We start from the raw sequence: 115,343 nt of genomic DNA, 5'->3' as shown, positions 1-115,343 counted from the left end.
TGGAACTGATGCGCCAGGCCGTGCAGCCGCTGCTGGGCTGGCACGACTTCACGGCTTTTCGCGCCGCGCAATGCCAGGCCAAGTCGCCCGTCAAGCTCATGCATGACATCCAGATCGAGCGGCGCGGCGATTGCATCATTTTTACGATTACGGCCAATGCCTTCCTGCACCACATGGTGCGCAACCTGGTCGGCTCGCTCGTGTATATCGGCACCGGCCGCGAAAAGCCGGACTGGCTCGGGCATCTGCTGGAAAGCCGTGACCGCCACGCGGCCGCGCCCACCTTCATGCCGGACGGCCTGTACCTGGCGAAGATCGATTACGATCCGAAATGGGGCTTGCCGCAAGACAGCAGCAGCGCGCTGCCCTGGTTCTGACGTTGCGCATCACGCAATAACTTCAAGGAATACAGCATGCCACGCACACGCATCAAGATCTGCGGCCTGACCCGCGTTGAAGACATTCAATCTGTCGTGGCGGCGGGCGCCGACGCCATCGGCTTCGTGTTTTATCCGAAAAGCCCCCGCTACGTGACGCCAGAACAGGCGGCCAGCCTGATCGCCGCCATCCCGCCCTACGTGACGGCGGTGGGCCTGTTCGTCAATGCCACGGTGGAAGAGGTGCGGGCCGCCAGGGCCGTGGCGCCCTTGTCCCTGCTGCAATTTCATGGCGACGAGACGCCCGAACACAGCGCCGCGCTCGCTGGCGCCGTGAATACGCCGTTTACGCAGGTGTTCAGGGTGAAACCTGACACCCGCTTTGAAGATTTGCTAGAATACGAACAGCGCTATCGCGCCGCCAGTCCCTTGTTTGCCAGCCTCTTGCTGGATACCTATGTGGATGCCTATGGCGGTGCAGGAAAGGTATTCGATTGGTCCCTCATTCCAGAAGAACTCGCGCCTCGGGTCGTTTTAAGTGGTGGCTTGAGCGTACAAAACGCGACTGACGCAGCGGTGCGCGTGCGCCCTTACGCCGTCGACATCAGCAGTGGTGTCGAAGCGTCCAAGGGCATCAAGGACGCATCCCTGGTTCGCGCCTTCATCGCCGCGGTCCAGGATGCCGATGCCATCATTGCCAGAGGAAAACACCATGAATGACCATACCACCGCGCCCGGCGCAGCCGCCGCATTGTTCCACGCCACCGATTATCCGTTTCCCGACCTGCGCGGCCACTTCGGCCCCTACGGCGGCTCCTTCGTTGCCGAAACGCTCACGCACGCGCTGGCCGAGCTGAAAGAGGCTTACGCGCGCTACAGCGCCGACCCGGAATTCCTCGAAGAATTCCGCTATGAACTGAAGCATTTCGTCGGCCGTCCGTCGCCCATCTACCACGCCAAGCGCTGGTCCGCGATGGCGGGCGGCGCGCAGATCTATTTCAAGCGCGAAGACCTCAACCACACGGGCGCGCACAAGATCAACAACGTGATTGGCCAGGCCCTGCTGGCCAAGCGCATGGGCAAGCCGCGCATCATCGCCGAGACGGGCGCCGGCCAGCACGGCGTGGCCACGGCCACCATCTGCGCCCGCTTCGGCCTCGAATGCGTGGTCTACATGGGCAGCGAGGACGTCAAGCGCCAGGCGCAGAACGTGTACCGCATGAAACTGCTGGGCGCCACCGTCGTGCCCGTCGAATCCGGTTCCAAGACCTTGAAGGATGCGCTGAACGAAGCCATGCGCGACTGGGTCACGAATATCGAAAACACCTTTTACATCATCGGCACCGTGGCCGGCCCCCATCCGTATCCGATGATGGTGCGCGACTTCCAGTCCGTGATCGGCGAGGAATGCCTGGTGCAGATGCCGGAAATGACGGGCCGCCAGCCCGACTACGTGCTGGCCTGCATCGGCGGCGGCTCGAATGCCATGGGCATCTTTTACCCGTATATCGACCAGAAGGACGTGAAACTGATCGGCGTGGAGGCGGCCGGCGAAGGGCTGGACACGGGCAAGCACTCGGCTTCGCTGACGGCCGGCTTCCCGGGCGTGCTGCACGGCAACCGTACCTATCTGCTGCAGGATGAAAATGGCCAGATCATCGAGACGCATTCCGTCTCGGCCGGCCTCGACTATCCGGGCGTGGGTCCGGAACATGCGTGGCTGAAGGATTCGGGCCGCGCGCAATACGTGTCCATCACGGATGACGAGGCGCTGCAGGCCTTCCACGACTGCTGCCATATCGAAGGCATCATCCCGGCCCTGGAATCGTCGCATGCGCTGGCCTACGCGGCCAAGCTGGCGGCCACCTTGCCGAAAGATCAAATTGTACTGGCCAACCTGTCGGGCCGTGGCGACAAGGACATGCATACCGTGGCGGAGCGCATGGGATTGAATTTCAGTTAAGCAGCTGACAAACCCAAGTAGGTCGGGTTAGCGCGAGCGCGTAACCCGACATTTCTCACCGATAACACGAAAGCATCCCATGTCCCGTATCGCCACCACCTTTGCCAATTTAAAATCACAGAACAAGACCGGCCTGGTCACTTTTATTACCGCCGGCGACCCCGGCCCTGACGCCACCGTGCCGCTGATGCATGCGCTCGTCGAGGGCGGCGCCGACGTGCTGGAACTGGGCGTGCCGTTTTCCGATCCCATGGCCGAAGGCCCCGTCATCCAGCGCGCCTGCGAACGTGCCCTGACATTCAACGTGGGCATCCACGACGTCTTTGGCTACGTGCGCCAGTTCCGCGAAACCAACCAGAGCACCCCGGTGGTGCTGATGGGCTATGCGAACCCGATCGAGCGCATCGGCAGCGCCGCGTTCATTGCAGCGGCACAGGCGGCCGGCGCCGATGGCGCCATCGTCGTCGACTATCCGCCGGAAGAGTGCGAGGAATTCGCCGCCGCCATGCGCGAGGCCGGCCTGGACCTGATTTTCCTGCTGGCGCCCACCTCGACCGAAGAGCGCATCGCGCAAGTGGCCAAGGTCGGTGGCGGCTTCAGCTATTACGTGTCGTTGAAAGGCGTCACGGGCGCCGGTAACATTGATACGCAACAGGTGGCCGAGCGCCTCGCGGCCATCCGTCAGCATGTAAAATTACCCATCGGCGTGGGTTTCGGCATCCGCGATGGGGCCACGGCCAAGGCCGTGGCCAAGGTGGCCGATGCCGTCGTCATCGGCAGCCGCATCATCCAGGAAATTGAAAATGCGCCGGAAGGCGGCGCCGTCGACGCCGTGCGCAGCTTTACGGCCGGTATACGCGCCGCACTGGACGCCTGAGCAAGCTTGTCGTTTACGCAAGATGCGTTGGCGGCAAAGTTCGACAGCCCGGCGATAAACGGCTACACTTCGGCCACTGATTTGCCTGTTATTGTGCAATAGATAAAATTTTTGGTGGCGTCCTGCGGGGCGCCGCCGTTTACCGTCTGCCGGGGGCGTCCACCGACGCCACCCCTACAAGGGCCCAAGGAGAAAATATGAGTTGGTTGGAAAAACTGCTGCCACCGCGCATACAGCGTTCGGACGCCGCCGCGCGCAAGACCATGCCGGAAGGCCTGTGGGTCAAGTGCCCATCGTGCGAAGCCGTGCTGTACCGTACGGACCTGGAATCGAACCTGCACGTCTGCCCGAAATGCGACCACCACATGCGCATCCGCGCGCGTGAACGCCTCGACAGCCTGCTCGACGCGGGCGGCCGCTATGAAATCGGCCAGGAAATCCTGCCCGTCGATACCCTGAAATTCAAGGACAGCAAGAAGTATCCTGACCGCCTGAAGTCCGCCATGGAAGCGACGGGCGAGACGGATGCCATGGTCGTCATGGGCGGCGCCATCATGAGCCTGCCGGTGGTCGTGGCGTGCTTCGAATTCGAATTCATGGGCGGCTCCATGGGCTCCGTGGTCGGCGAGCGCTTCGTGCGCGGCGCGCAGATCGCGCTGGAACAGAAAGTGCCGTTCATTTGCATCACCGCCACCGGTGGCGCGCGCATGCAGGAAGGCTTGCTGTCGCTGATGCAGATGGCGAAAACCACTGCCATGCTGACCAAGCTGTCGGAAAAGAAATTGCCATTCATCAGCGTGCTGACCGATCCGACCATGGGTGGCGTGTCCGCCTCGTTCGCCTTCATGGGCGACGTCGTCATCGCCGAACCGAAAGCGCTGATCGGCTTTGCCGGCCCCCGCGTGATTGAAAACACCGTGCGCGAAAAATTGCCGGAAGGCTTCCAGCGCGCCGAGTTCCTCGTCACCAAGGGCGCCGTCGACATGATCGTCGACCGCCGCAAGATGCGCGAAGAAATCGCCCGCCTGCTGGCCTTGCTGCAGAACCAGGCTGTCGAAGTCCTGGCTTAATGCCAAAGTAACAGGCCGGGCGGTGTCCTGCGGACCCGCCCGGTTGCCACGCCACACCGTCCCCGCGCCTTGCGCACCGTATCCTCATCAAGAAGTCTCCCATGCAAAACCTCCCCACCACCTTGCCGGACTGGCTCGCCATGCTGGAAACCCGGCATTCGGAAACCCAGATCAACATGGGCCTGGACCGCGTGCAAGCCGTCAAGGCGCGCATGCAGCTGGCTTTTACTTGCCCCGTGATCATGGTGGCGGGCACGAATGGCAAAGGGTCCACCTGTGCCATGCTGGAATCCGTGTTGTTGCGTGCTGGCTACAAAGTGGGCCTGTACATCAAGCCGCACTTTCTCGATTTCAATGAGCGCGCGCGCGTGCTGGGCGAGATGGCCAGCGACGCGCAGCTTGTCGCCAGCTTCAATGCCGTCGAAGCCGTGCGCGGCGACACGCCGCTGACGTATTTCGAATTCACCACCCTGGCCATCCTGCAGCTGTTGTCGCAGGCCAACCTCGATGTCGCCATCCTGGAAGTGGGCCTGGGCGGGCGCCTGGACGCCGTCAACGTGATCGACGCCGACGTGGCCATCGTCACCAGCGTCGACATCGACCACACGGATTACCTGGGCGACACGCGCGAAGCGATCGGCTTTGAAAAGGCCGGCATCTTCCGTCCGGGCAAGGCGGCCATCTGCAGCGACCCCGTGCCGCCGCAGTCGCTGATCGACCACGCCGAGGCCATCGGCGCCGACCTGTGGCTGATGGGCCGCGATTTCAATTACTCGGGCGACAAGCAGCAGTGGAACTACGGCGGGCGCGAGCAGCGCCGCAATTCGCTGGCCTACCCGAGCCTGCGGGGCGCCAACCAGATCCTCAACGCGACGGCCGTGCTGGCCGCGCTGGAAGTGCTGAAGCTGAAACTGCCCGTGGGCGCGCAGGAAGTGCGCACGGGCCTGGTGACGGTGGAGCTGCCGGGCCGCTTCCAGGTCTTGCCTGGCCGCCCCAGTGTGATCCTCGACGTGGCGCACAATCCTCATGCGGCCTCGGCGCTGAACCAGAACCTGGGCAATATGGGTTTCCATCCCTACACCTACGCCGTCTTCGGTTCCATGCAGGACAAGGATATCGATGGCGTACTGGCCGCCATGTCCGAACACGTCGACCACTGGTGTCTGACGGGCCTGCCTTCGCCGCGCGCGGCCACGGCTTCAGAACTGGCCGCCAAGGTGCAGATCATGCTGGAAGACAAGCCTGACAGCAGCGAGCATACCGTGGCTATTTTCGATGATCCGGCACAAGCTTTTGCAAATGCAATGAGCCGGGCCGGTGAGAATGATAGAATTGTGGTCTTTGGTTCTTTCCTCACCGTCGCTGGCGTGATGAAGGCCCGAAAATCCTCACTTCACTGAAACGCACTCGACTGAAAATCACGCATGGGCTTGTTCTCGAAACTGTTTAAAAACAAGCAAGAATCCTCTGGCGAAGACAGCGGCTTTTATGTCCCTGGCGAAGCACAGTCGCCGACACGCAAACGCGCCGCCAACACGGCCGGTGGCGGCGGCGCTCGCCGTGGCGGCAAGGAAGCACCGGACCCGGTCTTGCCTGAAAAAAAACGCGCGCGCCGCCGCCTGGTCGGCGCCGTTGCCCTGGCACTGGGCGTGGCCGTCGGCTTGCCGATGCTGCTCGATTCCGAACCGAAGGCGCCCGTCAACGACATCGCCATCGACATCCCGTCGAAAGAAAAGGTCGCCGCCGCGCCCGCGCCTGCACCCGTGCAGGCCGTGCCGGCCCAGGCCGCATCGAATGGCCTGGACCAGTCCGAGGAAATCGTCGACGCGCCGCTGCCGCCAGCGGCCAGGCCTGCGCCCGCCCCGGCACCCGTGCTGGCCGCTGCCCAGCCGGCGCCGGTCAAGCCGGCCTATGTGGAACCGAAAGCGGAGCCAAAGCCCGAACCGAAGCCGGTCAAGGTGGAGCCGAAGCACGAAGCAAAAGCGGAGCCAAAGCATGAGGCCAAGCCGGAAGCCAAACCCGAGCCCAAGCATGAAGTAAAACCGGAAAGCAAGCCTGAACCGAAACCCGCCAAACCGGCGCAGTCTGCCGACGATGCGGCGCGCGCGCTGGCGATTCTGGAAGGCAAGCCAGTGGAGAAGCCACAAGACAAGGCCCACGATGCCGGCAGCGGCAAGTTCGTGGTGCAGGTGGCGGCACTGGCGACGCAGGACAAGGTTGACGAATTGCAGGAAAAACTGCGCGACGCAGGCATCAGGTCGTACACGCAGAAGGTGTCGAGCCCAGCCGGCGAGCGCATCCGCGTACGGGTCGGTCCGTTCGGCAGCCGCGAAGACGCGGAAAAGACGCGCGCCAAGCTGCAAAAGCTGGGCCTGGGCGGTTCGCTGGTGCCGGCGTGACGATGCAAGGCTGAGCGCGCGTGACGATCTTCGATTACCTGGTGCTGTTCGTGCTGGTGACGTCCGTGCTGATCAGCATGATGCGCGGCCTGGTCAAGGAAATACTGTCATTGGTCAGCTGGATCGTGGCCTTCGTCATTGCCAATGCGTATGGCGCCACCCTGGCGAAATTCCTGCCGGAAGCCGTGCCGGGCGAAGCCGTGCGCCTGTTGCTGGCCTTCGTGGTGCTGTTCATCGGCGTGCGTATCTTGATGGGATTGCTGTCCATGACGGTCGATGCGCTCGTCAAGGTGACGGGCCTGAGCCTGGCGGACCGCACGCTGGGCAGCCTGTTTGGCGTGGCGCGGGGCCTTGTGATCGTGCTGACCGCCGTCATCTTGTGTGGCATGACGTCCATCCCGCAGCAGCCCTTCTGGAAAAACGCGCTGCTCAGCCCGCTCGCGGAACAGGGCGCGCGCGCCATCAAGCCTTATCTGCCTGCCGCTTACGCGCAGCATGTGAAATTTTGAATTTTTTTTAAAATCAGTAGCACAGTTTAGGAGCACACCATGTGTGGCATCGTCGGCGTCGTTTCCCATCAACCTGTCAATCAATTGCTCTATGATGCATTGTTGCTCTTGCAACATCGCGGTCAGGATGCGGCAGGGATTGCGACCAATCACAGCAGTATGTTTTCCATGCACAAGGCCAATGGCCTCGTGCGTGACGTCTTCCGTACGCGTAACATGCGTTCGCTGCAAGGCACCACCGGCATCGGCCACTGTCGTTATCCGACGGCCGGCTCGTCGAGCGAAGAGGAAGCACAGCCGTTTTATGTGAATGCGCCGTTCGGCATCACCCTGGCGCACAATGGCAACCTGACCAACTGGGAACAGTTGAAGCAGGAAATGTTCAAGAACGACCGCCGCCACATCAATACCGATTCCGACTCGGAAGTGCTGCTCAACGTGCTGGCGCATGAAATCCAGGAGGCGACGACGGGCCTGAATCTGGACCCGGAAGCCATCTTCAAGGCCGTTACCGTGCTGAACCGCCGCGTCAAGGGCGGCTACGCCGCCGTGGCGCAAATCGCCGGCGTCGGCTTGCTGGCCTTCCGCGACCCGCACGGCATCCGTCCGCTGTGCCTGGGCATCAATGAAACGGAGCAGGGTCCCGAATACCTGATCGCCTCCGAATCCGTGGCCCTGGAAGGCATGGGCTTCCGCTTCGTGCGCGACATCGGCCCCGGCGAAGCCGTCTTCATCGACGCCGACAAGCAATTGCACAGCGCCCAGTGCGCCGACAATGCCAGTTTGAATCCCTGCGTCTTCGAATTCGTCTACCTGGCCCGTCCCGATTCCGTCATCGACGGCGCTTCCGTGTACGCCACGCGCCTGAAAATGGGCGAATACCTGGCTGAAAAAATCCGCACCGAACTGCCGGGCGTGCATATCGACGTGGTCATGCCGATTCCCGATTCCTCGCGTCCGGCCGCCATCCAGCTGGCCATGGCGCTGAACATCGAATACCGCGAAGGCTTCATCAAGAACCGCTACATCGGCCGTACCTTCATCATGCCGGGCCAGGCGGCGCGCAAGAAATCCGTGCGCCAGAAGCTCAACGCCATCCCGTCCGAATTCAAGGATAAAGTGGTGCTGCTGGTCGACGACTCCATCGTGCGCGGCACCACCAGCCGCGAGATCGTGCAGATGGCGCGCGAAGCGGGTGCGACGAAAGTCATCTTCGCCTCGGCCGCGCCGCCGGTGATCTATCCGAACGTGTACGGCATCGACATGCCGACGCGCGACGAACTGATCGCCTACGGCCGCACCACGGAAGAAGTGTGCCGCGAAATCACGGCCGACTACCTGGTGTACCAGGATATTGAAGCGCTGAAGCAAGCCATTGCCGACGTCAACCCGGCCCTGACCAGCTTCGAGGCATCGTGCTTCGACGGTGTGTATGTGACGGGCGACGTGTCGCAGGAATACCTGGACCGCCTGGAATATGCGCGCCACCATCCGAAGGCGGCAGCGCCCGAAGATACGCCGCGTTCTCAGTTGAACTTGAACCTGGCAACGACAGAAGCATAAGTAAGCTGCCCGGCCGATGCCGGGCATTTTTTTCTCCGCGATCATGAACGATAAAAAAAACTACGGCTTTACCACCACCATCCTGCACAACGACCGCCGCAAGGGCATCGAGCACGGTTCGCTGCACAAGCCCGTGCACACTTCCGTTGCCTTCGGTTACGCTGACGCGCGCCAGCTGGCTTCCGTATTCCAGGGCAAGGAGCCAGGCTTCCGCTATGGCCGCCAGGGCAACCCGACTGTTTCCGCATTGGAAGAGAAGGTCAACAAGATGGAAGACGGCGTGGCCACCCTGTGCTTCGCCACCGGCATGGGGGCCATCGGCGCCGTGGTGCAGTCGCTGCTGCGCGCGGGCGACCATGTCGTCTCGTCGGCATTTTTGTTCGGCAACACCAACAGCCTGTGGCAAACGGTGACGGGGCAGGGCATCGCCGTGTCCTTCGTCGATGCCACCGACGTGGCCAACGTGGCGGCCGCCATCACGCCGGCCACGCGCATCGTGTTTGTCGAAACCATCGCCAACCCGCGCACGCAGATTGCCGACCTGAAGAAAATCGGCGACTTGTGCCGCGAAAAGGGCATCCTGTACATCGTCGACAACACCATGACGACGCCCTACCTGTTCCGTCCGAAAGCCGTGGGCGCCGGCCTGGTGGTGAACGCCTTGACGAAATCCATCGGCGGCCACGGCAATGCGCTGGGCGGCAGCCTGACGGATACGGGCGTGTTCGACTGGACGCAATACCCGAACATCTTTGAAAACTACAAAAAGGCGGCGCCGGCGCAGTGGGGCATCGCGCAAATCCGCGCCAAGGCCTTGCGCGACTTTGGCGCCTCGCTGGGGCCGGAGGCGGCGCACCATATCGCCGTCGGCGCGGAAACCATGGCCTTGCGCATGGACCGCACCTGCTCGAACGCCCTGGCGCTGGCCACCATGCTGGCCGCGGACCCGCGCGTGGCCGCCGTGCACTACCCGGGCCTGGCGTCGCACCCGCAACATGCGCTGGCAAAGGAGCTGTTCCGCAGCTATGGTTCGCTGTTCAGCTTTGAGTTGAAGGATGGCATCGACTGCTTCGATTTCCTCAACCGCCTGAACCTGGCTATTCCAGCCAGCAACCTGGGCGACACGCGCACCCTGGTGATTCCCGTCGCCCACACGATCTTCTACGAGATGGGCGCCGAGCGCCGCGCCAGCATGGGCATCGCCGAGTCGCTGATCCGCGTCTCCGTGGGCATCGAGGACGAGGCCGACCTGCTGGACGATTTCAAGAGCGCGCTGGACGCATAAGCAGCCGCGCGCCATGTGAAAAGGGCCGCGACAGTCATGCTGTCGCGGCCCTTTGCTTTTCTTGTTACATGGTAATGTCGCCGTGCCTTCGGAAACCGTGGCGAGCAAGCTCGATATCGGGTTGAGTAGCGTAGCTGTACACATTCGTACGGGAGCGCCCGGCTAGCGAGCAACGGATGCCCGAGAGCGGGCTGCGCAGCAGGTTCATGAAGGCGCGCTCACTCAATGCCAGCTGCGCATGAGTCCCACGGCCAGGCCTTCGAGGGCAAACTCATCTTCCGGCGACACGGTGATGACCTTGAAGTCGGGGTTTTCCGGCAGCAGTTCGATGACGGAACCCGTCTTCTTGTAGCGCTTGACGGTGACTTCGTCGCCGATGCGGGCCACGACGATCTGGCCGTTCTTGGCGCTGTCGACCTTTTTCACGGCGAGCAAATCGCCATCCATGATGCCGGCGTCGCGCATGGACCAGCCGCGCACCTTCAGCAGGAAGTCGGGCTTGGCCGAGAACAGGGCAGGGTCGACGTTGTAGCTCGCCTCCAGGTTTTCCTGCGCCAGGATGGGCGAGCCGGCGGCCACCCGGCCGATCAGGGGCAGCGACATCAGCAGCGCCGCCGGCACCTTCGCTGGCAGCGTTTCGGCCGCCGCACCGATCAGGCGGATGCCGCGCGAGGTGCCTGGCGAAATCTCGATGGCGCCCTTGCGGGCCAGGGCCTGCAAATGCTCTTCGGCCGCATTGGCCGATTTGAAACCCAATTCATTGGCGATCTCGGCACGGGTGGGAGGAAACCCCGTATTTTCAATCGCGTCCTTGATCAGGTTCAGGATTTGTTCTTGTCGTGCTGTCAGCTTGATCATGAGCGGTGGGTGCATACTAAAATGCTGTCTATATGAACAGTCTGTATTTTTGTACAGTATCGCCCACTATGCAAGGGGATTTCGGCGATTTGCGCAAATTCTGCGCGAAATAGTCGGATGGGCCGGGAAAAGCGCCGCGGCAGCCCGTCGCGGGGACGGCATGTTGAAGGAATGATTGAAACGTTTGCAAAAGGCGGTTATAATCTTCGGCTGACCTTCCCACACCCGTCTTGACGCCGGGGTGGGCGATTATCAATCCGACCTGAAGGAGTTTGCATGCGTCATTATGAAATAGTCTTTATCGTCCATCCGGACCAAAGCGAGCAAGTGCCCGCGATGATCGAACGCTACAAAGCCAGCGTAACCACCCGCGGCGGTTCGGTTCACCGCGTGGAAGATTGGGGCCGCCGTCAAATGGCTTACTCGATCCAAAAGCTGCCTAAAGCACACTACATCTGCCTGAACATCGAATGCGACAACGAGACCCTGGTCGAGTTGGAAACTGCATTCAAATTCAATGATGCCGTGTTGCGTCACCTGACCGTTAAAATGAAGAAAGCTGAAACAGCTCCTTCGCCGATGATGAAATCGGTACAACGCGAAGACGCGGCCAAAAGCCACCGCACCGAAGCACCAGCAGCCGCTCCAGCCGCAGCCGCTTAATTTTTGACCAGGATCGTGCGCTGAACCAGCTACAAGTAACCGCCATCATTGCCGAGCGCGAAATATTGCGCTATACCCCGGCAGGGCTGCCGATTGTGAATGCAGTATTGCAGCACAGTTCGCAGCAGATGGAAGCAGGAATTGCCCGTTTGACCGAGTTTGATGTTGCCGCGCTAGCCGCTGGCGAAATCTCAGGCCGGTTCAGCCAGGCAAGCTTGGGCGGGGTGTATCAGTTCACGGGTTTCCTGGCCAGAAAAAGCCGCAACAGCAAGAGTTTGGTGTTTCACATCATTGATTTTAGTGCAGTCATTCCCGACTAGCGCATTTTAGATACAGGAGCCTGACATGGCATTCGGTAAAAAGTTCGACAAAAATAAGCTCAAGCTTAAAGAAAAACGCAAACAGCAAAACCCGTTGTTCAAACGCAAGAAGTTCTGCCGCTTCACCGCAGCTCACGTTGAGCAAGTCGACTACAAAGACGTCGACACGCTGAAAGACTTCGTCCAAGAAAACGGCAAGATCATGCCAGCACGCCTGACCGGTACCAAAGCGCACTACCAGCGCCAAGTTGACACCGCAATCAAGCGCGCTCGCTTCCTCGCGCTGCTGCCATACACCGATCTGCACCACGCTTAATCGGTCAGATATTCCTGGAGAAGAACTATGCAAATCATTCTGTTAGAAAAAGTTGTTAACGTCGGTAACCTCGGCGAAGTCGTCAAAGTCAAAGACGGTTACGCACGTAACTTCCTGATCCCGCAACGCCTGGCACGTCGTGCTACGGCAACCGCTGTGGCTGAATTCGAAGTCAAGCGCGCCGAACTGGAAAAAGCTGCTGCCGCCAAACTGGCTGCATCGCAAGCCCAGGGCGAAAAACTGAGCGGCCTGACCGTTCAAGTTGCTCAAAAAGCTGGCGTCGATGGCCGTCTGTTCGGTTCCGTCACCAACTTCGACATCGCTGAAGCGCTGACCAAGCAAGGTTTTGCTGTTGAAAAAGCACAAATCCGCATGCCTACCGGCCCGCTGAAGATCGTTGGCGAGCACAACGTTTCGGTTGCTCTGCACACCGACGTGGTCGTGGAAGTCGTTATCGCTGTCGTACCAGACGCGAACGCGTAATCGTCTGCGGGCCTGGCCCGCAAGCGCTGCCGCACTATGAAAAGCCGGGTTCGCCCGGCTTTTTTGTGGCCTTTTTTTCCTGGATTTTTCGCCCTTTTTTTTTGCCCTGACGCCGAAGCGGGTATAATTCGCGCCATGAACGCCCCCTCTGATCCGCAACTGGATTCCCTCCGTATTCCGCCGCATTCGATCGAAGCAGAACAATCCGTCATCGGTGGTCTGCTGCGCGACAATGCCGCGTATGACCGCATCGCCGACTTCATGCATGCGGAGGATTTCTATCGCTATGACCATCGCATCATCTTCGAGCAAATCGTCAAGATGGTTAACGCTTCCAAGCCAGCCGATGTCATTACTGTTTTTGAAACCCTGACCCAGCTCGGCAAGGCCGAGGATGTGGGCGGACTCGCTTACCTGAACGCCATGGCGCAAAACACGCCATCGGCCGCGAACATCCGGCGCTACGCCGAGATCGTGCGCGACCGCGGCGTGCTGCGCAAGCTCATTACCGTGGCCGACGATATCTCCGGCACGGCCTTCAGCCCGCAAGGCAAGGAAGTCAAGCAGATGCTTGACGAGGCCGAGTCGAAGATCTTCGCCATCGCCGAAGAAGGCGCGCGCGGCGCCCAGGGCTGGACCGCCATCCAGCCCCTGCTGACGCAGGTGGTCGAGCGCATCGACGAACTGTACAGCCGTGACAACCAGAGTGAAATCACGGGCGTGCCCACCGGTTTCATCGACCTCGACCGCATGACTTCCGGTCTGCAGCCGGGCGACCTGGTGATCGTCGCGGGACGTCCTTCGATGGGCAAGACGGCGTTTTCCGTCAACATCGGCGAAAACGTCGCCATCGACAGCGGCTTGCCCGTGGCCGTGTTCTCGATGGAGATGGGCGGCGCCCAGCTGGCCATGCGTATGCTCGGCTCCGTCGGACAGCTGGACCAGCACCGCCTGCGCACGGGCCGCCTGAACGACGAAGACTGGCCGCGCCTGACCAACGCGATCCAGAAGATGAACGACGCCCAGTTGTACATCGATGAAACGCCGGCGCTGAACTCGATCGAATTGCGTGCCCGTTCGCGCCGCCTGTCGCGCCAATGCGGCAAGCTGGGCCTGATCATCGTCGATTACTTGCAGCTGATGTCGGCCAATACCCCGGGCGACAACCGCGCCACGGAAATTTCCGAGATTTCGCGGGGCTTGAAAGGCCTGGCGAAAGAACTCGGTTGCCCCGTGATCGCGCTGTCCCAGCTGAACCGCTCGCTGGAACAACGCCCGAACAAGCGTCCCGTGATGTCGGACTTGCGCGAATCGGGCGCTATCGAGCAGGATGCCGACGTGATCCTGTTCATTTACCGTGACGAGGTATATAACCCCGACTCGCCCGACAAGGGGACGGCCGAAATCATCATCGGTAAACAACGTAACGGTCCAATCGGCAGCATCCGCCTCACCTTCATGGGGCAGTACACCAAATTTGGCAATTACAGTGGTGGCCTGGCGCTTTACCAAGGCGACTAACACAGCAGCACTGATATTCCATTGGCCGCCCCTTCATTAAAAGGGGCGGCTTTCTGTAGTAAATAACACGACTCAATGCTTAACGGAGAATGACATGTTTGGACGCTTGATGCCCACTGAGGGCAAGTTTTTTGAATTGTTTAACCAGCACGCGGAATTGTGCGTCAAGGGCGCGAAAGAAATGCTCGGCCTGATGACCAATTTCGATGACCTGGAAAACCGCGTGCATGCGATTGAAAGCATCGAGAAACAGGCCGACAAAGTCACCTACGCCACCGTGGAAATGCTGCACAAGACCTTCATCACGCCGATCGACCGCGATGACATCCATCAGCTGATCACGCGCCAGGACGACATCCTGGACTTGCTGGAAGATGCGGCGCAAACCGTGTCCCTGTACGACCTGAAAGCCGTCACGCCGGAAGCCAAGCGCCTGGCCGAACTGGTCCTGGCCTGCACCGAGAAAGTGCGCGACGCCGTCGCCATGCTGCACAACATGGACAACTCGCGCAAGATCGTCGCCATCTGCGAAGAGATCGACCGCCTGGAATCGGATGCCGACCACGTGATGCGCGCCGCCATGTCCAAGCTGTTCCGCGACGAGCCGGACGTGCGCAACCTGATCAAGCTGAAGGCGATCTATGAGATTCTGGAAACCGTGACGGACCGTTGCGAAGATGTGTCCAATATTATCGAAGGCATCATCGTCGAAAACGCGTAAGCGTTGGGCCTGTCCTGAACCAGAATCAGAAAAGAACATATAATGACCATACAAATCAGCATCTATGTGCTAGGCCTGTTGATCGTCCTGGCGCTGCTGTTTGACTTCATGAACGGCTTCCACGATGCCGCCAACGCGATCGCCACGGTGGTCTCGACGGGCGTATTGAAACCGCAGACCGCGGTTGCCATGGCCGCCACCTTCAACTTCGTCGCCATCTTCGTGTTTCACCAGCTGACCGTGGCCGCCACGGTGGGCAAGGGCACCATCGATCCGGCGGTGATCGACCAGTACGTGATCTTCGGCGCCCTGATGGGCGCCATCTTCTGGAACCTGTTTACCTGGTACTACGGCATTCCATCGTCGTCCTCGCACGCCCTGATCGGCGGCCTGGTGGGCGCCGCTGTCGCCAAGTCGGGCACGGGCGCGCTGGTCGCGGCCGGCCTGTGGAAAACCGTCGCCTTCATCGTCATCGCGCCCGTGCTGGGCTTTGTATTCGGCTCGATCATGATGCTCATCGTGTCATGGATCTTCGTCCGCTCGACGCCGCGCAAGGTCGACAAGTGGTTCCGCCGCCTGCAGCTGGTGTCGGCCGCAGCCTACAGCCTGGGCCACGGCGGCAACGACGCGCAAAAAACCATCGGCATCATCTGGATGCTGCTGATCGCCGCCGGCTACTCCAGCGCGGCCGATGCCATGCCGCCGATGTGGGTCATCATTTCGTGCTACACGGCCATCAGCTTCGGCACCCTGTTCGGTGGCTGGCGCATCGTCAAGACCATGGGCCAGAAGATCACCAAGCTCAAACCGGTCGGCGGCTTCTGCGCCGAAACGGGCGGCGCCATCACCCTGTTCGTCTCGACGGCGCTGGGCATCCCCGTGTCGACCACGCACACCATCACGGGCGCCATCGTCGGCGTCGGCTCGTCGCAAAAGATGTCGGCCGTGCGCTGGGGCGTGGCGGGCAATATCGTCTGGGCCTGGATCTTCACGATTCCCGCGTCCGCATTTGTCGCAGCAGTCGCGTGGTGGATTGGCCACCACATCATGTAATGGATAGCCAACGCCAGTAAAAAGGGAGCCTCGCGGCTCCCTTTTTTTTTGCTTACTGGCCGCGCGGCCCCTTGTCGCCGCCTTGATGTTGCTTCAGCCCATCATTCTGGCGGATCGCGCCTTTGTCTTGTTCAGCTTGCTGGCGGCTCTTGTTGGCTTCCTGCTGGGCTTGCTGGTCTTCCTGTTGCTGCTGCTCGCGTGGAGTGTCGTGGGGTTTGCTCATGGCGCTCTCCTTGAATAATGAGCGTCCATGATGGCGGTTCGCGGTCAAGCCCACCGTTCGTTGTGCAACATAGTGCGGGCACGGCGGCTCAGGCCAGTTCCACCGTCAGCCCCTCGTAGGCGAGGAACACTTGCAGGCCATTGAGGCGGCCGCTGTAGCGGCCCATCACGTCGGCAAACACGGCTTCGAGCTGCTCGTCGCTGCGCGTCGGTTCGTGGTGGGTACAGTACAGGCGCCGCGCGCCGCAGCGCAGGGCCAGGTCGAAGGCGGCGTCGAAAGTGCCATGGCCCCAGCCCTGCTTGCCCGGATACTCCTCGCGCGTGTAGGAGCAGTCCATGATCAGCGCATCGACGCCGGCAACGAGCGCGTCGATGCCGGCCTGGCGCTGCGCGTTGCGGGCCGCGCAAGCCGCATGCTCGGCATGCGCGGGCGGATGCAGGTTATAGAACGGTTCATGGTCGCCGCTGAAAAACAGCGCGGCGCCGGCGCAGTCGATGCGGTAGCCCAGGTTGATGACGGGATGGTTCATTTCCGCGCCGCAGACGCGCGCGCCGCCCACGTCGACGGCGTCGCCGGGCGCCAGGGTGCGGTACTCGATGCTGGCCGCCATGGCCGCTTCGCTGACGGGGAAATAACTGTTTTGCAGCTGCACCGCCATCACGTGCTCGATGCCGCGCCCCGCCACCGCGTCGTAGGCGCCATGCAGGCGCATGCGGTTGCCGGCCACGAACAGCGGCGAAAACATGGGCAGGCCGTGGATGTGGTCCCAGTGGCTGTGCGTGATGAAGACGTGCGCATCCACCGGCTCGCCCGCCGGCAGCTGCTGCGCCAGCGAAAAGATGCCGCTGCCCGCATCAAGGATGATCAGGCTGTCGTCATCGGTGCGCACCTCGATGCAGGTGGTGTTGCCGCCATAGCGGGCCGTGCGCGGACCGGGGGAGGGAATCGAGCCGCGTACCCCCCTGAACGTGAATTTCATTCAGTACCTTGTTACGGTGTAATTATTGTTGATTCTATTCTAATTAATGAGATTGGCGGCAACATTTATGCGTGTTGCAATACGGCAAGTTATTTCATTTTGTTGCAACTAAGTAATGTACAGTGCGCAGGGTCGCCGTTACACTGGCGCTTGCCAGCTTCCCCTCACCTTACCTGATCGCCGATACCATGCCGCAGCTGCACCCCGAGAAAATCGCCCAGCGCCTGGAGCAATTGACCGAGCTCAGTGTCGCGCTCGGCCATGGACTGGGCGGCGAGGGGCGCGATATCGGCCCCCTGTTGCAGCGCATCGTGCTGCTGGCGAAAAGCATGAGCGGCGCCGACGGCGCCACCCTGTACCGGCCCGCGCCCGACGGCCGCCAACTGGCTTTCCACATCAGCGTCAATGACAGCCTGGGCATCGCGCCAGGGGCCGACATCGGCTTGCCCGGCGTGCCCCTGTTCGATGGCGCGGGCCAGCCCAATCTGGCCTCGGTGGCCGCGTATGCGGCGAACATGCGCCGCTGCGTGAATATCGCCGACGTGTACCGCGACGAGGGCTTCAATTTTTCCGGCATGCGCGCCTTCGACCGCCATCACGGCTACCACACGCAATCGATCCTGACGGTGCCCATGAGCGATCACGAGGGCGATCTGATCGGCGTGCTGCAACTGGTCAATGCCCGCGATGGCGCCGCCGGTCCCGTGCGCGCGTTTTCTTCCACCGACCAGCGCTTCATCGAGGCGCTGGCGGCGCAGGCCGGCGTGGCGCTGACGAACCAGCTGTTGATCTCGCAGCTGGAAGAGCTGCTCGAGTCGCTCGTCACCCTGATCAATATCGGCATCGATGAAAAGTCGCCGTATACGGGGCGCCATTGCCAGTTCGTGCCCGAGCTGACGATGCTGCTGGCCGATGCCGCGCACGCCACGCAAACGGGACCGCTGGCCGATTTCCGGCTCAGCGACAACGAACGCAAGCAGCTGTGGCTGGCCGGTTTGCTGCACGATTGCGGCAAGATCACCACGCCCGTGCACGTCGTCGACAAGGCCACCAAGCTGGAAACCATTTTCGACCGCATCGCCCTCATCGACACGCGCTACGAAGTGCTGCTGCGCGACGCGGAGATCGCGGCCCTGCGCCAGCAGGCGGCGCAGCCGCAGCAGCGCGAGGCCATTGCCCTGGCGCTGGCGCAGGAGCAAGCCGCCCTGCGCGAGGAGCGCGACTTCATCCGCACGGTGAACATCGGCGGCGAGAGCATGGCGCAGGCCGACCAGCAGCGCGTGCGGCAAATCGCCAAGCGCCGCTGGCGCGCGGCCGACGGCCAGCTGCGCGACTTCCTCGACGCCGACGAGACGGAAAACCTGACCATCCGCGCCGGCACCCTGACGGCGGCCGAGCGGGCCATCGTCAACAACCATATCAGCGTGTCGATCCGCATGCTCGAAGCGCTGCCCTGGCCCAAGCACCTGCAGAAGGTGCCGGAATACGCGGGCGGCCACCACGAGCGCATGGATGGCAAGGGCTATCCGCGCGGGCTGACGAAAGAGCAGATGTCGGTGCCGGCGCGCCTGATGGCGATTGCCGATATTTTCGAGGCGCTGACGGCGCGCGACCGGCCCTACAAAAAGGGCAAGCCATTGTCGGAATCCTTGCGCATCCTCGGCAATTTCAGCCTGAACGGGCATATCGACCCCGAGCTGTTCGACGTCTTCATCCGCAGCAAGGTCTATCTGACCTTCGCTGAAAAGCACATGCATCCGAGCCAGATCGATGCCGTCGACGAGGCGTCCATTCCGGGCTACACCCCGTGACGACGGCCTGGCGCGCGGCGCTGGCGCAGGCCTTGCGCAAGCACGGCGCGCGCTTTCTGCTGGGCGCGCTGCTGACCGTGGCGGCCGCTATCCTGTGCCTGTCCGGCAGCGCCACGGTGGCGCGGCTGGACGCCATGCTGGGCGACTGGCGCATGCGCTTCGACGCGCCGCAGCTCGACAGCCGCATCGTCATCGTCGACATCGATGAAAAAAGCCTGGCGCAGGTGGGCCGCTTTCCGTGGAGCCGCGATATCCAGGCGCGCCTGGTGCGGCAATTGACCGGCCACTACGGCGTCGCCACCCTGGGCTTTGACATCGCGTTTCCGGAAGCGGACACCAGTTCCGGCTACGCCGTGCTGCAAGGCCTGGCGCAGGGCGAACTGGCCGGCGTGGCGGGCTTGCCGGCGCAGCTGGAAAAACTGCGCCCGGCCATGGACTACGATGGCCTGTTCGCCGATGCCATGCGCGGCCAGCCCGTGGTGCTGGGCTACAGCGTCTCGGCGCGGCAGGCCAAGGGCGTGCTGCCGCAGCCCGCCTTTAGCGTCGCCGACCTGAATGGCCGCACCGTGACGGCTTACGTGGCGCATGGCTACGAAGCCAATATCGCGCCGCTGCAGGCCGCCGCGCGCGGCGCCGGCATCTTCACGGCGCTGACCGATGCCGATGGCGTGGTGCGTTCCTCGACCCTGCTCACGCGCATCGGCGACGGCTACTATCCGTCTCTGTCGCTGGCCACGGCCGCCGTCTACCTGCAGGCGCGCGCCATCGCCCCCCGTTTTACGGCCACGGCCGACACCTTGTCGGCGCGCCAGCTGGACAACGCCGGCCTCGAACACCTCGTGCTGTTCACGCCGCGCGGCGCCACGGCGATTCCCGTGGGCGAGGCGCTGACCACCACGGTGCAGTACCGCGGCACGGGCGGTCCCGATGGCGGCGCGTTCCGCTATGTGTCGGCGTCGGACGTGCTGGCGGGCACGGTGCCGCGCGCGCTGCTGCAGGGCGCCATCGTGCTGGTGGGAACCACGGCGCCCGGCCTGAACGATATCCGCGCCACGCCCGTGAATGCGGAATACCCGGGCGTGGAGGTGCATGCCAACCTGATCAAGTCCATCCTCGACGACCGCTTCAAGGCGCGCCCCGACTATGCGCTGGCGCTCGAGCTGGTGCAGATAATGCTGTTCGGCGTGCTGCTGGCCGGCGCCCTGGCCGTGCTGCCGCCGGCCGGCGTGATGCTGGTGACCCTGGGCGCGCTGGCGCTGACCATCGCCATCAACCTGTACCTGTACGCCGTGCGCGACCTGGTGCTGGGCGGCGCCGTGGTGCTGCTGCTGATCGTCGCGCTGTTCATCGTCAACCTGGCCTGGGGCTATTTTTTCGAGGTGCGCAAGGGCCGCGCGCTGGTGGCGCGCTTCGGCGAATACGTGGCGCCCGAACTGGTGGCCGAGATGGCGGACAACCCGCAGCGCTACACCATGGATGGCGAGAACCGCGAACTGACGGTGCTGTTTGCCGACGTGCGCGGCTTCACGGCCATCTCCGAGCAGCTGGCGCCGGCCGCGCTGCGCGAATACATCAATGCCTACCTGACGGCCATGTCGCACGATATCCGCGACAGCCATGGCGGCACCCTGGACAAATACATCGGCGACGCCGTGATGGCCTTCTGGGGCGCGCCCGTGGCCTTTCCCGATCACGCCAGCCGCGCCGTGGCCAGCGCGCTGCTGATGCAGCAAAGCGCGGCGCGCCTGAACGGCGAGTTCGCCGCGCGCGGCTGGCCGCCGCTGCGCATCGGCATCGGCATCAATACGGGTCCCATGCACGTGGGCGACATGGGCTCGCGCATCCGCCGCGCCTACACCGTGATGGGCGACAGCGTCAACCTGGCCGCGCGCCTGGAAGGGGCCAGCAAGCGCTACGGCGTGGGCATCGTCGTCGGGCCCGCCACGCGCGCGGCGGCGCCCGCGTTCCTGTACCGCGAACTGGACCTGGTCAGGGTACTGGGCAAGCAGAAGGCGGTCGCCATCTTCGAGCCGCGCTGCCTGCTGGCCGACGCGGCGCCCGCCGAGCTGGCGCAGCTGGACCGCTGGCACGCGGCGCTGGAACGGCTGCGCGCGCGCGACTGGCCTGCCGCCGGCGCGCTGATCGCGCAATTGCAGGCCGATTTCCCCGACGATGGCCTGTACCGGCTGTATGCGGCGCGCGTGGCAAATTACCGCGCCGCGCCGCCGCCGGCAGACTGGGATGGGGTGGCGGCACTGGATAGCAAATAGATAGCGCACAAGCTGGAAAATATTAACGATTAAGCCATGTTTCATCCTTGTCTGCACGATGTATGGTGCGCTGCGAGAAAAATGCGGCAAAAACGTCAGAAATTTCTGACTGGAAACTAAAAGCCGTCTAAAATTTGTCTTCAATCCATTGCTGGACACGCTGCCGCTGGCGCCTGCTGCGCCGCGCGCGGGTCCCGTTACACAAGAAATCCTTCTCATGACATATCGTTTGGTGCACCTGCTTGCGGGTTCCGCGCTGCTGTTCGCCGTCGGCGCCGCCGGCGCTGCTGTTTCCATGGATCACGCCGAGCCTGTGCTGGCCGAGGACGGCGTGCCGCGCTTCGACATCAACCGCTTCGACGTGCAGGGCAATACCTTGCTCGACGCGGCCCAGGTGCAAGCCTTGCTGGCCCCGTTCACGGGCCGCCAGCGTGATTTTTCCGATATCGCCCGGGCCGTCGAGGCGCTGGAAAACGCCTACCGCGCGCGCGGCTACAGCACCGTGCGGGTGCAATTGCCCGAGCAGGAACTGGAGCGGGGCGTGGTACGCCTGAGCGTGCTGCAGACGCCGCTGGGCAGGGTGTCCGTCAGCGGCAACACGCACGTCGACGAGGCCAACGTGCGGCGCGCCTTGCCGTCTCTACGCGAAGGCCGGACGCCGAATCTGGACGCCCTGTCGCAAAGCCTGAAGCTGGCCAATGAAAACCCGGCGCGCAAGATCGAAGTGCGCCTGCAGGCGGACGAGCAGGCGGCCGCCAAGGCGGGTGCCATCGACGCCATCGTCGCGGTGGCCGACGAAACGGCGTGGAAAGCCATGCTCAACGTGGACAACACGGGCGCGCAGGAGACAGGCAAGACGCACGTGGGCGTGGTGCTGCAGCATGCCAACTTGTGGGGCCGCGACCATGTGGCCAGCCTGCAATACACGAGCAGCCTGGAAAAACCGGACAAGGTGGGCGTATACGGCGCCGGCTACCATTTGCCCCTTTACGCGCTGGGCGACTCGATGGACTTTTTCGCCAGCTATTCCAACGTCGATTCAGGCAGCGTCTCGGCCGGCATCTTCGACCTGGCCGTCAGCGGCCAGGGCAGCATGGCCGGCATCCGCTACAACCAGAACTTTGCGCGCCGCGACGATTTCGAACCCAAGCTCGTGTACGGCGTCGACTACAAGGCTTACCGCAACAGCGTGCAATTGTTCGGCATGGAACTGGGCGCCGACGTCACCGTGCACCCGCTCAGCGTCAGCTATATCGGCGCCTGGACCTTGCCGATGGGCGAAACCAGCGTGGCCGTCACGTTCGCGCATAACATTCCTGGCGGCAAGCATGGCGCGCAAGCCGATTTCGACAGGGTGCGCACGCATGCCAAGGCCGCCTACAACACCTTGCGCCTGAGCGCCACGTCGGGCCGCGTGCTGGCCAATGACTGGCAATGGCGGGCGCTGTTCAACGCGCAGGTCACGCCCGACGCGCTGGTGCCGGGCGAGCAGTTCGGCGCCGGCGGCGCGGCATCCGTGCGCGGCTTTGCCGAACGCGAAGCGTCGAACGATTCCGGCGCCAGCCTGAACCTGGAGCTGTACACGCCGAACTGGTGCGCGCAGGCGCTCGCTTACCAATGCCGCGCGCTGGCCTTTTATGACACGGCCTGGCTGCGCCGCAACCATGCGCTGCCCGGAGAAAGCCCGTCACAGGGCATCGCCAGCGCCGGCCTGGGCCTGCGCTTGCTGCTGAGCCGCTATGCGAATCTGCAACTCGATTACGCCCACGTCGTCGACGCGGGCGACACGGGCAAGCGCGACGCCAACCGCCTGCATTTCCGCCTTGCCTTGGCTTACTAGCATCAGGATGAACACCATGCACACCTCCGTCCACCACGCCGCCGTTTCCGCCCAGATGTTGCCGCCGTACGGGCCACCCCTGCGCCGCACGGCGCTGGCGCTGCTGCTGGCCTCCTGCTTCGGCGCGGCGCACGCCAACCCCGCCTTGCCGCAGGTGGTCAATGGCCAGGCGACGTTCAATCAGCAGGGCAATATCTTCTCGATCACGAACACGCCCAACACCATCATCAACTGGCAAAGTTTCTCCATCCACGCCGGTGAAATCACGCGCTTCATCCAGCAGAACGGCAACAGCGCCGTGCTCAACCGTATTACGGGCCAGGACCCCAGCAAGATCCTGGGGAGCCTGGAATCGAACGGCAAGGTATTCCTGATCAACCCGAACGGCATCGTCTTCGGCCAGGGCGCGAAAGTGGACGTGAATGGCCTGGTGGCCTCCAGCCTGGGCATCTCGAATGGGGATTTCCTGGCCGGCAAGCGAGAATTTGCGGCCGGCGGCGTCGCTGGCGGCGTCAGCAATGCTGGCGTCATCAATGCCGGCAAGGGCGGGCAAGTGCTGCTGATCGCGCCCAACGTGGAAAACACGGGCATCATCACGGCGCCAAATGGCGAAGTGATCCTGGCCGCCGGGCGCAGCGTGCAGCTGGCCGATCCCGGCAACCCGCAATTGCGCGTGCTGGTCTCGGCACCAGGCGACCAGGCGCTGAACCTGGGGCAGATCATCGCCCAGGGCGGCAGCATCGGCATGGCCGGTGCGCTGGTCAGCCAGCGCGGCGTGCTCAACGCGAACAGCGCTGCCGTCGGCGAGAATGGCAAGATCGTGCTCAAGGCCAGCGGCCAGACGGTCTTGTCGGCAGGCAGCGTGACCTCGGCCACGGGAGCGGCCGGCAAGGGCGGCGAGATCTCCGTGCTGGGCGACCAGGTGGGCTTGTTCGGCAACGCGAAAATCGATGCCAGCGGCGCCACGGGCGGCGGCACCGTCTTGCTGGGCGGCGACTACCAGGGCAAGAATGCGGACGTGCAGAATGCGCGCCAGGTGGTGGTCAACCAGGATGCCAGCATTGCCGCGGATGCCGTCAGCAGTGGCAAGGGCGGCAAGGTCATCGTCTGGGGCGATGCGTCCGCGCAGGTGCACGGCAGCATTTCCGCCCGCGGCGGCGCCCTTGGCGGCGATGGCGGTTTCGTGGAAACCTCGGGCCATTACCTGGCCGTCGACGGCATCCGCGTCGATACGCGCGCGGGCGCGGGCAAGCGCGGTACCTGGCTGCTCGATCCGTATGACATCAATGTGGTGGCCGGTACCGGCGGTGCGCTCGGCGACGTCGACGAGTTTTCCGATGCCCCGGCCAGCGGCAGCACCAACATCGGCGCCGATCTCATTTCCGGTGCCAGCAGCGATGTCATGCTGCAGGCCACGCACCGCATCAATTTCAACAGCGCCATCAACATGACGCACGCCGGCACCGGCTTGACTGCCATGGCCGGTGAAACGATCAACGTCAATTCGGCGATCACCACCAACGGCGGAAGCGTCACGCTGCTGGCCAATAATGCCGCCAGCGGAACGCCTTACGGCGCCGGTTCGAATATCAATCTGGCCGCGGCCATCACCACGAATGGCGGCAGCGCGTTCCTGTCCGGCGCCAGCGTGGGCGGGGCCGGCGTGGTCAATGTCGGCGGCGGCAATCTGACCCTGGCCAGCAATCTCGCGAACGGTGCGATCGACCTGACGGGCAGCGGCGATCAATTGCTGGGCAGCGGTAGCGCCGGACAGACGGTGACCCTGCAGGCAGATAATATCGGCATTAACGGCGGCATCAACTTCGGCGGTACGGCGGGCGCGGCGAATGTGCTCATCAAGCCATTGAGCAACGCGCGCAGCATCGACCTGGGCACCAAGTCGGGCACCGCCCTGGGCTTGACCAGGACGGAACTGGCAGGCATTTCCGCCGCGTCGCTGACAATCGGCGATGGCACGAACACGGGCGGCATGCGCATATCGGATGCGCTGGCCAGGACGGGCGACCTGCACCTCAATTCGGGCTCCGCCATCTCGGCCACGGCTGCCGTGACGGTCGACGGCAGCTTCGTGCTGGACGGCGGCAGCTGGGTGCAAAATGGCGCCGGTTTGCCCGGTTTGCCCGGTTTGCCCGGTTTCGGCGCGAAGAGTTTTTCCATCGGCAGCGGCGCCAGTTTCCTGCGTGTGGCCGGCGGCGATGGCAGCGCGGGCTCACCGTACCTGCTTGCCGACATCTATGGCTTGCAAGGCATCGGCAGCCTGGGACTGGACAATAATTATCGCCTGGCGGGCAATATCGATGCCGGCGGCACACTGAACTGGAATGGCGGCAAGGGCTTTATTCCCATCGCCGGTGGCGGCGCGGCGTACGCCGGCGCCTTTGACGGTGCCGGCTTTGCCATCAGCAGCTTGATCATCGATGGCAGCACCTACGATTCGCCCGTGGGCCTGTTTGGCAGCTTGCAGGGCGGCAGCGTGCGCAACCTGAACTTGATCGGCGGCAGCGTCTCCGGCGTGGCGAACGTGGGCGCGCTGGTGGGCAATGTACTCAGCGGCACGATCGAGAATGTCAGCAGCAGCGCCGCCGTCAGCGGCCGGCGCAATGTGGGTGGACTCGTCGGCAGCAACGGCGGGACGATCTCGGCTGCCAGCGCCAGCGGCGCGGTGACGGGCCTGAATGCCGATGACGCGGGCGGCGTCGGCGGCCTCGCGGGATTGAACCAGGCGGGCGCCAGCATCACGGCGTCGACGGCCAGTGGCGCCGTCACGAGCGCGCGCGCCATGGTCGGCGGCCTGGTGGGCAATAACGAAGGGGCGGTTGCCCAGTCGTATGCCACGGGCAGCGTGCGCGGCGCGGCGAATATCGGCGGCCTGGTGGGGCGCAATGGCGGCACCATCAGCAATGCCTACGCTAGCGGCGCGGTGGGCGCCGCCGGCAACAGCGACCCCGTCGTCGTGCATGAAAACCTGGGCGGCCTGGTCGGCTGGAGCGTGGCGGGCAGCAGCGCCAGCAATGTCTACAGCAGCGGCGCCGTGGCCGGCAACGGTTTCGCCAGCACGGCGGGCGGCGTGGTGGGCCGTGCCGACCCGGGCGCGGTGGTATCCAACGCCTTCTTCAACTATGAGACGGCCGGCATCGTCATGGACCAGGGGGGCGCCAGTGGCCGCACGACGGCGCAGATGCAGCAGCAGGGCAGCTTCAACGGCTTTGATTTCGGCAGCACCTGGCGCATCTACGAAGGTTACACGACGCCGATGCTGAAGGCTTTGCTGAAACCGCTGCAAGTGAACGTGTCCGACAATGCCAGCGGCAAGGTCTACGATGGCCAGCTGGCCGCTTTCCTCGGCACGATCGGCTACGTGGGCCTGCTCGATGGCGACACGGGCGTCAACGGCAGCCTCGGCTACGGCAATGCGCGCAACGCGGGCAATTACAATTTGACGGGACTGTGGTCGACCAAGTACGACATCACCTTCGGCGGCACCACCACCTTTGCGATCACGCCGCGCGTGCTGAGTGTCAGCATCGGCGGCAATGGCAAGGTATATGACGGCACCCTGGGCTACGACGGCGCCAGTTTCGTGCTGGGCAATCTGGTCGCGGGCGACAGCATTAGCATCAGCGGCGTGGCCGCCTTCCTCGACAAGAACGCGGGCAGCGGCAAGGCCGTGCACGCCAGCGGCCTGGCCCTGGGCGGCAATGAACTGGGCAACTACAGCCTGGCCGCGACGACGGCGGACGGCACGGCCAACATCAGTGCGCGCACCTTGAATATCAGCTTGAATGGCGTCGACAAGACCTATGACGGCACGACGGGCGCACTGGTCAATTTTGGCGACGACAGGATCAGCGGCGACACCTTGACGGTGGCAGGCAATGCGGCGTTCAACGACAAGAATGCCGGCAGCGGCAAGACCGTCAATGTAACGGGCGTGGCATTGGACGGTGCCGACGCGGGCAACTACGTGCTCAGCGCGAACAGCGGCAGCACCACGGCCGACATTGCGGCGCGCACCCTGAACGTGAATTTTGGCGGCGTCAGCAAGACCTATGACGGCACGCTTGGCGCAGGCGTCCACATCGGCGACGACCGCATCCTGGGCGATGTGCTGACGGTGAGCGGCCAGGCGGCGTTTGCGGACAAGAACGCGGGAACGGGCAAAGCCGTCAGCGTGACGAACGTGGGCTTGAGCGGCAGCGATGCGGGCAACTACGTGCTCAATGCGAACAGCGGCAGCACCACGGCGGATATCGCGGCGCGCACCCTGAACGTGAATTTTGGCGGCGTCAGCAAGACCTATGACGGCACGCTTGGCGCAGGCGTCAACATCGGCGACGACCGCATCCAGGGCGACGTGCTGACGGTGACGGGCAATGCGGCCTTCGGCGACAAGAATGCGGGGACGGGCAAAGCCGTCAGCGTGACGAACGTGGCGTTCAATGGCAGCGATGCGGGCAACTACGTGCTCAATGCGAACAGCGGCAGCACCACGGCCGATATCACGGCGCGCCTGCTGAACTACGGCGTCTCCGGTGCGCAGAACCGCGTCTATGACGGCACGACCGGCGCCACCCTGAATGGCTATTTCGAAGGCCTGGTGGCAGGCGACCAGGTGACCATGGCAGGCTTGCAGGGCAGCTTCCGCGACAAGAATGCGGGCAGCGGCAAGGTGGTCGACTACCAGGTGGCGACGGGCCACCTGACAGGACAGGATGCGGGCAATTATGTGCTCAACGCGAACAGCGGCAGCACCACGGCCGACATTGCGGCGCGTACCCTGAACGTGAATTTTGGCGGCGTCAGCAAGACCTATGACGGCACGGTTGGCGCAGGCATCCACATCGGCGACGACCGCATCCTGGGTGATGTGCTGACGGTGAGCGGCCAGGCGGCGTTTGCGGACAAGAACGCGGGGACGGGTAAAACCGTCAGCGTGACGAACGTGGGCTTGAGCGGCAGCGATGCGGGCAACTATGTGCTGGGTGCCAACAGCGGCAGCACCACGGCCGACATCGCGGCGCGCACCCTGAACGTGAATTTTGGCGGCGTCAGCAAGACCTATGACGGCACGGTTGGCGCAGGCATCCACATCAGCGACGACCGCATCCAGGGCGATGTGCTGACGGTGAACGGCCAGGCGGCGTTTGCGGACAAGAACGCGGGAACGGCTAAAACCGTCAGCGTGACGAACGTGGGCTTGAGCGGCAGCGATGCAGGCAACTATGTGCTCAGCGCGAACAGCGGCAGCACCACGGCCGACATCGCGGCGCGCACCCTGAACGTGAATTTTGGCGGCGTCGGCAAGACCTATGACGGCACGGTTGCCGCAGGCATCCACATCGGCGACGACCGCATCCAGGGCGATGTGCTGACGGTGAGCGGACAGGCGGCGTTTGCAGACAAGAACGCGGGGACGGGTAAAACCGTCAGCGTGACGAACGTGGGCTTGAGCGGCAGCGATGCGGGCAACTATGTGCTGGGTACCAACAGCGGCAGCACCACGGCCGATATCGCCGCGCGCGCCTTGAATATGTCTGGCGTGGCCGGCAGCAAAGTCTACGATGGCACGACGGGCGCCACGGTGACCCTGGGCGATGACCGTATCGCCGGCGACAGCGTCAATGTCCTGGCCGCTGCCCGCTTCGCCGACAAGAACGCCGGGGCTGGCAAGGCCGTGACCTTGTATGGAGTGGAGCTGGCCGGCCAGGACGCGGGCAATTACTTTATCGTCTTGCCGACAGGCTTGTTGGCCAGCATTACGCCCGCCAGCCTGACCCTGGGCGGCTTGAATGCCAGTAACAAGGTGTATGACGGCACCACCGGCGCCACCGTCAGCGCCACGGCGAATGGCGTGCTGGGCCAGGACGTGGTCAGCGTGGTGGGCGGCAGCGGCAGCTTTGCCGACAAGAACGCGGGCACTGGCAAGCAGGTGACGGCCAGCGGCTTCCGCCTGGCCGGCGCCGACGCGGGCAACTACACCTTGGACACGACGGGCGGCACGACGCAGGCATCGATTGCACAGAAGCAGTTGTCCACCTGGATCGGCAGCGGCAATGGCTTGTGGAGCGATGCCGCCAACTGGGATGGCGGCGTGGTGCCGGAAGGCGCCAACGTGGTGGCCGTCGATTTTTCGCACAGCAGCGGCGTCATCACCTACAGCGCGGCGGCTGGCAACACCACCCTGAAAAACCTGAATTCGGCCTCGGGCTTGCTGTTGACGGGGGGCAGCCTGACCTTGGGCGAAAGCGTACTGGACCGCTCCGTGCTGGGCGGCCTGGCCGGGCTGGAAATTAACGGCGGCAGCTTGCTGCTGAACGGCAGCTTGTCGGCCGACCGTTATGCGCAAGGGGGCGGCATGTTGAGCGGCAATGGCAACTTGCTCGTCGCCAATAGCTTCAGCCAGCTCGCCGGTGCCATCCGCCTGGGTGGACAGCTGGCCATCACGCAAGCGAGCGGCGACCTGCGTTTCGCCAGCCTGGCGGCCAACGCCGTGCAGCTGAGCGCCCTGAACGGCGCCATCGGGCAGGACGGCGCGCTGGTCGCCGGCAGCCTGGCGGCGCAGGCGCGCAATGGCATCGTGCTGGGCAACGCCGGCAACCAGGTGGGCAGTTTCAGCGCCAGCAATAGCGCGGGCGGCGGCATCGTGCTGAACAATACCTCGGCGCCGGGCCAGTTGACCCTGGGCACGCTCGTCACGGGCGCGGGCAATATCGCCATCGACAACACGGGCGCGCTGGCGGCCGGTGATATCAATGCGAACGGCGGCAACGTCGCCTTGACGGCGCACAGCCCCGTCAGCGTGAACGGCAAGATCGAGGGCAACGACATCGTGCTCAATGCCAGCACGGACGTGGTGCTGGGCGATGGCGCGCAGTTGCTGGCGGCGCGCGATGTCAGCCTGACGGCCGGGCGCGACATCAGCGCTGGCGGCAATGCCAAGCTCGCCAGCGGCGGCAATGTGAGCGCCAGCGCCGGTTCCAATGTGCGCTTCGCGGATACGGCCAGCATCACCCTGCCGGCGGCGGGCAGCATGAGCGTGCTGGCGAAAACGGGCAGCATCACGGGGGGGGCGGGCGTGCGCATCAACCGCCAGCGCAGCGGCGTTACCCTGCTGGCGCCGAATGGCACGGTGAGCATGGCGGACGCCATCTTCCGGCCCGCCACGACCATCGATCCGCCCGTCGTCAATCCTGGCCTGAACACGGCCATCGACAAAGCGCTGGGCATCATCAAGCAGGCGGACCGGGCCAACGACATGGCCCAGCCAGTTTTACTGGCTGACACGAAGGCCGATGACAAGAAGGATGACAAGGATGCCACGGGCGCTACAGACAAACCAACAGGATACAAATTCGATGATGCCGCTAAAAAAATGTATTGCAACTAAGGCCCTGCTGTGGCTGGCGCTGATGTGCCTGGGCGCGCACGCCTGGGCTGGCCAGGTGGCCGGCACGGTGATGCAACTGAGCGGCCCGCTGATGGCCAAGAAGGCGGATGGCAAGGTCAAGCTGCTTGCGATCAAGTCCGAAGTCGAGCAGGGCGATACTTTGCTGACGGAAAAGGAAACCTACGCCTTGATCAAGCTGATCGACAATAGCGAAATCACCCTGAAGCCGAACACCAGCTTCGTGATCGAGCAATTTGCCTACACGGCGGAACAGCCCGATGGCGACCACGCCATCTTCAGCCTGCTCAAGGGGGGCTTGCGTTCCGTCACGGGCTTGCTGGGCAAGCGCAACAAGGAGCGCTTCGAAATGAAGACGCCGGCCGCCACCATCGGCATCCGCGGCACGACATTTGTTGCCAGCTATGAACCGTCCTCGGCGCCGTCGCTGCCGTCGGTGCCGGCATCAGGCGGGGCGGCGAGGGCGCCGGGCCTGTATGTGCAGGTGCTCGATGGCCTGATTCATGTCACCAATCCAGCGGGAACGCAAAATTTTGCCGCCGGCCAGTTCGGTTTTACGCCCAGCCTCAAGCAGCCGCCCGTGATCCTGCCGGCCAATCCCGGCATGCAGTTCACGCCGCCGCCGGCCTTCACGCCGTCGCCATCGAGCGGGCCCGGTGCTGCCGCCCCCGGCAAGGCGGCCGCCGTCGATTGCGTGGTGCGCTGAAGATATCAATCAGGCAAGGCCCGCACGCGACAAATAGGGCTTGACCTTCCCATCGTTGGATAGCAGATCCTGTACCTATCAGTAACTCTTTCGTACAGGATCTGCCATGCACCAGACCGCACTCGCTCCCGACATTTCCACTTCCGCCACCCATGCGCAGGCCATGGCCATCGAAGGCATGAGCTGCGCCTCGTGCGTGGGCCGCGTGGAAAAAGCCCTGGCCGCCGTGCCGGGCGTGACCGCTGCCAGCGTCAACCTGGCCACGGAAATGGCCAGGGTCACGTCCAGCACGCCGATTCCCCTGGCCAGCTTGCAGGCGGCCGTGGAAAAGGCCGGCTATGCGGTGGCGCAGCGCGAAATCGACCTGAACATCGCCGGCATGACGTGCGCCTCGTGCGTGGGCCGGGTGGAAAAAGCCTTGCTGAAGGTGCCCGGCGTGCTGGCCGCCAGCGTCAACCTGGCCACGGAAAGCGCGCGCGTCAAGGTAACGGGCGAGGCCGATGCGGCTGCGCTGGTCGCCGCCATCGGCAAGGCCGGCTATGCAGCCAAGGTGCCGGCCGCCAGCCAGGCCGGCGCGCCCGCCGCCGCGCCGAACCGCGATGGCATGAAAGTGGCCTTTGCGGCCGTGCTGGCCTTTCCCCTGATGCTGCCCATGCTGCTGGAATGGGCCGGCATCCACCTGATGCTGCCCGGCTGGCTGCAATTTGCCCTGGCGACTCCCGTGCAATTCTATTTCGGCGCGCGCTTCTACAGGGCGGGCTGGAAGGCGGCGCGCGCCGGCAGCGGCAATATGGATCTGCTGGTGGCGCTGGGCACCAGTGCCGCGTATGGCTTGTCCGTCTACCAGTGGCTGACGGCGGGAGAGATGCTGCCGCACCTGTATTTCGAAGCGTCGGCCGTCGTCATCACTCTCGTGCTTCTGGGCAAATGGCTGGAAAGCCGCGCCAAGCGTCAAACGGCCTCGGCCATCCGCGCGCTGCAAGTGCTGCGTCCGGAATCGGCCCGCGTGCGCCGTGATGGCGTGGAGCAAGATTTGCCCGTGGAACAGGTGAAAGTGGGCGACCTGGTGGTGATCCGCCCAGGCGAGCGGGTGGCCGTCGATGGCGTCGTGGTGGAAGGCGCCAGCCAGATCAATGAATCCTTGATCACGGGCGAAAGCCTGCCGGTCGACAAGCATCCGGGCGACAAGGTGACGGGCGGCTCCATCAACGCCGATGGCTTGCTGCTGGTGCGCACGCAAGCCGTGGGCGGCGAGACGACCCTGTCGCGCATCATCCGCCTGGTGGAGGATGCGCAGGCGGCCAAGGCGCCCATCCAGCACCTGGTCGACAAGGTCAGTGCGGTCTTTGTTCCCGTGGTGCTGGTGCTGGCGCTGCTGACCATGCTGGGCTGGTGGTTCGCCACGGGCGAGCTGGAGAACGCCATCATCAATGCCGTGGCCGTGCTGGTCATCGCCTGCCCGTGCGCGCTGGGCCTGGCCACGCCGACGGCCATCATGGCCGGCACGGGCGTGGCCGCCCGCTACGGCATCCTGATCAAGGATGCGGAAGCGCTGGAAGTGGCGCACGCCGTCACCACCGTCGTGTTCGACAAGACGGGCACCCTGACGGTGGGCAAACCCGCTCTGGCGGCCCTGCATGCGCACGGCATAGCCGAAGCGCGGCTGCTGCAGCTGGCGGCCAGCATCCAGCGCGGTAGCGAACACAGCCTGGCGACGGCCGTGCTCGACGCGGCCAGCGCGCGCGCCATCGCCCCCTTGCCCGCCACGGCCCTGTCGGCCTTGCCGGGGCGCGGCCTGGCGGCCCAGGTCGACGGGCTGGACTTGAAACTGGGCAGCACGCGGCTGATGCAGGAAGAGGGCGTGGACATGGCGCCCTTGGCGGCCCAGGCCTTGTCGCTGGAAAACACGGGCAATACGATTTCCTGGCTGGCATCGGGTACGCAGCTGCTGGGCCTGTTTGCTTTCAGCGACCAGGTCAAGCCCGGCGCGCAGGCCGCGATTGCCCATCTGCACAGCCTGGGTATCCGCACGGTGATGTTGACGGGCGACAACCAGGGCAGCGCGGACGCCGTCGGCACCTTGCTGGGCATCGATACGGTGGTGGCGAAAATGCTGCCTGGTGATAAAACCGCTAAAATTGTCGCGCTGAAAGGCGCGGGCGCGAAAGTGGCCATGGTGGGCGACGGCATCAACGATGCGCCCGCCCTGGCGGCGGCCGACGTGGGCATCGCCATGTCGACCGGCACGGACGTGGCCATGCATGCGGCCGGCATTACCCTGATGCGCGGCGATCCGGCCCTGGTGGCGGACGCCATCGATATCTCGCGCCGCACCTACAGCAAGATACGGCAGAATCTGTTCTGGGCATTTATCTACAATATGATCGGCATTCCGCTGGCCGCCTGCGGCTTGCTCAACCCCATGGTGGCGGGCGCGGCGATGGCCTTCAGTTCCGTCAGCGTGATCAGCAATGCCCTGTTGCTGCGCCGCTGGACAGCCCGCAGTGATTCAGGTAGCGCGCACAGCAAGGAGTCTTGAATGAATATCGGACAGGCAGCCAGTGAAACGGGCGTCTCGGCAAAAATGATACGCTACTACGAGAGCATTTCCCTGTTAAAACCCAGCGCGCGCAGCGACGCGGGCTACCGCATCTACACGCCCAATGATTTGCACGCCCTGCGTTTCATCAAGCGCGCGCGCGGGCTGGGCTTTTCTCTGGAGCAGATCCGCGAATTGCTGTCGCTGTGGCAAAACGACCAGCGCGCCAGCGCCGACGTGAAAGGCATCGCGCTGGCGCATGTGGCCGACTTGAACAAGCGCATCGCCGAGTTGACGGAGATGCGCGACACCCTGGCCCACCTGGCGCAGTCGTGCCATGGCGACGACAAGCCCGATTGCCCCATCCTGCAAAGCCTGGGCCTGGCCAGTGAAGCAGATACGAAAGCGTGTTGCCATTGAACTAAAACAAGGGGTACGGCATGGCCTATGAACTGTACTACTGGCCCACGATACAGGGACGTGGCGAATTCATCCGGCTGGCGCTGGAAGAGGCGGGCGCCGACTACCGCGACATCGCCCGTTTGCCCGAACGCAAGGGCCAGGGCATGCCCGCCATGCTGGCTTGCCTCGATGGCGACAGCACGCCGCATGCGGCCTACGCGCCGCCCGTGCTGCGCGATGGCGAGTTGCTGATCGGCCAGACACCAAATATCCTGTTCTACCTGGGCCGGCGCCTGGGCCTGGCGCCCAGGGCGGAAAGCGGGCGCCTGTGGCTGAACCAGCTGCAGTTGACGATGGCCGACTGGCTGACGGAAGTGCACGACACGCATCACCCGCTGTCGATGAATCAGTATTACGCAGAGCAAAAGCAGGCGGCCATGCTGCGCAGCGCGGATTTCCGCGCCACGCGCCTGCCCAAGTTCCTCGATTATTTCACGCAAGTCTTGCTGCACAGCCGCGGCTCCTACCTGGCCGGGGCAAAACTCACGTATGCCGACCTGTCGCTGTTCCAGATGCTGGCCGGTCTGCGCTATGCGTTTCCGCAAGCCATGGCGCGCCTGGCGCCCGCCTATCCGGCCCTGTACGCGCTGCACGATGCCGTGGCGGCGCGGCCGAATATCGCCCGCTACCTGCAGTCGACGCGCCGCATTGCCTTCAATCAAGATGGCATCTTCCGCCACTACCCGGAGCTGGACGGGTAAACAACAACAGCCGGCGCAAGGGCCGGCTGTCTCGTCGAGGCTGCTGCTGTTACTGCGCAGTGGTGACGGGGTAGCCCGCTTCCACGATGGCGGCGCTGATGGCGCCCAGTTCGGCGGACGACTCCACCTTGACGCTCTTGCTGGCCAGGTCGATCTGCACCTGGGCGGCGGGATCGATGCCTTGCACCGCTTTCGTGACCGAGCCGACGCAATGGCCGCAGCTCATGTTTTCAACTTGTAACTGATACATGGCAAGCACTCCTTGAATGATTAAGTGCTTCCACTGTAAGCCTTGCCCCGGTGGGAAGGTCAAGCGGAAGCGTTATCGCGCAGCTCAATGGAGCAGGAAATCGTTGGCTTGCATGGGCGGCGGCACATTGTCGTCCTGCAAGGATTCGCGCAGGCTGATTTCGATGGCGCGGCACATGGCCGACAGCGGCAGGTCGTTGGCGTCTTCGCCGAACGGTTCCTCGATCTCGTCGCCCAGCGCATCGAGGCCAAAGAAGGTGTAGGCGACGATGGCGACGACGAACGGCGTCATGAAACCGAGCGAATCGACAAGGCCGAAGGGCAGCAGGAAACAGTACAGATAAGCCGTGCGGTGCAGCAGCAGCGAATACGAGAAAGGGATCGGCGTGCTGCGGATGCGTTCGCACGAGGCGCCCGCGCCCACCATGGCCGAGACCGTGTTATCGATCTGCGTGGCCAGGATGCTGTCGATGCGTCCCTGCTCGAGGCAATCGGCCAGGTCGTGGCCCATCTGCAGCATCAGGTAGTCGGACGGGTTCGAGGCCTTGCAGGCGGCATCCCATTCGGCCGGGCGCAGCAGCGGCTGCAAGTCGGCCGGGCCCCGCGTGTCGCGCAGCTGGTGGCGCAGCGCGTGGCAAAAGGCGATGGTGCGGTAAATCATGCGCACGCGCACGTCATCGAGGCCCAGTTTGGCGTGGGCCAGGGTGTCGCTGCGTATCATGGTCTGGCATTGGCGCGAGAAGTTACGGCTGCGCAAAACGAGTTCGCCCCACAATTTGCGTGCTTCCCAGTAGCGGTCGTAGGCTGCCGTGTTGCGGAAGCCCAGGAAGATCGCCAGCGGCAAGCCAATCAGGGTGAACGGGATGGTGGTCAGGATGACCTTGTGGTCGAACAGGGTGCCATGACACCAGGTAACGATGGTGGCGATCAGGGTATTGACGATGAGGGTGGTGCGGATGCGGGGCAGGACGGAGCCGCGTACCACCAGGAACAGCCGTAGCGCCGAAGGACGCTCGCGCACGATCATGCTGCGCTCCCTGTTGCGGGGCAGGCTAACGGTAAAAGCCGCGCCCTGTTCTTGTTATGGAAAAACCATTGTGTGGAATGGCAGAGTGGCAAAAGCCGGGAACAAAAAGCCCGCTGTGTGTGCGGGCCGAGCTGGGTGTGCATGGGGAGCAGTGTAGAGGAGACGGCATGAGTATAGGCCGCAGCTTTGCTTCCGGCCAATTCATAGTGGGGATAGGGGTTATTCATTTTATGAATGAATATTTCATTTATAAGTTCCGAAATGAATTTCAGTTTCCATGCCCTTGTCCCTGGCGGATCTTCTTGCGGTGCTCCGCTTGCTGTTTTTTTAAGGCGGCGCTCGACGCATAGCCGCTGCCGGACCACGTGGAATTTCTGTTGCGGCCGGGCCAACGCAGGCTGAGCAGATCGACCAGGTCGGCGCAGTCGCAGGCACAGTCGCCGCAATCGGCGACAGGCAGGTCGCAGTATCCCGCCTGCGCCCGATGGCGCGCGCTGCGTCCCGGGGCATGCGCCGCCCGGTGCTGGCGATGCCGCTCGCCGCAGGCGCGCAAGCGGCGCTGCAGCAGGGGCCAGCCCACGCGCAAGCCTTGCCGGGCGATGACCTTGTAGCCATACGCGGAACAACTGTCGCCTCCCGCCAGCACGCGGTAGGCGCAGGAAAAACCTTTATAGGGCGACAGGTAGCGCTGATAGGCGCGGATACCCCGCAGCACGGCCGTTGCGGCGCAGCGTACGAGAAACGTCGTCGGGCTGGAAGTGATTGCCTGCTCCTGCTGTTTAACATGACAAGCAGCATACTGCGCCACATGCAGCCCAGCAACTGATTTGTCGCTGCGTACGTCTCGCCACTATGTTCGTCCCCGTACTGTCGGCTGTCTTGCCGACACGCATACTGTGCAGCTGCCCCACGCAATCCCGGGGCGCCACGATCAAGGAAAACCGATGAGCTACCAGACCACGAATCCCTACAGCGAACAGACCGAGCAGACCTTTCCGGCGCACAGCGATGCGCAGATGGAAAGCATCCTGGCCAAGGCGGCCACCACCTTTGAAGGCGACTGGCGCAGGCGCAGCTTTGCCGAGCGCAAGGCCGTGGTGAAGCAGGCCGCGGCCCTGCTGAAGGAGCAGCGCGATGCCTTTGCCAAGCTGATTACGGTGGAAATGGGCAAGCTGTTCAAGGAAGCGCAGCAGGAGGTAGCGCTGTGCGTCAAGATTCTTGATTACTACGCCGATAATGCCGAGCAATTCCTCGCGCCCAAACCGCTCGACGTCAAGCGCGGCGAGGCGACCGTGGAAATCGCGCCGCTGGGCGTCATCTTCTGCGTCGAGCCGTGGAATTTTCCATATTACCAACTGGCCAGGGTAGCGGGACCGAACCTGATGGCAGGCAATACCCTGGTGGTCAAACATGCGTCCAACGTGCCCCAGTGCGCGCTGGCCTTTGAAAAATTGTTCCTCGACGCGGGCGCGCCGGCTGGCGCTTACACGAACGCATTCTTTTCCAGTGAACAAGTGGCCACGGCCATTGCCGATCCGCGCGTGCAGGGCGTGGCGCTGACGGGCAGCGAGCGGGCCGGCGCTTCCGTGGCGGCCACGGCAGGCAAAGCCTTGAAAAAAACCACAATGGAACTGGGCGGCAGCGACGCCTTCATCGTGCTCGACGACGCCGACATGGACCTGGCCGTCAAGCTGGCCGTCATCGGCCGCATCCAGAACGCGGGCCAGGTGTGCGATGGATCGAAACGCTTCATTGTGCTCGACAGCGTCGCCGACGTGTTCCTCGAACGCTTCCAGGCGGAACTGGCGACATTGCAGCCAGGCGACCCCATGGACGCTGACACCACCCTGGCGCCCCTGTCCAGCCAGGCTGCGCTGGAACTGGCCGTCAAGCAAATCGGCCAGGCCGTTGAAGGGGGCGCCAAGGTGCTGCTGGGCGGCAAGCGCATCGCGCGCCAGGGCTATTTCCTGCAGCCGACCATCCTGACCGAGGTGGCGCCGTCGAATCCCGTGTATTACCAGGAATTCTTTGCGCCTGTGGCCATGATTTTCCGTGTCAGCAACGAGCAGGAAGCCATCGCCCTGGCAAATGATTCGCCGTTCGGCCTGGGCGGCACCATCATCACGGCCGATGTGGCGCGTGGCAAGCGCCTGGCCAGCCAGATCGAGACGGGCATGGTGTTCATCAATTCGCCCGCCATCACGGCGCCCGACCTGCCGTTCGGCGGCGTGAAGCACTCGGGCTACGGCCGCGAATTGTCGGACCTGGGCATCATGGAATTCGTCAACCGCAAGCTGGTGCTGGTGGGCTGACAGGATGACGCCGGGGGCGCAGCCTTACGCCCCCGGCGCGTGCCAGCCATACCAGCCGAATGCCGCCAGCCACGCCAGCAAGACCGCCAGCCCTGGCAGCAACAGCCACTGCGCCACCGTCTCTTCCCAGGCCACGTACGGCTGGCCGCCGCGCGCGAGGGCCAGCAGCGCCTGCCCACCGTTCAGGCCGCCAAACGGCAGCAGGTTGAACGCGCACAGCTTGATGGTGCACAGGGCGAAGACCGCCGCCAAGCCGTGCGTGCGCGCAAACGCCTCGCCTTCACCCAGCAGTTCCTGTGCCGTCGACAACGGCGCCAGCGCGCCGTGCACGATCTGCCCGAATGCCGCGAGAAAACGCTCCCAGCCCGACGCTCCCAGAATGCCCAGCGACAAGGCCAGCAAGATGGCTACGCCGCTCAGGGGTAGCAGCACCTGTTTCCACAGGGGCTGGAAGTTGTAGGCGTCGCGGCAGGGATCATCGTCATACAAGGTTTCCTCGCGCGTATCTTTCAGCGCCACATTGCCCGCCAGGGGCAGCAGCCTGACGCGGACTTTGCCCAGGGCCAGCAGCGTCGGCCCCACGCCATAGCTGATGTGGCGCACGCGGATGCCAAACGCCACGGCGCATATGGCCATGACGGAAAGGTGCACGTAGGTGAAAAGGACTAGGCAGAGCAGCAACTGGAAGGCGGGATGCATCGGATACGGTTTCCGGACAAAGGGGAGCGGTATTAGACCATGCTGCCAGGAAAACCCGCGCACATGAAAAAAGCCCCGCCCGCATCGCTGCGGCCGGGGCTTTTGAATGGCGAGGCGGCTGATGCCGCCCGCTGCAACTTACAGCACTTCGCTGGCGTGGTCCGCCAGGCGCGAACGCTCGCCGCGCGCCAGGGTGACGTGGCCGCTGTGCGACCAGCCCTTGAAGCGGTCGACCACGTAGGTCAGGCCGCTGGAGCCTTCCGTCAGGTAGGGCGTGTCGATCTGCGCGATGTTGCCCAGGCACAGGATCTTCGTGCCGGGACCGGCGCGCGTGACCAGGGTCTTGACCTGTTTCGGCGTCAGGTTCTGCGCTTCATCGATGATGAGGAACTTGTTGACGAAGGTGCGGCCGCGCATGAAGTTGAGCGACTTGATCTTGATGCGCGAGCGGATCAGGTCTTGCGTTGCCGCACGGCCCCATTCGCCGCCATCCGAGTCGGATTTGTTCAGCACTTCCAGGTTGTCGTCGAAGGCGCCCATCCACGGCGACATCTTTTCTTCTTCCGTGCCCGGCAGGAAACCGATGTCTTCGCCCACCGGCACCGTTACGCGGGTGACGATGATTTCGTTGTAGAGCTTGGTTTCCAGCACTTGCGCCAGGCCGGCGGCCAGGGCCAGCAGGGTCTTGCCGGTACCGGCCTGGCCCAGCAGGGTGACGAAGTCGCATTCCGGATTCATCAGCAGGTTCAAGGCGAAGTTCTGCTCGCGGTTGCGCGCCGTCACGCCCCACACATTGTTCTTCGTATGGCTGAAGTCGCGCAGGGTTTGCAGCACGGCCGTTTTGCCGTTGATCTGTTTCACCTGGCCATAGAACGGCGCTTCGCCGTTTTTCGGTTCCAGATAGATGAACTGGTTGACCAGCATCGACGGCACGAACGGACCCGTCACGCGGTAGAACGTGGAGCTGTAGCCGTTCTTGCTTTCCTGCCACGATTCCATGTCCTTGCCGTGCTTGTTCCAGAAGTCGTCCGGCAGCTGCACGATGCCCGAATACAGCAAGTCCGTGTCTTCCAGCACATGGTCATTGAAGTAATCTTCGGCCGGCAAGCCCAGGGCGCGCGCCTTGATGCGCATGTTGATGTCCTTCGACACCAGCACCACGGGGCGGCCATCCTGCTCCGATTCCAGCGAGCGCACGACGGCGAGGATCTGGTTGTCGGCCTTGCCTACTGGCAAACCTGCCGGCAGGTCGGCGCTTTGCAGGCGCGTCTGGAAGAACAGGCGGCCCTTGGCGTCCTTGTTGCCCAGCTTGGACAGCGGGATGCCGTGTTCGATGGCGTCGTCGTCCGTGTTGCTGATCAGGGCATCGAGGGTGCGCGACACCTGGCGGGCATTGCGCGCCACTTCCGTCATGCCCTTCTTATGGTTGTCCAGCTCTTCCAGGGTCATCATCGGCAGGTACACATCGTGTTCCTCGAAGCGGAACAGCGACGATGGATCGTGCATCAGCACGTTGGTGTCGAGCACGAACAGCTTCGACAGGCCGCGCTGGTCGGCGGCGCGGCTGACGGAAGACTTGAGCTGCACTTCGACGGCCTTGTGCTTGGCCGGATGCGGCTGCTCGGCCTGCTTGGCGGACTTGATCGGCGTGACCTTGCCTTTCGCCGCCGGCCTGGCTTTGGCGGCAGGCGCCGCTGCGGCAACGGGTGCGGCAGCCACGGGCGCCGGCGTTGCCACTGGCTTGGCGACCATCAGGGCCGCCACTTGCTTGATCTTCGTGGCCGCATTGCGGACCGGCTTGGCAACTTCGGCGATCGCCGCTTCAATGATCGGTGCAGCCACTTTCTTGGCTGCCGGGGTTTTCGTGGCCGGGCGCGCTGCGCCTGCGGTTGGGTAATCTTGGGTGGCCAGGATGGTGGCTGGCTTGCTCGGTAATTTTGGCAGTGGCATCAGGATCTCAATCAAAAAATTTCTGGAATGAATCGCCCATGGGCAGCCAGCTTCTGGCGGCACTTCTCATGGGGTGGATGCGGGGGAACAACAATGCTACAGGACGAGAAACTGCCGGAAGGCCGGCAGCATGGCCGGTCATGGACGCCATCGGCGGGCTGGTGGCCCGCCTGGCGCAGTGGGTGGAGGCGCTTCGTTGACTCAAAATGGCGATAGGTACCGTGAACTGAACTGCGGTTGAACTAAGCTCGCTGGAAGCCGGCAACGCGCATGTGATCAGGAACGATGATCATTTCAGATGCGCTACGAATTCCAGCACTTCTTCCACGTGAGTTGCGACCTTCACGCCTCTCCATTCTTTCACCAATCGGCCCTGGGCGTCAATCACAAACGTGCTGCGCTCGACGCCACGGACCGTCTTGCCGTACATCTGTTTCATCTTCATGACGTTAAACAGCTGGCAAACGGCTTCGTCCGGGTCGGAAATGAGCTCGAACGGCAGTTCCAGCTTGGCCTTGAAGCTTTCGTGCGAGCGCAGGGAATCGCGGCTGATGCCGTAGATTTCCACGCCGGCAGCGACGAATTGCGGATAAGCATCGCGGAAAGCGATGTTTTCAGTGGTGCAGCCTGGAGTATTGTCCTTGGGATAGAAAAACAAGACCGTCGCCTTGGCCGGACGGCCCAGCAACTGGAAAGTCTTGCCGCTGGTCATGGCAGCGGTAAAGTCGGGAATGCTAACGAGGGATTGGCTATCAGCCACAGGTTCTCTCCTGAACGGTGATCATCAGCGCTGTTTTTTAACCTGGCAACGCATCCAGGTGCAACAATACAGCATTCAGGCCGCTTTGCCCTGCACAATCAGGCGTCCCGAACGCCCTGGCAATTCATCCCAGGTAATGGGACAAACGGGCAGGTCCGTGTTTTTTATCTTTTCATAATAATCGCCCATCGACGCGAACTGATAGCCCTGGGCTTTCCAGCCAGCCAGCAGTTGCTCGAAAATGGGGGCGAGTTTCTGTCCTTCAAGTTCCGCGTGCAAGGTATACACGTGATCGCGGGGATTGTCCGCCGTCAGCGACAGGATATGCGCGGCGACATTGCTCGTCGTGATCAGCTTGCCGTCGATTTCACAGCCCAGCAGCTCATCCAGCGTGGGCAGGGTGGTCGGCAATTGCACGCAGCGCAGGATGGTGTTGCCATTGCGCACGCGGTGCGGCCCCTGCGCCGCGTGCGTCATGGCGCCGCGCGCGTCGAGCATGGCGCGGCCGTCGGAAGCGTAGCGGTAGCCCGCCGTGTCGTGCTCGACAAAGGCGCTGACATTCATTTGCCAGCCCGCCGCGCCGTGCGTGTGCGGCTTGGCGCCGAACACCTGCTCATAGCGGTTGGCGGCCTTGCGCATCATGGTGATGGTCCAGGCGGCGTTGCGCTTGGCCACGTTGTCTTGCCACAGGGTGTGATCCCAGGTGTGGATGCCGCACTCGAACCCGGCATCGCGCACGGCGCGCAATTGCGCCGCGCATTGCTTGCCGATATCGGGTCCCGGCAGCAAAGTGCCGTACATCAATGTTTTCAAGCCATAGTGTTCGACCACCGAAGTGCGCGACACCTTGCTGAAAAAGCCGGGCCGCAAGGCGCGCCGCAAGGCCCAGCCCGTATGGTCGGGGCCCAGCGAGAACAGAAAAGTGGCGTTTGCCTGGTGCGCCAGCAGCATGCGCACCAGATTGCCCATGCCTACACGGGTGCCGCGATAGGTATCGACGTCGATCTTCAGGGTCAGGAACGGCTTGCTCAACATTAATCCATCAAGGCTTTGGCTTGGGCTACCTGGCTGCGGTAGGCGTCGAAAATATTGCGCAGGGAATCGGCCATGGAGGTGCTTGGCGCCCAGCCCAGTTCTTCGCAGGTATTCGTGATTTTCGGCACGCGGTTCTGCACGTCCTGGTAGCCGGCGCCATAGTAGGCACCCGAGGTCGTTTCCACGATTTTCACATGTTTCGCGCCTTCGGCGTATTCCGGGTACTCGGCGGCCAGGGTCAGCATCATGGCGGCCAGGTCGCGGATCGAGTAATTGTTAACCGGATTGCCAATGTTGTAGATCTTGCCGCTGGCGATGCCGTTCTTGTTGGCGATGATGCGGATCAGCGCATCGATGCCGTCGTCGATGTAGGTGAACGCGCGTTTTTGCGCGCCGCCGTCGACCAGCGAGATGTTTTCGCCGCGCACGATATGGCCGAAGAATTGCGTCACCACGCGCGACGAGCCTTCTTTTGGCGTGTGGATCGAATCGAGGCCGGCGCCGATCCAGTTGAACGGACGGAACAGGGTGAAGTTCAGGCCTTCCATGCCGTAGCCCCAGATCACGCGGTCCATCAGCTGCTTGGCGTTCGAGTAGATCCAGCGCGGCTTGTTGATCGGGCCGCAGATCAGTTCCGAGTTTTCCGGGTCGAATTCCTCGTCGTGGCACATGCCATACACTTCCGAGGTCGACGGGAAGACCAGGTGCTTGCCGTACTTGGCGGCCGAACGCACGATCGGCAGGTTGGCTTCGAAGTCCAGTTCGAACACGCGCAGCGGCTGCTTGACGTAGGTCGATGGGGTGGCGATGGCCACCAGCGGCAGGATCACATCGCATTTCTTGATGTGGTACTCGACCCATTCCTTGTTGATCGTGATGTCGCCTTCGAAGAAGTGCATGCGCGACTTGTAGTTGTCGTCGTCCAGCAATTCCGTGATGCGGTCCGTGTTCATGTCCATGCCATAGACATGCCAGTCGGTGGTTTCCAGGATGCGCTTGGACAGGTGGTGGCCGATGAAGCCGTTGACGCCTAAGATGAGGACTTTTTTCATGTGAGATTCTCTTGAGTGATATCAGTGTGTGCTGACGTGGGTGGTCAGACTTGCTTGCAATTGTTTGGCCGAAATCGGCTCCCCGGCAGCCCTCAGCGCGGAAATGGCCAACATGCGGCCGTCTCCGCAGACGCCAAAGATGCAATTATCCACTACCGCCAAGCCCGGTGGCAAACTTCCCGCAGGCTGTTTGCTTAAACGGGCTTTTTCGATGATGTAAACGACATTGTTGACTTCAGTAAATGCACCAGGATACGGCGGCGCGACTGCCCGGTGCAGGTTGTAAACCTGTTGCGCGGGCAAGGACCAGTCGATGCGGCCGTCTTCCGGCTTGCGGCCGCCAAAGTAGCCGCCCTGGCGCAGATCGTTCGGCTGGCGTGGCGCCGTGCCGTCGAGCAAGCCCGGCAGCACGCCCCACAGGGTCTGTTCCGCCGCCACGGTAACCTTGCCGAAGACTTCGAAGGCCGTGTCGTCGGGCAGGATGGGCACGGCCGTTTGCGCCACGATGGCGCCCGCGTCCGGCTTGACCGTCATTTCGTGCAAGGTGGCGCCTGTCTGCGTGGCGCCGTGCAGCACGGCCCAGTTGACGGGCGCGCGGCCGCGGAACTGCGGCAGCAGCGAACCGTGCATATTGTAGGCGGGCGCGACTTCCAAGATGCTAGCCGGCAGCATGTGACGGTAGTAAAAACTGAACAGCATGTCCGGCCTGGCCGCCTGCACCTGCGCCAGCAGTTCCGGCGCGCGGGCATCGCCCGGCGTGATGTATGGAATGCCTTCTTCCTGGCACAGGCTGGCGACGGATTCGAACCACAGGTTTTCCGTGGGGCTGTCTTCGTGCGTGACCACCAGGGCGATATCGACGCCGCCCGCCAGCAGCACCTTGATGCAGCGCACGCCCACATTGTGGTAGCCGAAGACGACGGCGCGTGGCGCGGCCATCAGCGGGCCACCTGGCGTTTTTCCAGGCGCACGTGCGGCTCGGCTTCCGCTTCCGCCTGGGCCATGCCGTCCTGCAAGATGGTCTGCACCACATAGCGGGGACGGGCGCGTACCTGCTGGAAGATGCGGCCCACGTACTCGCCCACCAGACCGATGCCGAACAGGATCACGCCCATGAAGAAGAAGGCGATGGCAAACAGCGTGAACACGCCTTCGGCTTCCGCGCCCAGCAGGAAGCGGCGGATCAGCAGATACACCACCAGCAGGGCGGAACTGGCCGACAGCAGCATGCCCAGCATGGAGAAGATTTGCAGCGGGATCAGCGAAAAGCCCGTGACCAGGTCGAAATTCAGGCGGATCAGGCTGTACAGCGAGTACTTCGACTCGCCGGCCGCCCGTTCCTCATGCTCGACGGTAATTTCCGTGGGCTTGCGGGCGAAGGTATAGGCCAGTGCCGGCACGAAGGTGTTGACCTCGGCGCACTGGTTGACCAGGTCGATCACATTGCGGCCATAGGCGCGCAGCATGTTGCCCTGGTCGGTGATCTTGATGTTGGTGATGCGCTCGCGCAGGCGGTTCATCATTTTCGAGGCCAGGGTGCGCCAGGCGGAATCTTGCCGCTTGCGCCGGATCGAGCCCACGTAATCGTAGCCTTCGCGCATCTTCGCCACCAGGTTGCCGATTTCCTCGGGCGGGTTTTGCAGGTCGGCGTCCAGCGTGATCATGATCTGCCCGCGCGACGCTTCGAAGCCGGCCAGGATGGCCATGTGCTGTCCATAGTTGCCGTTGAACAAAATCACGCGCGTGACGTCGGGGCGCTGGCGGAACTGCTCTGCCAGGATGGCCACCGAGTTGTCGCGGCTGCCATCGTTGATGAAAAGGATTTCGTAGCTCGTCTGCAAGGCATCGAGGGCCGGATACAGGCGCGCGAACAGGCTGGCCAGGCCATCCTGTTCGTTATAGATTGGAATGATAATGGACAGTTCAGGTTTCATCGGCACGCTGCTCACTTGATGAGGATGGATTTGACGGTGGCGACGGCGCGTTCCACGTCCTGTGTCGTCATGGCGTAGAACATCGGCAAGGTCACGGTCAGGCGGCCGATCTTTTCCGAGACGGGGAACATGCCTTCGGTAAAGCCACGTTCGCGGTACAGGGTAAACAGGTGGATCGGTGCGTAATGATAGCCCGTGCCCACGTTTTGCTGCGCCATGGCCTGCATGAACGCGGCGCGCGTGCCGGGGCCATTGTCGGGCAGGATGATCTGGAACAAATGCCAGTTGCTGTTTTCAAAGTCCTGCACGGGCAGCTGGGCGCCGCTGGCCGCTTCGAAATCGCTGCCGAACTGCTCGAAATAATGGCGCGCCAGGGCGCGGCGGTGTGCCGTGATGGCCTTGATGTGGGCGAACTGGCCCAGGCCGATGGCGGCCATGATGTCGCTCATGTTGTATTTGCCGCCGAGCACGTCGACGTCGATGCCATCGACACCGCTGCGCGTGACGCCCTGCAGCCGGTATTTTTCGGCCAGCTTCGCTTCTTCCAGGTTGTTCAGCACCAGCGCGCCGCCTTCGCCCGTGGTGATGTTCTTGTTGGCCTGGAAGCTGAACGAGACGAAGTCGCCGAACGCGCCGATGCGCTTGCCTTTCCATTCGGAACCGAAGGCTTGCGCCGCGTCTTCCACGACCCTTAAATTGTACTTTTCCGCGATCGCGTACAGGCGGTCCATGTCGACGGGCAAGCCCGACAGGTAGACGGGAATGATGGCGCGCGTAGCGGGCGTGATGGCCGCTTCCAGCTTGTCGAGGTCGATATTGCGGGTGACGGGATCGATATCGGCGAACACGGGAGTGGCACCCACTTCGATGATGACGTTGGCCGTCGCGACCCATGACACGGGCGTGGTGATGACTTCGTCACCGGGGCCGATGCCGGCGATGCGCAGCGCGATTTCCATGGTGCAGGTGCCCGAGTTGAAGGTGCGCACGGGGCGCCCGCCGAAGTACTCGGACAGCTGGGCTTCGAAGGCTTGCACTTTCGGTCCGCTGGTGATCCAGCCGGAGCGCAGCACCTCGCCCACGGCGGCGATGGTCGCTTCATCGATGGTGGGTTTGGAAAATGGCAAAAAGGGCAGGGTAGAGGTCATGGGCGCGGTTCTCGAGTAAATGTGATTCGGCGTCGCACAGGCCGCCGGCGCGATCCACTTGCGCAGGCAGGCATGGCTATTCTATAGCGTTAATCTGGCGGCACAGCTGGTTCAGCGGGAAAAATCATGCTGATGCGGGGGCGGGGCAAGCTGGCCGGGGGCGCGATGGCTGGTGCCGCGCGCCCCTGTTCATTGTTTATTTATTGGCGATGGCCATGCGGCGCGCATCCTGGGCGATCACGCGCATGGGAACGCCACGTTGCTGCAGTTCCTTGTAACGGTCCAGGCTGATGATGGCCACGTCCCGTACGCCGGCATTGGCATCGGTGGTCCATTGCGTGATGAAAGGCTCGATGCTGGGCAAGGACAGTTCCGGCTGCTGTTTCAGGCCGAACGTGAACTCATCCCAGTAATCGACGAGGATCACGGGCCGCTGCAAATAATACGTCAGCGACTGTTCATAGATGCCGACCGAATAGACCTTGGTGTCCGCTGCCAGTTCGGCCTGGATCTGCGGCAGCATGTCGGTGCCCGCGCGGTTCTGGCCATACAGCTCGGAGCCTGCCAGGATGCAGTGCGTGGCCAGGAAGCCGGCGCCGGCGATGGTCAGCACGGTCATGTCGCGGCGCAGCTGGCGCGCATGCAGCAGGGCCAGCGCGCCGCCGGCCAGGGCGAAGAAACCGGCCGCCATCAGCCACGGCTGGTAGCCTTTCAAGGCGATCAGGGCCGCCGGATCGCGCGCGCTGGCCTTGCTGAAGGCGATCGGTCCGCCGATCAGGATGGCCGCGCCCAGCAGGCACAGCAGACTGGCCGCGAGCATGCGCTGGCGGCGCGAGGCCGATTCCAGGAACAGCGCGATCAGCAGCGCCAGGGCCGGGAAGATGGGCACGATGTAGCCGGGCAGCTTCGAGGTCGAATAGCTGAAGAAAAAGAAGATGAACACGGCCCAGATCAGCAGCATCAAGCGGGGCTGGAAAGCGCCGTCCTGGCGCTTGAAGGCGGCGGCGATGCTTTGCGGCAGCACGCCTATCCATGGCAGGATGCCGGGGATCAGCAGCACCAGGAAGTAGTACCAGGCGCCTTCGCGCTTGTGGCCCTTCATCAGGAAGCGCTGGAAATGCTCGTGGACGAAGAAGAAATACGGCTGTTCGGGATTGCGCAGGGCCACCAGCACGAACCATGGCGTGGCGATGGCGAAGAACACCAGCAAGCCCTTGACCAGGTGCAGGCGCGTCCAGATGCGCCAGTCGCGCGCCAGCAGCGAGTACAGCACCAGCACGGCGCCCGGCAGCACGATGCCGATCAGGCCCTTGGCCAGCACGGCCAGCGCCATGCCAGCCCAGCACGCCAGCATCCAGTTGCGCCGCTCGGCTGCGGTCGCCTCGTCGCGCTGGGCCACCAGCAGGCTGGCCAGGGTAATCGTCATCATGCCCGACAGGCCCATGTCCAGCGAATTGATCTGGCCCGAAGCGAGCCAGAACAGGCTCGACGCCAGCACCAGGCCCGCATACAGGCCCACGCGCGGACCGAAGACGCGCTTGCCGGCATACGCCGTCATGCACACGCCGATGATGCCGCACAGCCCCGTCCACAGCCGCGCCTGCCATTCGCCCAGGCCGAAGGCGGCGAAGGTCAGCGCGTTCATCCAGGTTTGCAGCGGCGGTTTTTCAAAGTACTTGATGCCGTTCAGGCGCGTGGTGATCCAGTCGCCCGTGACGAACATCTCGCGCGCCATCTCGGCGTAGCGCCCCTCGTCGGGCGGCACCAGCGTGCGGATGCCCAGCGCGTACAGGGTCACGACGATGAAGATCCCCAGCAGGGACCACATCAGCACGCGCGAGGCGTGCAGCTCGTTCACATTGATTTTCATGCGGCGCTGCCCGCGCCAGGCGCCAGGATCAGGGCCAGGGTGACTTTGCGGCCTTCGCCCATGAGGATATTGTAGGTGCGGCAGGCGGCCTGGCTATCCATGCATTCGACGCCGATGCGGCGCATGGTCAGCGCGGCCGTCAGTTTCGGATGCACGAAGCGCTGGCGTTCGCCCGTGCCGAGGATGACGACGTCGGGCGCATCTTCCAGGATCTGCGCGAAATGCGCCTCGCTCAGCTGCTCGAAACTGGCCACTTCCCACGCGCGCGGCGGCGCTTCCGGCATGACGATCAGGCTATAGTGGTAGGGCTGGGCATTGATCTCCACGCCATTTTCATCGTAGCCTGTGACGGTTTGGTATTGTTGGGTGCTGCTGGCATGGAGTTTCATGGCGATGTGAGGGCTGGTCGTGTCGGTTGATCGGTGCGCGCGCCGTCCGGAAATGCGCTGCGGCCAAGGGCGTCAGCATGCCATAAATGACAGAAAAGAGCGACTGAAAAGCAACATCCTTTCCAATTTGCAATCTTGCAGGCAACTCCGGCAGGCGGCGCGGGCGGACGGCGCTTGCCATAGTAGTAGGCAAAGATTAAGAGAAGATGAAGAGGGCGCGGCGGGAAAAGCCTGCGCGCGCCGCCAAGCGTGGCATAAACAGCGCGAAATGCTGCAATTTGCCATGTTTAATTTGATAAAATGGCCTGCTTTCGGCGAGAATGGTTGTTTTCGCATTGCAGTCTCACGGGTTCACAGTTCTGGCGCGGCAATCAAGCTGCAAGCGTAGTCCGGCCGCGCCGCATCACGACAGGGATTTATTTTGCGACCGATTCAGAAATCGAATAAATTGGCGGACGTCTGCTACGACATCCGCGGCCCGGTCCTGGAAAAATCCAGGCAAATGGAAGAAGAAGGCCACAAGATCACCAAGCTCAATATCGGCAACCTGGCCGTATTCGGCTTCGACCCGCCGGACGAGATCGTGCGCGACATGATGCTCAACCTGCAAAATGCCGCCGGCTATACGGATTCGAAGGGCATGTTCGCGCCGCGCAAGGCCGTCATGCACTACACGCAGGGCAAGAACATCGCCGGCGTCACCATCGATGACATTTACCTGGGCAACGGCGCCTCGGAGCTGATCGTCATGTCGATGAATGCGCTGCTCAACAGCGGCGACGAAGTGCTGGTGCCGGCGCCCGACTATCCGCTGTGGACGGCCGCCGTCAGCCTGTCCGGCGGCAATCCCGTGCATTATGTGTGCGACGAGCAGAACGAGTGGTATCCCGACATCGACGACATGCGCCGCAAGATCACGCCGCACACGAAAGCCATCGTCGTCATCAATCCGAACAATCCCACCGGCGCGCTGTATCCGGTGGAAGTGCTGCTGCAGATCGTCGAACTGGCGCGCCAGCATCAATTGATCATTTTCGCCGACGAGATCTACGACAAGGTGCTGTACGACGAAGCCGAGCACGTGTCGATCGCCTCGCTGGCCGACGACGTGCTGTTCATCACCATGAACGGCCTGTCGAAGAATTACCGCTCCTGCGGCTACCGGTCCGGCTGGATGGTGGTTTCGGGTGAAAAGCGGCACGCCAAGGATTACATCGAGGGCCTCAACATGCTGGCCTCGATGCGGCTATGCGCCAACGCGCCGGGACAGTTTGCCATCCAGACGGCGCTTGGCGGCTACCAGAGCATACAAGACCTGGTGGGGCCTGGCGGGCGCCTGTTGAAACAGCGCGACCTGGCGCACAAGCTGCTGACCGATATCCCGGGCGTCACCTGTGTCAAGCCGAAGGCCGCGCTGTACATGTTCCCGCGCCTGGACCCGGCCATCTACCCGATCGCCGACGACCAGCAGTTTGCCTATGAATTACTGGCCGAAGCGAAGGTCCTGATCGTGCAGGGCACGGGCTTCAACTGGATCGCGCCCGACCACTTCCGCGTCGTCTTCCTGCCCAACTCCGATGACCTGACCGAGGCCATGGGCCGCATTGCGCGCTTCCTCGAAGGTTACCGCAAGCGCCACAGCCGGGGCTGAGCCGGCCAGCAGCAATCTCGATCAACCTGGCGCCGCACCCGGCGGCGCCACTTAATGAGCAGTCAAGCACAACTATGAAATCCATCAAGATCGGCCTGCTGGGCCTGGGCAACGTCGGCTTCGGCACGTTCAGCGTCCTGCAACGCAACCAGGAAGAAATCAAGCGCCGCGCGGGCCGCGGCATCGAAGTCGTCGCCGTCGCCGTGCGCGACGTGGCGCGCGCCGAAGCGCTCGTCGCCGGCGCCTGCAAGGTGCTCAACGACCCGGCCCTCATCGTCAACGATCCGGAGATCGACATCGTCGTGGAACTGATCGGCGGCTACGACCTGTCGAAAACCCTGGTCATGCAAGCCATCGCCAACGGCAAGCACGTGGTCACGGCCAACAAGGCCCTGCTGGCCGTGCACGGCAATGAAATCTTCGCCGCCGCCCAGGACAAGGGCGTGATGGTGGCCTTCGAGGCGGCCGTCGCCGGCGGCATCCCCATCATCAAGGCGCTGCGCGAAGGCTTGACGGCCAACCGCATCGAGTGGATCGCCGGCATCATCAACGGCACCACCAACTTCATCCTTTCCGAGATGCGCGACAAGGGCCTCGATTTCGCCACCGTGCTGAAACAGGCGCAGGAACTGGGCTACGCGGAAGCCGACCCCACCTTCGACATCGAAGGCGTCGACGCCGCGCACAAGGCCACCATCATGTCGGCCATCGCCTTCGGCATCCCGGTGCAGTTCGACAAGGCCTACGTGGAAGGCATCAGCAACCTCAATGCCGTCGACATCCGCTACGCCGAGCAGCTGGGCTACCGCATCAAGCTGCTGGGCATCACCAAGCGCACCACCGTCAATGGCGTGGAAGGCATCGAGCTGCGCGTGCATCCGACCCTGATCCCGGCCAAGCGCCTGATCGCCAACGTCGAAGGCGCGATGAACGCGGTGCTGGTGCATGGCGACGCCGTCGGCGCCAGCCTGTATTCGGGCCGCGGCGCGGGCGCCGAGCCGACCGCTTCGTCGGTGATCGCCGACCTGGTCGACATCACCCGCCTGGCGACGGCCGACCCGGAGCACCGCGTGCCGCACCTGGCGTTCCAGCCGAACGCCATGACCAACATCGAGATTTTGCCGATGTCGGAAATCACCACCAGCTACTACCTGCGCATGCACGTGGCCGACCAGCCGGGCGTGCTGGCCGACCTGACGCGCATCCTGGCCGAGCGCGGCATCTCGATCGACGCCATGCTGCAGAAAGAGCCGGCCGAGGGCGAGACGCACACGGACATCATCATGCTGACGCACCAGACGCAGGAAAAGAACGTCACGGCCGCCATCGGGAAGATGGAAGCGCTGGACAGCGTGGTGGGCACCGTTACCAAGATCCGCCTGGAAAACCTCAGCTGACCGTTGCCGGCGATCCATGCAAAACGGCGCCCGCGGGCGCCGTTTTTTCATCCAATGACTGCCTTACAGTTGCGGCGTGTCGGGTGCGCCCACGGGGCCCACATCCATGCCGTCATAGCTGGCCAGCTGGTTTTCCTGCGCAAACGCCATCAGTTCGCCATTGCGCGCATGCAGGCTGTCGACGCCGTGCACTTCGGCCTTTTCCACGTGCAGCACCCACACGGGCGCGGCAGCCGGGTCGTCGAGCTCCGGCTGGTACAGCTCCACCGGACGGTAGCCCTGGACGGCCAGCAGGGCCGCCGCCTGTTCCAGCGGTGCGGAAGTCGGGTTGGTGAAGTAATAGCCCCACAGCAGCGGCTGGGTCAAGTCCCAGGGCGCGTTCTCGGCGATATTGGCAAACAGTTCGGTTACGTCGTCTTTGGTCATCATGGCGGCAGGCTTTCATTAAAATCTCAGGGCGCGATCTTAGCATCCATGCCGCTTGCACGCCATTCGCCCATAAAAAAACCGGCTGGATAGCCGGTTTTCTTATCAGCCGCTAACAACGGCTTGATTCTGATTCGCGCGAGCGTGAATTAGAACTTGTAACGCAGGCCGATCGACAGCAGGTCGGCTTTCAGTTTCATGCCATCCTGGCTCAGCGTTTTGCCGAAGTTTTCATATTCAGCAACGGCCGACAGGTTTTTATTGATGTTATAAGCCGCGCCGATGCCAAACAGGGCGGCGGTTTTGTTTTTCGAACCGCTGGCGTTGAAACCGATCAGGTTCAATTTAACTTTGGTGTGGTTTTGCGTTACACCAGCTTTTGCGAACAGCGAGAACTGTTCGTTCAGTGGCAACGTGCCCGTGGCGGCGACGTAGAAAGCGCTCGTTTCCATGCTCAGCGATTCCTTGCCTTCGCTTTCTTTCAGCTTGCCGAAATTGACGTAGCCGGCTTCTGCGCCGAAGTTAGGCGTGAAGTCGTAACCAGCGTACGCTTTAAAGCCGGTTTTGTTTTCTTTGCCCGAAACGTCATCACCCGACAATTTCAATTCCGAACGGCCGACATTCGCGCCGACATAAATGTTTTCCGCTTGTGCGAACAAAGGGAATGCCAGGGCGGCGCCAACGACTACTGCAAACAATTGCTTTTTCATATTAATCCTAGATAATTAATGCGGAGAGACTGTCTCGCCGCTTAATGGGAGCCGAATTGTATAGGGATGAATATGTTTATGTAAGGCAATTATTTAAAAAATATTAGAAATAGATTATGTGTTGTTTTTTGGTAACAGTCGATATTCAATGCATATCTGTGTCCGCTGTTTATGCGACGCCGCCAAAATGCACGCTGACTTTCAGGCCGTGTCCATTCGCCGCCGTCGCCAGTTCCAGGCGCGCGCCATGCAGGGCGGCGATGTCGCGCACGATGGCCAGGCCCAGGCCGGCGCCGCCAGGATTGCTTTCGAGTGCCGCGCCGACGCGGTAAAACGGCGTAAACACGCGTTCGCGCTCGGCTGGCGGGATGCCGGGGCCGCTGTCTTCCACTTCCAGCACCGTGTCGCTGTCGCCGCCGTCCTGACGCGGCACGCGCACGCGCAGGACCACGCTGCCGCCCGGTGGCGTGTAGCGCAGGGCATTGTCGACCAGGTTGGCCACCAGTTCGTGCAGCAGCAGCGCCTGGCCATGCACAGGCGCTTCATCGGGCGCTTCCAGCGACAGGTCGATATGCTTGCCGACGGCGGCCATGGCCATTTCCAGTCCCACCTGCTGCGCCACGTCGCGCAGCGGCACGGTGTCCATCGCCAGGTTCTCGCCGCCATGCTCGATGCGCGCCAGGGTCAGCAGGCGGTTGGCCAGCAGCACGGTGGAATCGGTGGTGGCGGCGATCGAGCACACGATGTTGCGCAGGGCCGCCATGTCCTGTGGCGCGGCGCCCTGGCGGTCGCATTCGCGCAGGGCCAGTTCGGCCTGGGTTTTCAGCACCGTCAGCGGCGTGCGCAGCTGGTGCGAGGCGTCGGCGATGAAGCGCCGCTGGCTGGCGATCAGCTGCTGCAGGCGCGACATGGAACCGTTCATGGCGCTCACCAGCGGGCGCATTTCCCGGTGCACCAGGGTAGGATCGACATCGGACAGGTCGGACAGGGTGCGCGTCTCGACTTCCGTTTTCAATCGCATCAGCGGCTGCAGCACCAGGCGCACGGCAAACCACACGAGGGCGCCCATCACCAGTATCATCGCCGCCTGCCAGCTCAGCGTGTCGAACAGGATCTGGTTCGACAGGCCGCGCCGCGCGTCCAGCGTCTCGGCTACCTGGATCAGGGCGATGCCGCGCATCGAATCGTCATACACGGGCTGCAGCAGGGCGGCGATGCGGATCGGCTTGCCGTGGTAATCCGCGTGGTAGAAGCGCACCAGGGCCGGATAATTCTGCGAGCGGGGCACGTTCTTCGGCACGGGCGGCAGGTCGCCATAGCCCGAGACCAGTTCGCCGTTGATGCCCGTCACCTTGTAATAGATGCGCCCCAGCGTGTCGGTCTCGAAGCTGTCGAGGGCCACGTAAGGCACTTCGGCCACCACCTTGCCGCCGACGATGGAGACCCGTTCGGCCAGCGCGCGCGTCGACGCCAGCAGCGAGCGGTCATACGCCATGTCGGCCGCGTCGAGCGCGTTGCGGTACACAAAGACGGCGTCGAGCAGCACCAGCATCACCAGCGGGATGAGCAGCCAGCGCAGCAACTGGCTGCGCAGGCTGCCCAGCGGCCGGCCCTGCGCCCGGCGCCGGCGCAGGCGCGCGAGCAGGGGCGGGCGCGGCTGCCGGGGGGCGGCGCTCATTTCGACGCGGCTGGCGCCATGGCGCTGCGCGGCTGCAGCAGGTAGCCGATGCCGCGCAGGGTGGTGATGACGGCGCCGTCGGGCGAACCGGCTTCCACGCCGTTCTCCAGCTTCTTGCGCACGCGGTGGATGTACAGTTCGATGGCGTCCAGGTTGGCGTCGTCGGCCAGCGCGAAGACTTCGTCGAACAGCTTTTCCTTCGACACGGCGCGCCCCGAGCGGGTGATCAGCGCTTCGAGCACGGCGTGCTCGCGCGGGGTCAGGGGAAAAGGGGCGCCGGCATAGCTGAACATGCGCGTGACGGTGTCGAAACTGAGCGCGCCGCAGCTGTGCACGAGCGCTTCGTTGCCCTGGCTGCGGCGCAGCAGGGCCTTCACGCGCGCTTCCAGTTCGGCCAGCTCGAACGGCTTGGCCATGTAGTCGTCCGCGCCCAGGTTCAGCCCCTGCACTTTTTCATCCAGGCCGCCGCGCGCCGTGAGTATCATGACGGGGGTCTTGCCGCGCGTGCCGCCGCGCGCGCGCAGGCGCCGCAACACGTCCAGGCCATCCATTTTCGGCAAGGTCAGGTCGAGCAGCACCAGTGAGTATTCCTGCGTGTGCAGCAGGGCGTCGGCATCGGCGCCGTTGTGGGCGGTCTCCACCGTCAGGTGCGCGTCGCGCAGGGCCTTTGCCAGCCAGTGCGACAGCTCCAGATGGTCTTCCACTAATAATATGCGCATGGTCTCCGCCATTCGTTTGAATTGGTGCAGTGTAAGCCTGTCGGCGCGTTGCCGACAGGGGCGGCCATGAATATGTTTGTGGCAGTTGTGGCTGGCCGGCGACACCTGTCAGTCTGAAAGCGAATTGAAAGGATGGCGCTCATATAGTGTGATCCTGATTCATGAAATTGATCAGGCATATCACTAATAACTATATCTAAGGGAGACACGCTACATGAAGAAATCCGCATTCTCGCTGGCCGCCATGGCCGTCCTGGCCACTGCTGGCAGCGCCCAGGCCCAGTCGAACGTCACCTTGTACGGCCGCCTCGACGCCGGCGTCAGCACCACCAGCAACGCCGGGCCGAACAAAAGCTCGGTGACGCAAGTCAGTTCGGGCGGCATGAATACTTCGCGCTGGGGCATCCTGGGCAGCGAAGACCTGGGCGGCGGCCTGAAAGCCGTGTTCAATCTGGAAGGCGGCATCCTGGTCGACACGGGCGCGGCCGACGGCGCGCTGTTCAAGCGCCAGGCCAACGTGGGCCTGGAAGGCGCATTCGGCCGCGTCGTGCTGGGCCGCTCGTTCACCACCGTGTATGACTTCGTGCTGCCGTTCGATCCGATGGCGTATGCGCCGTTCTATTCGTGGGCCACGTCGGGCAATGCGACGGGCCCCAGCAAGTACGGCATGACGACCGCCTTCGACAACATGGTCAAGTATTCGGGCAAGACGGGTGACTTCAGCTATGGCGCGTCGTACGGCTTTGGCGAACAGTCGACGGGCACCTCGGACAGCGCCAAGCTGTCCACGGCCGTCACCTATAAAGCGGGTCCCGTGAGCCTGCTGGCCACCTATGAGCGTGTCAACGGCAATGCCATCGCCGGCGGCGCGCGCGACAAGAACGTCGTGTACCACCTGGGCGCCATGTATGACGACGGCCCGTGGAAGGTGCAGGCGGCGGCGCGCGACTACAAGCTCGATCCGGCAGCGGCCGGCAAGCCTGACGTGCGCGGCACCCTGTACTGGGGCGGCGTCAGCTACAAGACCACGCCGGTGATCACCCTGACGGGCGTGATCTACTACCAGGACGTGAAAAACGTGGCGGCCAACCTCGACGCCGATCCGATCATGTACGTGGCGCGCCTGCGCTATGCCCTGTCCAAGCGCACCGACCTGTACGTGGCCGGCGCGTATGCCAAGGCCAAGCACAACCAGCTGGTCAGCCTGTCGCGCGACGATGCCGGTTTCGGCGACACGCAGCGCGGCCTGATCGCCGGCATCCAGCACCGCTTCTAAGCCATGACCATGCTGCGCTTCCTGCTCCTGTCCCTGTGCTGCCTGCTGACCGCCACTGCGGGGGCGCAGGCCAGCGCCCCCGCGCCGGTCGAATGCGTGGTGCCGTCCAAGCCGGGCGGCGCCATGGACCTGACGTGCAAGCTGGCGAAAAAAGGCCTGGCGCAGGAAGGCGCGGCAGCCGCCCTGGCGCCGATGCGCATCAGCTATCTGCCCGGCGGCATCGGCGCGGTGGCCTGGCATTCGATGGCCTCGCAACGCCGCCGCGCCGAGCCGAACACCCTGGTGGCGTTTTCGGGCGGCTCGCTGCTCAATCTGGCGCAGGGCAAGTTCGGCAACGCCAAGGCGGGCGACGTGCGCTGGGTGGCGGCCCTGGGCGCCGACTACGGCATGATCGCCGTGCGCAGCGATTCGCCGTACAAGACCCTGGCGGACCTGATCGCCGCCTTGCGCCAGCATCCGGACAAGGTGCTGATCGGCGTCTCCGGCACCATCGGCAGCCAGGACTGGCTGAAGATGGCGCTGGTGGCGCGCCACGCGGGCATCGACCCGAAAGTGCTGCGCTTCGTCGCGCTGGAAGGCGGCGGCGAAGTGTTTACGGCGATGCAGGCCGATTACGTGCAGGTGGTCTCGGGCGACACGTCCGAAGCCACGCTGAACGCCAGCGCCAACCATGCGCGCGTGCTGGCCGTGCTGGCGGAAAAGCGCCTGCCCGGCGTGCTGGCCGGCGTGCCGACGGCGCGCGAGCAGGGCGTCGACGTGGTCTGGCCCATCATCCGCGGCGTGTGGATGGGGCCACAGGTCCCCGAGGCGGACTACCAGCGCTGGGTTGCCACGTTCGAGCGCGCCATGGCCACGCCGCAGTTCGCCGAATGGCGCGCGCAGGCGGGCCTGTATCCATTTGCCCTCACGGGGCCGAAGCTGACGGCCTACGTCAGCAAAGCGGTCGACGAGTATGCCAGGCAGGCCACCGAGCTTGGCCTGATGCGTTGAACACACTTATTTACAACAAATTCACAGACGGAGACAACCCATGCACACCAAGACCATCCTCAGCATCGCCATGGCCGGCGCCTTTGCCACCCTGGCCGGCGCCGCCTTCGCGCAAGTGCCGCCCGGTTATCCGGCCGATTACCAGAAGATCATCGACGCGGCCAAGAAGGAAGGCAAGCTGGTGATCTACAGCGCCACCGACAGCAAGGCCGCCGCGCCCCTGATCAAGGATTTCAGCGCCCTGTATCCTGGCATTTCCGTCGAATACAACGACATGAATTCCACCGAAGTGTACAACCGCTTCATTTCCGAAGTGGCGGCCGGCGGCAACACGGCCGACGTGATGTGGTCGTCGGCGATGGACCTGCAGATGCGCCTCGCCTCGGATGGCTACGCACTGAAGTACAAGTCCGTCGAAGCGGCGAAGATTCCCGGCTGGGCGATGTGGGACGACCAGGCCTACGGCACCACGTTCGAGCCGGCCGCCATCGTCTACAACAAGCGCTTGCTCGATCCGAAGGAAGTGCCGAAGAACCACGACGATTTCGTCAAGCTGATCGCCACGCCGAAATTCAAGGACAAGGTCACCACCTACGACATCGAAAAATCGGGCGTCGGCTTCATGTTCATGGCGCAGGATGCCAAGGAATACCCGCAGTTCCTGGCGCTGGAAAACGCGTTTGGCGCGGCCAAGGTGCGCGTGCAGTCGTCGACGGGCACCATGATGGAGCGCATTTCGTCCGGTGAAAACCTGATCGGCTACAACGTGCTGGGCTCTTATGCCCTGGTGCGCGCCAAGACCGACCCGTCGATCGGCGTCGTGCTGCCGAAGGATTACACCCTGATCCTGTCGCGCGTGCAGTTCATCAACAAGAACGCGAAGAACGTCAACGCCAGCAAGCTGTGGCTCGATTACGTGCTGTCGCACCGCGGCCAGACCGTCGTCTCGAACGGCGCCAAGCTGTTCGCCATCCGCGCCGACGTCACGGGCGAGACCACCTCGGCTGACCTGATCAAGGAAATCGGCGCGGCCAACGTCAAGCCGATTCCCGTGCACCCGATCATCCTGCAATTCCTGGGGCCGGCCAAGCGCATGGCCTTCCTGAAGCAATGGAAAGAAACAGCTGGCAAGAAATAACGCCGACTTAGCCGCCCGCGAGCCTGGCTTGCGGGCGCACGCCGCACCCTTCATTCACTGGATTCATCATGCAAACTGCTATCTTGCCGCTGCCTGCACGGTCGCGCTCTCTCCTGTCGCGCCTGAACTGGCCGCGCGGCGTGGTGGTGACGATCACGCTGATCGCCATTTTCCTGCCCCTGTTCCTGATTTTCTACCAAAGCTTCCTGAACGCGCCCTTCTTCATGCCGGTGCGCGAATTCGGCTTTGACTCCTACCGTTTCATCTTCGATGATCCCGATTTCTCGATGGCCTTCAAGAATGGCCTGATGCTGGCCTTCGGCCTGACCGTCATTGCCGTGCCGCTGGGCGGCATGCTGGCCTTTTTGATGGTGCGCACCGATTTGCCCGGCCGTAGCTGGGTCGCGCCCATGCTGCTGGTGCCGATCTTTGTCTCGCCGATGGTGATGGGCTTCGGCTACGTCGTCTCGATGGGCCCCGTGGGCTTCTATTCGATCTGGGCCAAGGAGCTGATCGGCTTCGTGCCCTGGAATATCTATTCGTTCACCAGCATCGTCATCATCGCCGGCCTGACGCACGTGCCGCACGTGTACCTGTATGCGTCGTCGGCGCTGAAAAGCCTGGGCTCGGACGTGGAAGAAGCGGCCCGCGTGGCCGGCGCCTCGCCGGTGCAGGTGATGCTGAACGTGTCGCTGCCGATGATCATGCCGGCGCTGGCGTATGCGGGCGTGCTGGTGTTCTTCCTCGGTTTCGAGGTGTTCGGCCTGGTGCTGGTGCTGGGCGACCCGGAAGGCCACCTGGTGCTGCCGACCTATCTGTACAAGCTGACGAATAAACTGGGCACGCCGTCCTACCACCTGATGGCCGCCGTCGCCGTCTGCCTGGTGATGGTGACCATGCCGCTGGTGATGATACAGCGCTGGCTGCTCAAGTCGGCCAACAAGTACGTGTCGATCAAGGGCAAGGGCGCGCGCAGCAAGGCCATGCCGCTGGGCCGCTGGAAGTGGCTGGCATTCGCCCTGCTGGCGGGCTGGCTGATCTTCACCATCATCCTGCCTTTGAGCGGCATCGTGCTGCGCTCCTTCGTGCAGTACTGGGGCGAGGGCGTGCACCTGGCCGACGTGCTGACCTTGCAGCATTTCCGCGATATCTTCGACCAGCCATCGCTGGTGCGCGGCATCGTCAACACCATCCTGATCGGCGTCGTCGGCGGCGCCCTGGCCGTGGGCTGCTACAGCTTCATCGCGCTGGCCATGCACCGCAAGCAGGACGGCATCACGCGCCTGCTCGACTACAGCGTGCTGGTGCCGCGCGCCGTGCCGGGCCTGCTGGCCGGCCTGTCCTTCCTGTGGGTGTTCCTGTTCGTGCCGGCCTGGCTCGACGGCATGCTGAAGGGCATGGACAACGGCGTGGCCCTGTGGCTGAGCGGCCACGTGATTCCCGTGCTGCGCGAACTGCGCTCGACCATCTTCGCCCTGTGGCTGGCGTATTCGGTGGTGTGGATGGCCTACGGCATGCGCCTGATTTCCACCGCGCTGCTGCAGGTGGGGCCGGAACTGGAGGAGGCGGCGCGCGCCGTCGGCGCCAGCCGCGGCCAGGTGACGCGCGACGTGACCCTGCCGCTGATCAAATACGGCTTGCTGGGCGCCTGGCTGATGGTCTTCCTGATCTTCGAGCGCGAATATTCAACGGGCGTGTACCTGCTCTCGCCGGGCACGGAAGTGATCGGCGCCATGCTGGTATCGCTGTGGGCGGGCGGTTCGACCGACCTGGTAGCGGCGCTGTCCTTCATCAACATCACCCTGGTGGCCATCGGCCTGGGCATCGCGCTGCGCTTTGGCGTGAAGTTACATAACTAATTAGAGACTGAGACAAGATCATGAATGAACTGAGCGTCAATGAACTGCACCTGGACTACGGCACCGGCGCCTCCGCCAACCCGATCCTCAAGGGTGTCTCGATGCACCTGAAAAAAGGCGAAGTGGTCGCCTTGCTGGGGCCTTCGGGCAGCGGCAAGACCACCTTGCTGCGCGCCGTCGCCGGGCTGGAAAGCCCGAAAGCGGGCACGATCCAGATCGGCGAGCGCAATGTCTACGATGGCGCGAAACGCTTCGAGATGCCGGCCGAGCAGCGCAACCTGGGCCTGGTGTTCCAGTCGTACGCGCTGTGGCCGCACAAGACCGTCTTCGACAACGTCGCCTACGGCCTCAAATTGCGCAAGATGGGCGTGTCCGATATCGCCGGGCGCGTGAAGGAAGTGCTGACGCAGCTGGGCCTGGGGCACCTGGGCGAGCGTTATCCGCACCAATTGTCCGGCGGCCAGCAGCAGCGCGTGGCGATTGCCCGCGCGCTGGTGTACAACCCGCCCGTGATCCTGCTCGACGAACCGCTGTCGAACCTGGACGCCAAGCTGCGCGAAGAGGCGCGGGCCTTTTTGCGCGAGCTGATCGTGCGCCTGGGCCTGTCGGCCCTGATGGTGACGCATGACCAGGGCGAGGCGATGGCTATTTCCGACCGCATTTTGCTGCTCAATAACGGCAAGATCGAGCAGCAGGGCACGCCGCAAAGCATGTATGAAACGCCCGACACCCTGTTCACGGCCGAATTCATGGGCAGCAATAACCGCCTGCCCGGCAAGGTGCTGCAGCGCGACGGCGGCGCCGTGCGCCTGCAGGTGGACGGCGCCACCATGCAGGGCGTGGCGCGCGGCGCCAACGTCGGCGCGGAAGTGACCACCATGATTCGCGTCGAAGAGGTGAAAATCAGCGCCACGCAGGTGGACAACGCCATCGAGCTGCCGCTGCTGACCTGCATGTACCTGGGCGACCGCTGGGAGTGCCTGTTCCAGCGCGGCGGCGCCGAGAACATCAGCCTGCGCGCCTATTCGCGCCACAAGCTGGAAGCGGGCAAGTACTGGCTGCACATGCCGGCCGATAAGCTCTGGGTGTTTTAAGCGTGCCGTGGTGGTCGCGCTGGCGTGCCTTTTGCGCGGCGCTGGCCACCGGCCTGGCTGGCGCCGCCATCTGCCTGTGGCTGCGCACGCCCCTGCCGTGGATGATCGGGCCCCTGTTTGCCACGGCCGCGCTGCGGCTGGCGGGGCGCGAGCTGGCCTGTCCCGTGCGCGTGCGCGAAGCGGGACAGTGGGCCATCGGCACGGCGCTGGGGCTGTATTTCACGGCGCCCGTGCTGGCCGTGCTGCTGGACTTTACGCCGTGGATCGCCGCCGCCGTCCTGTTCGCGCTGGCGCTGGGCGGCGCTGGCGCGCTGCTGCTGCGGCGCCTGTCCGGCGTCGACAGCGCCACCGCCTTCTTTGCCATGGCCGTGGGCGGCGCGTCGGAAATGGCCGTGCAGAGCGAACGCCATGGCGCGGACGTGGGCAAGGTGGCGGCCGCGCACAGCCTGCGCATGATGCTGGTGGTGGCGACGATTCCATTCGGCGTGCGCTACTGGGGCAGCCATGGCCTGGAAGAAGGGCATGAAACGTTCGTGCCCGGCGCCGCGCTGGTCGACTATGGCGGGCTGGCGCTGCTGGTGGGTGCCACCGTGCTGGCGGCCCTCGTCTTCAAGAAAGGGCGGCTGCCGAATGCCTGGGTCATCGGCCCGCTGCTGGCGGCACTGCTGCTGACGGCGTGCGGCATCCACCTGTCGCGCCTGCCCGAGTGGATGATACGCGCGGGACAGCTGTTCATCGGCATCGCCCTTGGCACCCGCTTCAGTCCCGCCTTTTTATACACGGCGCCCCGCTACCTGGCGAGCGTGGCCTTGTGCAGCATCCTGATGCTGCTGCTGGCGGCCGCCTTCGGCCTGGGTCTGGCCCACTGGCTGGGCATGCATCCCGGCACGGCCATCCTGGCTACGTCGCCCGGCGGCATCGCGGAAATGTCGCTGACAGCCAAGACCCTGCATCTGGGCGTGCCCATCGTCACGGCCTTTCACGTGGCGCGCATGGTGGTGTTGGTGCTGGCGATCGGGCCGCTGTTCCGCGTGCTGCGGCGGCCGTAGCCGGCCTTAGTTGCGCACGACAATTTCCTGCGCCTGCGGTTCGCGCTGGCGCACGAAGCGGGCCACGGCATCGACGGTGACGGCGTCGATCTTGCCCGCCATGCGCCGGTCGAACGGGTGATCGTCGAAGGCGATATTGGCGCGGAACATGCGCGCCCCCAGGCGCGTGGTGGCGGGAATGTTCAGGGTTTGCGGGCGGAAGTCGACGCTGCGCAGCCAGCTTTGCGCTTCGGCGCGCGTCTCGATCTTGCCCGGCTCGACACTGGCGGCGGCCAGGGTTTCCAGCACCCACTGGTTCGAATTCTGGTACCTGGTGGAAAACGGGTAGGCCAGCATATTGTAGCGCGCGTCGTGCAGGCGCTTGGGCGTGTTGCTGGCCAGCAGGCGTACCAGTTGCTGCTGCGTCTCCTGGCCGGGAATCAGGATCAGCGTTTCATACATGAACACATCGTCCATGAAGAAATTGCCCAAGCCTTCGTTGTACAGCGACGATTGCGCCGTGCCGCATTCATTGAGTTCATGCACCACCAGCCAGCGGCCCTTCGGGTGGTCGCGCCAGGCCAGCGCCATGTGCGAATAGCGCACATTGTATTTCGACAGGTCCTGGCCGGCCCGCGCCACCAGGGCCACTTGCGCGCCCGACTGGTCGAGCGCCTGCAGGGTCTTTTGCGCCAGGTCCATCGATTTGACGAGCGTGGCGGCATCCGTGGGTTTTTCCTCGCACGAGCGCCCCGCATGGGCAGCGCCGGCCAGGGCCAGGCTGAGGACGATGGCAGCCAGGCGTTTCACGGTGACACTTTCGAGTGGTGAAGGATGGCATTGCCGGCCGCATTCGGCAGGTAAGCGATGGCCTTGCCCGACAGCACCAGCATGTGGCCCGTCGAGACGGCGACCACCTCGACTGCCGTACCGGCCGCCAGCGACAGACCCTGCGTGGCTTGCTTGCCCACCTTGACGGATGCCGTGGCCGCCTGCGAGGCGCCCTTGGCCGTGCTCTTGAGCACCAGCACGCTGCCGTCCGCCATGTCTTCCACCGTGTCGATGACAACGGTGCCGGCCTGCGCCAGGATGGACATGGAGCCGACCAGCACGATGGCCGACGCCATGCTGGCGTTGTCGGAGGCGTTGGTGGTATCGGAATTGGCCGCCTGCGCCAGCGGCGCCAGGGTGGCGGCGCACAGCAGGGCGGTGGCGAGCAGATGTTTCATGGGATGGTGGTTTTTCATGGCGATTTATACTTTGGAGTGATGCAGCAGCGCCTTGCCCAGTTCGTTCGGGATGAAGGCGATGGCCTTGCCGGACAAGACCAGCATGTGGCCGGTGGACAGGGCCACCACATTGACCACGGTGCCGGCGGCCAGCGACAGGCCCTTGGCCGCTTGCGTGCTCATCTGGATGGAAGCGCCACCCGCTTCGGAGGCGCCTTTCAGCACGATGACGATGCCGACACCCACCGTTTCCACGCTGGCAACGACCACCTGGCCGGAGGCGACCAGCATCGACAGCGAACCGCCGACGACGACGGCGGAACCGTCGCTGAGGTTTTGCGAACCTTTCGACAAGTTCTCCGAGGCGGCGGCGTGGGCCAGGCCGGGGGCGGCCACGGACAAGGTCAGCAGCGACAAGGACAGGCAGAGGGGCAGCAGGCGTTTCATGTGTTTCTCCTTCGAGTGTGCCAATTGGCAACGTCATCATTGTAGACTGACGGCAATAGGTCAATGAAAACGCTACTCGTAGCGGACGAACATACCGCCGGTAGCGTATTGCGCTACTTTTTTGGTGTGCCACAGCGATATTATTTTTATCAAGGAAATGCATGCCGCAAACCCACGCCCTGATCGAGGCCCTGAAGCGCCTGGTGAAAGCGCGCGCCGTCACGTATGCCGAGCTGGCCGGGCGCATCGGCGTCTCCGAGGCCAGCGTCAAGCGCATGTTCTCGCAGAAGCAATTTACCCTGCAGCGGCTGGACCAGATCCTGGTGGCCATCGGCAGCGATTTCCAGCAGCTGGCGCTGGCCGTGCAGGCGGCACAGGCCACGCCGACCCTGATCACGGGGCTGACGTATGCGCAAGAGAAGGAAATCATCGAGGACACCAAGCTGTTCGTCGTGGCCGTGTCGGCCCTGAACCTGCTGCCGCTGGAACAGATCGTCGCCATCTACGACATCAGCGAGGCGGAGGCCGTGAAGTACCTGCTGCGCCTCGATAAAATCGGCTTCCTGGAACTGCTGCCGAATAACCGGGTCAAACTGCTGGTGGCGCGCACGTTTGCGTGGATACCGAATGGCCCCATCCATACTTATTTCAAGCAGGAAGCCTATGGCGACTATCTGAATGCGCAATTCGATGGCGAGACGGAATTGCTGCGCCTGGTGAACGTGATGCTGTCGAAAAAATCCACGGCGGCCTTGCTGGAACGCTTGAAGCAAGTGGCGGTGGAATTTTCCCAGCAGCATCAGGAAGACGCCCGCCTGCCTGGCGACGAACGCCTGGCCATCAGCTTCCTGCTGGCGGCCCGGCCATGGATGCCGCAAACGTTCAAGGCGCTGTTGCGGCAGTGAGGCGGCAACTGCGCGATCCGGCAAGACGGCAAGTCAGCGGTGAAGAGCAAGTCGGCAGTGAAGAGCAAGTCAGCCGTTAAGGGCAAGTCGGCAATGAAGCCAGCAAGCCAGCCAGCAGACCAGCAGGCCAGCAAGCCGGAAAGAAGGCAAGAAGGCAAGAAGGCGAGCCAGCCGGCAAATTGACAAGTGAGTCAGCCGGCAGCGGCGCTGATACGTCTGCAAGGCCCGCCCTGGCCGCTAGTCGCGCAGGTTTTCGCCCTGTGTTGCTTGCTTGCCCGCTTGTTGTTCTGCTTGTTGTTCTGTTTGTTGTCCTGCTTGTTGTTCCTGTTTCATCTGCGCCAGCAGGTGCCAGGCAAAAAAGCCCAGCACCCCTACGCCCAGCAGCAATGCGGCCCACAGCGCGGCCAGGCGCCATGATGCGCCATCCTTTGTCTGGTCGGCTGGCGCCGCCGCGCCCCCGGTGGCGTTGAGCGGACCGGTGCTGGCGGTCTTGAGCGCCAGCAGTTCGTCGGCCTTGAAGCCGGGCGCCACCTGCGACAGCGGCTGCGCAACGGCGGCGGCGTTGGGGTTGCCGAACGCCAGGCGATAGGGCGGCTTGCCGCTGGCCAGGAAAACCACGATGGCCGGTGTCCAGCCCAGGCGCAAGGCTGGTGCATCGCCGGCGGAGAGCGGCTGTTCCGTGGCAGTCTGCAGCACCCATTCGCCAGTGTGTGTTACGGGCATGGCCAGGTCGCCCGAGACGCGCTCCTTGCCCTCGAGGCCGATGCGGTAAAACGTCGCGCCCAGCAGCGGATCAAAATACGCGCCTTGCGCTGGAAGGGCCTGGTGGCGCAGGCGCAGCCGTTGCCGGGGAACATCGCCGTGTTGGCGATACACGCCCAGGGTTACGGGCAGCACGGTATTGGCTTGTGTTAATTGCAGGGCAACGCTGTCGGCGGGAATGGCGGGGGGCGCCGCATAGCGCCATTCATGGGCCAGCTTGCCGGGCGTGCCTTGCAGCACGATGGCGGCGCGCGGTGGGGCGATGTCCGTTTCGCTGACGGCTTGCGCCGTGATCGCGGCAAAGGCCAGCGGTTCGCCCGCTTGCCAGCTCAGGCGTGCGTAGCGAAACGCGCGCGGCGCGAAGGCGATGCTGTCGTTGGCCAAGGTCTGCGTGTCGTTATTGCTGAGCCAATTCAGGGTGGTGGTGCCGATGGCGTCCCATTGTTTCAGGTCGTCACTCACTTCCAGCAGCACTTGTGCACTGTAATTGTCCGAGCGGGCCGGTGGCGTGAAGCGCATGGCGGCGATGCGCCTGTCTTGCGCTTGCTGGCCCAGGTCGAGGATCAGCGCTTGCAGCGCCGCCGTACTGGCCGCCGTGCCGGCGCGCGCGCTGACCGACAGCAGCCGGCCATCGTCGGCCGTGCGGATATCGATGCCTTGCACGCCATCGCCCGTTGCCGGCGCGCCCGTCACGGGGAATATGCGGGCGGGAATGGCCGTCGTGTGCCTGGCCGATTGCGCGGGTGGCGCGCCGATGGCGTAGGCCAGGCGTTTGCCGTCGGCGTCGAACAGGCGCAGGTCGGCCAGGCTGGCCGAGCTGGCGTGCAGATAGACTTCCCTGGGCAACGACAGCTGGACGAGCCCCGCGCCGGCCGGCGATTGGACGGGCATGCTCCAGGCATAGTCCTGCGGCCGGTCCTGGGCTGGCGCGGCCAGCGCGGCGCCGGCCAGCAACCAGGTGCAAAAGAGGAATGCGGGTTTCATGCGGCTCCTTGCTGCGGTTCGGCTGGCACCGGCGCGGCAGCCTTGGGGAAGGGCGCCAGGTAGCCGATCAAGACCATCAGCATACCCACGCCCACGAAAGACACGATGCGTTCGATGCCGCCCACGTTGGACAGGTCGATCAGGAACAGTTTCACGACGACCAGTCCCAGCAGCACGGCGCCCAGGCTCCACTGCTGGCGCCGCTGTTGGCGGGCCGCATGGCGCATCAGCAGCAGGGCCGTGATGCTCCACACGAGCGACAGCATGGCTTGCACGAATTGCGAAGCCAGCATGGCGTCAAACGTGTACGGCACGCCCAGGTAGTGTGAAACCGTGCGCAGCAGCATCAGGTTGAACCAGCCATACAGGAAGCAGGCGGCCACCACAGGCAAGCGCGCTTGCCACGGGGCCGGCAGCGGCACCTGGCCCGCAGGCAATAAACGGTAGCTGGCGATGGCCAGCAGGACGGCAAAGCCCGTGCTCAGGTCCAGCGGATTGAGCAGCGGCAAGTAGGGCAGGGGTGCCATGGCGCCATCGTCGACAATATTCCATGCGGCAATCAAGAGCAGCGACCACAGCGCACCGAGCGGTATCAGGGTGCGCTGATACCAGGCGGCGATGGGCGCCACCGGCCAGCTTGCTGTACGGCAGCGGCGGATCAGCCAGGCCAGCGCCAGCATCATGGCCCAGGCCGGCAAGTAGCGGGCCCAGGCAGGGCTGACGCCGCCGTCGTGGCGTGCCAGCCAGGCGCTGACGTGCATGGCGCCCACGGGCCACAGCATCAGCCACGGCGCGGCCGTGCGCAGCGTATGCAGCAGGCGCTGCGCCCGCGCGTCGAGGTGCCAGCCGGCTTTCGGCCATGCCAGCAGCAGGTATTCGCCGGCCGCCAGCGCGCCGGCCAGGGCCAGCCAGGACAGGCCCGTCGGCAGGTAATCGCGCAAGTACAAGGCCTGCAGCAGGTTGGCGCTCCACAGGCCCAGGCCGATCCAGGCAGCTACGCCGAACCAGCGCAGCTGCGGCCAATCCAGGCGCCGCGCCACGATGGCGAAGGCGGGTGTCGTGACGCACACGGCAAGCAGGTACAGCGCCAGCCAGTGCTCGCCCGCATGCGGCTGCATGCCCACGTCGCCGTCGACCAGGCCCAGCAGCCAGCTGGTGAGCGGCACGAGGACGGCGGCAAACCACAGCACGCCGCTCCATTGCAGCAGGGGGCGCGCCGCGAGGGCGATCAGGGCATCGCCGGCGCGCGCGCGCCGCGCGGCAAACCAGGCGCTGGCGAAGGCGGCGGCGCCCAGCAGCAGGGCGCTGAGGAAGGAACCGTCCAGCAGGCTGGCCGGATGCGCATCCCAGGCCCAGCTGGAGCGGCTCAGCAGCACCAGGCCCGCCAGCACTTGCACGGCCAGCAGCAGCGCGCGCGGCGCATGCCAGTCTTCGCGCCGTGCCAGCCAGGCCAGCAAGGCTGCCACGCCCAGGGCGCTGATGGTCAGCAGGTTCAGCAAGGTGGCCGCCTGCGCGCGCAGCAGGATTTCATTCCAGACGCCGCCCAGCAGCCATGCCGTGGCGGCCGTCAGGAACAGCACGGACAAGCCCGACATCAGTTCCGGGTACAGGTGGCTGCCGTGGCGGCGGAAATTGAAGGCCATCACCAGCGCGGCGGCGGCCAGCAGCAGGCAGCCGAGCCAGATGTTGGCCTGCAGGGCCGTTGCCGCATCGAGTTCCAGCATGGCGAACAGGAAGGAAATCCAGGCACCCGCCTGCACCAGCAGACCGAAGGCCCAGGCCAGCGTCTGGCGCTGGCGCAAGCCGACCCAGACGATGCCCGCGCCTTCCAGGGCCCAGGCGGCCGAGGTCCAGCGGCCGTCGAGGGCGAAGGGGATGGCCAGGGTGCCAAACACGATGCCCAGCGCGAGGAATGCTTCGGCCAGCAGCTTGAAGCCGGCCCTGCGCCACAGCGCCACGGCCAGGCCCGTGTAGCACAGGCCGGCGGCCAGCGCGGAAAAGGCCAGGCCGAACTCGACGTGCCGCACCAGTCCGTATTGCAGGCCCATGGCCGCCAGCGGCGTGCCGAACACCAAGGTGCCATCCACGTAATGCTTGAGGCGCGGCGCCTGGCGCGCGCAATAGGCGATGGCGATGCCGACATAGAACAGCACGAAGAGGAGCAGAAACAGCTGGCTCGACAGGTAGTTGTCCGGCGTGTAGCGCAGCAGGCCCCAGGCGGTGGCGACGACAAAGGTAAAGCCAAAGCTGAGCACATTCAGCACTCGCCATGCGCGTTTCAGGGCGATGGCGAAGACGCCCGCATTGAGCAGCGCGTAATAACTGAACAGGCCGATATGGCTGCCGCTGCCCGTCGATACCAGCAGGGGCACGGCAAAGCCGCCGACGATGCCGAAGACGGCCAGCCAGACGGCGTTTTGCAGCACGGCCAGCAGGCAGGTAAATGCCGTCAGCACGAACAGCAGGGCGAACGCCAGGCCGGCCGGCATCAGCTCGTAGAGGCGGAAGGCGCCAAAGGTGACGAGCATCAATATCGCCAGCGCCGTGCCCTGCAGGGGCAGGCTGATGCCGGGACGCGCGACACGGATGCGCCAGGCCCAGGCCAGCAGGGCGATGTCCGCCAGCGCGATGCCGGCCAGGCGCAGTTCGATGGGGATCGTCACCTGCGCCGACACGTACTTGAGCAGGAAGCTGACGCCGAGGAACAGGATCAGCAAGCCCAGCTTGGCGACCAGGTTGCCCGTAAACAGCCAGTTCCTGGCCTTGGCGACGAGACCGTCCGGGCGCGCGATCCACGACGGCGTGCTGGCGGTGGGCGCTGGCCTCGACGGGGGCGGCGGTGCCGCCAGCGCCGGCGCGGGTGCTGCGACAGGGGCTGCGGCTGCGGCTGGCGCAGCCTTGGCCAGTGCGACCGGCGCGTTCGCCGCTGCTGGCGACACGGCCACAGGTGCCGGCACAGGTACCTGTGCGGGTGCGGAAGCCGCGACAGGCGCAGGCTCCGGCACGGGGGCTGCGCGTTCCACGGCGGCCGCTGGCGTGGCTGCCTCGCCTTCGAGCGCGCGCAGGCGCTGCTGGATGCTGTCGACTTCCTTGCGCAGGCGGGCCGTCAGCAACTCCATGTCCGCGACTTTTCTGCGGTACTGCAGCGCCAGCACGAATCCGGTGATCAGCACGCCAAGGATGAACAAGGTGATCAATCCAAACATGAGGCAATTTTCCTGGAAGAGCGGGCGGAGGTGCCCACGGTATGCGCACATTACCTTATTATCAAGAAACAGGCGATATTTGTGGCGGCAGGGTCAGCCGGGGCAAGTATCCAGGCGTGGCGCCAGCATGGCGCGGCGGGGCGGCTTTCATATTGACGAAAGGCAATATCGGGACATTCAGATTGTCGTGCGCGGGATAGTGCTGTATTTTAGCAATTCCTTAATTGCCCGTCCCCCATGCCATGAGTCAAAGCAGCCAGTTTTCCTTATTGTCGCAGCGCCGTTTCGGGCCCTTCTTCTGGACCCAGTTCTTTGGCGCCTTCAACGACAATCTGTTCAAGACGGCGCTGATGGTGATCCTCGCCTACGATGCGCTGAGCTGGACCACGCTCGATCCGTCTACCATCACCAACCTGATCCCCGGCCTGTTCATCCTGCCCTACGTCGTGTTCTCGGCCACGGCGGGCCAGCTGGCCGACAAGTTCGAAAAGGCGGGCCTGGCGCGTTTCGTCAAATGGATGGAGCTGGCCATCATGGCCGTGGCCGCCGCCGGCTGGATGACGCATACCCTGTGGCTGCTGGTGGCCGCCGTGGTGGGCATGGGCGTGCATTCGACCCTGTTCGGCCCCGTCAAGTACGCGTATCTGCCGCAGCAGCTGAAACCCGAGGAACTGGTGGGCGGCAATGGCCTGATCGAGATGGGCACCTTCGTCGGCATTTTATTGGGCGAAATCCTCGGCGCCGTCCTGATCGTGCACAAGCCGCTGGGCGTGGAACTGGTGGCCGGCGCCACCATCGCCGTGGCCGTGTTCGGCCTGATCGCCAGCTACCGCGTGCCGCGCACGCCCGCGCCCGAGCCGGACTTGAAGGTGAGCCTGAATTTCGTCGCCGAATCGTTCCGCAACCTGAATTTCTCGCGCAAGAACCGCCCTGTCTTCCTGGCCATGCTGGGCAACTCCTGGTTCTGGTTCTACGGCGCCCTGATCCTGGCCCAGTTCCCCGTGTATTCGAAGGATTTCCTGCATGGCGACCACAGCGTGTTCGTGCTGCTGCTGACCGTGTTTTCCGTAGGCATCGGCACAGGTTCCCTGCTGTGCGAACGCTTGTCCGGCCACAAGATCGAGATCGGCCTGGTGCCGTTCGGCTCCATCGGCCTGTCGCTGTTCGGCATCGACCTGTATTTCGCCAGCAATGCGTATGCGAACACGCAGGTGGTCGATGCGCTGGCGTTCGTCAGCCAGGCGGGCGTGCCGCGCATTTTGCTCGACATCGTCATGATCGGCGTGTTCGGCGGCTTCTTCATCGTGCCCCTGTTCGCCCTGATCCAGACGCGCTGCGACCCCAAGCACATTTCGCGCACGATCGCCGGCATGAATATCTTGAACGCCCTGTTCATGGTGGCGGCGGCCGGCGTGGCCATCGTGCTGCTGGGCCAGGGCTTTACCATTCCCCAGCTCTTCCTCGTTACGGCCATCCTGAATGCGCTGGTGGCGGCGTACATCTTCTCGCTGGTGCCGGAATTCCTCATGCGGTTCCTGGCGTGGATTTTGATCCAGACCGTGCACCGCGTGAAAGTGGTCGATGGCGAGCGCATCCCGGCGGAAGGCGCGGCCGTGCTGGTGTGCAACCACGTCAGCTACGTGGACGCCATCGTCATCATGGCGGCCAGCCCCCGGCCCATCCGTTTCGTCATGGACCACCGCATCTTCAAGACGCCGCTGCTGGGCTGGATCTTCCGCACGGCCAAGGCGATCCCCATCGCGCCGGCCAAGGAAGATCCTTTCCTTATGGAAAAGGCCTTCATCGACATCGCGCAAGCGCTGCACGAGGGTGAACTGGTGTGCATCTTCCCGGAAGGCAAGCTGACCCGCACGGGCCAGATCAGCGAATTCAAGGGCGGCATCGCCAAGATTGTCGAGCGCAGCAAGGTGCCCGTGATTCCGCTGGCGCTGCGCGGCCTGTGGGGGCATTTGCTCAGCCACCGCAACGGCCACCTGTTCGAACGGGCCTTCAAGGCGGGCCTGCGCTCGCGCCTGTCGCTGGCCGTCGGCGTGCCCGTGCCGCCAGAGGACGCCACGCCGGAACTGCTGCAGCAAAAGGTGCAGGAGCTGCGCGGCAAGTGGAAGTAACTTTCATGTTGTCCGCGTAACCGCCCGCTGCGCCAGGTGCTGGCCCAGCAGGGCGGCGATGGCGGCGAAGTCGACGGGTTTCGTCAGGTGATGGTCGAAGCCCGCTTGCGCCGTGCGCTGGCGCGCTTCGCCCTGGCCCCAGCCCGTCAGCGCCAGCAGCAGCACGTCGCGTCCGTGTGCCTTCTGGCGGATCTGCCGCGCCGCCTCATACCCATCCATGCCGGGCATGCCCAGGTCCATCACGATCAGTTGCGGCCACGCGGCGTCGACGGCCGCCAGCGCTTGCGCGCCGTCATAGGCCACGCGCACGGCATAGCCTTCCAGCTGGAACAGCGTTTGCAGCGAATCGGCGGCGTCGCGGTTGTCGTCCACCACCAGCACCTGCACGGCATGGCCGGCGCTGGCGGGCGCGGCGACCAGCGGCATGGCGGCCGGCCCTTCGACGAGGCTGGCCGGCAAGCTGACGACGAAACGGCTGCCCCGGCCAGGGCCGTCGCTGTGCGCGGCGATGCTGCCGCCATGCATTTCGGCGAACTGGCGCGCCAGGCTCAGTCCGATACCGAGGCCACTGGCCATCTGGCCCGCCACGGGGCGCCCCTGTTCGAACATGGAAAAGATGCGCGGAATCGCTTCCGCTTCGATGCCGATGCCATTGTCTTCGATGGCTACCTGCAGCTGGCCTTCGGCCATGTGGGCCGCAATGTGGATGTGCCCGCCATCGGGCGTAAATTTCACGGCGTTCGAGACGATATTCGCAAAGATCTGCACCACGCGCGCATAGTCGGCGTGCAATACCACCGTCTGCGGCGGCACGTCCAGGCCGATGCTGATGTGGCGGCTGCTGGCGATGGGCTGGCACAGTTCGATCACGTGGCCCAGCACCTGTTGCAGCGCGATATCCTTGCGCTGCAGCTGCACCTTGCCGCTGGTGATGCGCGCCACGTCGAGCAGGTCATCCACCAGCCGCGTCAGGTGCGTGACCTGGCGCTCGATCACGCCCTTCACCTTGGATACCTGTTCCGACTCCGGATACAAATGGCTGAGCAGGGCCACCGACGTCTTGATGGGCGCCAGCGGATTGCGCAGTTCATGGCCGAGGCTGGCAAGGAATTCATCCTTGCGCCGCTGCGTCTCGCGCACCTGGTACTGGCGCTGGCGGGCGCGCAGCATGGCATGTACCGAGGTGATCAGGGTCAGCATGTGCACGGGCCGCTCCAGCAGGGTCAAGTTGCCCAGGGTGGCGATGGCTTGCCGCAGGGGCAGGGAATCGAGTCCCGGGCGCGTCAGCAGGATGATGGGCAGGTCGGACCAGTCCGGCTGCTGGCGGGCGTAGTCGTCGAGCACCTGGTAGGCGCCCGCGTGCAGCGCCTCTTGCACCGTCAGCACGCCGCCCGCGCCCAGCGCCAGATGGTCGGCCAGTTCGGCGGCCGAGCGGCAGGCGTGGCTGTCGATGGCGCTGCTGCCCAGCACCTTGCCGGCCAGGCTGGCGTCCTGGCCGCCCGGCGCGTAGATCAGGATGCGCTGTTCCATGGCCAGTCCTAGGGGAATGGCGTGCCGCCGATGGTGGGCATGCCCGACAGGATGCCATGAAAGCCGGCCAGGGCCGGACCGATGCGGATGCCCTGCGCGCTGATTTCAAAGTTGCGGATGCTGCGTTCATGCGCGCTGCCGCGCTTCTTGAAGACGGAAATGGCTTGCCGCACCTCGCCTTCCGTTTCGTAGTAGCGCAGCATGATGACGCTGTCGGCCAGGTAGCTGGCGTCGGCCGAGGTGGTCATGGCCGTGCCCAGCATGTTTTGCTGCACGCCGACGAGCAGGGTGGCCACGCCGCGCTGGCTCAGGTAATTGAGCAGTTCATGCAGGTAGGTGCTCTGGAAGCGTTCGTCCGGTACGGCATGCATGTAGCCGTTCAGGCTATCGATGACAATGACCCGCGAGCCGCGGTCGGCCGCGTCCACCACGGCCTGGGCAAATTCGCCCGGGGTCAGCTCGGCCGGATCGACTTGCTGCACGCTGAGCAGGCCCATGTCGAGCGCCTGCTGGAGGCGCATGCCCACGCTGTCTGCCCGGTTCAGCAGCTTGCTGCGCGCTTCCTCGAACAGGAACATGGCGCATGGTTCGCCGCGCGCCGTGGCCGCGTGCGCGAATTGCGCGGCCAGGGTCGACTTGCCGCTGCCGGCGGGGCCGGAAATGAGGGTGCTCATGCCTTCTTCCAGGCCGCCGCCGATGATCGCGTCGAGTTCGGGAAGTCCGCTCGACAGGCGGCGGTGATTGCCGTCGCGCCGCGTGTCGGCCGCCACCAGGCGCGGGTAGACGACCAGGCCGTCGTGCGCGATCTTGTAGTCGTGCGTGCCGCCGCGAAATGGCACGCCCCGGTATTTCACGACGCGCACGCGGCGCCGGTCGTTGCCATAGGCCTGGTTTTGCAGCTCCAGCGAGATCACGCAATGGGCCACGCTGCGCACTTGCAAGCCGTCGTCGAGGGCCGAGCGGTCGTCGATCAGCATGGTGGTGCAGTGGCGGCTGGCCAGGTATTGTTTCAGCGCCACGACCTGGCGCCGGTAGCGCAGCGGATTTTCCGCCAGCAGTTGCAGTTCCGACAGGGAATCGAGCACCAGGCGGGCAGGGTGGTGCTTTTCGATGGCCGCCACGATGCGCTGGTTGGTCGAGGCCAGCTCGATTTCCGACGGGTGGAAGATGGTGTACTGGCGCTCCGGCGCAAGGAGGTCGTCGTCGGGTGTGACTTCCTCGATGCAGATGCCGGCCAGGTCCCAGCCGTGCGACAGGGCCGCGCCGCGCAGCTCGATTTCCGATTCGGCCAGCGCCAGGTACAGCACGCGGTCGCCCAGGCGCGCCCCTTCGGCCAGGAATTGCAGCGCCAGGGTGGTCTTGCCCGTGCCCGGCTCCCCCTCGACCAGGTACAGGCGCTCGGCCAGCAAGCCGCCGGCCAGCACCGTGTCGAGGCCGGGCACGCCCGTCGACAGCTGGGGCGTGGCGGCCGCAACGGCCGTTGCCTGTGGTGGAATCTGCGCCGGTGCCGTCATCATTGCTCCCTTGTCATGGCAAGATGTGGGCAACCATATTAGCGCACCTGCGCCGGCATGTCTTTTCGATACCATTAGTAAATATTCATCTCCGTGCGGGCGGGTGTTGCGCACGTGTCAGCAGCTTCAGCAAAGAAATCTTGACCCTGCTAAAGTATTCACTCAATCCAACTTTCCCGCATTGCCGTTTCGTCACCGTCCGCCCGGTTTCCCGACTGGTCCTTCTGGTGCTCCCACGCTGTTGTTGTCGTCATTTTATTGCATCATTAATAATAAAACTCGCTTAAAAGTTACTATGTTTCAATTGTAACGACGCTTGACGATTTTAGAATGATCGTTCATTCTTTGATCTGCGTTAATAAATTTATTCATTTCTAACGACACTAGCCAGCTTCTTTTTCAGAAAGTCCAAGATGCAACCAACTTTTTCCTTGACGTCGCCGCGTACGAGCGGCGCTATTGCCGTTCTGTGCGCCACTGTAATCATGGCCGGCTGCAGTAAAAAACAGGAAGCACCTCACGCGCAGCAAGCGCCACAGGTGGTCGTGTTTACTGTTAATCCGGCCGCGTTGCCGATGAGCGCCGAATTGCCCGGCCGCACGAATGCCTACCAGGTCGCCGACGTGCGCCCGCAAGTGGGTGGCTTGATCCAGAAGCGTTTGTTCGTCGAAGGTAGCGATGTGAAAGCGGGCACGGCCCTGTATCAGATCGATCCGGCCACGTACCAGGCTGCGTATAACTCGGCCAAGGCGGCCCTGTCGAAAGCCAAGGCCAATCTGCTGACGGCCGGTCCGAAGGCGGCCCGCTACAAGGAACTGGTTGCCATCGAAGGCGTGAGCCGCCAGGAATACGACGATGCGGTCGCCGCGTTCGAACAGGCGAAGGCAGATGTCGAGTCCGCTACCGCGGCGCTGGAAACGGCGAACATCAATTTGAAATACAGCACCGTGACGGCACCGATCAGCGGCCGCACCAGCCGCTCGACCGTGACGGCCGGCGCGCTGGTCACGGCTGGCCAGGCCGATGCCCTGACCACCGTGCAACAGCTCGATCCGATGTATGTCGACGTCACCCAGTCGAGCACGGACCTGCTGCGCCTGAAGCGCCAGATGGCCGACGGCTCGCTGAAAAAAGTGGGCGAAGGCCAGGCCAAGGTCGACCTGATCCTGCCGGACGGCACAAAGTACGGCGTATCGGGCAAGCTGCAGTTCGCTGGCGTTTCCGTCGATCCGACCACCGGCAACGTGGTCTTGCGCGCGCTGTTCCCGAACCCGAAAGGCGAATTGCTGCCAGGTATGTACGTGCGTGCGCAGCTGGAAACGGGCGTGGACGAAAAAGCCATCACCGTGCCGCAAGTGGGCGTGACGCGTAACCAGAAAGGCCAGGCCACGGCCCTGATCCTGAACAAGGAAAACAAGGTCGAGCAACGCGTGCTGACCACCAGCGGCACCATCGGCAACGACTGGCTGGTGACGTCCGGGCTGGCCGCAGGCGACCGCGTGATCGTGGAAGGCTTGCAAAAAGTCAAGCCAGGCGCCCCAGCCGTTGCCGTACCGGCCAAGGCAGCTGACGCGCCTGCCGCTGCAGCCTCTGCCGCAGCATCGGCTGCCAGCGCCCACTAATTCAGGAGAATATTAATGGCCCGTTTTTTCATTGACCGCCCGATTTTTGCCTGGGTGGTCGCGATCGTCATCATGCTTGCCGGCGTGATTTCGATCCTCAGCCTGCCGATTGCGCAGTATCCGAGCATTGCTCCGCCGTCGATCTCGATCAGCGGCTCCTACCCTGGCGCCTCCGCCAAGACCGTGGAAGACGCGGTGACCCAGGTCATCGAACAAAAGATGAAGGGTATCGACGGCTTGCGCTACATGGCGTCGTCGAGCGATGCGACTGGCGGCATCAGCATCACGCTGACGTTTACCAGTGGCACCAATCCTGACATCGCCCAGGTGCAAGTACAGAACAAGCTGCAGCTGGCCACGCCACTGCTGCCGACGGCTGTCACGCAACAGGGCCTGGTCGTCTCGAAAGCCACCAAGAACTTCCTGATGGTGTTCGGCTTCATTTCCGAAAACGGCAAGATGGACCAGACCGACTTGAGCGACTATGTGGCCGCCAACGTCGTCGATCCGCTGAGCCGTGCAGCCGGCGTGGGCGATGTGACCCTGTTCGGTTCGCAGTACGCCATGCGCATCTGGCTCAATCCGGCCAAGCTGCAAAGCTTCAACCTGACCCCGGCGGACGTGATCACGGCCGTGCAGGCGCAGAATGCGGAAGTGTCGGCCGGTGAACTGGGCGGCACGCCATCCCTGAAGGGCCAGCAGCTGAACGCTACCGTGTCGGCGCAGAGCCGCCTGCAAACGGCGGAACAGTTCGGCGCCATCCTGCTGAAAACCACCACCGACGGCGCCATGGTGCACCTGAAGGACGTGGCTACCATGGAACTGGGCCGCGAGAACTACAACACCGTGGCCCGTTACAATGGCCATGCGGCAACGGGCGTGGCGATCAAGCTGGCGACGGGCGCCAACGCGCTCGACACGGCCAACGCGGCGAAAGCCATGCTGAGCAACTTGAGCAAACAATTCCCTGAAGGCATGAGCTACCAGGTGGCGTTCGACACGACCCCGTTCGTGAAACTGTCCATCGAAGAAGTGGTCAAAACCCTCGTCGAGGCGATCATCCTGGTGTTCCTGGTGATGTACCTGTTCCTGCAAAACTTCCGCGCCACCCTGATCCCGACCATGGCCGTGCCGGTCGTGCTGCTGGGCACTTTCGGCATCCTGAATGCGTTTGGCTATTCGATCAATACCCTGACCATGTTCGCCATGGTGCTGGCCATTGGCCTGCTGGTCGATGATGCGATCGTGGTGGTGGAAAACGTCGAGCGCGTGATGAGCGAAGAGGGCTTGTCGCCGCTGGAAGCGACGCGCAAGTCCATGACGCAGATCACGGGCGCGCTGGTCGGCATCGCCATGGTGCTGTCGGCCGTGTTCGTGCCGATGGCTTTCTTCGGCGGCTCGACGGGCGTGATTTACCGCCAGTTCTCCATCACGATTGTGTCATCGATGGTGCTGTCCGTCATCGTCGCGCTGGTGTTTACGCCAGCCTTGTGCGCCACCTTGCTGAAACCGGTAGAGAAGGGCCACCACGCCACCAACAAGGGTTTCTTTGGCTGGTTCAACCGCAGCTTTGACAGCAGCAGCAACAAATACCAGGGCTGGGTTGGCGCCATGATCACGCACCGCGCCCGCTCGATGCTGCTGTACGTGCTGTTGCTCGCTGGCCTGGTGTTCATCTTCATGCGCCTGCCAACCTCCTTCCTGCCGGAAGAAGACCAGGGCATCCTGTTTACGCAGATTCAATTGCCGACGGGCGCCACGCAAGAGCGCACCCTGAAAGTGATCGAACAGGTCGAAGACCACTTCATGAACAGCGAGAAAGACAACGTCGCGTCCGTGTTTGCCGTGGCCGGTTTCAGCTTCGGCGGTAACGGCCAGAATACGGGTATCGCCTTCGTGCGCCTGAAAGACTGGGCGCTGCGCAAGGACGTGTCGCAGAAGGCGCCTGCCGTGGCCGGTCGCGCCATGGGCAAGCTGCTGCAGATCAAGGACGCGATGGTGTTTACCTTCGCCCCGCCTGCCGTGCTGGAACTGGGTAACGCCACCGGTTTCGACATGCAGCTGCAGGATATCGGCGGTGTCGGTCACGACGCCCTGATGGCGGCGCGTAACCAGCTGCTGGGCATGGCCTCGCAAAACCCCGTCATGGTGGGCGTGCGCCCGAACGGCCAGGAAGATACGCCGCAGTACAAGATCGACATCGACCAGCAGAAAGCCACGGCGCTGGGCTTGCAGATCTCGGAAATCAACCGCGTGCTGAGCGTCGGCTGGGGTAGTTCCTATGTCAACGACTTCCTCGACCGCGGCCGCGTGAAGAAAGTGTTCATCCAGGGCGAGGCCAGTTCGCGCATGCTGCCGGAAGACTTGAACAAGTGGTTCGTGCGCAATGCCGCCGGCGAAATGGTGCCGTTCTCGGCCTTTGCCACCGGCAAGTGGATCTACGCTTCGCCACGCCTGGAACGTTACGAAGGCTTGCCGTCGGTAGAGATCCTGGGCACGCCGGCACCGGGCCAGAGCACGGGCGCCGCCATGAACGCGATGGAAGAAATGGTGGCCAAGCTGCCGCCGGGTATCGGCATGAGCTGGACCGGCGTGTCGCTGGAAGAGCGCGAATCCGGTTCGCAGACGCCGCAGCTGTACGCGCTGTCCCTGCTGATCGTCTTCCTGTGCCTGGCCGCGCTGTATGAAAGCTGGTCGATTCCGTTCTCGGTGCTGCTGGTCGTGCCGCTGGGCGTGATCGGTGCCGTGCTGGGCACGTGGATGTTCGGCCTGTCGAATGACGTGTACTTCCAGGTGGGCTTGCTCACGGTGGTCGGCCTGTCGGCGAAGAATGCGATTCTGATCGTCGAATTTGCCAAGGAAATGCAGGAATCGGGCATGTCGCTGCTGGACGCGACCTTGCACGCCGTGCGCCTGCGTCTGCGTCCGATCCTGATGACCTCGATCGCTTTCGGTCTGGGCGTGTTGCCACTGGCAATTTCCAGCGGCGCCGGTTCGGGCAGCCAGAACGCCATCGGTATCGGCGTGCTGGGCGGCATGTTGACGGCCACGTTCCTCGGTATCTTCTTCGTGCCGGTGTTCTTCGTGCTGGTGCGCGGCTTCTTCTCGAAGCCGGACGCGCCGACCACGCCGGCGACGCCTGGCTCGCCAGCCGTCACGCTTTCTAAGGATGCGCATTAATATGAAAAAAACGCTACTCTCCATGGCGGCACTGGCCTTGCTGGCCGGTTGCAGCCTGGCTCCCACGTACGAGCGTCCGGCAGCGCCGGCGCCGACGGCGTGGCCTACGGGCCCGTCCTACAAGGCCGACACGGCGGCCGCCGACGCCAAGCCGGTGTCGGACATCGCCTGGCGCGAGTTCTTTGCCGATGCGCGCCTGCGCCAGGTACTGGAACTGGCGCTGGCGAACAACCGCGACCTGCGCGTCTCGATCCTCAACATCGAGAAGGCGCGCGCCACGTACGGCATCGAACGCGCCGCCCTGATCCCGACCCTGTCGGCATCGGGCGGCCAGACGGCCACGCGCATTCCAAAGAACGCCAGCACCACGGGCGAAGCGTCCATCAATCGCCAGTACACGGCGAACCTGGGCGTGTCGGCGTACGAGCTGGACTTCTTCGGCCGCGTGCGCAGCCTGTCCGACAGCGCGCTGGAGCAATACCTGGGCACGGAAGAAGCGCGCCGCGCTCAACAGATCAGCCTGGTGGCCGAAGTGGCCAGCACCTATCTGAACCTGGTGGCCGACCAGCAGCGCCTGCGCGTGGCGCAGGACACCCTGAAGAGCCAGCAGTCGTCGTATGACCTGGCCGTGCGCCGCTTCAGTGCCGGCGCCACCTCGGGCCTGGATAAATACGATGCGCAGACGAGCGTCGAATCGGCCCGTTCCGACGTGGCCGTCTACACCAGCCAGGTAGCGCTCGACCAGAACGCGCTGGTGCTGCTGGTGGGCGGCCCCGTGCCGGCCGACTTGCTGCCACAAGCCGAGTTCGGCAGCGTGACGGCGCTGGCCGAGATTCCCGCCGGCTTGCCGTCGGACGTGCTGCAGCGCCGTCCCGACGTGCTGGCGGCCGAGCGCACCTTGCGCGCGGCGAACGCGAACATCGGCGCGGCGCGCGCGGCCTTCTTCCCGCGCATCTCGCTGACGGCCACGGCCGGTTCGCTGAGCGACAACCTGTCCGGCCTGTTTAAGGCGGGCAGCGGCACGTGGAGTTTCATTCCGCAGATCAGCTTGCCGATCTTCGATGGCGGCGTGAACCGCGCCAACCTCGATATCGCCAAGGTGCAGCGTGAAATCTCCGTGGCGCAATACGAAAAGGCGATCCAGGTCGCCTTCCGTGAAGTGTCCGATGCGCTGGCCCAGCGCGGCACCATCGACGAGCGCCTGCAGTCGCAGGAATCGCTGGTCGAGGCGTCGACGAAGAGCTACACCATCCATGACGCGCGCTACAAGCAGGGCGCCGAGTCCTACCTGAACGCCCTGGTGGCCCAGCGCGCGCTGTACACGGCGCAGCAAAGCCTGATCACGGCGCGCCTGGCCAAATCGACCAACCTGGTGACCTTGTACAAGGTGCTGGGCGGCGGTTGGCAGCCTGAGCAGACAGCCGTCGCGGCGGCTGGCGGCGTCCAATAATCACGGGGACGCCGACGCCGGCCTTGCCCGCAAGGGCAGGGCCGGCGCGCTACTGGAAAAGTCATGAACCAAGTTGAAAAGAAGCATCCGGATCCCGAGCGCGCCAACACGCGGCGCAAGCAGGTCCTCGATGCGGCCGAAAGCTGCTTCAGCCGCCGCGGCTTCCACGGCGCCAGCATGGCCGAGATCTCGAAGGCGGCCGGCATGAGCGCGGGCCACATCTATAATTACTTCGACAGCAAGGATGCGATCATCGCCGCCTTCGTCATGCAGAACATGGAGCGGGTCACCAACCTGATGCAGGACCTGGCGCAGCGCGACGATCCGTTGCAGGCCGTGATCGACAACGCTGGCGAACACGTGCTGGAAAGCCTGGACCCGAAAACCTGGGTGATGCCGCTGGAAATTTTTGCCGAAGCATCGCGCAATCCCGCCATTGCCGAGATGCTGCACTGCGCGGACGTGCGCTCGCGTTCCTTGTTCCTGACGATTATCAAGGATGCGCGCATCAAGCGCGGCTTGCCGGCCGACGAGGCGATGCTGGAAGGGCGTTTGAATGCCATGATCGCCATGTACCAGGGCTTGCCCGTGCGCCTGGTGCACAATCCCGGCATGAAGGTCGAACCCCTGATCGCCGGTTTCCGCATCGTCCTGACGGCGCTGCTGCTGAACGAATAAGCCGCTGGTAGCAGGGCGAAAAAAAACTTTGCGCAGTTCGACAGAATCATGCGGAAAGCATGGCAAAAACCTAAAAGCGTCTGCTATAATTCCCACCTCGTCGGGGCGTAGCGCAGCCTGGTAGCGTACATGCATGGGGTGCATGGGGTCGGAAGTTCGAATCTTCTCGCCCCGACCATTAGATTCAAGGAGTTACGGCGCAAGCCGTATAAGAAACCCGGCACTGTGTATTGGACATTTGTCTGATACCGGTGCCGGGTTTTTCCGTTTACGTGGCGTGTGATGCGGTGGCGAGTGATGCAGTGGCGTGTGATGCGGTGGCGCGTGATGCGAACGCAAATCCGGCGGCAAGGCGCACATGCCCGCAGCAGTGGGGCTGCAGCGCATCAATGCAATGCCTGATGGCATGCCGGTGCATCATCCCGCGGCGATGCCATGCGCCTGAGCGGACGCTGCACCGCCTGGCCGAGCCGCCCGAGCCGCCTCGGGCCATTGCCGCCGCATCAGCGGCTACCGGCGGCTATTCCTGGCCATCATGAGAAGGTAAAGGTCAATTCCAGGCCGGCCATCCTGACGACGACGTAGGTGACGAGCCCCAGGCACAGCAGCAATAGCACGAAGATCGCGGCCACCTTGCCGCTCGCGCGCAGCACCGCGCGCGCTTCCTGCTCTTTGCCCTTTTTTCCTTGGTCGTAATGCCACTTGATGGCGAAGAACATGCCCGTGCACAGCACGAGAGCCTTGAAGGTAACGAAGACTATAGGGGTCCAATCCATCATTTTGAGTATTTCCAGGCTATTACAAGAGACTAACTATGGTGAGTAGCATTACCTCAAAACGCCGCGTCAGCAGCTTCATTTTTCAAACCGTCCCCATGCATCCTGTCTGAATCCTTCATTATAGCCAGCTATGAAATGTCCATGGCATCGCGCGCAGTGCGTTGCCGAATGCGGCTGAGGAGAAAACGTCCGCGACTGCCATGCAAGGATGGTGGTGCTATACGTTATGATGCATACTACTTGAAAACAACTTCCATACATTGAGACAAAATGTCCCAGTTGAAATCCATGCAAGATGACCATTTTTCCATCTGGTTGCCGCAATTGGCCGGCAGCAGAGGGCCGCGTTTCCTGCAGATCGCCGATGCCTTGCAGGCGGCGGTGGCAGACGGAACCCTGACTCCGGGCGACCGCCTGCCGCCACAGCGCCAGTTGGCAGCACGGCTGGGCATCGACCTGACGACGGTCACGCGCGCATACGACGAAGCCCGGCGCCGCAACTTGCTGGAGGGCCGCGGCGCCCGGGGCACATATGTCGCGGCGCCGAAAGTCGAATTGACCGCCATCCTCGACCTGAGCATGAATACGCCGCCACCGCCGGACGGCGTGGACTTCGACGACATGCTGAAACAAGGTTTGTCGCAAGTATTGATGAGGGCGGACAATGAATTGCTGATGACGTATCACCTGGGCGGGGGAAGCGACTCCGACCGCAAGGCCGGAGCCAAATGGCTGGCACCGATGTTTGGCCAGCTGGACGCCCGGCAAGTGCTTGTCTGTCCCGGCGCGCAGGCGGCGATCGCCGCCTTGATCCTCGCGCTGACGCAGCCTGGCGATGTCATCCTGGCGGAGCCGGCCAGTTATCCCGGCTTGCGCGCGGCAGCGACCCAGTTCGGCCGGCACGTCATTGCGGTGGAAGCGGACAGGCACGGGATGGTGCCCGAGTCGCTGGAGGAAGCGTGCCGCCTGCATCGGCCCGGGCTGGTCTACCTCAATCCGACATTGCAGAACCCGACCGCCATCACGATTCCGCAACGCCGGCGCGAGGAGCTTGCCAGCATCGCGCTGCGCTGCAATGTCCGCATCGTCGAGGACGATCCCTACTGGCTCCTTGCCGATGCGCCGCCGCCGCCCGTCGCCACGTTTGCCGCGCAACAGGTGTATTACATCTCCACCCTGTCGAAATGCCTGACGCCCGGCTTGCGCGTCGCCTTCGTGCTGATACGCGACCCGATCGAGCGCGAACGCTTCCTGGTCGCGCTCAGGTCATTTGCGCTGATGGTCGCGCCCCTGACTGCCGCCCTGGCCACGCAGTGGATACTCGACGGTTCGGCCGACAAATTGCTGGATGGCGTACGCAAGGAGGCGCGCCTGCGCCACCGGATGGCGAGGGATATCCTGGCCGGGCGGTACAGCGGCCAGGGCGACGGCCTGCATGTATGGATCGAGTTGCCGGCGTATTGGAACTGCGCGCAGCTTGCGCGCGCAGCCGCCAGCTGCGGCATCGCCGTCACGCCGGCGGAGGCATTCGCCACCGGCAGCGTAGTCGTGAATGCCATCCGGATCTCCCTGGGCTGCATCCAGGACCGTGGACGCTTGCAGGCGGGTCTGCAACGGCTGTCGCATCTGCTTGCGCGGCGGCCCGAGCCGTTCAGCGCCGCCGTGGTCTGACCGTCCAGGAAACACGCCGCTCAGCCAGGCGTGCCACATGCGGCCATCGATTGGCCTGTCCTGGCGCCGCGGCCCCTTGCGGCGGGCGGCGCAAGGGCCATCTTCCGCGTGCCGATGGCAGGCGGGCGGGCATGGCGGGACGCCGCCTCTGGAATCGGGGATGGCAGCTTGTGCGTGTTCCCTCCACGTCGCTCCGCGCCCGCCTGGGCCTGTTGCCTGCATTTCATTCCCCCCTTCCAGCATCCTGTCCCTCGATTTCCGTCCCCTATCGCTGTAATCAACCTGGCAACACGGCTTTGCCCTATGATTTGCCGGCACATGCACAATTATTATGTTTTCCCTTCATTCAATAACCATGAGGTGTCCATGATCCGCTATGCCCTGCCTGTCCTGTTGTTTGCCGCCGCACTGCCGGCCCACGCCCAAGCCCCTGCCCATGACGCGCCGCTGATCGAGCGGGCGAAGATCTTTGGCAATCCCAGCAAGTCCGGCGGGCGCATCAGCCCCGATGGCAAGTGGCTGTCGTGGATCGCGCCGCGCGATGGGGTGCTCAATGTGTGGGTGGCGCCGGCCAGCGACCTGGCGCAGGCGCGGCCGCTGACGCAAGAGAAGGTGCGGCCTATCCGCAGCAGCTTCTGGTCGCCCGATTCGACAACGCTGCTGTTCATCCAGGACAAGGGCGGCGATGAAAACTTCCTGCTGTATGGCGTCAACGTGGCGACGGGCAAGCAGATCAATTACACGCCGTTCGAGAAGACGCGCGCGCGCGTGATCCAGATCAGCAGCAAGGTCAAGGACCGCATCCTGGTGGGCATCAACAACCGCGATGCGCGCTGGCATGACGTGTACAGCCTCGACCTGGCCAGCGGCAAGCTGACCCTGCTGCAGCAGAATGATGGCTACGCGGGTTTCCTGGCCGACGAACAGCTCAAGCTGCGCATTGCCAGCAAGGCGCGCGCCGACGGCGGCATGCAATACTTTCGCATGACGGATGGCAAGGTCGAGAGCGCGCCGCTGGTCGAGGTGGGACTGGAAGATTCGCAGACCACGGCGCCGCTGGCGTTCACGGTCGATGGCAAGACCCTGTACTGGACCGATTCGCGCGGTCGCAATACCTCGGCGCTGCTGGCGCAGGAAGTCGCCAGCGGCAAGACCACGGTGGTGGCGCAAGACCCGCGCGCGGACATTTCGGACGCCCTGTATGACACGCGCACGGGCAAGGTGCAAGCGTATTCCGTCGATTACCTGCAGCAGGAATACCTGCCGCTGACGGACGAGCTGAAGGCGGACCTGGCCTTCCTGAAACAGCAGACCAAGGGCCAGTTCAGCGTCAATTCGCGCACGGAAGCGGACGACAAGTGGCTGGTGGGCGTCGATACCGTCACGGCGCCCGCATCGAGCTGGCTGTATGACCGCAAGAGCAAGAAGCTGACGCAGCTGTACGTCACGCGGCCGGAACTGGAAGGCGCGCCGCTGGTGCCCATGTACCCGCAGGAAATCAAGGCGCGCGACGGCCTGACCCTGGTGTCCTACCTGACCCTGCCGCAGGCATCGAAGGCGGATGCCGGCGGCAAGGCCTCCCGCCCCGTGCCGATGGTGCTGCTGGTGCATGGCGGCCCGTGGGCGCGCGATACCTATGGCTACAACGGCTACCATCAGTGGCTGGCGAACCGCGGCTACGCCGTGCTGTCGGTGAACTACCGTGGCTCGACGGGTTTCGGCAAGCAGTTCATCTCGGCCGGCGACCTGCAGTGGGGCCGCAAGATGCATGACGACTTGCTCGACGCCGTGCAATGGGCCGTGAAGAGCGGCGTGACGACGGCCGACAAGGTGGCCATCATGGGCGGCTCGTATGGCGGCTACGCCACCCTGGCCGGCATGGCATTCACGCCCACCACGTTCGCCTGCGGCGTCGACATCGTCGGCCCGTCGAACCTGTTTACCCTGCTGCAAACCATCCCGCCGTACTGGGAAGCGGGCAAGCAGCAGTTCTACAAGCGCATGGGCGACCCGACCACGGAAGAGGGCCGCGCCCTGCTGAAGGAACGCTCGCCGCTGAACTTCGCGCAGGACATCCAGCGCCCGCTATTGATCGGCCAGGGGGCGAACGACCCGCGCGTGAACGTGGCCGAGTCGGACCAGATCGTGGCGGCCATGGCGGCGAAGAATATTCCCGTCACCTATGTGCTGTTCCCGGACGAAGGCCATGGCTTTGCGCGCCCCGTCAACAACATCGCCTTTAACGCGGTGACGGAAAACTTCCTGGGCAAATGCCTCGACGGGCGCGCCGAGCCCATCGGCGCCACGCTGAAGGCATCGACCGCGCAGGTCAAGCATGGCGCGGAGTTTGCGCCGGGCTTGCAGGAGGCCATGCGTTAAGAGCTTATGCCCGCAGGGAGGGCCGCGTAGGCACTATGTCAGCGTCAGCTGCGGCGCATCTCCCAGCGCCGCCACCACCTGCAGCAAGGTATCGCCAAAACCGCCCCGGGCCTTCGCCTGGCGGCGCGCGCTGGTGGTGACTCTTGGCGCGGCGCTCCAGGCGATGTGCGCGCCGCTCGCCTGCAGGGCGGCCACCAGCGCCACGTCTTCGCTGCAGGCCAGCGGCGCGAAGCCGCCGGCGCGCAGGTAGGCGCTGGCGCGCACGCCGAAGTTGGCGCCGTGGATGTGGCGGTGGCCGTCGGCGTCCGTGTAGGTATGGGCGAAGTGCTGGCGCAGCGCAGCGGCGTTGTGTCCGTGCGGCGACCAGTCGTCGACGGCCACCGTGCCGCAGACGGCATCGGCGTCCAGTGCCAGCTGGGTACTCAGCCAGGTAGCCGAGACGCGCGTGTCGGCGTCCGTGAAAGCCAGCCAGCGCGCGCCGCGTTGCAGCAGCAGCTGTGCGCCGGCGGCGCGCGCGGCGCCCACGTTGCGCGCATCGACGCTGATGCAGTCGAGGCGCCAGGGCAGGTCGGCCTGCATGGCGTGCGCCAGCACGATGCGCTGCGAGTCGTCGCTGCAGGCGTCGAGCACGATGACGATGCCGACGGCCTCGCCGCGCAGCAGAGGGCAGGTGGCGGCGACGCGCAGCGCCTGCAGGCAGGCGTCCAGGCAGGCTTCCTCGTCATGCACGGGGACCACGATGCCGATCATGCGAAGCCCTCGCGCTGCGCCACCGAGCGCGCATCGTTCGACCAGATCCCCAGCAAAAAATCGCTTTCCTCGTGGCGCAGCACGCGGTGCAGGCCCGCCGCATCCTGGAAGGCCGCATGCACGCGCACGGTCGAGACGATGCGCTGCGCGAACGGCGCGCGCCAGTGGCACAGCACGATGCTGCCGCCCGGCGCCAGGCTGGCGACGCTGTGTTCGACCACGCGCGCCAGCTCCTCCGGCGACAGGTAATAGGCGATCTCGCTGAGCACGATCAAGTCGAATTTGTCGGCGCCCGGCAGGATGCGCGGCCAGTCCTGCGGCAGCCGGTGCTGCGCCAGGCTGACATGCGCATCCTGGCCCGCATCGAGCAGGCGCTGGCGCGCCAGGCGCAGCGCTTCGGGCGACATGTCGGCCGCCAGCACGCTGTTGCAGCGCCGCGCCAGCTCCACCGTCAGCTCGCCGTTGCCGCAGCCCGGCTCAAAGGCGCTCCGGTAGCGGCGCTGCGGCAGGCAGGCCAGCAGCAGGGCGCGCTTGCGCTCTTCGTACCAGCGCTGGCGCACCAGCCAGGGATCGGCATCGTCGCGGTACAGCTGGTCGAAGTAGGCGTCGCGCTGGTCGTCCGCTTTTGGGGCGTTCATAGGAAATACACCTCCCAGGCATGCAGCAGCCGCTGCAAGGCGTCGCCGGCGACGATGGGCGGCTGGCCCGTCGACGGGTCGCCCTGCATCTGGCTGGCAAAGCAGCGCAGGGCGTCGCGCTTGCGCTGGAGCTGGACGGCCGATAACGGCAGGCGGCGCGCGCGGTGCCAGGGCAGGCGCATGTCCCCGGGCGTGGCCCAGTGCCAGCCCCAGACGGGCATTTCCACCAGGCTGGCGCCGCTGGCCGAGCACGCCGAAGCGCAGGCCCAGCCGCATGCTTCGTGGTCGGGATGGCCGTCCAGCCGCCAGGTGGTGAAGACCCGGTCGCCGGGGCGCAGCTGCGCCGCCAGCAAGTCGCGCAACTGCGCGGTCATGGCGGCCACGCTGCCGTCGGGCAGGTGCAGGCGCAGCCAGTCGGGCGGCGCCATGCCCAGCGCATGCAGGGCCTGTGCGGACTCCTGCGGCCGCATGCGGCGCAGGCGTTCCGGCGGCCACAATGGCGAGCCCGGGTGGCTGGCATCGCCATCGGTGACGGCCACCAGCAGCAGCGCGCTGCCTTGCGCCGCCAGCAGTTGCAGCAGGCCGCCGCAGGCGAGGATTTCATCATCGGGATGGGGGGCGACGATGACGGCGCGCGTCCCCGGCGGCACCAGTTCCGCCGCGCCGATGACGGGCACGTCGCCGAGCCCGGGCCAGGCTTGCCACACGTGGTCCGGCGTGCCGTCGCCTTCGATGCGGCGCGCATGCGTGTCGAGATGGGCGAACATGTCAGAGCGCCCAGGGATGCTCTTCGGCGCCGGCGACGATGCCGCCCAGCACGGCCTGGTCGCGTTCCGCATGGCTCTGGCGCAGGAACACGGGCAGGTCGGCCGCCATGCGCGCAAAACGCGCATCGCGGCACAGGGGGCCGGCGCCCAGCGCGCGCGTGGCCAGGTGCAGCACCAGGGTGGCGGCGTCTTCCACGGCCAGGCGCAGGCGCAGCGCCACGGCCATGGCGTCGCGCTGCGGATGCTGGTCGAGCTCCGCCGCGCCTTCGCGCAGCAGGGCGCCGGCCGCGCGCAGGGCGCAGTCGATCTGCCCCAGTTGCGCCAGACGGATGGGGTCGGGCGCGGCGTGCTGGGCCCGCGCGTGCAGGTGGCTGGCGATGGCGCAGGCGGCGCCATACCAGGCGGCGGCTATGCCGGCGCCGCCGTGCCAGAAGCCGGGGCGCTCCAGGTAGGCACCGGGGGCGCCCACGGGAAAGGCGCGCGCGTGGGAAAAGCTGACGTCGACGCTGGCGCAAGCCTGCATGCCGACTGCCTGCCAGCCTTCGTCCGTGACGTGCACGCCCGGCTGCGCCAGCGCGACGGAGGCGAGGCAGGCCTGGCCATCGCCGTTCCAGCAACTGATCAAGGCATGGCTGAGACCGCTCGCGCCGGAACACCACGCCTTGCGCCCGTCGAGCACGTAGCGGCCGTCTGGCGTTTGCTGCAGCTTGATGCGCGCACCCGGCATTTCCGCGCACCAGACGCCCCAGCTGCTGCCGGCTGGCGCGCCGGGGCCGTCGATTTCCGCCAGGATGGCCAGCGCATCGGTATGGCCTTCAAACAGCTTGAGCAGGGAAAGGTCGACGGCGGCGACGGCGGCCAGCATTTGCCAGCGCTGCAGGGTGGCGCCATGGCCGGGCAGGGGCAGCTGGTCCAGACCCGCGTCGCGCAGGCGGCGCAGGCCGTCGATGGGAGAAAAAGTGCTGTCGCGCGGCCGCAGCAGGGCGGACAGGTCGGCGGGGGATGGCACGGCAAAGGCGGTGGACGACATGGCAGGCTCCTGTTTTTCAAGAGCTTAGCTTTCTATTTTTATAATGTATGTTCGCTCCTGCACATTCGCGCGCTAACGGGCACAAGTGCATGAGTCCGGGCGGCGGGCGGCGGGCCTGCTGCAGGGCGGGGAGCCCCGCAGCAGATTCTGTGTTTATTGCTGCGCTTACTTCTTTACATACAGCATGTCGGGCACGTAGGCGCCACCGTCCTTGACGACGGTGTAGAGATTGTTGTCGCGCAAGAAGATCCCGCCGGCGATGGTTTGCGCCGGACGCATGCCTTCGTCGATGAGACAGGTCGAGCCACCGTCATACTCGATACACCATTGCTGCTTGCCTTCTTTCTTTACGTATTGCACGCCAGGACCGGTGACGCTGAAGCTGTAGGCGGGGATGGAGAGGTTGAGCTTGTCGATGCGCACGCCGGTGGCGGCGCCATTGTTGGTCAGTTTGATCTGGATATCGGCCGTGCCGTCCGGTGCCGCGCTGATCTTCGCGCTCATGGTTTCCGTCCCCAGCAAGGTGCCGCTGCAGTCCGCCTTGAGGTAAGTCTCGGTCGTCGGCGTGAATTCCAGCGCGCCGCTGCCATCGCCTTTCAGCGCCACGACCATGGTTTCGCGTTCATGGTCGTCGCATGCAGCTTGCCAGGTGCCAACGTAAGCGGCCAATGCCGGCGCGTTGCCGACTATGCCGGCATTGGCACTGCCAGAATCACCGCCGCCACCACCGCAGCCAGCCAGCAGTGCGGTACTTGAGGTCAACAATATTGCCACTGTTTTTTTCATGCCCCATCCTTTGATTTCGGCAAGCATGCGTGCCGTAGGCGCGGCAAACAGTATAGGAGAGGGGATGGGGCGCAATTCTCACCGATTGTCTTTGTGACTTGATTTAAATCAACACTATCTCGCCGCCGGGAGCGTCCCCGCCCGCCTTGGCAGGCGGTACGCGATGGCGGCGAGTGGATCCGTTTAAAACTCTTCCCAGTCATCGCCTGCCGGCGCCTTGGCGGGTGCCCGTTCGGCAAGCGCCGGCTTGGCGGCGGCCGGGCGCTTGCCCGGCAGCGCTGCCTTGGCCGGCGGCGCTGCCGCCGTCACTTTCCCCACCTTTTGCGCCGGCGCGGCCTGGTGCGCCTGCTCGCCCAGCTTGAATACGCTGACCACGTCGGCCAGGTGGCTGGCCTGGTCTTGCAGGCTTTCGGCGGCCGCTGCCGCTTCCTCGACGAGGGCTGCGTTTTGCTGCGTCACGCCATCCATTTGCGCCAGCGCCTGGTTGACCTGGGCGATGCCGTCGCTTTGCTCGGTGGTGGCGACGCTGATGTCGGCCATGATGGCGGTGACCTTGCGCACGCTGTCGACCACCTGCTCCATGGTGGCGCCCGCCTCGTCGACGAGCTTGCTGCCAGCGGCCACCTTGCCCACGGAATCGTCGATCAGCAGCTTGATTTCCTTGGCCGCCGCCGCCGAGCGCTGCGCCAGGTTGCGCACTTCCGTGGCAACGACGGCGAAACCGCGTCCCTGTTCCCCCGCGCGGGCCGCTTCGACGGCCGCGTTCAAGGCCAGGATATTCGTCTGGAAGGCGATGCCGTCGATGACGCTGATGATGTCGACGATCTTGTTGGACGAGTCATTGATCGAGGTCATGGTCGCTATCACCTTGCCCACCACTTCGCCGCTCTTTTGCGCTACATCCGAGGCCGAGGCGGCCAGCTGGTTGGCCTGGCGCGCATGGTCGGCGTTTTCCTTCACGGTGCCAGTCAGCTCTTCCACCGAGGCGGCCGTTTCTTCCAGCGAACTGGCTTGCTGCTCCGTGCGTGCCGACAGGTCGTTATTGCCTTGCGCAATTTCCGCGCTGGCACGCGCCACGTTGTCGGCGCTGGCCTGTACTTGCAGCAGCACGGCGTGGATCTTTTCCACGAAGTCGTTGAAGCCCTTGCCGATGACGGCCAGCTCGTCGGTGCCCTTGACTTCCAGCTTGACGCGCAGGTCGGCGTCGCCGCTGGACAGGTCCGTCATGGTGCGGCCCAGGGTGCGCAGCGGACGCGTCAGCTGATTCACGACGAGGATCAGGATGCCGGCCGTGGCCGCCGCGCACAGCAGGGCGACAATCAGGGTGTAGGTCATCAGGTCGCGCGCCGAGGCGGTGGCCACGCTTTTCGGAAAGTTCAGTTCCACGCTCCACGGCGCGATATCAGGATGGATCTGCAGCGGCTGCAGCAGGTGGATCTGGCCCTTGCCGTCCTCGTACTCATACGGCTGGCCCTGGCGCACTTTTTCCAGACCCGCGGCCGGCACGTCGTCGGCCTTCTTGCCCAGACGCTCGGGCACGGGGTGGCTGGCGTACAGGCCGCCGTTCGAGATCAGTGCCAGCTTGCCGCCTTCGATGACTTTCAGGTCGGACAGGATCTTCGCCAGGCGCGTGAGCATGAAGTCGGCGCTGGCCGTGCCCTTGAAGCTGCCGTCGATCATGATGGGCGCGACCAGCGAGGCCATCAGCACATTCTTGCCGTCGACGGGGTAGATGTACGGTTCCGTGAAGTAAGTCTTGCCGGTGCGCTTGGGCACGTCGTACCAGTCGTTGGCGCCCGCTTTCGGGTCGAAGACGATGGGTTCGACTTGCAGCTTGCCGCCGGCGCCCCGCGTCCAGTAGGGCATGAAGCGGCCGCTGGCGTCGTAGTGCGGCTTCTGGTTGGCAAACTCCGCATCCTTGCCGTCGAGCGCATTCGGCTCCCACGTCACGGCCGCGCCCAGCAAGTCATCCGAGCTGGTCAAGGTGGCCTTGGTCAGTTCATTGATTTGTTCGCGCTGCATGGGCAAATTCGCGCCCTTGGTGCCGCGCATGGCGCCGGCCAGGCTGCTGACGCTGGACAGGTTGCTGGCGATGCGCGCCTGCAGCGCGCCAGCCACTTCGCGCGCCGAGGTGCGCGCCAGTTCCAGGGCGGCCGCTTCAGCGCTGGCGCTGCTCTTGTAGCCGATCACGGCCGCCGTGACGCCCAGGCTGAGGACGGCCAGCGCGGTGGCGGCCACGCAGATTTTACTGTTGAGTGAGAGTTGCATGATGTGGTTCCTTGATAGGGAGGGATAGCGGTGTCATGGGCGGCGCGGGTAGCGTGCTCAGAAAGTCTTGCTGACGGCCAGCACGACCGTGGTGGCGGCCGGGTTCGAGGTATCGAACCGGCCCGCCGCATTCGGCACGCCCAGCGTGTAATGATCGTAGGCGTCGGTGGCGCCCCAGGCGCGCGTGACGGCGGCGCTGGCGCTCCAGCCGCCGGCGAAGGCCCTGGTGACGCCCGCCTTGGCGTCGCGCCAGTTCCACATGGCATTGCCGGTACCGGCCACGCGGCCATCGCCGGCGTGCAGGTTCAGGGTCCAGGCATGGCCCAGGTCGATATTCGCGCCCACGTCCAGGTAGCCCGTGCCGCGCGCGTGAGTGATGCCAAAGAAGTCCTGCGTGACGGTGCGGTTGTACTTGGCATACAGCATGCGGTAGGTCAGGCCCAGCGACAGTTCGCCATAGTCGTACCTGACGCCGGTGGCGCGGTAGATGGCGCCCGGGTATTTGTAGTAGTACGCCAGCACGCTGTAGCCCAGTTCGCCCACGGTGCCGCCGTAGCCGCCGTACAGGTCCCATTCGACAGTGGCATCCTGGATATAGCGGTCGCTGACGGTGGAAGCCCAGGTGCCCAGCGACCAGCCGCCGGGGTGCGCGTAGTCCAGGCCCGCCTGCAGCGCGGGCTTGCCCCATGTCTGGCGGAAGCCGCGGGAAATGTATTGCGAAACGAGGCTGGCGTTGGCGCTGATGCCGGCGCCGGCGGGCGCGCTGTCGTCGGCGCGCGCGGCGGGTGCCGCCAGCACGAGCAGGGCGCAGCCCAGCAGGGAAGTGGTCAGGGAGGGCATGGTCGGTCGCATGGCAGTCGGCTCCGTATTTGCTGGCAGCGGCTGTTGGCGCGCGCTGTCCTGGTGGTTGCAAAAAAATGCGGAAAGGACTTGGTCAGGGGAGGAAAGGTGACGCCGTCCTGCGTGCCGGGCGGCCAGCAGACGGCTGCGTGAACATGCACACATTCTCACCAAACGTAACTGAAAGGATAGGGGGTATGACTAGTACAAGTCAATAATGTTGCGATACGGAAATCGTAAGTTGTTGTTTAGCGGCACTTTTTCATGCTGTTGTCAGCATAGGCGTGCCGCGGCCGGCCGCCAGCCGCAGGGTGCCCAACAGCTGCGGCAGGGCCGCATGCAGGGCCGCCACGTCCGCGCCAGGCAAGTCCAGCTGCGCTTCCACCGCGCCCGACGGCTGGCCCCACACCACTTTCGCGCTGAGCTGGGCGCTGGCATCGAGGCCCGCCACGCTGACCAGCAGGGCCACTTCTTCCGCCTGGTCGTCCGCAACATTCTCCAGCAGGCAAGAGATGCCCAGGTGATACGCCTGGAAGGCCTCGGCCGTGCCGCTGGAAAAGGCGAAGACGGAGGCCAGCACGTGCGGCGCGTCGGCCGACAGCGGCGCCAGCGCGGCGCGGAACAGGGGCAGCAAGTCGTTTTCCAGCTGGGCGGCCAGCGGATGGGTGTGGCTAAGGACGGTCATGGCGGGGATGTCGCGTGCGGCAAGGTTGGGAACGGGCGCCATTATAAGGCGCAGGCGGGGCGCTTGCCGCGCTGGTGCCGGCATGTGTCGCGCAGGTCAGCGCAAGTCAGGATCGATGTGGCCCGACATCGGCGGCCAGGCATGCGGCACCACGTCTCCGGGGCCGGTCGGCAAGAGCATCCCGTCCCGCTTGCCGGGCTGGACGCCGCACCGCACGGGACGGTGGCCATTGACGCCATTCACGCCGGCACGGCGCAGCCTGGCCGCTATGTCCGATGCGCGGGTCCAGCAAGGGCGGGCGCAGCGCATTTTCATGCTCCTGGCACGCGCACAGGCGGCCGGATCGAGCAAAAGCGAATCCGTAGAAGTACGTAGTAAAACTAGATGAAATGACAGGGAAACGTGCAGGCTGGCAGGAAAATGAGCTGACGCACTGCAGCATGGCGGTGCTGCCCGGTGCCGTGCCGGCTGGCCGCATGTGCCGGCACGGCCCATCCTGTGCTCAAGCGCGGGGCGAGCAGGATGGGACTGGCAATGGTGTTGCCGGGGGGCTTGCTGGTCTTGCTGGTGCTGCTGGCTATTTATTACGCGACAACTATTAACGGCTCAAACCGCTCATCCAGCTCGGCTGCGGATTGGCGCGGGCCAGTTCGCGCATGCGGTATTCCAGGTCGTAGCGGTCCGTCGATTCGGCCAGGTACGCTTCTTCATAGGCGCGTTCGCGGTGGTCGGCGGTCTGGTTCAGCCAGGCGCCCAGGCGTTTGGCGGCGTGAACGAGGGTGGCGACGATATTGTTGTTTTGCGTGGTGTGATAGGTAAATGCGGTAGACATGGCAAACTCCTGTGAGTGGCGTGCCGCGATGTGCTGCACTGCAACATAAGTATACCAATCCCAAGATATAAGGCTACTTTTGATTTCAAATGTCAGCTATTCATTTTTGAAATAACAGGCGCGAAAGCTGCGCATTGCGGGGCTTTCGGGCATAATGCGGGCGCAGTATCGTAGTTTTACTACAAGACTGTTTTGGCCTGGATGTTGTTTTCAGACGCAGCCCGCAGGCGTGCTGCGCATATAAAACAAAGTTCCGGCAAGAAATGCCCGGCCGTGCGCCTGCCGCGCGAGAATTGCGCCATGCTTGCCCCGTATTCCTGATGGCAGTCATAGCCTGCGCTGATGTCTGGCGTCTTTTCTGGTGCGTCCCGGTGCTGCCTCGATGGAATCGCTTCCATGCCTGGCAAGACAAAACTTGGATTTGAAAAATGGAGAAGGTATGGAATACGTAAAGCAAGGCCAGGGCGCATCGTCCGCACGGGCCGGCACGCAAAACAATACAGGCGCCCTGATCATTGTCACGGTGCTGTTTTTCATGTGGGGGTTGCTGACCTCGCTCAATGATGTGCTGATTCCCCATCTGCGCTCGATCTATACGCTCACGTATGTACAGGCGATGCTGGTGCAGTTCTGCTTCTTTGGCGCCTACGCCATCGTCTCGTTGCCGGCCGGCATGCTGATCAAGCGCATCGGCTACCAGCGCGGCGTCGTCGCGGGCCTGCTGATCGCCGCCGCCGGCTGCGCCATGTTCTATCCCGCCTCCACGGGCAGCTATGCGCTGTTCCTCTTGTCCTTCTTCATCCTGGCGGCCGGCATCACCGTGCTGCAGGTGGCCGCCAATCCCTACGTGACGGAACTGGGCGACCCGCAGACGGCGTCGAGCCGCCTGACCCTGACGCAGGCGTTCAATGCGCTGGGCACCACCGTGGCGCCGGCCCTGGGCGGCATGCTGATCCTGTCGGGCACGGTCCTGACGGTGCAGCAGTTCGACCTGCTGCCGGCCGCCGAGCAGCTGGCCTACCGCGCCAAGGAAGCGGCGGCCGTGCAAGGCCCCTACCTGGTGCTGGCCGCCACCCTGGTGATCCTCGCCGTGCTGTTCGCGCTGGCCAGGCTGCCGAAGATTTCCCATGCGGACGATGCGGCCAGCCTGGCGCAGGACGGCAATACGGTCTCGATCTGGTCGCACCGCCACCTGGTGCTGGGCGCGCTGGCCATCTTCCTGTACGTGGGCGGCGAAGTCAGCATCGGCAGTTTCCTCATCAACTTCCTGGGCGAGAGCCATATCGCTGGCCTCAGCCACGCCGATGCGGCGTATTTCGTCAGCTATTACTGGGGTGGCGCCATGCTGGGCCGCTTCGTCGGCTTCGCCGTGATGCGCTATGTCAGCCCGGGCAAGACGCTGGCCTTCAACGCCGCCGTCGTCATCGCGCTGATCCTCGTTGCCGTCTTCTCCAGCGGCCACACCGCCATGTGGGCGCTGATCGCCGTGGGCCTGTTCAACTCCATCATGTTCCCGACCATCTTCAGCATGGCCCTCAACAAGCTGGGCGCGCAAACGGGACAAGGTTCAGGCATCCTGTGCATGGCCATCGTCGGCGGCGCCATCGTGCCCTTCATCCAGGGCTTCCTGGCCGACCACATCAACCTGCAGCTGTCCTTCCTCGTGCCGGCCCTGTGCTACACGTTTATTTTGTACTTCGGCTGGAAATACGCCGGCATGTACCAGGACGATGCCGGCGCCAAGTAAGCGCGGCACTGTACGGTAAGCAAGGAAGAAGGGTGGCCTCGGCCACCCTTTTTTACGTCAGTGTCCGAATTTCGTGCCCAGGACATCCTGGCACACTTCCAGCCAGGCGCGCGCCGCGTGCGACAGGTAGCGCCCGCTCCAGATATGCGCCACCTGCCATGCCACTTCCGGCTCGACGATGCGCACCGTTTCCAGCGGCTCGCCCGCCAGGCGGTGGATGAACGGCTCCGGCAGCAGGGCCACGCCCAGGCCCGCCGACGCCATCGCCACCAGCCAGTCCCATTGGCCGCTCTGCGCGGCAATCGTCGGCGCAAATCCCGCCTGCGCGAAGTGCTGGCGCAGGCTGCGCGTGAGGGCGAAATCATCTTTCAACAGCACCAGCGGCAAGTCGGCCAGCGCCTTGAACGGCAAGGTCGTGCGGTTTTTCTGGAAGGTGCCCGGTTCGGCCAGGGCCCAGATCGGGTAGCTGGCGATGGCCACCGTCACCAGCTCCAGCTCCGGGTCGGCCGGCAGCACCGTCATGCCGATTTCCAGGTCGCCGGCCGCCACCATGCGCTCGATCTGCTGGCCCGTGTCTTCCTGCAGGGTCAGGCTGATATGCGGATAGCGGGCGCGGAACGCCTTCAGCACGGGCGTAAACAGCACGTTGATCATGGGCGGGATGCCGACCGTCAGGCTGCCGCGCTGCAAGGCCTGCGTATCGCGCACTTCCAGGGTCAGCTGGCGCATATTGGCCAGCATTTCCTGGCCGTGCTGGTAGACGATGCGGCCCGTGTCGGTCAGGGTCAGCTTGCGTCCATCGCGCACCAGCAGCTGGGCGCCCACTTCATCTTCCAGCTGGCGCACCATCTTGCTGATGGTGGACTGGGTCAGGTGCAGCGATTCGGCTGCCTGCGTAAAGCTCGACAGGCGCACGGTTTCCACGAAATAGCGCAGGGAACGGATATCCAAGGAGGTGCTCGGCGTTGGCAAGACATGAAAATATCGACTGGATATGGCGAAATTAATTCATGCCATGCATGTAAGCAGGATTTTATACTGAATCCACTTATGGGGCTGGTGTATGACAGCCATCCAGTTTGAGAATATGAAGAAGATCAGGAGCATCACGATGTACGAGGACCGTATCCGCCACCCAGGCTTGCTCAATAAAATCATGAGCGCCACTGAGGCAGCCAAATTGTTCCACAACGGCATGCGTGTCGGCATGAGCGGCTTTACCCGTGCCGGCGACGCCAAGGCCCTGCCGCGCGCCCTGGCCGAGCGCGCCCTGCAAGAGCCCCTGAGCCTGACCCTGATCACGGGCGCGTCGCTGGGCAATGGCAGCGACGGCTTGATGGCCGAGGCGGGCGTGCTGGCGCGCCGCATGCCGTTCCAGGTCGACCCTGTCTTGCGCGGCAAGATCAACAACGGCGAGGTCATGTTCATCGACCAGCACCTGTCGGAAACGGCCGAGCAGCTGCGCTCGGGCAACCTGGCAGCCGTGGATATCGCCGTCATCGAAGCGACGGCCATCACGGCCGCGGGCGCCATCATCCCGACCATGTCGGTCGGCAACTCCGCCGCCTTTGCCCAGCAGGCCACGCAAGTCATCATCGAAATCAACCTGTCCACGCCGCTGGCGCTGGAAGGCTTGCACGACATTTATATTCCGCAAACCTTGCCGGGCCGTGAACCGATCCCGCTCACGCGTGTCGACCAGCGCCTGGGCAGCACGGCCATCGCCATCGACCCGGCCCGCATCGCCGCCATCGTCATCACGGACAGCCCGGACAGCCCGTCGAACGCCTTGCCGCCCGATGCGGAAACGCAGGCCATCGCCGGTCACGTGATCGCCTTCCTGGAGGGCGAAGTGGCGGCCGGCCGCATGGGGCCGGAACTGCTGCCGCTGCAGGCAGGCATCGGCACCATCGCCAATGCCGTGCTGCATGGCCTGATCGGCTCGCCATTCCGCAACATGACCATGTATTCGGAAGTGCTGCAGGACAGCGCCATCGAACTGCTCGATTCGGGCCAGCTGGCATTCGCTTCGGCCTCGTCGATCACCCTGTCGGCCCCCGTGCACCAGAAGCTGATGGACAATATCGACCACTACCGCGCGAAGATCGTGCTGCGTCCGCAAGAGATCAGCAACCATCCCGAAATCGTGCGCCGCCTGGGCATCATCGCGCTGAACACGGCGCTCGAGTTCGACATCTACGGCAACGTCAATTCCACGCACGTGTGCGGCACGCACATGATGAACGGCATCGGCGGCTCGGGCGACTTTGCGCGCAATGGACAAGTGTCGATGTTCGTGTCGAAATCGGCGGCCAAGGGCGGGCGCATTTCCAGTGTCGTGCCGATGGTCTCGCACGTGGACCATACGGAGCATGACGTCGATGTGCTGGTGACGGAATGGGGCTATGCCGACTTGCGCGGCCTGGCGCCGCGCGAGCGGGCGCCCTTGATCATCGAGCGCTGCACCCATCCCGATTACCGCGCCCAACTGCGTGCATATTACGACGCGGCCTGCCAGCGCGGCGGGCACACGCCGCATATCCTGCAGGAGGCGCTGGCGTGGCACACGCGCTACCAGGAAACACAGAGCATGCTGGCTGCGGGATAACGGGTCTGCATCGATAAATGCGCGGCAGGGCGAGGGCAGGGCGGTGCGGCACCGTGCCTGCCCTTTTGCGTTTTCTTAGTACATGTGCAGCGCCTTGGCGCCCAGGCCCAGCAGGGCAAACGTGGTGGTGGCCTGGATGCCCATGAACCACAGGAAGTGGCTGTGCATGTGCTTGCGGATGTCGCCCAGTTCCGTGCGCAGGGCGTGGCAGTCGCCGCGCAGGTCGCCGCGAAATTGCGTCAGGTCGGCGCGCAGCAACTGCGATTCGTCGCGCAACTCCGTGCGCACGTTGTCGAGGCCAGCGCCAAGACGCTGCTCCAGCGCCTTGAACCATTGCCGGCCATGCTCCCGGTCCGTTTCCAGTTTTGTCAGCCGCGCTTCCATGCGTACAGCATTGTTCGCGCTTTGCTGTTTGTCAAGCCGGTCCGTGGCATAGGCGTCGCTCATCTCGCACTCCTTCGCGCCGGCCGCGCTGCATCAGTACAGGCGGTATCGCTCCACGCTCCGCTTTTCTGACGGGTGCGGTTTGTGCTGGATCAAACGTCAGGAAGTGGCGGCAAAACGCATGCGGATGCCCGCCGTGACGACGGCCAGCAAGTCGTCGATGTGCTGCTGCATTTCCAGGTGCGGCGTCCAGGGATCGCCCGCATCCATGACGATGCGCAGCGATACCAGGCCGTGCAGCGATTGCCAGAAAATCTGCGTCATGGCATGCAGGGCCGCTTCGTCCTGGCGCACCTGTCCCGCCTGCGCCAGCTCCTGGAACAGGTGCAGGGCATAGGCGTAGGGATCCTGCTCGATATTGCCGTGCTCGACTTCGACGGCGTCGATCTCCGCGTGCGGACGCAGTTCCATGAAGATCAGCGAATACTCGTCGGGATGCTGGAAGCCGTACTCGATGTAGGCGCGCCCGACCAGGTTGATGCGTTCCCATGGCTGCTCGCTGCCGGCGCAGGCATCGCGCATGGCGCGTACCAGTTCCAGCAAGTCCTTGTCCATGGCCTGGGCGATCAGGGTGGCCTTGTCGCGGAACAGGGCGTACACGACGGTGGTGGAAAATCCGGCCGCTTCGGCCACCTTGCGGATGGAAACGGCGCGCGCGCCACCCTTCTTGATGAGATCCTTGACGACGTCGATGATGTGCTCGCGCCGCGCCTGAGCCTCGCGTAACTTTCTTTCCTGAATATTAGTTAACTTCTTGTCCACGACTCTTTCCTGGCGACTCTATGAAAGAAAGAATTATAGGGCGGCAGTGCGTTGCCAATGTGTCTGGCATTGTTACAAATCAGATTTTTGTCCGGTAGATGCGACAGCTGGCCGATTTTTCGCGCTTTTGCCCGGCGCTTTGCCATCGATGCCCCTGATTGGTGCAGGAATTGGCCTCTCAGGCTTTGCGAACGGGGCCAAAGGGCGGAAAATAGCGGGATAGCTTACACTGCGTTTTTTAGCGCGACGGTGCCGGCCCACGAGGCAGCGCCGGAACACTTACTTTGGACGGGATCATTACATGACCATTAAAATCAGCCAGAATTTCGACTCGGGCGCCATCGACGTGGTGAGCGCCAGCAGCGTTGGCGCCATCGACCTGAACCTGCGCAAGGATAGCCACGCCGACATCCACCAGTGGTTCCACTTCCGCCTGCAGGGCGCGCGCGGCCAGGCATGCACGATGCGTTTCCTGAATGCAGGCCAGGCCACCTATCCGGCCGGCTATGAAGACTACCAGGCCGTGGCCAGCTACGACAGCGAGAACTGGTTCCGCGTGCCGACGTCGTTCGATGGCCAGGTCATGACGATTTCGCACACGCCGGAACTCGACAGCGTGTACTACGCCTATTTCGAGCCGTATTCCTGGGAACGCCACCTGCGCCTGCTGGGCGAAGTGGCCGAGCATCCGCTGGCGCGCGTGTCCGACCTGGGCAGCACCGTCGATGGCCGCGACATGAACATGGTTACCATCGGCAATCCGCAGGCGGAAAAGAAAATCTGGGTCATCGCGCGCCAGCATCCGGGCGAATCGATGGCCGAATGGTTCGTCGAAGGCCTCATCGATTCCCTGCTGGACGATGCCAACCCGATCGCGCGCAAGCTGCTGCAGCGCGCCGTGTTCCACATCGTGCCGAACATGAATCCGGACGGCTCCGTCCGCGGCAACCTGCGCACGAACGCGGCCGGCGCCAACCTGAACCGCGAATGGATGACGCCATCGCTGGAGTCCAGCCCGGAAGTGCTGTGCGTGAAAAACAAGATCCACGAAACGGGCGTCGACATGTTCTTCGACATCCACGGCGACGAAGCACTGCCGTACAACTTTGTGGCCGGCAATGAAATGCTGGAAAACTTCACGCCGGCGCAAGCGGCGCACCAGAAGGCTTTCATCGAGCGCTACAAGCAGGCCAGCCCGGACTTCCAGGACAAGTTCGGTTATGCGGCCAGCAAGTACAAGTCGGACATGCTGACCCTGGCCTCGAAATACATCGGCCACCACTTCGGCTGCCTGGCCCTGACCCTGGAAATGCCGTTCAAGGAAAACGCGGACTTGCCGGATCCGGCCGTCGGCTGGAACGGCGCGCGCAGCGCGGCCCTGGGCGCGGCCATGCTGCAGCCTATCCTGCTGTCGCTGGACTGAACGGCGTTGTTCATGGGTATCGAGATCGAGCGTAAATTCCTGCTGGCCAGCGATGCCTGGCGGACCCTGGGGCAGCCGGTGCTGCTGCGCCAGGGTTACCTGTCGTCGGCGCGCGAGCGCGTGGTGCGCGTGCGCATCGAAGGCGGACAGGCGATGCTGACCATCAAGGGCGCCAATGTGGGCGCGTCGCGCGGCGAGTGGGAGTATCCGATCCCGCTGGCGGACGCCACCGAACTGCTCGACGGCCTGTGCGAGCAGCCGCTGATCGAAAAGTACCGCCACCGCATCGAGCATGCGGGCATGGTATGGGAAGTCGACGAGTTCCTCGGCGCCAATGCCGGCCTGGTGGTGGCCGAGATCGAACTGGCGTCGGAAGACCAGCCATTCGAGAAGCCGGACTGGATTGGCGCGGAAGTGTCGGGCGATGCGCGCTACTACAACGCGAATCTGATCCGCCACCCGTTTTCACAGTGGTGACGAGGCGTCAAAAAGCTTGTTGAAATGAAAAAGGCGGAACTGCGGTTCCGCCTTTTTTTGCATCAGGGGTGTTGTCGGATTACGCCGTACCGGCTAATCCGACCTACGGTCCTTACCCGTACCGTAGCAGCGTAGGTCGGATTAGCGCGCAGCGCGTAATCCGACAACACCGTTACAGCATCAATGGAAATGCTCAGTACCCTGTGGCGTATCCTCGGGCATTTCCGCATGCGCCAGCTCTCCAACGGGGTCGGCAAACAGGGGGGCGCCGCAGTCGTCGCAATACTCGCCGACAAAGCGTTCCGCGTGGCGCTTGATCTGCGTCACGCCGGCGGCGTTCAGGTGCTCGATGATTTCATCGACAGGCGTCTTCTGCTTGTCCAGCGCGGCGATGCCGACCTGGATCAGGCCTTCGATCGGCGTGCCATCCTCGTCTTCCTGGCCGTACAAAGGCCAGACGATGCCGTAGATCACTTCCGGCGCCTGGCGCAGGGTGAAGGCGATGCGGTATTCATCCACCTGGCCATCGGCCGTTTCCTCGCCGAAGCCGGCGATCACGGCGCGCAGTTCCGATGGCTCGATGGCCAGCGTATGCGTCAGGTAATGCACGGCGGCGCGCACGGAGACAGGGCGGATCAGCTTGTCCGCTTCGCGGCAAGCCACGTAGTACGCTTCCGGCAGCAGCAGTTCCAGGCCGCAGCCGGGCAGCAGGCGGGCGATGGTCGGCGTCGCCTGCGTGCGCCATTGCTCCAGGGCGGCGCTGCGCTCGGCGATGAAGTCGAGCTGGCTGGCTGGCGTCTGCCAGCGGAACAGGGGGGCGCCGGCGGGCGCCACCACGGCCACCAGCAGGTAGCGCGTGTCGGCCAGGAAGGGCGCCGTCTCCGCTTCTTTGCTGGACGGCTTGACGGCCGTGCCCTTCAGCGCGGCCTGCGCCAGCTTCTGCGTCTTGGCGTAGGTTTCGACATGGCTGCGCGGCAACTGGTCGATCGAGTACAGGGTCGGCGCCATGGCCATCTTCGTGCCGTCGGCCAGCAAATGGGCGGCGAAGTGCGCCGACAAGACGCCGTGCGCGTCGCCGGCCATGGGGCCGGAGGCGATGGAAAAGCGCGTCCACGCGAGGATGGGCACGGCGACCAGCAGGGCGTCATAGCGCACGTCTTCATGCGTGATGACGGTCGATTCGCTGACGGCTTCAACGCAGTCCATCAGCACGTCGTAGGCGTTCAAGTCTTCCTTGAACAGGCTGCCCAGGGTGTTGTCGATGGTGTCCTGGTGGCCGGTTTTGAGTAATTTCTGGAGCTGCGTATCCAGGCTGTGTTCCCAGGACCGCTCTTCGAGACGGCTGGCTGCCTGTACGATCGCCTGGGCAAAGGTGACCAGGCGCTGGCTGTCGGCAGTCAGTTTATGGGATGAATCTTTGGAAGGACGACGCATAGCGGGATAAGAGTCTCGGAAAGTGGAAAAAATGGATCAGTCAAACAATGATAAACCCTTATAACCGTATTGTAGAGGATTCGGCCACACGCAATACGTAAGCTGGCTGTAGATCATGCCGATTGCCGCAATTTCAAGTAAAAACGGCTGGCAGGGACGAAAAAAAACGCCGGTCGAAACCGGCGCTTTTACTTTACATCACGGCTGGGACGATTACTCGGCCAGCAGTTGACGCAGCACGAATGGCAGAATGCCGCCATGCTTGTAGTAATCGACTTCGATTGGCGTATCGATGCGCAACAGGACTTTGACTTCCTGGCTGCTGCCGTCGGCGCGGTGGATCACCAGGGTAGCCAGTTGCTGTGGCTTGATTTCGCCTTCCAGGCCTTTCAGGTCGAAGGTTTCCTTGCCCGTGATGCCCAGGGTCTGCACGCTGTCGTCGCCGATGAATTGCAGCGGCAGCACGCCCATGCCCACCAGGTTCGAGCGGTGGATGCGTTCGAACGAACGGGTGATGACGGCTTTCACGCCCAGCAGCTGCGTGCCTTTTGCCGCCCAGTCGCGCGACGAGCCCGTGCCGTACTCTTCGCCGCCGAAGACCATGGTTGGCGTGCCTTCGGCCACATACTTCATGGCTGCGTCGTAGATCGACATTTCTTCGCCGGAAGGCTGGTGGATCGTGATGCCGCCTTCGACCGCCGAACCGTCTGCCTTGGCAGGGATCATGCGGTTCTTGATGCGCACGTTGGCGAACGTGCCGCGCATCATGATTTCATGGTTGCCGCGACGCGAGCCGTAGGAGTTGAAGTCCGCTTTCAGGACGCCGTTTTCCTTCAGCCATTTGCCTGCAGGACCGTTTTCCTGGATCGAGCCGGCTGGCGAGATGTGGTCGGTGGTGATGGAATCGCCGAACACGCCCAGGGCGCGCGCGCCTTCGATGCCGGTGGCCACTGCCGCTGGCGTCATCGAGAAGTTGTCGAAGAACGGTGGTTCCGCGATGTAGGTCGATTTCGGCCAGTTGTAGACTTGACCGGAGACGGTGGTGACTTTTTCCCACAGCTTGCCTGGCGCGCCCTTGACGTCCGCGTAGTTATCCTTGAACACCTTGGCGTTCATGGCGAACTTCATCATGGCCGACACTTCAGCCGAGCTTGGCCAGATGTCGCCCAAGTAGATGTCCTTGCCGCCCTTGCCCTTGCCAACTGGCTCGGTCATCAGGTCGCGCGTCATGTTGCCGGCGATGGCGTAGGCGACGACCAGCGGTGGCGAAGCCAGGAAGTTCGAACGGATGTTCGGGTGGATGCGCGCCTCGAAGTTGCGATTGCCCGACAGCACGGCCGACGCGACGATGTCGTGCGTGGCGATGGCGGCGTTCAGTTCCGGCGTCAGGTCGCCGGCATTGCCGATGCAGGTGGTGCAGCCGTAGGCGGTCACGCCGAAGCCCAGTTTTTCCAGGTACGGCAGCAGGCCGGCGGCCGTCAGGTACTCGGTCACGACGCGCGAGCCAGGGGCCAGCGAAGTCTTGATGTGCGGTGCCACTTTCAGGCCCGCTTCCACGGCTTTCTTGGCCAGCAGGCCGGCGGCCAGCATCACGCTCGGGTTCGAGGTGTTGGTGCACGAGGTGATCGCGGCGATCAGCACGTCGCCGTTCGACACTTTCACGCCGTTCGTCGTTTCATACACGGCAGCCAGGTCGGCCGGGTTCTTGTTGAAGCCGTTTTCCGTGGTTGGCTTGGCGAACAGTTCGGCGAAGTTGGCCTTGACGTTGCCGATTTCGATGCGGTCTTGCGGGCGTTTCGGGCCGGCCAGCGACGGAGCGACGGACGCCAGGTTCAGTTCCACCACGCGGGTGTAGTCGATGTCGCCGGCTTTTGGCACGCCGAACAGGTTTTGCGCCTTGAAGTAGCCTTCGAACGCGGCGATTTCAGCCTTGCTGCGGCCGGTGCCCTTGAAGTAATCGATGGTCGCTTCGTCGACGGGGAAGAAGCCCATGGTCGCGCCGTATTCCGGTGCCATGTTGGCGATCGTCGCGCGGTCCGTCAGGGTCAGGGACTCGGTGCCTTCGCCGAAGAATTCGACGAACTTGCCGACGACTTTTTCCTTGCGCAGCAATTCGGTGATGGTCAGGACCAGGTCGGTGGCGGTGCAGCCTTCGCGCAGCGCGCCCGACAGGTTGACGCCGATGACGTCAGGCGTCAGGAAGTAGACTGGCTGGCCCAGCATGCCGGCTTCCGCCTCGATGCCGCCCACGCCCCAGCCGACCACGCCGATGCCGTTGATCATGGTGGTATGCGAGTCGGTGCCGACCAGGGTGTCAGGGTAGTACACGTCGCCGGCTTTCTTGCCAGCGTGGTGCACGCCGCGCGCCAGGTATTCCAGGTTGACCTGGTGGACGATGCCGAAGCCAGGCGGCACGACGCCGAAGGTGTCGAATGCCTGCATGCCCCACTTCATGAACTGGTAGCGCTCGTTGTTGCGCGAGAATTCCAGCTTCATGTTCAGGTCCAGGGCTTTCTTTTCGCGGTAGTGATCGATGGTCACCGAGTGGTCGACCACCAGGTCGACCGGTACCAGCGGTTCGATCTTCTTGGCGTTGATGCCCATCTTGGCGGCCACGTTGCGCATGGCGGCCAGGTCGGCCAGCAGCGGTACGCCGGTGAAGTCCTGCAGCACGACGCGCGCCACTACGAACGGGATCTCGTCGGTGCGCTCGGCGGTCGGGCCCCAGCTCGCCAATTGCTTGACGTGTTCTTCGGTGACTTTCTTGCCGTCGCAGTTGCGCAATACCGATTCGAGCACGATGCGAATCGACACTGGCAGGCGGGAGACATTGATGCCCAGGCTTTTTTCCAGTGCAGGCAGGGAATACAGCTTGCCCTTCTTGCTGTCCGAAATATTAAAGTCCTTGAGCGTGTTCAGAGTGTTGCGGGACATGACCTCTCCTTGTTGGGTATCGTCTATTTATTGATTATTCAAAGTACAAAACATGGTCGGGACCCCGAAGGGGCCCTTGCTACGCACATCAGCCGCCGGCGGCTGGCAGCACGCCCAGCGATGGCGGGGCGTCCACCAGTGCCGCCGGCTTGGCTTGCTCCGCATCCTTGCATTCATTGGCCAGCTGGCGGCCCTGCTTGGAATCGAGCAGCATGCCCTTGGCCGGGATGCCGATCCAGACGAGGCCATACAGGCGGTTCTCGAAGCGGTTGGCGCCGGTGGTGGTGCCAACGCGGCTCAGGCGATGCAGGCGCTTCTTCCAGCGCAGGGCGATGTGTTTGTCGTCAGTCGCATTGGTGTAGATGGTAATTTTATTGCCAAGTTCGCAATTGAAATCCGTCGACGCCGAGCCTGCGGTATCCGGTTCGTCTGCTTCTTCCTTGTCGACAACGGACATGGCCAGTGGATGCGCTTCCTTGGCGGCCGCCTTGGCCTTGGTGGTCTTGGCTTTCGGCTTGGCCTTGGCCGTCTTGACCGCCTTGGCGTTTGCCGCGTCCTTGCTGTCCGTGGCGGCGAAGCTGGCCGGTGCCAGTGTCAGGGTCAGGGCGCCCAGCGCGACGCTGCAGGCAATTGCTAATTTGGAGATGGACATCGTGTAATTCCTGTCAGTTTTCAGTGGTGCTGGAAGAGGGGGGATTCAATAATGCAGCGGCCGCCTCGGGCAGGCCCAGGCCCGCCAGTTTGGCGCGTTGCAAAACGGTCCAATAATATCGGTAGCTGGCGCGGTCGTGCAAGCGGCCATTTTGGGCGATGGGGCCCCAGTTGGCGCGCAGCGCCTCATTCAGGATATTGCTGGCCTCATTGACCTCGGACAGGCGCGGCGTGAAGGCCTTGATGATGGGCTTGATCTGGTCCGGGTGGATGCTCCACATGCGCGTGTAGCCGAACTCGGCTGTCGCGCGCTGGGCATCGTTGGCCACCACGGCCGAATCGCGCACGTCGGTCGTCACGTTATGCGACGGCACCTTGCCGTGCGCATGGCAGGCGGCCGCCACTTCCAGCTTGGCGCGCACCACCAGCGGATGCGTGAACTGGCCCGGCGTGCGCATGGCGGCGGCGGGGATGGCGCCGTAATGGGCGGAAACGAAATCCATGATGCCGAAGGACAGGCATTCGACCTGCGGCAGGGCGGCGATAGCGTAGGCGTCGCGCAGCGCGCCGTGCGTTTCGATCAGGATGTGCACGGGCAGGTTGTCGCGGCCGGCGCGGCGCGCGTGCAGGTTGATCAGGTCGATGGCCAGCATGGCATCCTGCACGCCGCCCACCTTGGGCACGGCGATGTAGGCCAGGCGGTCGGCGGCGGCGCAGATGATTTCCACGTCGCGCGTGAAAAACGGGCTGTCGACGTCGTGCACGCGCACGCCGATGCGGTTGAACTGGTTGTCGTCGCTGGCCAGCAGGCCGGCGATCATGTGGGCGTGGGCTTCTTCATTGCCGGCGCTGGCGCCGTCTTCGCAGTCGAACGTGATGTCGAACAGGGGGCCAAGCTCTTGTTGCAAAGCAATCGATTTACGCATCAGCTTTTCAGAGCCGGCGTAGTGGTCGCAAGCGGCGAGCAACAGCGGCTGGCGTTTGCCTTGGAATAAAACCTCGGAAGGGTGCATGCTTAAGGCATTTCTGCAGGTAAAAACTACTTGATAAAACAGCCGCGCCGCGACGTGCGCGGAGCGGCCTGCATGGCGGGCGGCGCTCAGGCCGCGCCGCCACTGGACTGGTATTAAGCCAGCAGGTGTTTCACGCCTTCGCGCTCTTCGGTCAGTTCTTTCAGGGTCAGGTTGATGCGCTCTTGCGAGAATGCATCGATTTCCAGGCCTTGAACGATGGTGTATTCGCCGTTGTCGGTGGTGACAGGGAAGCCGAAGACGGTGCCTTCAGGGATGCCATACGAGCCATCCGAAGGAACGCCCATGGTGGTCCACTTGCCGGCCGTGCCCAGCATCCAGTCATGGATGTGGTCGATGGCGGCGTTCGCTGCCGACGCCGCCGACGACAGGCCGCGCGCTTCGATGATGGCCGCGCCGCGCTTGCCGACGGTCGGCAGGAACACGTTGGCGTTCCATTCCTGGTCGTTGATCAGGTCCTTGACGGCCTTGCCGTTCACGGTGGCGAAGCGGTAGTCGGCGTACATGGTTGGCGAGTGGTTGCCCCAGACGGTCAGCTTCTCGATGTCTTTCACGGCGGTGCCGGTCTTGGCAGCCACTTGCGACAGGGCGCGGTTGTGGTCCAGGCGCAGCATGGCGGTGAAGTTTTTCGCTGGCAGCGATGGCGCCGATTTCATGGCGATGTAGGCGTTGGTGTTGGCCGGGTTGCCGACCACCAGAACTTTCACGTTGCGCGAAGCGACGGCGTCGAGCGCCTTGCCTTGCACCGTGAAGATCTGCGCGTTCGCTTCCAGCAGGTCCTTGCGTTCCATGCCCGGGCCGCGTGGACGCGCGCCCACCAGGACGGCCACGTCGACATCCTTGAATGCGGTCAGCGGATCGGAGTGGGCCGTCATTTCCGTCAGCAGCGGGAAGGCGCAGTCGTCGATTTCCATCATCACGCCCTTGAGCGCCTTCTGGGCTTTTTCGTCCGGGATTTCAAGCAGTTGCAAGATGACAGGCTGGTCTTTGCCGAGCATGTCGCCATTGGCGATGCGGAACAACAGGGCGTAGCCGATCTGGCCGGCGGCGCCGGTCACTGCAACACGCATTGGGGTTTTAGCCATGATGAATCTCCAAAAATGGGAAAGAAAACGGGCTTGAAGCTGGGCTTACGCTTATCCGGAAAAACTATAATGATACCAAAACCGGCCCGCGCCACCGAATTGCTGGTGTACGCTGCCGCGACGTTTGTGCTGCACGAGGCCAGAGTGGCTGGCCGACAACATAAAACGCTGGCTCACAAGTTTTATCGAGGGCAGTTTAGGCCTCTGATCTGCATCTGTCAATCATATCTTATGTCTTATATAAGACAGATAACTACGTGTGTTTTACTGGACGCGGACAGTGATTTGTGTTGAAATGTCGGACTATGAATTCCGCCTCGTCCAATCTGACCAACAATGCCACTGCTGCAAGCGGGGCGGTCAGTCCGACCGCGGGCACCCCGGCCACCCCTGCCGCCGCCGCGGCCAGCACTGCCGCCGCGCCAGCCGCTGGCGGCAATACCACTGTGGCAGGCAGCACGCCCGCCGCGCCGGTCGTCAATGCCTCGCCCACCTTCAGTCCCCTGTACCAGCAGATCAAGGCGCTCATCACGCAGAGCCTGCAGTCGGGCGAATGGAAGCCGGGCGAACTGATTCCCAGCGAAGTCGAGCTGGCGGGCCGCTTCAAGGTCAGCCAGGGCACGGTGCGCAAGGCCATCGATGAACTGGCCGCCGAGAACCTCGTCATGCGCCGCCAGGGCAAGGGCACTTTCGTGTCCACCCACCATGAGGCGCGCGCGCATTTCCGCTTCCTGCGCCTGGTGCCGGACGAAGGCGTGCCGCACTACCCGGAAAGCAAATTCATCGAGGTCAAGCGCGTGCGCGCGCCGGCCGACGTGGCGCGCCTGATGGACCTGAAGTCCGGCGACGCCGTCATCTTCATCAAGCGCGTGCAGTATTTCGACGGCATCCCCACCATCGTCGAAGAGCTGTGGCTGCCCGGCCTGATCTTCAAGGGCCTGACGGCCGAGCGCCTGGTGGAATACAAGGGGCCGATGTATGGCCTGTTTGAAACGGAATTTGGCACGCGCATGATCCGCGCCTCCGAGCAGATCCGCGCCGTGTGCGCCGACGCCGGCGCCGCGCAATTGTTAAATATCGACCTCGGCACGCCCTTGCTCAGTTCCGAGCGCGTGTCGTTTACCTACGGCGACAAGCCGGTCGAACTGCGCCGGGGCTTGTACCTGACCAGTCGTCATCATTATCAGAATGAACTCAGCTGAAGCTGCGGGGCGCCCGCGGGTGTCCGAACAAGCGGCAAGGCGGAAGTGCATCGTTTGAAAATGTCCGCCGCAAGGCGGGCATGGAGACAACAGAGCGCGCAGGTAAAGCATGGCCGGCCCCCGGCGGGCCGTGTTTTGCCGGCGATTCTGTAATTAAATTACGTGAACTACGGAAAGTAGCGCGGTATTTTGTAGTAAAAAACCATTTTGGTTATATGTAACAATAGATATTGGTATGGGTTGCGAAAATCGGCGAAAATCGCGGCTTCAATATTTAGTTGAAATTCAAAGGGGAGGTTTTTGTTATGTCTGAAGCCGTAAGAGAAGTACCAAAAAAAGAACGGCCGCAATTCCGTAACATCCATGTTACCGAATTGTCGAACTACCGCATGGCGATCGGCGCCATCGTCTCGATCCTGCATCGTATCAGCGGCATCATCATTTTCGCCCTGCTGCCGTGCATCCTGTACATGCTGGAACTGAGCCTGCGTTCCGAAATGTCCTACGCCTACTTCCAGGGCATCGCCTCGCACTGGTTCGTCAAGCTGATCACGCTGGCTCTGGTCTGGGCCTTCCTGCACCACTTCTGCGCCGGTATCCGCCACCTGTTCATGGACGTGCACGTCGCCGCCGAGAAAGAACCCGCGCGCAATACGGCCAAGTTCGTGCTGGTGATCAGCCTGGTACTGACCGCTCTGGTCGCTTTGAAACTGTTTGGAGTATTTTAATGGCAAACAATAACATCGGACCGAAACGCCTCGTCGTCGGCGCCCATTACGGCTTGCGCGACTGGCTGGCGCAGCGCGTCACCGCCCTCGTCATGGTGGCCTACGTCGCCATCCTGCTGATCGCCTTCCTGACCGGCAGCAACTTCAGCTATGAAGGCTGGGCAGGATTGTTTGCGCAGCAATGGTTCAAATTAATCAGCCTGGTGACGTTTGTCGCCCTGTTCTACCACGCATGGGTCGGCGTACGCAATATCTGGATGGACTACGTGAAAAGCGTTGGCCTCCGCCTGACCCTGCAAATTGCCACCATGCTGTGGTTGATCGCTTGTGCCGGCTGGACGGTACAGATACTCTGGAGTGTGTAATCGTGGCAGCATATAAATCTGCAATCCCTACCCGCCGCTTTGATGCGGTGATCGTTGGCGCCGGCGGTTCCGGCATGCGCGCGTCGTTGCAGCTGGCTGAAGCCGGCCTGAACGTCGCAGTCCTCTCGAAAGTTTTCCCGACCCGCTCGCACACCGTGGCGGCGCAGGGCGGTATCGGCGCGTCGCTCGGCAACATGGCCGAAGACAACTGGTTCTGGCACATGTTCGACACCGTCAAGGGTGGCGACTATCTGGGCGACCAGGATGCCATCGAATTCATGTGCCGCGAAGCACCGAAGGTCGTGTACGAACTGGAACACTTCGGCATGCCGTTCGACCGCAACCCTGACGGCACCATCTATCAGCGTCCATTCGGCGGCCACACGGCCCACTTCGGCGAAAAGCCGGTGCAGCGCGCTTGCGCGGCAGCCGACCGTACCGGCCACGCCCTGCTGCACACCCTGTACCAGCGCAACGTGCGCGCCCGCACGCACTTCTTCGTCGAATGGATGGCACTCGACCTGATCCGTGACGCCGAAGGCGACGTGATCGGTGTTGTCGCGCTGGAAATGGAAACCGGCGAATGCATGATCCTGGAAGCAAAAACGACGGTCATGGCAACGGGCGGCGCAGGCCGCATCTTCGCCGCGTCGACGAATGCGTTCATCAATACCGGCGACGGCATGGGCATGGCGGCGCGCGCCGGCCTGCCGCTGCAGGACATGGAATTCTGGCAGTTCCACCCGACCGGCGTGGCCGGCGCGGGTGTCTTGATCACCGAAGGCGTGCGCGGCGAAGGCGGCATCCTGATCAATAGCGAAGGCGAGCGCTTCATGGAGCGCTATGCGCCGACCCTGAAGGATCTGGCGCCGCGCGACTTCGTCTCGCGTTCGATGGACCAGGAAATCAAGGAAGGCCGCGGCTGCGGTCCGAACAAGGACCACGTGATGCTGGACCTGCGCCATATCGGTGCCGATACCATCGCCAAGCGCCTGCCGTCGATCCTGGAAATCGGCCACAAGTTCGCCAACGTCGACGCCACCAAGGAACCGATTCCTGTCGTGCCGACGATTCACTACCAGATGGGCGGCATCCCGACGAACATCCACGGCCAGGTCGTCACCCCGACCGGTCCGGACAATTCGGCCAAGGTTGTCAACGGCCTGTACGCGATCGGCGAATGCGCCTGCGTCTCGGTGCACGGCGCCAACCGCCTGGGCACGAACTCGCTGCTGGACCTGGTGGTCTTCGGCCGCGCGGCCGGCAACCACATCGTCAACAGCGGCCTGAAAGCCAAGGAAAACAAGCCTTTGCCAGCCGATGCAGCCGACTTTGCCATGGGCCGCCTGCAGCGCCTGGAAAACTCGACCGGCACGGAAACCGTGCAGGGCGTGGCAAACGACATCCGCGCCACGATGCAGAAGTACTGTGGCGTGTTCCGTACCGACGACATGCTGAACAAGGGCGTCGAGGAAATCATGAAGCTGGACGAGCGCCGCAAGCACGTCTCGTTCAAGGACAAGTCGATGGTCTTCAACACGGCCCGCGTGGAAGCGCTGGAGCTGGACAATCTGATCGAAACCGCCAAGGCGACGATCGTCTCGGCAGCTGCCCGCAAGGAATCGCGCGGCGCCCACGCCCAGGACGATCACCCGCAACGCGACGACGACAACTGGATGAAGCACACGCTGTGGTACTCGGAAGGCAACCGCCTGGAATACAAGCCAGTCGTGACCAAACCGCTGACGGTCGACACCTTCAAGCCAAAACCACGTACTTTCTAAAGGTCAGAACATGGCACGCACTCTCAAATTTAAAATCTACCGCTACGATCCTGACCAGGATGCCAAGCCTTACATGCAAGACCTGACGGTCGAACTGAAGGACACCGACAAGATGCTGCTCGACGCACTGCAGCGCATCAAGTCGGACGTCGATGACTCGCTGGCCCTGCGCCGCTCGTGCCGCGAAGGCGTGTGCGGTTCGGACGCGATGAACATCAACGGCAAGAATGGCCTGGCATGCACCACCAACCTGAACGAGCTGTCCGAGCCTATCGTGCTGC

The 115,343-nt window shown here is 63.7% G+C and carries 95 protein-coding genes, 1 tRNA gene and 1 pseudogene (2 of these 97 running past the window's edge); 52 read left to right on the top strand and 45 right to left on the bottom strand.

The window, feature by feature from the left end; genetic code table 11:
* The 10 genes and pseudogenes from truA to ACZ92H_RS01500 all read left to right on the top strand — a co-directional run.
* Nucleotides 1-377, top strand: the 3' end of a protein-coding gene (gene truA, locus ACZ92H_RS01545; protein ID WP_465048254.1) for a tRNA pseudouridine(38-40) synthase TruA. The gene continues 454 nt to the left of window position 1, outside the view; the window shows 377 of its 831 coding nt (coding positions 455-831); its start codon lies off the left edge, out of view; its stop codon occupies nt 375-377.
* A gap of 30 nt (nt 378-407) precedes the next feature.
* Nucleotides 408-1,097: pseudogene (locus tag ACZ92H_RS01540) on the top strand (phosphoribosylanthranilate isomerase); the annotation flags it as partial.
* Nucleotides 1,090-2,340 carry a tryptophan synthase subunit beta gene (trpB, locus tag ACZ92H_RS01535; protein WP_131370929.1) on the top strand — a complete coding sequence of 417 codons (1,251 nt, stop codon included), beginning with the start codon at nt 1,090-1,092 and terminating at the stop codon, nt 2,338-2,340. The pseudogene ACZ92H_RS01540 and the gene trpB, both read left to right, overlap by 8 nt.
* A 79-nt stretch (nt 2,341-2,419) precedes the next feature.
* Entirely contained in the window at nt 2,420-3,217 is a 798-nt protein-coding gene (trpA, locus tag ACZ92H_RS01530; RefSeq protein WP_131370926.1) for a tryptophan synthase subunit alpha, read from the top strand.
* 197 nt (nt 3,218-3,414) lie between these two features.
* Nucleotides 3,415-4,287: an acetyl-CoA carboxylase, carboxyltransferase subunit beta gene (gene accD / locus ACZ92H_RS01525; protein WP_010400390.1), complete on the top strand. Its 873-nt coding sequence runs from the start codon at nt 3,415-3,417 to the stop codon at nt 4,285-4,287.
* Between the two features lie 101 nt (nt 4,288-4,388).
* Nucleotides 4,389-5,687, top strand: coding sequence for a bifunctional tetrahydrofolate synthase/dihydrofolate synthase (gene folC / locus ACZ92H_RS01520; RefSeq protein ID WP_465048255.1), 1,299 nt, complete (start codon nt 4,389-4,391; stop codon nt 5,685-5,687).
* 24 nt (nt 5,688-5,711) lie between these two features.
* Nucleotides 5,712-6,686, top strand: a complete 975-nt coding sequence (locus ACZ92H_RS01515; protein ID WP_465048256.1) for an SPOR domain-containing protein — start codon at nt 5,712-5,714, stop codon at nt 6,684-6,686.
* A gap of 20 nt (nt 6,687-6,706) precedes the next feature.
* Nucleotides 6,707-7,195 carry a CvpA family protein gene (locus tag ACZ92H_RS01510; RefSeq protein WP_092795381.1) on the top strand — a complete coding sequence of 163 codons (489 nt, stop codon included), beginning with the start codon at nt 6,707-6,709 and terminating at the stop codon, nt 7,193-7,195.
* A 39-nt stretch (nt 7,196-7,234) separates the two neighbouring features.
* Nucleotides 7,235-8,758, top strand: a complete 1,524-nt coding sequence (purF, locus tag ACZ92H_RS01505; protein WP_131370916.1) for an amidophosphoribosyltransferase — start codon at nt 7,235-7,237, stop codon at nt 8,756-8,758.
* 43 nt (nt 8,759-8,801) lie between these two features.
* Nucleotides 8,802-10,043: a cystathionine gamma-synthase family protein gene (locus tag ACZ92H_RS01500; protein ID WP_131370913.1), complete on the top strand. Its 1,242-nt coding sequence runs from the start codon at nt 8,802-8,804 to the stop codon at nt 10,041-10,043.
* A gap of 222 nt (nt 10,044-10,265) precedes the next feature.
* On the opposite strand, the gene lexA is transcribed toward ACZ92H_RS01500, so the two are convergent.
* On the bottom strand, nt 10,266-10,901 hold the full coding sequence (lexA, locus tag ACZ92H_RS01495; protein ID WP_131372306.1) for a transcriptional repressor LexA: 636 nt from the start codon (nt 10,899-10,901) through the stop codon (nt 10,266-10,268).
* Nucleotides 10,902-11,177: 276 nt separating this feature from the next.
* On the opposite strand from lexA, the gene rpsF reads away from it, so the two are divergent.
* The 7 genes from rpsF (at nt 11,178) to ACZ92H_RS01460 (ending at nt 15,978) form a co-directional block, all read left to right on the top strand.
* Entirely contained in the window at nt 11,178-11,564 is a 387-nt protein-coding gene (gene rpsF / locus ACZ92H_RS01490) for a 30S ribosomal protein S6 (RefSeq protein ID WP_010400028.1), read from the top strand.
* Between the two features lie 20 nt (nt 11,565-11,584).
* A complete protein-coding gene (gene priB / locus ACZ92H_RS01485; RefSeq protein WP_086144118.1) occupies nt 11,585-11,884 on the top strand; it encodes a primosomal replication protein N in 300 nt (99 codons plus the stop codon).
* A 25-nt stretch (nt 11,885-11,909) separates the two neighbouring features.
* Entirely contained in the window at nt 11,910-12,200 is a 291-nt protein-coding gene (rpsR, locus tag ACZ92H_RS01480) for a 30S ribosomal protein S18 (RefSeq protein WP_010400024.1), read from the top strand.
* Between the two features lie 27 nt (nt 12,201-12,227).
* On the top strand, nt 12,228-12,683 hold the full coding sequence (gene rplI / locus ACZ92H_RS01475; RefSeq protein WP_034783456.1) for a 50S ribosomal protein L9: 456 nt from the start codon (nt 12,228-12,230) through the stop codon (nt 12,681-12,683).
* Between the two features lie 135 nt (nt 12,684-12,818).
* Entirely contained in the window at nt 12,819-14,204 is a 1,386-nt protein-coding gene (locus tag ACZ92H_RS01470) for a replicative DNA helicase (RefSeq protein WP_071322553.1), read from the top strand.
* Nucleotides 14,205-14,298: 94 nt separating this feature from the next.
* The gene (locus ACZ92H_RS01465) at nt 14,299-14,925 is read left to right on the top strand and encodes a DUF47 domain-containing protein (RefSeq protein WP_010400015.1); all 627 of its coding nucleotides are present in this window, start codon (nt 14,299-14,301) and stop codon (nt 14,923-14,925) included.
* A gap of 39 nt (nt 14,926-14,964) precedes the next feature.
* On the top strand, nt 14,965-15,978 hold the full coding sequence (locus tag ACZ92H_RS01460; protein ID WP_131370910.1) for an inorganic phosphate transporter: 1,014 nt from the start codon (nt 14,965-14,967) through the stop codon (nt 15,976-15,978).
* A 52-nt stretch (nt 15,979-16,030) separates the two neighbouring features.
* Here the strand turns inward: ACZ92H_RS01460 and ACZ92H_RS01455 are convergent, their stop codons facing one another.
* Both ACZ92H_RS01455 and ACZ92H_RS01450 read right to left on the bottom strand, forming a co-directional pair.
* On the bottom strand, nt 16,031-16,201 hold the full coding sequence (locus ACZ92H_RS01455) for a hypothetical protein (protein WP_465048257.1): 171 nt from the start codon (nt 16,199-16,201) through the stop codon (nt 16,031-16,033).
* A gap of 88 nt (nt 16,202-16,289) precedes the next feature.
* On the bottom strand, nt 16,290-17,180 hold the full coding sequence (locus tag ACZ92H_RS01450) for an MBL fold metallo-hydrolase (protein WP_131370907.1): 891 nt from the start codon (nt 17,178-17,180) through the stop codon (nt 16,290-16,292).
* 188 nt (nt 17,181-17,368) lie between these two features.
* On the opposite strand from ACZ92H_RS01450, the gene ACZ92H_RS01445 reads away from it, so the two are divergent.
* The 8 genes from ACZ92H_RS01445 to ACZ92H_RS01410 all read left to right on the top strand — a co-directional run bounded on the left by ACZ92H_RS01445 (nt 17,369) and on the right by ACZ92H_RS01410 (nt 34,935).
* The gene (locus ACZ92H_RS01445; RefSeq protein ID WP_465048258.1) at nt 17,369-18,991 is read left to right on the top strand and encodes an HD domain-containing phosphohydrolase; all 1,623 of its coding nucleotides are present in this window, start codon (nt 17,369-17,371) and stop codon (nt 18,989-18,991) included.
* On the top strand, nt 18,988-21,261 hold the full coding sequence (locus ACZ92H_RS01440) for a CHASE2 domain-containing protein (RefSeq protein WP_465048259.1): 2,274 nt from the start codon (nt 18,988-18,990) through the stop codon (nt 21,259-21,261). The genes ACZ92H_RS01445 and ACZ92H_RS01440 overlap by 4 nt, the downstream gene beginning before the upstream one ends.
* Nucleotides 21,262-21,478: 217 nt before the next feature.
* A complete protein-coding gene (locus ACZ92H_RS01435; RefSeq protein WP_465048260.1) occupies nt 21,479-23,101 on the top strand; it encodes a ShlB/FhaC/HecB family hemolysin secretion/activation protein in 1,623 nt (540 codons plus the stop codon).
* Nucleotides 23,102-23,117: 16 nt separating this feature from the next.
* On the top strand, nt 23,118-30,509 hold the full coding sequence (locus ACZ92H_RS01430) for a YDG domain-containing protein (RefSeq protein WP_465048261.1): 7,392 nt from the start codon (nt 23,118-23,120) through the stop codon (nt 30,507-30,509).
* Nucleotides 30,478-31,233: a FecR family protein gene (locus tag ACZ92H_RS01425; protein WP_465048262.1), complete on the top strand. Its 756-nt coding sequence runs from the start codon at nt 30,478-30,480 to the stop codon at nt 31,231-31,233. The genes ACZ92H_RS01430 and ACZ92H_RS01425 overlap by 32 nt, the downstream gene beginning before the upstream one ends.
* Nucleotides 31,234-31,396: 163 nt before the next feature.
* Nucleotides 31,397-33,772, top strand: coding sequence for a heavy metal translocating P-type ATPase (locus ACZ92H_RS01420; RefSeq protein WP_465048463.1), 2,376 nt, complete (start codon nt 31,397-31,399; stop codon nt 33,770-33,772).
* The gene (cueR, locus tag ACZ92H_RS01415; RefSeq protein WP_465048263.1) at nt 33,773-34,192 is read left to right on the top strand and encodes a Cu(I)-responsive transcriptional regulator; all 420 of its coding nucleotides are present in this window, start codon (nt 33,773-33,775) and stop codon (nt 34,190-34,192) included.
* Nucleotides 34,193-34,212: 20 nt separating this feature from the next.
* Nucleotides 34,213-34,935, top strand: coding sequence for a glutathione S-transferase (locus ACZ92H_RS01410; protein ID WP_465048264.1), 723 nt, complete (start codon nt 34,213-34,215; stop codon nt 34,933-34,935).
* A gap of 49 nt (nt 34,936-34,984) precedes the next feature.
* On the opposite strand, the gene ACZ92H_RS01405 is transcribed toward ACZ92H_RS01410, so the two are convergent.
* From ACZ92H_RS01405 to yidD, 3 genes are all read right to left on the bottom strand, one after another.
* Entirely contained in the window at nt 34,985-35,185 is a 201-nt protein-coding gene (locus tag ACZ92H_RS01405) for a heavy-metal-associated domain-containing protein (RefSeq protein WP_131370886.1), read from the bottom strand.
* Nucleotides 35,186-35,269: 84 nt separating this feature from the next.
* A complete protein-coding gene (locus ACZ92H_RS01400) occupies nt 35,270-36,211 on the bottom strand; it encodes a bestrophin family protein (RefSeq protein ID WP_131370883.1) in 942 nt (313 codons plus the stop codon).
* A 268-nt stretch (nt 36,212-36,479) separates the two neighbouring features.
* Nucleotides 36,480-36,926 (bottom strand): membrane protein insertion efficiency factor YidD, encoded by a 447-nt coding sequence (gene yidD, locus ACZ92H_RS01395; protein ID WP_465048266.1) that lies wholly within the window; start codon nt 36,924-36,926, stop codon nt 36,480-36,482.
* A 229-nt stretch (nt 36,927-37,155) separates the two neighbouring features.
* Here yidD and ACZ92H_RS01390 point away from each other — a divergent pair, with 229 nt between their 5' ends.
* Nucleotides 37,156-38,523 (top strand): NAD-dependent succinate-semialdehyde dehydrogenase, encoded by a 1,368-nt coding sequence (locus ACZ92H_RS01390; RefSeq protein WP_131370880.1) that lies wholly within the window; start codon nt 37,156-37,158, stop codon nt 38,521-38,523.
* A 24-nt stretch (nt 38,524-38,547) separates the two neighbouring features.
* Here ACZ92H_RS01390 and ACZ92H_RS01385 read toward each other — a convergent pair whose 3' ends face one another.
* From ACZ92H_RS01385 to ACZ92H_RS01340, 10 genes are all read right to left on the bottom strand, one after another.
* A complete protein-coding gene (locus tag ACZ92H_RS01385; protein ID WP_465048267.1) occupies nt 38,548-39,222 on the bottom strand; it encodes a site-2 protease family protein in 675 nt (224 codons plus the stop codon).
* 138 nt (nt 39,223-39,360) lie between these two features.
* Nucleotides 39,361-41,172 carry a PhoH family protein gene (locus ACZ92H_RS01380; RefSeq protein WP_465048268.1) on the bottom strand — a complete coding sequence of 604 codons (1,812 nt, stop codon included), beginning with the start codon at nt 41,170-41,172 and terminating at the stop codon, nt 39,361-39,363.
* A gap of 289 nt (nt 41,173-41,461) precedes the next feature.
* Nucleotides 41,462-41,932, bottom strand: a complete 471-nt coding sequence (locus ACZ92H_RS01375) for a peroxiredoxin (protein ID WP_131370872.1) — start codon at nt 41,930-41,932, stop codon at nt 41,462-41,464.
* Between the two features lie 75 nt (nt 41,933-42,007).
* Nucleotides 42,008-42,967, bottom strand: coding sequence for a polysaccharide deacetylase family protein (locus ACZ92H_RS01370; protein ID WP_465048269.1), 960 nt, complete (start codon nt 42,965-42,967; stop codon nt 42,008-42,010).
* A complete protein-coding gene (locus ACZ92H_RS01365; RefSeq protein ID WP_465048270.1) occupies nt 42,967-44,019 on the bottom strand; it encodes a bifunctional UDP-4-keto-pentose/UDP-xylose synthase in 1,053 nt (350 codons plus the stop codon). The genes ACZ92H_RS01370 and ACZ92H_RS01365 overlap by 1 nt, the downstream gene beginning before the upstream one ends.
* A 21-nt stretch (nt 44,020-44,040) precedes the next feature.
* Nucleotides 44,041-44,958 carry a formyltransferase gene (locus tag ACZ92H_RS01360; protein WP_131370866.1) on the bottom strand — a complete coding sequence of 306 codons (918 nt, stop codon included), beginning with the start codon at nt 44,956-44,958 and terminating at the stop codon, nt 44,041-44,043.
* The gene (locus ACZ92H_RS01355) at nt 44,958-45,953 is read right to left on the bottom strand and encodes a glycosyltransferase (protein WP_131370863.1); all 996 of its coding nucleotides are present in this window, start codon (nt 45,951-45,953) and stop codon (nt 44,958-44,960) included. The genes ACZ92H_RS01360 and ACZ92H_RS01355 overlap by 1 nt, the downstream gene beginning before the upstream one ends.
* An 11-nt stretch (nt 45,954-45,964) precedes the next feature.
* On the bottom strand, nt 45,965-47,101 hold the full coding sequence (locus ACZ92H_RS01350; RefSeq protein WP_465048272.1) for a DegT/DnrJ/EryC1/StrS family aminotransferase: 1,137 nt from the start codon (nt 47,099-47,101) through the stop codon (nt 45,965-45,967).
* Between the two features lie 196 nt (nt 47,102-47,297).
* Nucleotides 47,298-48,971, bottom strand: coding sequence for a glycosyltransferase family 39 protein (locus ACZ92H_RS01345; protein WP_465048273.1), 1,674 nt, complete (start codon nt 48,969-48,971; stop codon nt 47,298-47,300).
* Nucleotides 48,968-49,360 (bottom strand): Mth938-like domain-containing protein, encoded by a 393-nt coding sequence (locus ACZ92H_RS01340; RefSeq protein WP_131370857.1) that lies wholly within the window; start codon nt 49,358-49,360, stop codon nt 48,968-48,970. Before ACZ92H_RS01340 ends, ACZ92H_RS01345 begins: the two co-directional genes overlap by 4 nt.
* A 421-nt stretch (nt 49,361-49,781) precedes the next feature.
* Between ACZ92H_RS01340 and ACZ92H_RS01335 the strand changes: the two genes are divergently transcribed.
* The gene (locus ACZ92H_RS01335; protein WP_131370854.1) at nt 49,782-51,011 is read left to right on the top strand and encodes a pyridoxal phosphate-dependent aminotransferase; all 1,230 of its coding nucleotides are present in this window, start codon (nt 49,782-49,784) and stop codon (nt 51,009-51,011) included.
* Nucleotides 51,012-51,085: 74 nt separating this feature from the next.
* The gene (locus ACZ92H_RS01330; RefSeq protein WP_131370851.1) at nt 51,086-52,408 is read left to right on the top strand and encodes a homoserine dehydrogenase; all 1,323 of its coding nucleotides are present in this window, start codon (nt 51,086-51,088) and stop codon (nt 52,406-52,408) included.
* A gap of 63 nt (nt 52,409-52,471) precedes the next feature.
* On the opposite strand, the gene ACZ92H_RS01325 is transcribed toward ACZ92H_RS01330, so the two are convergent.
* The 4 genes from ACZ92H_RS01325 to ACZ92H_RS01310 all read right to left on the bottom strand — a co-directional run bounded on the left by ACZ92H_RS01325 (nt 52,472) and on the right by ACZ92H_RS01310 (nt 55,941).
* A complete protein-coding gene (locus ACZ92H_RS01325) occupies nt 52,472-52,837 on the bottom strand; it encodes a ribonuclease E inhibitor RraB (RefSeq protein ID WP_465048274.1) in 366 nt (121 codons plus the stop codon).
* A gap of 146 nt (nt 52,838-52,983) precedes the next feature.
* Nucleotides 52,984-53,544 (bottom strand): outer membrane beta-barrel protein, encoded by a 561-nt coding sequence (locus ACZ92H_RS01320; RefSeq protein ID WP_131370845.1) that lies wholly within the window; start codon nt 53,542-53,544, stop codon nt 52,984-52,986.
* Nucleotides 53,545-53,713: 169 nt separating this feature from the next.
* Nucleotides 53,714-55,222, bottom strand: a complete 1,509-nt coding sequence (locus ACZ92H_RS01315) for a sensor histidine kinase N-terminal domain-containing protein (protein WP_131370842.1) — start codon at nt 55,220-55,222, stop codon at nt 53,714-53,716.
* Nucleotides 55,219-55,941: a response regulator gene (locus ACZ92H_RS01310; RefSeq protein ID WP_131370839.1), complete on the bottom strand. Its 723-nt coding sequence runs from the start codon at nt 55,939-55,941 to the stop codon at nt 55,219-55,221. The genes ACZ92H_RS01315 and ACZ92H_RS01310 overlap by 4 nt, the downstream gene beginning before the upstream one ends.
* A gap of 214 nt (nt 55,942-56,155) precedes the next feature.
* Between ACZ92H_RS01310 and ACZ92H_RS01305 the strand changes: the two genes are divergently transcribed.
* The 6 genes from ACZ92H_RS01305 (at nt 56,156) to ACZ92H_RS01280 (ending at nt 63,347) form a co-directional block, all read left to right on the top strand.
* On the top strand, nt 56,156-57,217 hold the full coding sequence (locus tag ACZ92H_RS01305; RefSeq protein ID WP_131370836.1) for a porin: 1,062 nt from the start codon (nt 56,156-56,158) through the stop codon (nt 57,215-57,217).
* Between the two features lie 3 nt (nt 57,218-57,220).
* Nucleotides 57,221-58,207, top strand: a complete 987-nt coding sequence (locus ACZ92H_RS01300; protein WP_465048275.1) for a Bug family tripartite tricarboxylate transporter substrate binding protein — start codon at nt 57,221-57,223, stop codon at nt 58,205-58,207.
* Nucleotides 58,208-58,247: 40 nt separating this feature from the next.
* The gene (locus tag ACZ92H_RS01295) at nt 58,248-59,345 is read left to right on the top strand and encodes an ABC transporter substrate-binding protein (protein WP_465048276.1); all 1,098 of its coding nucleotides are present in this window, start codon (nt 58,248-58,250) and stop codon (nt 59,343-59,345) included.
* 68 nt (nt 59,346-59,413) lie between these two features.
* The gene (locus ACZ92H_RS01290; RefSeq protein ID WP_131370830.1) at nt 59,414-61,204 is read left to right on the top strand and encodes an ABC transporter permease; all 1,791 of its coding nucleotides are present in this window, start codon (nt 59,414-59,416) and stop codon (nt 61,202-61,204) included.
* Nucleotides 61,205-61,224: 20 nt separating this feature from the next.
* On the top strand, nt 61,225-62,298 hold the full coding sequence (locus ACZ92H_RS01285) for an ABC transporter ATP-binding protein (RefSeq protein ID WP_465048277.1): 1,074 nt from the start codon (nt 61,225-61,227) through the stop codon (nt 62,296-62,298).
* Between the two features lie 2 nt (nt 62,299-62,300).
* Nucleotides 62,301-63,347 carry an AbrB family transcriptional regulator gene (locus ACZ92H_RS01280; protein WP_465048278.1) on the top strand — a complete coding sequence of 349 codons (1,047 nt, stop codon included), beginning with the start codon at nt 62,301-62,303 and terminating at the stop codon, nt 63,345-63,347.
* Between the two features lie 6 nt (nt 63,348-63,353).
* On the opposite strand, the gene ACZ92H_RS01275 is transcribed toward ACZ92H_RS01280, so the two are convergent.
* Genes ACZ92H_RS01275 through ACZ92H_RS01265 form a run of 3 tightly spaced genes read right to left on the bottom strand, consistent with a single transcriptional unit; the run spans nt 63,354 to nt 65,002 of the window.
* Complete coding sequence (locus tag ACZ92H_RS01275; protein ID WP_465048279.1) at nt 63,354-64,136, bottom strand: DUF2145 domain-containing protein; 783 nt, start codon at nt 64,134-64,136, stop codon at nt 63,354-63,356.
* Nucleotides 64,133-64,555 (bottom strand): hypothetical protein, encoded by a 423-nt coding sequence (locus ACZ92H_RS01270; protein WP_465048280.1) that lies wholly within the window; start codon nt 64,553-64,555, stop codon nt 64,133-64,135. The genes ACZ92H_RS01275 and ACZ92H_RS01270 overlap by 4 nt, the downstream gene beginning before the upstream one ends.
* A gap of 24 nt (nt 64,556-64,579) precedes the next feature.
* On the bottom strand, nt 64,580-65,002 hold the full coding sequence (locus tag ACZ92H_RS01265) for a hypothetical protein (protein ID WP_465048281.1): 423 nt from the start codon (nt 65,000-65,002) through the stop codon (nt 64,580-64,582).
* A gap of 161 nt (nt 65,003-65,163) precedes the next feature.
* Between ACZ92H_RS01265 and ACZ92H_RS01260 the strand changes: the two genes are divergently transcribed.
* The gene (locus tag ACZ92H_RS01260; protein ID WP_465048282.1) at nt 65,164-65,907 is read left to right on the top strand and encodes a helix-turn-helix domain-containing protein; all 744 of its coding nucleotides are present in this window, start codon (nt 65,164-65,166) and stop codon (nt 65,905-65,907) included.
* Between the two features lie 237 nt (nt 65,908-66,144).
* Here ACZ92H_RS01260 and ACZ92H_RS01255 read toward each other — a convergent pair whose 3' ends face one another.
* Entirely contained in the window at nt 66,145-67,653 is a 1,509-nt protein-coding gene (locus tag ACZ92H_RS01255; protein ID WP_465048283.1) for a DUF3999 family protein, read from the bottom strand.
* Nucleotides 67,650-70,859, bottom strand: coding sequence for a DUF2339 domain-containing protein (locus ACZ92H_RS01250; protein WP_465048284.1), 3,210 nt, complete (start codon nt 70,857-70,859; stop codon nt 67,650-67,652). The genes ACZ92H_RS01255 and ACZ92H_RS01250 overlap by 4 nt, the downstream gene beginning before the upstream one ends.
* Nucleotides 70,860-71,101: 242 nt before the next feature.
* On the opposite strand from ACZ92H_RS01250, the gene ACZ92H_RS01245 reads away from it, so the two are divergent.
* Nucleotides 71,102-72,988, top strand: a complete 1,887-nt coding sequence (locus tag ACZ92H_RS01245) for an MFS transporter (protein WP_131370816.1) — start codon at nt 71,102-71,104, stop codon at nt 72,986-72,988.
* Nucleotides 72,989-72,991: 3 nt separating this feature from the next.
* Here the strand turns inward: ACZ92H_RS01245 and ACZ92H_RS01240 are convergent, their stop codons facing one another.
* Both ACZ92H_RS01240 and ACZ92H_RS01235 read right to left on the bottom strand, forming a co-directional pair.
* A complete protein-coding gene (locus tag ACZ92H_RS01240) occupies nt 72,992-74,518 on the bottom strand; it encodes a hybrid sensor histidine kinase/response regulator (protein ID WP_465048285.1) in 1,527 nt (508 codons plus the stop codon).
* Nucleotides 74,519-74,526: 8 nt separating this feature from the next.
* Nucleotides 74,527-76,032 carry an ATPase domain-containing protein gene (locus tag ACZ92H_RS01235; protein WP_465048464.1) on the bottom strand — a complete coding sequence of 502 codons (1,506 nt, stop codon included), beginning with the start codon at nt 76,030-76,032 and terminating at the stop codon, nt 74,527-74,529.
* 413 nt (nt 76,033-76,445) lie between these two features.
* Between ACZ92H_RS01235 and ACZ92H_RS01230 the strand changes: the two genes are divergently transcribed.
* The 5 genes from ACZ92H_RS01230 to ACZ92H_RS01210 all read left to right on the top strand — a co-directional run bounded on the left by ACZ92H_RS01230 (nt 76,446) and on the right by ACZ92H_RS01210 (nt 83,140).
* Nucleotides 76,446-77,654 (top strand): efflux RND transporter periplasmic adaptor subunit, encoded by a 1,209-nt coding sequence (locus ACZ92H_RS01230; protein WP_465048286.1) that lies wholly within the window; start codon nt 76,446-76,448, stop codon nt 77,652-77,654.
* A gap of 15 nt (nt 77,655-77,669) precedes the next feature.
* Complete coding sequence (locus ACZ92H_RS01225; protein WP_465048287.1) at nt 77,670-80,834, top strand: efflux RND transporter permease subunit; 3,165 nt, start codon at nt 77,670-77,672, stop codon at nt 80,832-80,834.
* Between the two features lies 1 nt (nt 80,835).
* Nucleotides 80,836-82,284: an AdeC/AdeK/OprM family multidrug efflux complex outer membrane factor gene (adeC, locus tag ACZ92H_RS01220; RefSeq protein ID WP_131370804.1), complete on the top strand. Its 1,449-nt coding sequence runs from the start codon at nt 80,836-80,838 to the stop codon at nt 82,282-82,284.
* 63 nt (nt 82,285-82,347) lie between these two features.
* Nucleotides 82,348-82,962: a TetR/AcrR family transcriptional regulator gene (locus ACZ92H_RS01215; protein ID WP_131370801.1), complete on the top strand. Its 615-nt coding sequence runs from the start codon at nt 82,348-82,350 to the stop codon at nt 82,960-82,962.
* A 101-nt stretch (nt 82,963-83,063) separates the two neighbouring features.
* Nucleotides 83,064-83,140: transfer RNA gene (locus ACZ92H_RS01210), tRNA-Pro, on the top strand.
* 355 nt (nt 83,141-83,495) lie between these two features.
* Here ACZ92H_RS01210 and ACZ92H_RS01205 read toward each other — a convergent pair.
* Nucleotides 83,496-83,741 (bottom strand): hypothetical protein, encoded by a 246-nt coding sequence (locus tag ACZ92H_RS01205; RefSeq protein WP_465048288.1) that lies wholly within the window; start codon nt 83,739-83,741, stop codon nt 83,496-83,498.
* 288 nt (nt 83,742-84,029) lie between these two features.
* Between ACZ92H_RS01205 and ACZ92H_RS01200 the strand changes: the two genes are divergently transcribed.
* Both ACZ92H_RS01200 and ACZ92H_RS01195 read left to right on the top strand, forming a co-directional pair.
* The gene (locus ACZ92H_RS01200; protein WP_465048465.1) at nt 84,030-85,412 is read left to right on the top strand and encodes an aminotransferase-like domain-containing protein; all 1,383 of its coding nucleotides are present in this window, start codon (nt 84,030-84,032) and stop codon (nt 85,410-85,412) included.
* A gap of 366 nt (nt 85,413-85,778) precedes the next feature.
* A complete protein-coding gene (locus ACZ92H_RS01195) occupies nt 85,779-87,791 on the top strand; it encodes a S9 family peptidase (protein WP_465048290.1) in 2,013 nt (670 codons plus the stop codon).
* A 33-nt stretch (nt 87,792-87,824) separates the two neighbouring features.
* On the opposite strand, the gene ACZ92H_RS01190 is transcribed toward ACZ92H_RS01195, so the two are convergent.
* From ACZ92H_RS01190 to ACZ92H_RS01150, 9 genes are all read right to left on the bottom strand, one after another.
* Entirely contained in the window at nt 87,825-88,541 is a 717-nt protein-coding gene (locus ACZ92H_RS01190; protein ID WP_465048293.1) for a glycosyltransferase family 2 protein, read from the bottom strand.
* Nucleotides 88,538-89,179 (bottom strand): class I SAM-dependent methyltransferase, encoded by a 642-nt coding sequence (locus ACZ92H_RS01185; RefSeq protein WP_465048294.1) that lies wholly within the window; start codon nt 89,177-89,179, stop codon nt 88,538-88,540. Before ACZ92H_RS01185 ends, ACZ92H_RS01190 begins: the two co-directional genes overlap by 4 nt.
* Nucleotides 89,176-89,946: a PIG-L deacetylase family protein gene (locus ACZ92H_RS01180; protein ID WP_465048295.1), complete on the bottom strand. Its 771-nt coding sequence runs from the start codon at nt 89,944-89,946 to the stop codon at nt 89,176-89,178. Before ACZ92H_RS01180 ends, ACZ92H_RS01185 begins: the two co-directional genes overlap by 4 nt.
* A 1-nt stretch (nt 89,947) precedes the next feature.
* Nucleotides 89,948-90,976: an acyl-CoA dehydrogenase family protein gene (locus ACZ92H_RS01175; protein WP_465048296.1), complete on the bottom strand. Its 1,029-nt coding sequence runs from the start codon at nt 90,974-90,976 to the stop codon at nt 89,948-89,950.
* Between the two features lie 165 nt (nt 90,977-91,141).
* Nucleotides 91,142-91,645, bottom strand: a complete 504-nt coding sequence (locus ACZ92H_RS01170; protein ID WP_131372481.1) for a hypothetical protein — start codon at nt 91,643-91,645, stop codon at nt 91,142-91,144.
* A 300-nt stretch (nt 91,646-91,945) separates the two neighbouring features.
* Nucleotides 91,946-94,030, bottom strand: coding sequence for a methyl-accepting chemotaxis protein (locus tag ACZ92H_RS01165; RefSeq protein WP_465048297.1), 2,085 nt, complete (start codon nt 94,028-94,030; stop codon nt 91,946-91,948).
* 57 nt (nt 94,031-94,087) lie between these two features.
* Nucleotides 94,088-94,870 (bottom strand): TorF family putative porin, encoded by a 783-nt coding sequence (locus tag ACZ92H_RS01160; RefSeq protein ID WP_465048298.1) that lies wholly within the window; start codon nt 94,868-94,870, stop codon nt 94,088-94,090.
* Nucleotides 94,871-95,132: 262 nt separating this feature from the next.
* Nucleotides 95,133-95,555: a hypothetical protein gene (locus tag ACZ92H_RS01155; protein WP_131372487.1), complete on the bottom strand. Its 423-nt coding sequence runs from the start codon at nt 95,553-95,555 to the stop codon at nt 95,133-95,135.
* 598 nt (nt 95,556-96,153) lie between these two features.
* Nucleotides 96,154-96,387, bottom strand: coding sequence for a DUF3563 family protein (locus tag ACZ92H_RS01150; RefSeq protein WP_465048299.1), 234 nt, complete (start codon nt 96,385-96,387; stop codon nt 96,154-96,156).
* 439 nt (nt 96,388-96,826) lie between these two features.
* Here ACZ92H_RS01150 and fucP point away from each other — a divergent pair, with 439 nt between their 5' ends.
* A complete protein-coding gene (gene fucP, locus ACZ92H_RS01145; protein ID WP_131372491.1) occupies nt 96,827-98,134 on the top strand; it encodes an L-fucose:H+ symporter permease in 1,308 nt (435 codons plus the stop codon).
* 57 nt (nt 98,135-98,191) lie between these two features.
* Here fucP and ACZ92H_RS01140 read toward each other — a convergent pair whose 3' ends face one another.
* Nucleotides 98,192-99,085, bottom strand: a complete 894-nt coding sequence (locus ACZ92H_RS01140; RefSeq protein ID WP_131372493.1) for a LysR substrate-binding domain-containing protein — start codon at nt 99,083-99,085, stop codon at nt 98,192-98,194.
* Nucleotides 99,086-99,245: 160 nt separating this feature from the next.
* Between ACZ92H_RS01140 and ACZ92H_RS01135 the strand changes: the two genes are divergently transcribed.
* Complete coding sequence (locus tag ACZ92H_RS01135) at nt 99,246-100,742, top strand: succinyl-CoA:acetate CoA-transferase ScpC (protein WP_131372496.1); 1,497 nt, start codon at nt 99,246-99,248, stop codon at nt 100,740-100,742.
* A gap of 75 nt (nt 100,743-100,817) precedes the next feature.
* Here the strand turns inward: ACZ92H_RS01135 and ACZ92H_RS01130 are convergent, their stop codons facing one another.
* Nucleotides 100,818-101,189, bottom strand: coding sequence for a hypothetical protein (locus ACZ92H_RS01130; RefSeq protein WP_465048300.1), 372 nt, complete (start codon nt 101,187-101,189; stop codon nt 100,818-100,820).
* Nucleotides 101,190-101,285: 96 nt separating this feature from the next.
* Nucleotides 101,286-101,948, bottom strand: coding sequence for a TetR/AcrR family transcriptional regulator (locus ACZ92H_RS01125; protein WP_465048301.1), 663 nt, complete (start codon nt 101,946-101,948; stop codon nt 101,286-101,288).
* A 301-nt stretch (nt 101,949-102,249) separates the two neighbouring features.
* Between ACZ92H_RS01125 and ACZ92H_RS01120 the strand changes: the two genes are divergently transcribed.
* Nucleotides 102,250-103,371, top strand: coding sequence for a M14 family metallopeptidase (locus tag ACZ92H_RS01120; RefSeq protein ID WP_465048302.1), 1,122 nt, complete (start codon nt 102,250-102,252; stop codon nt 103,369-103,371).
* A 12-nt stretch (nt 103,372-103,383) separates the two neighbouring features.
* Nucleotides 103,384-103,848, top strand: a complete 465-nt coding sequence (locus ACZ92H_RS01115; RefSeq protein WP_131372504.1) for a CYTH domain-containing protein — start codon at nt 103,384-103,386, stop codon at nt 103,846-103,848.
* Nucleotides 103,849-104,028: 180 nt separating this feature from the next.
* On the opposite strand, the gene ACZ92H_RS01110 is transcribed toward ACZ92H_RS01115, so the two are convergent.
* The 5 genes from ACZ92H_RS01110 to ACZ92H_RS01090 form a co-directional block, all read right to left on the bottom strand.
* The gene (locus tag ACZ92H_RS01110) at nt 104,029-105,282 is read right to left on the bottom strand and encodes a DUF2863 family protein (protein WP_465048303.1); all 1,254 of its coding nucleotides are present in this window, start codon (nt 105,280-105,282) and stop codon (nt 104,029-104,031) included.
* Nucleotides 105,283-105,495: 213 nt separating this feature from the next.
* Complete coding sequence (acnA, locus tag ACZ92H_RS01105; RefSeq protein WP_131372508.1) at nt 105,496-108,216, bottom strand: aconitate hydratase AcnA; 2,721 nt, start codon at nt 108,214-108,216, stop codon at nt 105,496-105,498.
* Nucleotides 108,217-108,304: 88 nt separating this feature from the next.
* Nucleotides 108,305-108,868 (bottom strand): hypothetical protein, encoded by a 564-nt coding sequence (locus ACZ92H_RS01100; RefSeq protein WP_131372510.1) that lies wholly within the window; start codon nt 108,866-108,868, stop codon nt 108,305-108,307.
* 13 nt (nt 108,869-108,881) lie between these two features.
* The gene (locus tag ACZ92H_RS01095; RefSeq protein ID WP_131372512.1) at nt 108,882-109,880 is read right to left on the bottom strand and encodes an HpcH/HpaI aldolase/citrate lyase family protein; all 999 of its coding nucleotides are present in this window, start codon (nt 109,878-109,880) and stop codon (nt 108,882-108,884) included.
* A gap of 113 nt (nt 109,881-109,993) precedes the next feature.
* Complete coding sequence (locus tag ACZ92H_RS01090) at nt 109,994-110,983, bottom strand: malate dehydrogenase (protein ID WP_034752084.1); 990 nt, start codon at nt 110,981-110,983, stop codon at nt 109,994-109,996.
* A 305-nt stretch (nt 110,984-111,288) separates the two neighbouring features.
* Between ACZ92H_RS01090 and ACZ92H_RS01085 the strand changes: the two genes are divergently transcribed.
* From ACZ92H_RS01085 to ACZ92H_RS01065, 5 genes are all read left to right on the top strand, one after another.
* Entirely contained in the window at nt 111,289-112,185 is an 897-nt protein-coding gene (locus tag ACZ92H_RS01085) for a GntR family transcriptional regulator (RefSeq protein ID WP_465048304.1), read from the top strand.
* Nucleotides 112,186-112,490: 305 nt separating this feature from the next.
* On the top strand, nt 112,491-112,913 hold the full coding sequence (gene sdhC / locus ACZ92H_RS01080) for a succinate dehydrogenase, cytochrome b556 subunit (protein WP_131372515.1): 423 nt from the start codon (nt 112,491-112,493) through the stop codon (nt 112,911-112,913).
* Nucleotides 112,913-113,278, top strand: a complete 366-nt coding sequence (sdhD, locus tag ACZ92H_RS01075) for a succinate dehydrogenase, hydrophobic membrane anchor protein (protein WP_046685731.1) — start codon at nt 112,913-112,915, stop codon at nt 113,276-113,278. The genes sdhC and sdhD overlap by 1 nt, the downstream gene beginning before the upstream one ends.
* Nucleotides 113,279-113,280: 2 nt before the next feature.
* A complete protein-coding gene (gene sdhA, locus ACZ92H_RS01070) occupies nt 113,281-115,062 on the top strand; it encodes a succinate dehydrogenase flavoprotein subunit (protein ID WP_131372517.1) in 1,782 nt (593 codons plus the stop codon).
* Between the two features lie 10 nt (nt 115,063-115,072).
* Nucleotides 115,073-115,343, top strand: the 5' portion of a protein-coding gene (locus ACZ92H_RS01065) for a succinate dehydrogenase iron-sulfur subunit (protein ID WP_102293620.1). Its footprint extends 440 nt past the window's final position; only the first 271 of its 711 coding nucleotides appear in the window; it begins with the start codon at nt 115,073-115,075; the stop codon falls past the right edge of the window.

This window comes from Janthinobacterium foliorum (assembly GCF_978021625.1).
Note: the sequence above shows the minus strand (reverse complement) of the source record. Positions and strands in the feature narration are given on the sequence as shown.

Coding starts and splice junctions, on each gene's coding strand:
- trpB (WP_131370929.1), top strand. CDS start 1,090: ATGAATGACCATACCACCGCGCCCGGCGCAGCCGCCGCATTGTTCCAC.
- trpA (WP_131370926.1), top strand. CDS start 2,420: ATGTCCCGTATCGCCACCACCTTTGCCAATTTAAAATCACAGAACAAG.
- accD (WP_010400390.1), top strand. CDS start 3,415: ATGAGTTGGTTGGAAAAACTGCTGCCACCGCGCATACAGCGTTCGGAC.
- folC (WP_465048255.1), top strand. CDS start 4,389: ATGCAAAACCTCCCCACCACCTTGCCGGACTGGCTCGCCATGCTGGAA.
- ACZ92H_RS01515 (WP_465048256.1), top strand. CDS start 5,712: ATGGGCTTGTTCTCGAAACTGTTTAAAAACAAGCAAGAATCCTCTGGC.
- purF (WP_131370916.1), top strand. CDS start 7,235: ATGTGTGGCATCGTCGGCGTCGTTTCCCATCAACCTGTCAATCAATTG.
- ACZ92H_RS01500 (WP_131370913.1), top strand. CDS start 8,802: ATGAACGATAAAAAAAACTACGGCTTTACCACCACCATCCTGCACAAC.
- lexA (WP_131372306.1), bottom strand. CDS start 10,901: ATGATCAAGCTGACAGCACGACAAGAACAAATCCTGAACCTGATCAAG.
- rpsF (WP_010400028.1), top strand. CDS start 11,178: ATGCGTCATTATGAAATAGTCTTTATCGTCCATCCGGACCAAAGCGAG.
- rpsR (WP_010400024.1), top strand. CDS start 11,910: ATGGCATTCGGTAAAAAGTTCGACAAAAATAAGCTCAAGCTTAAAGAA.
- rplI (WP_034783456.1), top strand. CDS start 12,228: ATGCAAATCATTCTGTTAGAAAAAGTTGTTAACGTCGGTAACCTCGGC.
- ACZ92H_RS01470 (WP_071322553.1), top strand. CDS start 12,819: ATGAACGCCCCCTCTGATCCGCAACTGGATTCCCTCCGTATTCCGCCG.
- ACZ92H_RS01465 (WP_010400015.1), top strand. CDS start 14,299: ATGTTTGGACGCTTGATGCCCACTGAGGGCAAGTTTTTTGAATTGTTT.
- ACZ92H_RS01455 (WP_465048257.1), bottom strand. CDS start 16,201: ATGAGCAAACCCCACGACACTCCACGCGAGCAGCAGCAACAGGAAGAC.
- ACZ92H_RS01450 (WP_131370907.1), bottom strand. CDS start 17,180: ATGAAATTCACGTTCAGGGGGGTACGCGGCTCGATTCCCTCCCCCGGT.
- ACZ92H_RS01445 (WP_465048258.1), top strand. CDS start 17,369: ATGCCGCAGCTGCACCCCGAGAAAATCGCCCAGCGCCTGGAGCAATTG.
- ACZ92H_RS01435 (WP_465048260.1), top strand. CDS start 21,479: ATGACATATCGTTTGGTGCACCTGCTTGCGGGTTCCGCGCTGCTGTTC.
- ACZ92H_RS01430 (WP_465048261.1), top strand. CDS start 23,118: ATGCACACCTCCGTCCACCACGCCGCCGTTTCCGCCCAGATGTTGCCG.
- ACZ92H_RS01425 (WP_465048262.1), top strand. CDS start 30,478: ATGATGCCGCTAAAAAAATGTATTGCAACTAAGGCCCTGCTGTGGCTG.
- ACZ92H_RS01420 (WP_465048463.1), top strand. CDS start 31,397: ATGGCCATCGAAGGCATGAGCTGCGCCTCGTGCGTGGGCCGCGTGGAA.
- cueR (WP_465048263.1), top strand. CDS start 33,773: ATGAATATCGGACAGGCAGCCAGTGAAACGGGCGTCTCGGCAAAAATG.
- ACZ92H_RS01410 (WP_465048264.1), top strand. CDS start 34,213: ATGGCCTATGAACTGTACTACTGGCCCACGATACAGGGACGTGGCGAA.
- ACZ92H_RS01405 (WP_131370886.1), bottom strand. CDS start 35,185: ATGTATCAGTTACAAGTTGAAAACATGAGCTGCGGCCATTGCGTCGGC.
- ACZ92H_RS01400 (WP_131370883.1), bottom strand. CDS start 36,211: ATGATCGTGCGCGAGCGTCCTTCGGCGCTACGGCTGTTCCTGGTGGTA.
- ACZ92H_RS01390 (WP_131370880.1), top strand. CDS start 37,156: ATGAGCTACCAGACCACGAATCCCTACAGCGAACAGACCGAGCAGACC.
- ACZ92H_RS01385 (WP_465048267.1), bottom strand. CDS start 39,222: ATGCATCCCGCCTTCCAGTTGCTGCTCTGCCTAGTCCTTTTCACCTAC.
- ACZ92H_RS01380 (WP_465048268.1), bottom strand. CDS start 41,172: ATGCCACTGCCAAAATTACCGAGCAAGCCAGCCACCATCCTGGCCACC.
- ACZ92H_RS01370 (WP_465048269.1), bottom strand. CDS start 42,967: ATGTTGAGCAAGCCGTTCCTGACCCTGAAGATCGACGTCGATACCTAT.
- ACZ92H_RS01365 (WP_465048270.1), bottom strand. CDS start 44,019: ATGAAAAAAGTCCTCATCTTAGGCGTCAACGGCTTCATCGGCCACCAC.
- ACZ92H_RS01360 (WP_131370866.1), bottom strand. CDS start 44,958: ATGGCCGCGCCACGCGCCGTCGTCTTCGGCTACCACAATGTGGGCGTG.
- ACZ92H_RS01355 (WP_131370863.1), bottom strand. CDS start 45,953: ATGAAACCTGAACTGTCCATTATCATTCCAATCTATAACGAACAGGAT.
- ACZ92H_RS01350 (WP_465048272.1), bottom strand. CDS start 47,101: ATGACCTCTACCCTGCCCTTTTTGCCATTTTCCAAACCCACCATCGAT.
- ACZ92H_RS01345 (WP_465048273.1), bottom strand. CDS start 48,971: ATGAAAATCAATGTGAACGAGCTGCACGCCTCGCGCGTGCTGATGTGG.
- ACZ92H_RS01340 (WP_131370857.1), bottom strand. CDS start 49,360: ATGAAACTCCATGCCAGCAGCACCCAACAATACCAAACCGTCACAGGC.
- ACZ92H_RS01330 (WP_131370851.1), top strand. CDS start 51,086: ATGAAATCCATCAAGATCGGCCTGCTGGGCCTGGGCAACGTCGGCTTC.
- ACZ92H_RS01325 (WP_465048274.1), bottom strand. CDS start 52,837: ATGATGACCAAAGACGACGTAACCGAACTGTTTGCCAATATCGCCGAG.
- ACZ92H_RS01320 (WP_131370845.1), bottom strand. CDS start 53,544: ATGAAAAAGCAATTGTTTGCAGTAGTCGTTGGCGCCGCCCTGGCATTC.
- ACZ92H_RS01315 (WP_131370842.1), bottom strand. CDS start 55,222: ATGAGCGCCGCCCCCCGGCAGCCGCGCCCGCCCCTGCTCGCGCGCCTG.
- ACZ92H_RS01310 (WP_131370839.1), bottom strand. CDS start 55,941: ATGCGCATATTATTAGTGGAAGACCATCTGGAGCTGTCGCACTGGCTG.
- ACZ92H_RS01305 (WP_131370836.1), top strand. CDS start 56,156: ATGAAGAAATCCGCATTCTCGCTGGCCGCCATGGCCGTCCTGGCCACT.
- ACZ92H_RS01300 (WP_465048275.1), top strand. CDS start 57,221: ATGACCATGCTGCGCTTCCTGCTCCTGTCCCTGTGCTGCCTGCTGACC.
- ACZ92H_RS01295 (WP_465048276.1), top strand. CDS start 58,248: ATGCACACCAAGACCATCCTCAGCATCGCCATGGCCGGCGCCTTTGCC.
- ACZ92H_RS01290 (WP_131370830.1), top strand. CDS start 59,414: ATGCAAACTGCTATCTTGCCGCTGCCTGCACGGTCGCGCTCTCTCCTG.
- ACZ92H_RS01285 (WP_465048277.1), top strand. CDS start 61,225: ATGAATGAACTGAGCGTCAATGAACTGCACCTGGACTACGGCACCGGC.
- ACZ92H_RS01270 (WP_465048280.1), bottom strand. CDS start 64,555: ATGAAACATCTGCTCGCCACCGCCCTGCTGTGCGCCGCCACCCTGGCG.
- ACZ92H_RS01265 (WP_465048281.1), bottom strand. CDS start 65,002: ATGAAACGCCTGCTGCCCCTCTGCCTGTCCTTGTCGCTGCTGACCTTG.
- ACZ92H_RS01260 (WP_465048282.1), top strand. CDS start 65,164: ATGCCGCAAACCCACGCCCTGATCGAGGCCCTGAAGCGCCTGGTGAAA.
- ACZ92H_RS01255 (WP_465048283.1), bottom strand. CDS start 67,653: ATGAAACCCGCATTCCTCTTTTGCACCTGGTTGCTGGCCGGCGCCGCG.
- ACZ92H_RS01250 (WP_465048284.1), bottom strand. CDS start 70,859: ATGTTTGGATTGATCACCTTGTTCATCCTTGGCGTGCTGATCACCGGA.
- ACZ92H_RS01245 (WP_131370816.1), top strand. CDS start 71,102: ATGAGTCAAAGCAGCCAGTTTTCCTTATTGTCGCAGCGCCGTTTCGGG.
- ACZ92H_RS01240 (WP_465048285.1), bottom strand. CDS start 74,518: ATGGAACAGCGCATCCTGATCTACGCGCCGGGCGGCCAGGACGCCAGC.
- ACZ92H_RS01235 (WP_465048464.1), bottom strand. CDS start 76,032: ATGACGGCACCGGCGCAGATTCCACCACAGGCAACGGCCGTTGCGGCC.
- ACZ92H_RS01230 (WP_465048286.1), top strand. CDS start 76,446: ATGCAACCAACTTTTTCCTTGACGTCGCCGCGTACGAGCGGCGCTATT.
- ACZ92H_RS01225 (WP_465048287.1), top strand. CDS start 77,670: ATGGCCCGTTTTTTCATTGACCGCCCGATTTTTGCCTGGGTGGTCGCG.
- adeC (WP_131370804.1), top strand. CDS start 80,836: ATGAAAAAAACGCTACTCTCCATGGCGGCACTGGCCTTGCTGGCCGGT.
- ACZ92H_RS01215 (WP_131370801.1), top strand. CDS start 82,348: ATGAACCAAGTTGAAAAGAAGCATCCGGATCCCGAGCGCGCCAACACG.
- ACZ92H_RS01205 (WP_465048288.1), bottom strand. CDS start 83,741: ATGATGGATTGGACCCCTATAGTCTTCGTTACCTTCAAGGCTCTCGTG.
- ACZ92H_RS01200 (WP_465048465.1), top strand. CDS start 84,030: ATGCAAGATGACCATTTTTCCATCTGGTTGCCGCAATTGGCCGGCAGC.
- ACZ92H_RS01195 (WP_465048290.1), top strand. CDS start 85,779: ATGATCCGCTATGCCCTGCCTGTCCTGTTGTTTGCCGCCGCACTGCCG.
- ACZ92H_RS01190 (WP_465048293.1), bottom strand. CDS start 88,541: ATGATCGGCATCGTGGTCCCCGTGCATGACGAGGAAGCCTGCCTGGAC.
- ACZ92H_RS01185 (WP_465048294.1), bottom strand. CDS start 89,179: ATGAACGCCCCAAAAGCGGACGACCAGCGCGACGCCTACTTCGACCAG.
- ACZ92H_RS01180 (WP_465048295.1), bottom strand. CDS start 89,946: ATGTTCGCCCATCTCGACACGCATGCGCGCCGCATCGAAGGCGACGGC.
- ACZ92H_RS01175 (WP_465048296.1), bottom strand. CDS start 90,976: ATGTCGTCCACCGCCTTTGCCGTGCCATCCCCCGCCGACCTGTCCGCC.
- ACZ92H_RS01165 (WP_465048297.1), bottom strand. CDS start 94,030: ATGCAACTCTCACTCAACAGTAAAATCTGCGTGGCCGCCACCGCGCTG.
- ACZ92H_RS01160 (WP_465048298.1), bottom strand. CDS start 94,870: ATGCCCTCCCTGACCACTTCCCTGCTGGGCTGCGCCCTGCTCGTGCTG.
- ACZ92H_RS01155 (WP_131372487.1), bottom strand. CDS start 95,555: ATGACCGTCCTTAGCCACACCCATCCGCTGGCCGCCCAGCTGGAAAAC.
- ACZ92H_RS01150 (WP_465048299.1), bottom strand. CDS start 96,387: ATGTCTACCGCATTTACCTATCACACCACGCAAAACAACAATATCGTC.
- fucP (WP_131372491.1), top strand. CDS start 96,827: ATGGAATACGTAAAGCAAGGCCAGGGCGCATCGTCCGCACGGGCCGGC.
- ACZ92H_RS01135 (WP_131372496.1), top strand. CDS start 99,246: ATGTACGAGGACCGTATCCGCCACCCAGGCTTGCTCAATAAAATCATG.
- ACZ92H_RS01130 (WP_465048300.1), bottom strand. CDS start 101,189: ATGAGCGACGCCTATGCCACGGACCGGCTTGACAAACAGCAAAGCGCG.
- ACZ92H_RS01120 (WP_465048302.1), top strand. CDS start 102,250: ATGACCATTAAAATCAGCCAGAATTTCGACTCGGGCGCCATCGACGTG.
- ACZ92H_RS01115 (WP_131372504.1), top strand. CDS start 103,384: ATGGGTATCGAGATCGAGCGTAAATTCCTGCTGGCCAGCGATGCCTGG.
- ACZ92H_RS01110 (WP_465048303.1), bottom strand. CDS start 105,282: ATGCGTCGTCCTTCCAAAGATTCATCCCATAAACTGACTGCCGACAGC.
- acnA (WP_131372508.1), bottom strand. CDS start 108,216: ATGTCCCGCAACACTCTGAACACGCTCAAGGACTTTAATATTTCGGAC.
- ACZ92H_RS01100 (WP_131372510.1), bottom strand. CDS start 108,868: ATGTCCATCTCCAAATTAGCAATTGCCTGCAGCGTCGCGCTGGGCGCC.
- ACZ92H_RS01095 (WP_131372512.1), bottom strand. CDS start 109,880: ATGCACCCTTCCGAGGTTTTATTCCAAGGCAAACGCCAGCCGCTGTTG.
- ACZ92H_RS01090 (WP_034752084.1), bottom strand. CDS start 110,983: ATGGCTAAAACCCCAATGCGTGTTGCAGTGACCGGCGCCGCCGGCCAG.
- ACZ92H_RS01085 (WP_465048304.1), top strand. CDS start 111,289: ATGAATTCCGCCTCGTCCAATCTGACCAACAATGCCACTGCTGCAAGC.
- sdhC (WP_131372515.1), top strand. CDS start 112,491: ATGTCTGAAGCCGTAAGAGAAGTACCAAAAAAAGAACGGCCGCAATTC.
- sdhD (WP_046685731.1), top strand. CDS start 112,913: ATGGCAAACAATAACATCGGACCGAAACGCCTCGTCGTCGGCGCCCAT.